The sequence below is a fragment of the Streptomyces sp. CB03238 genome (genome assembly GCF_002099185.1).
Taxonomy (GTDB): Bacteria; Actinomycetota; Actinomycetes; order Streptomycetales; family Streptomycetaceae; genus Streptomyces.
Genome location: NZ_NBCN01000001.1, coordinates 518,910 through 611,143, shown reverse-complemented (window position 1 = coordinate 611,143; position 92,234 = coordinate 518,910). Strand labels below are relative to the sequence as shown.

Below are 92,234 nucleotides of genomic sequence, written 5' to 3'. Positions count from 1 at the left end.
CTCGCCGGTTACGCAGGCGACTTGACTCAGTCATTGAGAATCACCTGCACCCTGACAATGCGCACCACGGTGTAGGTGCCCACCGCTTCGTCGGAGACGCGGAACCGACGGCCCACCAACTGCGGATCGCGAGGACCGCCGGGGCGCACGGAACCGGCAACCCGGATCACGTCGTCGCGCCGCAACACCGGGGTGTCGACCGGCAACACGGCCTGATAGTCGGTGACCGCCGGCTCGACGGCGACAGACCCGCCGACGGGCTGGGTGATGGCCGGGCGGCCGATCGGCATCACCGCACCAAGGCCGTCCCAGACCAGCTCATCGTCCGGCGCGGGCGGCACGAGCCGGCCCGTGGTCTCGTCCAGCACGTCATCCGTACGGCCTGCGCTGCCCCGCCACACCTCCAGCTTGTCGTCCAGGATGCGGCCAACAACCCGGCGCGCACCCTCGACATCAAAGGCCACGAGCCCACTCCCCAAGCTGGGTGAGCATCGCCTTCGTCAGCGAGTACGGCTCGGTGCCGAGGTCCGGCCGTGCCAGCGCGGCGCGTTCCAGGGCCTCCGGGTCGATCGCGTCCAGGAAGATGGCTGCCACTGGCCCCGGGTCGGGCGTGTCGGCAATCGCGACGCGGGCCATCCCCGACCACTGGCTGTCGCCGCGGTCGGCAACGTGCAGCAGAATCTCCGGCCGCTCCCCGGCGAAATGACTGACGGTGTACGCCTTGACGGCCCTCGGGTCTATCCGTGTGCCGTCGATCTCGATGTCGGCCTTACCGCCCTGCGCGCTGATCTCCACGCGCCGGGCGGCAGCCGTGTCGTTCGTCTGATCCATTCAGCCGACGCTAGGAGGGCTGTCGGACAGCTCCAGCGATCCTCACTGGCGCGCTAAGGCTCTCGGACAGCGGCTTCCTGTGGAGCGGTGAGGCGGCCGGAGCGTATGGCCTCCGCGAAGAGAAGAATCCCGAGCGCCCCACCTGCCAACGTGATGGTGCCGTCCGAAGCTGCGGTGACCGCGTCCTCGAGGTCCCACCACTCCACTGTCATACCGGTCTCGGCGCCGCTCAGTTTCCGCTGTCCCGTGGTGAGGTTCCCGAAGGTCGCGAAGAGGTGCAGCTGCACCGTGGAGCGATTCAGAAGGCGTGTCACCGCGAGGGGCACGAGACGATCCGCAGTGACGCCCGCTTCCTCTTCAAGCTCCCTCAGTGCCGCCGCCTCCGGGGCTTCGTCCGGCTCGATCGTTCCGCCGGGCAGGTTGAGGGTGTCGCCGTGAAGGTAGTGCCAGACACGAACGAGTGCGATCTTTCCGTCCTGTCGTCGCGCGACGACCGCGGCGCCGTGGCCGATCTCCTGGTACTCGAAGATGGCCCGGCTTCCATCGGGTCGTGTGACGTCGTCTCGGTGGATGCAGAAGTTCTGTGTTCGGACGGGCTCAAGACTTTGATGGCGGGTCCAGCCGCCTTCTGTCTGCACCATTGTTGCGACTGCCTTCGGTAGATGTCACTGGGAAGGCCCTCTGAACTGGTCTTGTGCCAGCTTGCCTTGGCGCGACCGCATCCGGATTGCAGAGTCTTTTTGTCATCTGCGTACAAGGGCGATGCTCCGACGGGGCCATTGCGGGTGCCTTGGATCTTCGGAAACGAGACCCCGGCGTGGATCTTGGACGTATGTTCGTCCCCATGTGATCAGTTCGCGACGGAGAGCGAGGAGACGTGGTCTCGACTTTATCTGGCGGGTCCAGTTCCACGGGGAGAGTTGAGCGGACCGGCCTATGGTCTGACGCCTGCGGCCTGGGCGACCTCGCGCGCCTGCACCAGGTGCACGAGACCTACAGCGAGGCCCTAAAGCTCGGCGCGGGTTGGAGCGACCGCTGGACTGCCACCTGGCGCATGGGCCGGACGCCGGTCACCTGCTCGGTGCGGAACCTCGCTGAGGTCGAGGTGTTCCGAAGCCAGCCGGTACGCCGTTTCACCTGGCGGACAGGCCAGTGGCACCGGCCGGGCCTGGAGTACCTGGTCAGCACTGACCGGCACCATGGCTTCGAGAGCTTCGAGGAGGAGCTGCTGCTCCTGATGGCCGACTTCGCGGCTGACCTCGTGGAGGCGCTTGCACAACCGTTTCGCCTGGACTTCTTGACCACGGACGGGATGGTCAAGCACACCCCGGACTTCCTGCTGCTGACCGCGTCGGGGCCGTGGCTGGTCGATGTCCGACCGGCGGAACGCATCAAGCCGGAAGACGAGGTGAAGTTCGCCGCGTCGGCCGAGGCGGCACTGGCGGCCGGCTGGAACTACAGCGTGGTGACCGGCTGGCGGAAGCACATCGTGAGCATCGTCGACAGTCTCTCGGCAGGTCGGCGCGACCTGACGGATGAACTGGACGTTCAGGAAGAGATGTTGCAGGCAGCGGCCTTGGGCCCTCTCCCGTTCGGCGAGCTGGTTGAGCAGTGCAGCTATTCGGTGATCGCCCGGGCTCACGCGCTGCATCTGCTGTGGCACCGCCGGCTGGGCGTCGACCTGTCCGCCCCGCTGGCCGACTCGAGCCTGGTCCGCCTGGCGGCCGGCAACCGTCGACGCGGAGGCGAATGGTGACGACGCCGACCGCGACCGCCTGGGAGCTGTCCCCGGGGAACGAGCTGATCGTCGGTGGCGATGAGTGGACGGTGGAGAGGTTCGAGCCGCAGGTGGGCAAGGTGGTCCTCGTGCGGTCCGAGGGTCCTGCCTGGCACACCTCTGTACGGCAGCTGATGCATCATCCCGGTTGTCGGCCGTCCACCCGGACTCGTAGGGATCTGCCGGCCGCGAGCCGAGGGCGGCAGCCGAAGGCGATGTCCGACCTGCCGCCCGAAAAACAGCAGTTGACTCTGCTGCGATTGGCGCACCTGAACGAGGTGGGAACCGGCTACCGCAGCGGCGACCCGCTGCTGGCAGCGCCGGGTGAACCGCGCCCGCAGTACGACCCTGACGCCACGACGTTGACACAGCGCAGGCAGGCCAAGGCGGAGGAACTGCGCCGGGCCGCGGCGGAGAACCCCGAGGAGGCCGCCGCACTCGGCCTGAAACAGGCCGGCTACCGGACGCTGATCCGCTGGGACATGGACCGCCGCCGGTTCGGACCGGTGGGTGTCGCCGACGACCGGTGGCTTCGCGAGGCGACCGGGCGCCGGATCTCACCGAACGTGCGGGAGGCGCTGTTCGCGGTCCGCGCGGAGACGCTGCACCGCTCCAAGCTCAGCGCGAAGGACCGCGAGCGCCTGATCCATCAGTACGTCCGGGAGACGTTCGGGCCGGACGAGCCCGTCCCCAGTTACCAGACGCTGCGGGTGGTGTGGCAGGAGTGGTTCGGCTCCACGGGGGCGCGGCAGCGGTATGTGCGCTCGGCCGCCCGCGCCCAGGAAGTGGCCACCGGCAAGCACGTCGTGGTGCACCGCCCGGGCCAGGTGGTGGCTCTCGACACCACGATTCTGCCCGTCAAGGTCCGCGAGGACGTCTTCGGTGAACCCGTATCTGTTCACCTGACGCTGGCCTTGGACGTGTACACGCATTCGATCGTGGCGTTCCGGCTCACCCTGGTCTCGGACACCTCTGTCGACGTGGCCATGGTCCTGCGCGACGTGATGATGCCGCTGCCGATGCGGCCGGACTGGGGCGAGGAGATGGAGTGGGCCTACCCGGGCGTCCCGGCGACGCTGGTGGCCGAGTTCGCAGGGCACAAGACTGCGGGCCTGCCGTTCTTCGCCCCCGAGACCGTCACCACCGACCACGGATCGGTGTACAAGAACCATCACCTGATCGAGGTCCAGCGGGTGATCGGGGCGAACATACGCCCGGCCCGGGTTCTCCGCCCGACCGACAAGCAGGCCGTGGAGCGGGCCTTCGGCGCCATCCAGTCCCTGCTGTTCCGGATCCTTCCGGGCTATCAGGGGGTGGACGCCGCGGACCGCGGCGTGGACCCGGAGGGCGATGCGGTTGTGACCGTCGCCGAGATGGAGCACGTGATCGCCACCTGGATCGTCCGGGTGTGGCAGAACAGGCGATTCGGGTCGTACGCGCCGAGCTGGGACCCCGGTGGTGACCACAGCCCGAACAGCCTGTTCGCGGCGTCGATGGCCCAGGGCGGCTTCGCCCTGCAGATCCCCCGCCCTGAGCTGTACTACCAGCTGCTGCCGGCCCACCGGGTGATGATCCACGGCAAGCGCGGCGTGAAGATCAAGAACCTCTGGTACAACGGCGACGCGCTGGACGAGTACCGCTTCATGCCCTCGCGCCGCGGCGGCGTGGCCAAGAACAGGTACGTCTTCCCCCGCGACCCCCGCGACCCGCGCTTCGTGTTCTTCCAGGACCCGCGTACCCATGACTGGCACACCCTGCGCTGGACGGGCCTGCCCCGCGAGGGTGAGATCCCCGCGTTCAGCGACGCACGGGTGCGCGAGGCGATGCGCGAAGTCCGCGTCCGCGGTCTGGCCCCGAAGTCCGACGCGGAACTGCTGCCGCTGCTGCTGGAGCTGATCGGCGGCAACGTCCCCGTCGAGCAGTGGCCGACCCGGCTGACCAAGAGCCAGCGCATCGAGCATGCGCGCGAGATGGCCCAGGTGGCGGCTGCGGCGGCCGACCGCCCGCCCGGTGCCACCGAAGCCGTTGCCGACGAGCGGGCGCGAGCCGAGGAAGGAGAAAACGTCGTGCCGCTGCGATGGCGGGAGCGAGCCCAGCAGGGGCAGGCAGCGGTGGACGACGAGCGTCGCCGCCGACGGGAGAAGGCGGTGCCCGAGCGCCCCGCCCCGCCTCCGGCGCTCGGGCAGCGGCTGCGTGAACGCAGCCTGCTGGCTCTGCCGGACGAAGACGAGCGCGAGGACATCGAGGGGGGACTGTGAGCGCAACCGGAAGTACGCCGCCGTGGGCGGGCGCGGCCTCATTCCTGCCGGAGCCGCCGCTGGACCGCACCCGGTACGCCAGCTGGCAGCGGTGGCGGACGACCCGCGGCAGCTTCATCCCCGCCCCCGTGATGTCGGCCGGCAAGTACGCCCGGATGACCCCGCGGCAGCGGCGAATCTACGACCTGCATCGCCTGGCGACCCACAGCAGCCTGCCAGTCCAGGCCACTCCGATGAGCGAGGACGTGGCGTGGCTGGTGCGCACCCGGATCGAGGACGGAGCCTTCAGCCACAAGGCGAGCACCCGTACCGGGGTGATGGTCAACGGCGGCGGCGCCCAGGGCAAGACCGAGACCGTCTGCGAGGCAGTGGCCGCCTTCGAGGACGAGTGGCTGGAGCTGAATCAGCAGATCAACCCGGGCGCGATGCCCGGCACACGCGACCTCCACGCCCCGGTGGCGTACGTACGCTGCCCGGTCAAGGCCACCCCGATCTCCACCTGCCAGCGCATCCTGGACTTCTACGGCGAGGACTACAAGGGGATGCGGCTGGAGGATCTGGTCCGCACGGTGAACGCCGCGATCCTCGACCATGCCACCAAGGCGCTGGTCATCGACGACATCACGCGGCTCAAGCTCCACCGTGAGGCGGACCAGGACGTGCTGGACCTGATACGCGAGATGATGAGCATGCCGGTGACCTTGATCCTGGTCGGGGTCGGCATCCCCACCTCCGGGCTGCTGCGGGACGGCCGGCGCGACCCCGTCACCAAGCAGTGGGTCTTCCCACCGGTCAGGGACCGGGGCCGCAGCCCCAACGCCCATGCCGCCACCCAGCATGAACGACGCTTCGAGCTGATCGACCTCGACCCCTTCGGGTACGACACGCCGGAGCAGATCGCTGCCTGGACGGCCCACCTCAGAGGGCTGGAGGGCTGTCTTCGCCTGTTGAACGATCCCGACGGCATGCTCACCGCGGGCGACATGCCCGAGTACCTGTTCCGCCGTACGAACGGTGTGGTCGGCCTGCTGGAGAAACTCATCCAGACCGGCTGCCGCCACGCCATCGAGACCAAGGCGGAGCAGCTGACGATCGATCTGCTCCAGAGGTGCACGGTCAGTCCCACCGACCTGCCTGACCTGGACGCCGAGTCGGGCGAGCAGCCTTCCATCCCGGAGGTGCCCGCCTCGAAGAAGAGGAAGCGGCCGGGCCGCAACAGCGTCTTCGACGACGACGGCCCGGCGGCCGGAATCGCGGGAGGCGCGTGATGACACCGCCCCCGCTCGCGCGCAGTCTCGCCCCACTGCCGGAAGAGTCGCTGCCCGGCTTCCTCCTGCGGCTTGCTCACCGCCTGGGCAGGTCGCCCGGCCGGATCGCCACCTTGTGCGGGCTGTCCGCGTACGAGCGCCGGCCACCGGCCTACCACCTGATCGGCCTGCCCGACGACGTCGCTACCACGTTCGCCGCCGCCACGCGGCTGTCCCGAGCCGAAGCCAACGACCTCACCCTCCGCCGTTACGGGAGCACCTACCCGCCGCTGGCGAACGCCCAGGTCCACTCCAAGATCAACACGGTTGCTCTGCGGGAGTACTGGGCCTTCAACGCCAGCAGCCGGTACTGCCCCGAGTGCCTGAGCGGTAACCGCAGCCCCGTCCAGTCCGCCTTCGGCGGGCCCTGGAAGCTGAGCTGGCACCTGCCGGTGGTCTTCGCCTGCCCCCTGCATCACCGCCTTTTGGAAGTGGTCTGCCCGAGATGCGGAAACGTGCTGGGCGGAGCGTCGCAGAACCGAGGCAGCCTGGTCCGGGAACCACAGCGCGACGACCTCCACCCCCTGCAGTGCCGCAACCCGACGTCGGAGCAACGCGCTGCCGGGAAACGCAGGGACGTCTGCGGGGCCCGGCTGGACGCGGCTCCTCAGGTCAGCGGAAGCCACCTGTCCGCAGCGGAGCGAGCCCGCCTGATCGGCTTGCAGGAACGCCTGAATCGGCGACTCGTGCCAGACCCTGCCGAACCCGCTGCGGGCGAGCCGGGTGACCCCTTCCCTGATCTCATCCTCGCCGCTCAGCTGATCAAGCTCAGCTGGCCTGCCGGCGCCGAATTCTCGCCCACGCACGCGACAGCCGCTCCCATCGACGCCCACGCCGCACCGATCACCGCGATCCTGGATGGCCCCTTGGCCACCACCAGCAAGTACCTGCGGATGGCGGACTTGCGGCCAGCCCCGAGTGACCCCGCAACCTGTGGAGCCCTCCTCCTTGCTGCTGACACTCTCCTCGGTGATCGCGAGCCGTCGTCGCTGCGTGAACGTGTCCAGCCACTGATGCAGGCGGCCTATGAGCGAGCTCCGAAGCGCGCCTACCAGATTCTGCGGGGCACGGAGGTTTCCGCGTCCCTGGCCCGCTCCCTGGTCCGGCGGCGTCGCATCTTCCACGCCGGCGGCGGCAGCCGCGGAGGCGGTCACCTGCGCGTTCCTTCACGGGACTGTGGCTTCAGCCCCGAGGAGGTGCCGCAGTTGCTGCCGCAAGCCTGGTTCGACGACCATCTCGCTCACCTTATCGACCACATGCCGCAGGTCAACATCGGAACCGTGCGTCACCTGCGGCAAGCCGCATCCTTGAAGCTGATGGAGATGACCGCCGGCGGCACCTGGGCCCGATGCGCCGAGACACTCGGCATGCCGCGCGGCGTAGCCGGCGGGACGCTCGACGTACTCGACAGGGCGGTGCCCAGCAACCTATGGGAGGAGTTCGAAGCCGGCGTCGAACGGATCGCCGCCGAGCTCGACACCAGCCCCAACCGGGTCAACTACGCACGCCGACGTCGCGTCATGGCCACCTGGCGGATGCCGCCGCGCGTTTGGCCCGAGCTGTGCAGCGGGATACCCAAGCTCGGCCGTCTGGCGCGGCAAGAGCCTGACTTTGCCACGGTTCTCGTCTGGGTTGAGGTCACCCAGTCCGAGCATCTCAACTGCCCTCTTCTTGCGCTTCCCAGCCAGGACCGGAGGCTGCTGGTCGACCAGGTTGCCCAGTTCCTCACCCCGGCCAACCAGAAGGCCGGACGCCTTGAGCTCCGCCGCCGGCTCGACCTGTATGCCGCCCATCTCGCCGCGCAATGCGACTCCGCGGCCCCCGATACCTCCGAGCTGAACAGTTCGGCCGCTACATCTGACCGGAGCACCGCCGACGGGATATGAGAAGCGGCGGACGCCCGGCGTAACTCGCCCGCGCCCGCTTGTCAGTGGCTCTCCGTGAACGGCTGGGCATGATCGAGCTACGCCGGCGCATAGCGGGTGGTGTCGTGGCAGCTCAGAGTAGCGGCCCGGACCGTGTGTCAGTGGTCCCTGGCAGACTCGAAACCATGATTCCGAGGTCGAGATTCACACCGCTCCCGAACGAACAGGGGGAGCGCATCGAGCCCCTCCTCCCGCCGGCCGAGAGCCGTACGGGGCGAGCGGCCGGGGGCTTCGACGTGACTGCGGGCGGGCATTGAGATGGCCGATTTCAAAGATGAACTGTCGCCGGAGCTCATCGGGCGTCTCGCGGGTGACCTCGCGGGTGCCTCGGCCTCGTTCGACCGGACGGCGTTCGAGCAGAAGGCGGGCACCGGTATCGGTGAGCTGGAGCTGAAGGCCCGTATCGACCAGATCGCCCGTGCCCTCGCTGCGACGATGCCGACGTCCCCCGAGGAGGCCAGCCGGGTGATCCGTGGTGCCCTCGACAGCGGGGGCCTCACGGGGTGGGCTTCCAAGCGCCCGACGGCACCCCGGAGGGCTGTGCGGCCCTCTTGGTTGTCATCCCTGTGGACGAGGAATCGAGACGTACCTCTCCTTAAGAATGATGTGAGGGTGGTGTTTCGGTTCGTACCATGTCCGGGCCGCTGACATGCCCCGCGGCGATGCTCGCGTTCGGACTCTGGAGCCATCACCCTTGTTCACCCATGCCAAGCGGCATCGCCGCGCTGTCGTCCTGGCCGTGGCGGCGGCCCTCGCCGCCACTTCGTTGAGCGGCTGTACGCAGAACACCTCCGAAACGCCCGCCGATGATCCCGCCGCCCGCGCCGACCTGCGCGCGTTCTACCACCAAAAGCCCCGGTGGAAGGCTTGCGGCGAGGAGGAGTGCGCCACGCTGAAGGTCCCCATGGACTACTCGGCGCCCGGCAACGGCAAGACCTTCACCCTCCCCCTCATACGGGCCGCCGCAACCGACACCGCCCGCCGCAGCGGGTCGCTGGTCGTCAATCCCGGCGGCCCCGGGGAGTCCGGGGTCGCCCTGCTCCAGGACGGCGGAGCCAAGTCGTTCAGCAAGCGAATACGGGCCCGCTTCGACATCGTCGGGTTCGACCCGCGCGGTGTGGCTGGCAGTAAACCCGCCGTCGACTGCGGTCCCGAGGGCGAGGAGGAGGTCGACGACGGAGCGCCGCAGCCGCTGCACCCCACAACGGCCGCGCAGCGCCAAGCCGCCCTGGCCGAAGCCGAGAGCACGGTCGCGGCCTGCAAAAAGCACAGCGGCCCGATCCTGCCGCACGTGGGAACGGCCGACGCCGCCCGCGACATGGACGTGCTGCGCGCCGCGCTCGGCGATACCAAGCTGACCTATTTCGGCTGGTCCTACGGGACGTATCTGGGCACCACCTACGGCGAGCTGTTCCCCTGGCGGGTACGCGCGATGGTGCTCGACGGGGCCATCGACCCCTCGCTCAACTGGGTCGAGCGGGCCCGCAGCCAGGCCGTCGGCTTCCGCGCAGCGGTCGACGACTACGCCGAGTACTGCGCCGACGTGGTGGGCAACGCCTGCCCCGCCGACACCCCTGACGGCATTCGTGAGCTGATCGACGGTCTGTACGCGCAAACCGAACAGGAGCCGCTGCCGGTCGACGACGCCGAATGGGGGCTGGACACGGCGGCCCTGCACAGCGCCATCGTCACCTCCATGTACACCCCCGAGGAGCAGTGGGAGGCCCTGTCCCAAGCCCTGAGCGAGGCGGCCGAGGGTGATGGAACACGGCTCGACCAGATCGCCGCCGGCGAAGAGGACACCGAGGAGGGCAACGCCGAGGAGGACGGGGACACCGGCCAGGACGAGGACACCGGCAGCGGCAACGAGCAGGAGGAGGAGAGCCATCCCGACAACTCCGACGTGGCCATCACCGCCGTCGACTGCCTTGACATACCCCACCCCAAGGACCCCCAGGCGTACTGGAAGGCCCTCGACCAAGCCCACCGCGCCGAGGGCGACTTCGGGTCCGAGAGCGTGATCGCCGAACTCGGCTGCAAGGGCTGGCCGCACCGCGGGCCAGGCCCGCACCGGGTCAGTGTCGACGGTCTCCCCCCGGTCCTGGTGGTGGGCACCACCGGCGACCCCTCCACGCCCTATCACGAGGCACAGAGCCTGGCCCGACAGCTACCTAAGGGCATGCTGCTGACTTACGAGGAACTCGGACACACCGCCTACGGGCGCGGCAGCAGCTGCGTGGACAACGCCGTGGACAGCTACCTCATCGACCTCAAGCCGGTCAAGGCGGGCGCGACCTGCTGACGCCCGGGCCCCCCGCCACACTCCGCGTGCCGGGCACGCACGCCCCACACCCGGGGTTCGCCGCGCGGGCGGCGGCGACGAAGGCGCGCGTGTTCTCGGCCGTCTGGCCGCTGTCGGTGTAGAAACCGAGGTCGATCAGGCCGAGGGAGACCAGCAGTCGGTGCCCGGCCCCTCCGGCGCGGCCACCGGCGCCGTGCGGCTCGCGCCCCAAACCCCGCGCTGACTCACCCGGGTGCGAGACGCCGACCAGTTCGAGAGCAGCGATAATCGCCTGGACCGCGCGTTCGGTGATCCGGCAGACGGCGGCGAGGGCACGCAGCCGCTGATCCCTCGCGCCCAGCAGCCTCCCGCTCCGTCCCCTCGAGCGGCACGTACCCGGTGGGAAACGCCAGATATCCTAGATCTTCGAGCAGCGCGGTCGCGGCATCGGCGAACAGAAGAGGCAAGATCGGACTGGGCAGTTTCCGGCTGACCCCGACCTACGCGTTCCTTCACCGTCCATCTGGCGTGCACGCAGATGCAGCGACGGGGAAGAAAGGACAATCGGTGTCCAGTGACGCCGCAGTCTGCGGATTGACGCTTCACTTTGTGGCGGATCTTGCGGGCTGAAGAGCTACGTTGCGGGGCCGAGGGCTTGGGCGGGTTGCGGCGGGGGGTAGGTAGGTTACCGCCTTGCATGGACGCCGGAGGGGCGTTTACCCTGCTTGAGTTCCGCCTGTGCCCACTCCGGGGCCCGGCGCTGTGTTTCGAGGTGACGACTTATCTCCCAGGCCAAGTAGCCGTCCGCAGTTCCCCACGTTCTGATCGTGTGAACGTGTCCGGGGGCGGACGTCGCGCTGGCCTGAGTTGCGTCACCCACCCCCGCATTTCCTTGTCTTTTTCCGGGTGCAGCTCTGCTGTCTGCCCCGGGTTTCGTGTTTTCCGGCCCCGGTGCGGCTGACGGCAGGGCTCCCCGACTCCGTGAATCAGGAGCCCCCGCAGTGCCTTCCTCCGCGCTCGACGATGAGCCGCAGCACACCACCGAGCCCTCAGACCACCCCACGCCCGGACTGTCGAAGATGGGCCTGGCTGCCTGGATTGCCCTCCTGGTGCTGCTGGGCGCCGAGCTGATGGACATGATCGACCAGTCGGTCGTCCTGACCGCCCTGCCCGCGATCCAGGAGTCGACCGGCGCCGGGCCGGACGCGGTGCAGTGGCTGACCACCGGCTATTCCCTGCCCATCGCTGTCGGGCTGATCACCGGCGGGCGCCTCGGCGACCTCTACGGCCGGCGAAAGATCCTCCTGATTGGCACCGTCGTGTTCACCACGGCCTCGCTGCTGTGCGGCCTCGCTGCCGGGCCGGGCGTGCTGATCGGCGCCCGCGCCCTCCAGGGCGTGGGCGTGGCCATCATGATCCCGCAGATCCTGGCCACCCTCCACGTCACCTTCGAGGGGCAGAACCGCAGCAAGGTGTTCGGTCTGTACGGGGCCGTCATGTCGCTCGCCAATGTCCTGGGCCCGGTGATGGGCGGTCTGCTCACCGAGGCCGACCTGTTCGGGCTGTCCTGGCGGCCGATCTTCCTGGTCAACGTGCCCGTCGGCCTCGCCGTGCTCCTCCTGGGACGCCGGTTCATCCCCGAGTCGAGCGTGAAGAAGGCTGCCCGGCCGGACCTGACCGGCATGCTGCTGTCCGCCTTGGCCGTCGTTCTGATCGTCTTCCCGCTCAGCGAGGGGCACCTCCATCACTGGCCGTTGTGGTGCTTCGCCATGCTCGCCGCCGGTCTCCTTGCGCTGGGGGTCTTCATGCGCCACCAGCAGCGCAAGCAGAACAAGGCACCCCTCGTGCCCCTGTCCCTCTTCCGGGGTCGGCAGTTCTCCGGCGGCACTGCCGCGCAGCTGATGCACGGCCTGCTGTGCGGGCTGTTCTTCATGACCTGGACGCTCTACCTCCAGCACGGGCTGGGCATGAGCCCCTTCCACGCGGCCCTGGCCTTCGTGCTGCTCTCCCTGGGAGAGCTGGCCGGCGCGACGATCGCGGCGAAGAGCGGCGGGCGCTTCGCCCGTCGCCTTCCCCAGGCCGGAGCCCTCATTGCGGCCGCTTCGATGGCCGCCTACGGACTCCAGGCCGCCGCAGCCCAGGCAGACCTGACCCTGCTGGCGATGACCGCTCCGGTGGTACTGATCGGCTTCGGCCTCGGCATGGTCAGCGGCCCGCTGGCCGACCTGTCGCTGGCCCGCGTCCCGCACGAGGACGCCGGAGCCGCCTCTGGGCTGTTCAACACCGCCATCCACCTGGGCATCGCCCTCGGCACCGCGCTGACCGCCCTGGTGTTCTTCACCACCACCGGCGGCTCGCCGGACCCCGGACTCAACCGCGACGCGTTCATCACCGTGCTGTGGTGGGTCGGCAGCCTTCTCACGCTGATGTGGGCCCTGATGTTCTTCCTGCCCAAGCGCACGAAGAACCGAGCCGGCTAAGCCGGTTCCCCAAGGCGGCGGCACTTCCCGGTGCCGCCGCCTCTCCCCGTACACCTCACACAGCCACGAGGGCCCACCCAGCGGCGCAGCCTTCAGATGCATCGGACAGTGGGCTCCAGACTAGTCACTGAACGACGTTGGCGATCTTGGTGACAGTTGTCAGTGTTATGTGTCAACTAGAGACGTCAGTCGCAATTGTTCCCCCTGGTGTGGATATCCCGTACTCACTGCCACTCGATGACGACCCGGTTGAGGGCGTTGTCAAAGGCGAAGCGGCCAGGCTGTCGATCGAGTGGATCGCTGTCGAGGGGCTGAATCTCGAACTGGACCTCACGGTCGCGGTACCCGCTGTCCCAGGTACGCATCTCCGCGACGGCACGCTGAACCAGTTCATCGGCGCCGAGGCCATGCCCGATGACGCCGATTTCGTAGAGCTGGCGGCCGTCTTGGTCCTTCTCTGCCTGCCGATTGACCAGGTAGCCGATGGCACCCTTGCCGACCACGGCCATGTACTGGAACCGCGGTCGGACGAGCCCTCGCTCGACTGCCGGAGCATCGGGCTCAAAGCGGCTCAAAGCGTTGTCCATAGTGCACGCGAGCCACAGCCACATCCACTCCCAGGACTCTCGGCCTCGGAACGTCACCCCCGACCATGACTCATATGCCGGCTGGTCAAGCACGCCGAGCAGAGCTTCCGAGTCGGCTGCCTGCTCCTCGTTGATCTGGACGCGGACGGAGCCGTCGGCGGTCAGGGACACCATGCGCCGTGGATCATCAGCGATGCCCTGACGCAGTGGCACGAACGTGTTCAACTGGCTGCTGACGCTGCGCCAGGCCCCTCCTTGTCGCTCGTACGCGATCGAGCGGCACACGCTGCCGCGTAGCCGCTGAGCTACGACCAGCCGACCTCCAGGCGCGAGCTGGCCCATCCATGCATGGGGAATGCCGTGCGCGCCGACCGTGGCAATGATCCGGTCGTAGGGCGCGCCCTGGGAGTGTCCGAGCGCACCGTCGCCGAGCAGGACGTCGACGTTCTCGATCCCGGCAGCCGAGAGGTGGGCGCGGGCCCCGTCCACGAGATCTTGGTCGACGTCGATGGTGGTGACGTGGCCGGTCTCTCCGACGATGTGGCCCAGCAGTCCGGCGTTGTACCCGGTGCCGGCCCCCAGCTCCAGCACCGTGTGTCCGGGCTGGGCTTGGAGCTGGTCCAGCATGAGGGCGACGATATCGGGCTGTGAGGCGCAGCTGATGGATGCTCCGTCGCTGTCGTACTTGATGTGGACTGTCGCGTTGGCGTAGGCGTCTTCGAGTGATGCTTCGGGCACGAACAGGTGGCGGGGCACGGCCCGCATCGCGGTCTCGACTGAAGGCGTGCGGGCGTACCCGGACTCACGGACGTTGTCGACAAGAGCATCGCGAAGCCGTTCGGCTGCGGCATCGGAGGCAGAAATCGTGTCGGTGCTCACCGCGCTGACGCTATCGGCCTCCGTTGTGGCGTCGGTGGGCGACGCGATGTTGTCACTCGATCCCATGACTACCTCCTTCGATCGTCAAGGTGAGCGTCATTGCCGCGTGGTCGGTCAGCGCGGCTGCTCTCGGCGCATGCTCGTAAGCGCACGCGGTGATCTGCGGCGCGTGCGCCGTGGTGGTGAAGATGTGATCGAACCGGAACCCGTTCCCTGATCGGCCGAACCAGGAGTGATCGACGGTGTCAGGGTGCAGGTGGCGGTAGGCATCGGTGAACCCGGCCGCGGCGAACGACTTGTAGAAGGCGTACTCCCACTGGCCGAAGACCGAGTGCGGCGGCATATGGTTGGGCTCGATGACGTTGAGGTCACCGGCGACGATGACGGGCGTCTCGGGGAAGAGCGCGGACAGGTCAGGAAGGACTGCGGCAACGGCGTTCTGGAAGTCGCGCTTGTCCTCGTTGCGGCGCTCGCGGGGCCCGCGGGAGGGGACGTACAGGCCGAGGAGCACGATGGGCTGGCCCCCGATGGTGACCGACGCGGCGGGAGCGCGGTGGGGCAGGCAGCTGACGCCGCTGTCGACCGGGTGTAGCTCCGCGGAGCGGGAGGCGAGCACGGTGTAGTAGTCGCCGGGTGACTCAGGGGCGATCACGCTGGAGTACCCGTACTCGCCCAGCGCCTCTACGAGCGCGCTGCCGCCAGGTCCGGAGCTGACCTCGGTGAGGACAGCAAAGTCAGCAGACTCTTGAGTGCTGATCCACTCGGCTTGCCGGTACGCACGGCCGGGGGATGCGTGCTGGGTGTTGAACAGCAGGAGCCGGGCGTGTGTGGTCGACGCGGCGTGCTTCGGGGCCTGCGGCTCCAGGAGGGAGAGCTGCGTGGCGTCGGTCACTGGGCTTGGTCCTTCTCGTCCAGGAAGACCTCCCCGGCAGCGTCGAGCTGCTGTTGGAGGCGGCCGGCGGCGGCGCGGACGAAGTCGATGTCCTCGGCGGTCAGCGGCTCACCGACACAGGTGAGGTTCTGGGCGACCTGGTCCGGGCCGGTGAAGCCGACGAGGACGGCGGCGTTCTCCGCGTGTTGGAGACAGTAGTGCAGGAAGACGCGGGTCAGGTCCGCGGTGCTGGAGCCGAACCGCTCGCGCAGCGGGTTCAAGCCGTCGTCGATGATCTGAAGCGCCTTGGGGGTGAACCACGCCTTGCGGAGGCGGTGGTCGCCCTCGTCGAAGGTGGGTGGCCGGGCCGGGTCGTACTTGCCGGTGAGCAGGCCCTGGGCGAGGGGCTTGTTGATTAGGACGCTGGCGCCGCGTTCGGCGGCGAAGGAGAAGATGTCCCCCTGTCCGTCGGGTGGGGGCGGGGTGAGCGCGTTGTAGCGGACGGCCAGGTAGTCGGGGCGGATCACGTCGGCCAGGTAGCGGAAGCGCGCGTGCTTGTCCTTGCGCTGTTCCTTGGGGACGTTGACGCGTTCGGTGGCGAAGCGGTGCGGTCCTCGCATGCCGATCGTCGTGATCAGGCCCTCGCGCTGGAAGGTGCGCATCTGCTCGACTGCCCGGTCAAGGTATCGGTCATCTGCTCCGAACTCGGCGTTGTGCAGGAAGTACACGTCGAGGTGATCGGTGCGCAGGTTTTCCAGCGTGGTCTCCAGCTGATGCCGCATGTGCGTGGGCTCGTAGGCGTGGGTGGCGGTGCCGGTGAAGTAGCCCACCTTGGAGGACAGCACCACGCTGGCGCGCGGGACGGTGGCGACGAACTGTCCGATGAGGCGTTCGGAGTGGCCGTGCCCGTACACGTCCGCGGTGTCGAACAGGTTCGCACCGAGGCTGTAGGCGGTCTCCAGGCCGCGCAGGGAGGCGGCATCATCGGCGGTGGACCAGCCCATGGGCAGGCCGAGGTTGCTGTCCGGGCCGCCGATGGCCCAGCAGCCGATGCCGACGGGGTGGACCCTGAGCCCTCCCGTCAGCGTGCGGTACGACAGGCTGCTCTTCTCACTCATCCCGCTTCCTCTCCTGTGTGCATTTCCTGTCAAACCCCCGCGAACTGCGTGGGGTTGTGGCTACGGTGGCGTGCGTGACGAACCCACACACCGAACTGGATCTGAGCGCCATCACCGCCAAGAAGTGGGCCGACCCGGCCGACTTCCCCGCCGACGAGTTCCAACGCGCCACCGCCTTCTACGAGGCAATGCGTGCCCATGACGATCACCTGCTCAAGGTCCGCGCCGAGGCGTCCGACCTCATCAAGCAGTGGACCGGTCGGGTGCCGCGCGACGTCGGCTCTTTCGGGACCCGCTTGAACCTGGAGACCTCCGATCTGGACCTGGGCATCGGCTTTCCCGTGGACCAGCGGGACGAGCTGATGCATGCGCTCGTGGACGAGGGCCGGGCGACGTTCCTGGGCGAGCGCAAGACGTCCTTCTCCACGACCCGGGTCGTGTTCTCCTTCCACGTCGCCGGCATCGAGATCGACCTGAGCGCGCTGACCGAGGAGGACTTCGCGGTCGCATGCCGGATGCTCGACCAGATAGACGCCGAGATGACCCGCCCGGAGCGCATCGCCCACACCTGGGTCAAGCACCTGCTGCGCGAGAGCGGCCGTCTGGAGGAGTACGCCGCGTGGAAGCTCGTGACGTACGCCCGGTACTGCCCCGAGTTCAACTGGGTGCCCATTCCCGAGAAGGCCGACTCCTGACCGATCTCCTCGAGGGCGGCCCTCGGCGCACCACGCCGAGGACCGCCCTCTGTGCCGTGCTTCAGGTACCACAAGGATCCGCCGCGTTGATCAGGCGCCACTCCTTGCTGCCCGCCCACCGGCCGTGCTCGTGCTCCAGCGTGGCCGCGTGCTGCGCGGGCAGGGTACGGGCGACGTCAGCGACGGTCGCGGCCATGCGCTCGCGCAGCCCCTCGATCTCCTCGTCCAGCAGAGCCCGGATGCGCGCCTCCAGCACCTGCGCTCGACCGGGCAGGCGCGTGGCGGGCTCTTGCTCGGCCGCGGCGATCATGCCGCCCAGAACGGTGTAGGCCGCGTCCTTGAGGACGACCCGCGCACCGCGTACCTGGTGGCGTGGGTCGCCGTCCAGGATCTTCTCCAGCGACTTGAGGGTGTAATCCAGGGCGAAGTTCCGGTCGACCCACAGCTGAGCCCACTGGCTGCACACGCCGATCCGCCAGTCGGCGAACTCGGCGTCCTGCCGTCCCATGGAGGGACGGACCTGCCCGGCCAGGCCGGCGCGCTGTACCTGCTTGGTGTACGCGGCGCCGATCAGGCACTCCATGGAGACGAGCATGTACGAGATGCCGGTGTGGAACGCCCGGCCCGTGCCATGGGCCTCAACCCACTCGGGGTCGCGGACACCGTTGACGATCTCCTCGACCGGCACGTCCGGTTGCGGGCGCACCAGGAGATCGGTGCGGCCCTGGTAGGCGTACGTCGCCTTCAGCTCCTCGAAGCTCATCAGGTGGTCGAAGGTGATGTACGTGAAGCGGGTCGGCACGCCGAGTGCGGACAGGGTGCGGATCGCGAGCGCGTTCTGGTCGCCGCTGGTTTCCTTGTTGAACCGGTCGAGGATCGTGTCGACGCCGGACTCGACGCCGAACAGGCAGCGGCGCAACCCCTTGTTCACCAGGGAGCGCCACATGCTGGCGCGCTCGACGTGCCAGGCGAAGTCGCGGTCGGGGTGGGTGACTTGGTCGATGCGACAGCTCGTCTCCCACATGAACCCGGCGCCGTGCAGCACGTCGGCCATGTGCAGGGCCCGAGCGACGGCGTCCGGGCCACGGCCGATGAACTCCTCGTCGACGAGGTACAGCGTGCGGGAGATGTCCGGATACCGGTCGAACACGGCGCCGATGCTGTCCAGAATCCAGCCGAAGTCGCCGGGGGTACCGCCCGCCCACTGCCCCTTATGCCCGCGGGGGCAGAAGGAGCAGAAGTTCGTACAGCCACGGGACGCTTCGAGTTGCGCGACGCCGTGGTGCTCGAACGTGGCGGGCAGCAGATCCAACTCCGGCAGGAAGTCGGTCTGAGCCCGGCTGACTGGCTTGGCCGTGCGGCGACGGCCGATCGTCAGGGTTCCCTCGCCGCGAGCGGCACCGTTGTAGCCGATGCTGTGGACCTGGTCCCTGGCGAGGTCCCCGTGCCAGTGCGCGAGCAGGTCCTGGATGGTCGGTTCGCCAGCACCGCGGGCGATGAGCAGATCCGGGTAGCGGTCGAGGAGCAGCGCCTCGTTGCGGGCGGTGAGACTGCCTCCGGCGATGACGAGCGGAGGCTCGGCCAGCGCATAGGCCGCGTCGAGAAGTTCGGTCATGAGGTCGTGCTGCCCAAACGTGGAGCTGATGCCGAGGATGTCCGGGGTGTCGTCGGTGACGTGCTTGACCAGGTCGGGCAGATTGACGCCGAGCTGCATGTCGGCGAGCGTCACCTCGCCCATCAAGGAGGCGCGGGCGGCGCGGGCTACGTCGCTGATGCCGAGCGGGAAGCGGGGCAGGGGGAAGTACTCCGGGTGGTACAGAGCGGCAAGCAGAACGCGCGGACGCGACAGACGCTCGACGGCTTCGGGGCCGAGGTCAGCGAGGGACAACCACTCACCAGGCGACTCGAAGCAGATGTGCTCGCGGGCCCACGTGGGCCACGCGCGGGTCGAATGCGGCTGACCGGACAGGTCTGCAACGACCCACCGGCTGTCCGGGCGCTCTACGAGGACCAGGCGCCGGTCCAGCGTTCCTGTGACCCGGATCCGGCCGGCGTAAGGGGCGCAGTGCTGCTCCAGCCAGCTCCGGAGGAGGTTCGGGCTGATCAGCAGCGGCTCCACGGACGCCACGGCGTTGCCGCCGGGCAGGAGCGACGGGCTTACCCAACATAAGGCGTCGGCCAGGCGCTGGGCTTGGTGAGCGGTGGGTCGTTCGTCGGTCATGCGTCTCGCCCTTCGGTGCAGAGAGTGAATCTGGCAGGGAGCGGCGGCCAGGGGGCGCTAGCGTGAGGGGATGGAGCCGTTCATTGACGACGAGCGGGACGATCACGACTGCTGTTGGATCTGCCCTGCGCTGCGGCTCCCGGCCGGCCAGTTCGACGTCTTCGAGCGGCCGACGTCCGAGACCAGGTTCAATCCGGACGACGGCTTCCGTTATCTGCCGTGCGGGACGCCGGCGTGCGTGCACGCCGAGCGGGTGGGGCTCCCTCCGGGCCGGTACGGGTCGCGTGGGGAGCCCCTGCCGGACGGGATCACCCCTTCCGGCTCGGCGGGTTAGGCCGCCATGGACTCGAAGCGGAACGAGTGGGACAGGCCGTTGTCCCGGATGCCGATCCTCTGGTGCTCGACGTCCAGGAGCGCCAGGCGCCGATCCACCTCGCCCCTGTCGATCCAGTACCGGACGGGCGGCTCCGCACCGTACGCGGCGACGTAGCACCGGTGTGTGTAGCCGCCGGTCTCGTAGGTCAGCCGCTCCTGGTCGGTCTGGTGGATCACGTCGATGCACTGCCGGTCGGTGATGCGCTTGAGCATCTGGGGCTGGGCGAGCATCGCGTGGGTGACGTCATCGACGGGGTTGGGCAGCGCGATCTCGGCAGCCTTCTCGTCCTGGACGAGCTCGTACACCGCGGACTTCAGGACCAGAGCACGCAGGCCCTCGATGAACAGCGGCTCGCCGTCGCGCGTGATGTCCCACTCGGAGATGACGGCGAACCCGCTGTAGCAGGGCCAGTCCTTGTTGTACGTGAGGACCGCAGTCTTGAAGGCGTCGAACTCCGGGTCGGCCTCGAAGGCCGTGTGGATCCGGGCGGCGACTTCGCCGACCTGGATGGGGTCAGGCATGGTGACGCTCATGGTGCTCTCCTCTCTTCCGCCGTCTGCGCGGCGGTGGCCTGCTGTAGCGCGCGTGGGGAGAGGCCAGTGGGAGGGAGAGTCCTCTCCCCACGCGGCTCTTCCGGCACCGAGCCGTTCTCAGGTCCGGTGCCAGGCTGTGCACCGCCCGCCGATCGGGACCGTCACGCACCGATGGCGGGCGGGCGTTGGGTGGGCCGGCCGCCGCACCCCGCTAAGGGCGGCCGGGGCGCGCGAGGCGCCGCTTCCTCCTCGGGGGAGGTCTCGGGGCCTGCCGCGCACGGGCGCGGCGGTCCCAGGACCGGAGGAAGCCCCAGGTCAGGGGGTCATCTCCGCAACGGCATCGGACGGTCTCTCCCGTACGCCTCGCGGTCGGCTTCCTCTTCCAGGTCGACGACCGTGACGCCTCGCAGCTCACGCACGAGCTGCGAGGCCAGAAACCACGGGGTCAACCGTCGATTCCTGTACGGCAGCGGTGTGCATGCCGACTCGCCGTCGAACTCGACGGTCTCAGGCCGCCCGTCGGAGCCGGTTCGATAGAGCACCCCGATCACTCCGTACAGGCGGGGGACCCTGACCCGGAGTGCGACGGCTCCGGCGCGCACAAGGTGTCCGCACTGTTCGACGGCGGCTTTCGCGTGCTCCAGGCACAAGGGCGGCTGGGCTGTGAGGTGTCCTTCCCAACTGTCCGTCGGCCGGTCGTCCTGCTGAGTGGCCAGGAACAGGTAGCCCTGAGCGGTCCGGCTGGGCTGCTGCACGCATACCTGGCACCGCAGGTCCTCCATGCACTCCCGCTGCCGCGAAGGATGTACGTCCCGCCACCGTGGTCGCCCCGTGATCTCGTTGCCATAGCGGGACTGGGAGCAGCGCGCCCAGAGCACGCCTCGCTCGTCACGGTCCCCAGGACCCTCGTTCAGGTAGAACAAACCCTTGCCGCCCGGCCGCAGGCTCAGGTTCGACAGCGAGTCGGCTTCCTCGCCGTGGCGGGCGGTGATGTACGGCACGAGGCGGGTGGCTGCACTGTTCACGGGGCGGTGTCTCCCATCAGGTCGAGGATCGCGAGGATGGCGACGGCGAACCGTCGGAGGTGGCCCAGTGCGTCATCGGGGTGGGGATGCTCGGCGCTCAGGTAGATCAGGCGTCGCATCGCCTCGACCGGGTACGGCCGCACGAGATACGGAACGACCTCGACGATCTTGGTGGTCGTCTGCCGGAACCGCTTCGCGATGGACGTGACCTCGTGCGGGGCGGGTCGCGCGTACTCATCGAGTACAGCGTCCAGGTCGTCGTAGAGCTGCTCGTCGATCGCCTCGCTGGCGAGGGAGCGGCGCAGGGAGTAGAGGAGCGTGCCCAGCGTGTCGTGATCGACAGAGGTTCGCCGGGTCAGCAACTGTGCGGCCACGCCGGCCGTCACGGCCACCATCACGATCTCACTTCGGGAATCGCGAGGGAGCACCAGGTCATCGTCCCGTCGTCGCTGGTGCCCCACTCCTTCGCGATGGCATTGACAAGTTGCAGCCCACGGCCACTCTCGTCTGCCTGACCCGCATCACGCCGACGGGCCGGGATTGGCGATCCGTCGGTGACCTCGATGCGAAGTTCGTGGACGGCGCGCCGCATCCTCAGCCCCACCGGATTTCCCTCGGCGTGCTGAATGGCGTTGGTAACCAGCTCGGAGATGGCGAGCACAACGTCGTCGGTCAGCACGGTCAGGTGCCAGTGACGCAGATGGGCTGCCGCTATCCGTCTCATCTGCCCAACGCGGAACTCCGCCGGGAGGAAGTCGACCTCGAAGCCGCTCACGGCGACATGATCTGGGGCTGAGGTGTCCGGGGCCAGGGCCGTGGTGGGGGTCATCGGCGTTCTCCAGAGTCGAGGGCCGGGGCCGTCATCAAGCCCGCGGGCGTGCTCAGACCAGCACTCTCAGCGAGGGGCTGTACGAGCCTCGCAACGGCGGTGTTCCAGATCGACCCCCGTTGCGATCTCGGATCCGTGCCGGAATTGGACGGCGTCCCTCGGCTCTTCCTCGGAATCACCTCGGTTTCACTGACTACCGTCGTCAGCGGGCAAGTTGAGGGGGAAGCGGTTCTACCGTCAGACGTAGTGACGTGCTGGATGTACGGGATGAGGGGGGCGCCATGCGCACGCTGCTCCGGTACCTGCTCGATCAGCGGGAGTGGCGTGATCACGACGCCTTCCTGCCGTATTTCAGGCAGGCCGCCTGTGAGCTGGCGGACTTCGAGGGGAAGCCGTCGTTGGCCACCCTCGCTCCCGCGAAGGCCACCTTCGAGGCTTGGTACTACGGAAAACGCCAGCCGCAGCGTGACGCCCGCAGAGTGCTGGTGCGCATGTTCGGCTACAGCATCGAGCAGCTCTGGAGCGAGGTTCCTGCGGGAACCACCCCGGATCTCGTCCCGCTGTTCGGCACACCACAGACCCAAAGCCGTACCGAAGTCGGTATGGACCTGCACGAGATGAGAAGGACGGGCGCAATGGCCGCACGGCGCGCAATGGACTTCGCTCTGGGAGCGGAGCGCGAGCAACTGGGAGACGAGACCCTCGGCTTTCTCAGCGACGAGGTGAAGCGAATCGCCGAGGAGTACCCCCGGGTGCCCCTCTCGGAGGTCTGGGAGGACCTGGCGAAGGCCCAAGACGAGGCATTCCGGCTGCTGGAGAGCGGCCGGGCCCGCCCCTCGCAGTCGCGCGACCTCCACTTCATGGCGACGGTGCTGTCCTTCCTGATGGCGAAGGGCTCGCACGACATGGGCGACTCCAAGGTGGCCATGGCCCAGGCCCGAGCCGCCGGCTTCTGCGCGAGGCAGGCCGAGCACAAAGGGCTCATCGCCCTTGTCGACGGACTCAAGTCGCTCATCTCGTACTGGGCCAACAAGCCAGAGGACGCGCTTCATTACGCCCGGCACGGAGCAGCCGAGTGTCCCAACCTGCGTGGAACGGCGAGCGTGTGGCTTCCGGGCTTGGAGGCCCGGGCGGCGGCACTCCTGGGTGACGAGGAGACCGTCCGCTCGGCGAACCAGAGGGCGGAGTCCCTGCGGGAGCGGGTCGTTCCGGATGACCTCGATGCCCTTGGCGGCCTGCTGACGTACCCAGAGATCAAGCAGCTCTACTACACCGTCGAGGCCGAAGTGCTCCTGGGCCATGGAGACGCCCAGATCGCTGCACAGGCCGAGGAGGCAGTGCGCGGGTTCAGCAATCCCGACGACCCGGCCTGGGCTTTCGGTGACCAGGCAGGCTCGCACTGCAACCTGGCGCTCGTCCGTCTGTACGCCGGTGACCTGGACGGCGCCGCCGCTGCCATTCGGCCCGTCCTCGACCTCCCGCCCGCCCTTCGCAACAACGGCATCGTCGTCTCCGCCGAGCGCGTTCGCGCCGCCCTGGCCCGCGGCCCGGTGCGCGACGCGATCGTGGCACGCGACCTGCGGACGGAGATCGAGATGTACGAGCCGCCGCGACCGGCTCTTCCCCGCTAAGCCCCGCAGGTAGAGTCCTCCGGCATGTACCCGGTCAACCGTCGCAGCCAGCGCCTGGAACTCCGCGAGCTCGTCCCCGACGACGTGGATGCCGTCCTCGCCATCTACGGAAGCCCAGAGGCGACGGAACATCTGAGCTTTGAACCGCGCTCTCGCACACAGGTGGAGCAGATCGTCACACGATCGATCGCGTCGGCCACAGCCAACCCGCGAACCGAGTACGCGGTCGCGGTCGTCGAGAGGGACGGCAACCAACTGATCGGATTCGGCCGCCTGGCCATGGACCCTCACCAGCAGCGTGCGGCCACCTTCGGCTTCGCGCTGCGGCCCGAAGCCTGGGGCATGGGCTACGGCATCGAGACCGTCGAACTGCTGCTCGGCCTCGGCTTCGAAGACCTGGATCTCCACAGGGTCTGGGGCGCCCGCTCGCCGCACAACGAGGCGTCGGCGCGGACGATGCTGAAGGCCGGCATGGTCGAGGAGGGCCGCATCCGCGAGCACATCGAGAAGGGCGGGAAGTGGCGTGACTCCGTTGTCCACTCGATCCTCGAACACGAGTGGAGAAGCCGAACGCCCAAGATCAACAGGTGACGGTCCGCGATCGCAAGCACGGCTGACCCCAGGGCGCAGCGGCGCGAGGATGGCCATGGTCCCCTGGGGGCAGGCCAGTCGATCCCCGTCGACGCCAGCAAGGGCGAGCCCTGCCTCGTGGGGGTGGGCGGAGTTGGCGGCCTTCTCCTGCGCGGTTCCTGCTCTCGTCATCGTGGGGCCTTCTCGTTGTCTCGGTGCCCCGCCCTCTCCCCACGGGGGAAGGGGGAGAGGGTGAGGCCGTCAACGGCCGTCCGCGCAGCGGTGCGAGCGGCCATCAACCAGACAACCGCCGCCTTGAGCAAGGCACTTAGGACGATCAGCCGGTCTAATCGCGAAGCCGCCTAGGGTGATTTGACCAACCATTTACCTGACGGACGGGGACGGTGAGGCTACGGTGCGTGGATGGACACCACGCGCAATGCGGCTCTTGAGGCGTGGATGAAGGAGCATGGGCACAGCTCAAACAGCCTCGCAGAGGCCGTGAATACCGCTCTCGAAGACCTCACTGGCAAGCGCGGAGGCTTCGACGGTTCGTCCGTGAGGGACTGGAAGGCGGGTCGCGTTAAGTGGCCAAACTCGGCCACCCGCGCCGCCCTGGAACAGGTCACCGGACTGCCCGCGACGGCTCTAGGGTTCGTGCCACGGGGCCGGACTCCGTCCACCCCAGCCCCACAGCAGGAGGACCCCGACATGAAGCGCCGTACCCTTGTCGGCGGCATCGCTGCTGCCGCCGCAGCAGCAGCCGCCCCCGGAACCGCACCCCGCCGCATCGGCATGAGCGACGTCGACCGCCTACAGAAGCGGTTCGCCGAGATCATCGTCAGCGACCACCGACACGGCGGCCAACGCAGCATCGAGCAACGGGCCGCCGCGCTCGCCGACGAGGCACTGAACCTCCAGAACGCCGGGAGCGCCACCCAGCGCGTTCGCAGCAGCCTGTACGCGTGCGCGGCCTCCTTCCGCTCCTCGGCTATGTGGGCGGCGATCGATGGCCGCCGCTACGACGACGCCAAGGCACACATGCGCGAGGCACAGGCCCTGGCCGAGATGTCCACCGACCAGGCGATCAAATTCCGCATCTGGAGTCACGCAGGCACCATGTACCGGCACATGGGCCGTCCCGCCGATGCCCTCGCCGCAAACGATGTCGCCCGCAACCTCCACGTCACGCGCCGCGATCCCATGTTCGCGTCACTCGGCCTGGCCCGACAGGCGGCCATCCACGGCGCTGCACAGGACCGCACCGCTACCCGCCGCACCTTCGACCAGGCACAGGACGCCATGCAGCGCGCGGCCCCCGAGGACTACCGGCCGGTGTGGCTGCTCGCCTTCTACGACCAGGCCGAACTGGACTCCCTCGCGCTCTCTGCCTATCTCGCGCTCGGCGACTACCCGACGGCTGAGTTCCATGCCCACCGTTGCCTGTCCGTTCTGCGCCCCCACATGGCCCGGTCCCGAGCCATCACCACGACCCGGCTCGCACACGCCCAACTCGCCCAGGGCGACGCCGACGCTGCCACAGCCACCGCGATGAAGGTCCCCGCAGACGCCGCTACCCAACATGCCCGGGTCTCCCGCATGCTTCAGGAGTTCGGAGCTGCGCTGCGCGCCACCGCGCCAGGCAGCTCCACCGTGCAGACCTGGACCGAGCACACCGCCGCATGGAGGACCACCGTATGACCACGGCACCCGCCATCGAACTCCGCACATTCACCGACATCGAACCGGTGCGCGGCGACCTGATCGACGTCTACGCGGAGGTGCGCGCCCCGCTGCTCCACCTGCCGAACTACGCCGTGACCGCATTCGGTGAACGCCTGGACCGACACGGCACCGAGCCCGGTTTCGCGGCCGTCATGGCGTACGCGGACGGGCACCCGGTCGGATACGCCTACAGCAACACCATCGAGCACGGTGACCGGTATTGGCAGCGCACCACACCGCCGCCGGCGCAGGAGTACACCGAGCGTCCGGCCGTGGCCCTGAAGGAGATCGGGGTGCGCCCCGCGTGGCGCGGCACAGGGACCGCGCGGCGCATCCATGACGCCCTTCTCGCCACCCGCGACGAGCCCTTCGTCACGCTGATGGTCAACCCGGCGGCCGGTGATGGGAAGGTCCACGCGCTCTATAAGTCGTGGGGGTACGAGGACATCGGGCAGAGCCAGCCGTCGCCAGCCTCGCCGGTCCTCACGGTGATGATCCGCGCCACCCGCTGATCGGCGCCGTTATGGCCCGTCCCCTTCGCCGGGGGCGGGCCAACGAGGCGGTGAGCACGTTTCGGACCTCACGGAAACGATCAAATCCGGCCACATGGCAGAATCCGATCCATGAACGCGCAAGACTGGAAACTGTCCGTAACGGGAGATAACTGCCCGGAGTGGTGCGCCGGAGACCACGCAGACGAGGACCCGGAGTACGACGCGATCGTGCACGAGTCCACCCCGATCACCGTCGACCTGCCCCCACTGGTCAACGGGGAACGGCTCCACCTCGCGTTCACCACCGTCTCCAGCGAGGACTACAACCGCCAGGACCAGGGCCGCAGCCCCGCCCAGATCGAGCTTGGCGCAGAGTCCGACAAGGACGGCGCCGTGCACGACTATGTACCGGTCCCGTCCGCCGAGGCGCTGGACAAGCTGATCACCGACCTCCGGCGCTCTGCCACCACGCTGGAGCAGTGGCGCGGCCGTCTGCCGTCGGCCGCGTAACCCCGCCGCCTACCGGTAGCGGCGCGTGGGCGCCAGCCACGTCACCGCCATCACCGGCTCCGCTTCTTCCTCCTGGTCGCCGGGGTCGTCGGGGGCGGGGGCCTGGCGTACCTGCTCGATCTGCCGCTCGATGCCGCGCAGGTTCTCCTGCAGGTCCATGGTCACCACGCCGTCCACGGTGACCTTCAGCGGGTCGGCGAGGAGTTTGGCGCGCCGCTCGCCCAGCACCTCGAGCGCGACCGCGCGCACCGACCGCAGGCGGAAGAAGCGGCGTTCCAGGTCGGCCGGGTCGGTGTCCGGGCCGAGCTGCGCGAGCAGCCACGACCGCTGGAACTCGTCCACCAGGATCACGTCCCTCAGTACGAGGCACGGCCCGGAGCCGCTCGGGGAATGGGCTCCAGGCCGTGCGTGTGAGCGTATTACGCAGAGGACGAGCGTCCCCGTCGCGACGCAGTCTTCTTCGCCCCGCCCGCGCTGGCCGTCTCCTCCTGGCCGTCGTCCCTGCTCTCCGACGGCTCCACCCCATCCACCGCAACAGCCTCGTTCGGCTCGTCGCGATCCTCCGGCGGTTCCTCCCACGCGTCCGGGTTGGTGATCAGCTCGGCCACCTCCGGGGCCGGGCTCTCGCCCGGCAGCAGGATCAGCTCCTCCCGCGTGGTCGGGTCCTGTACGTAGACCGCGGCCTTCAGCCGCCCGCGGCCCGCCATCACAGGACCTTCGCCACGATGTGCGCGTCCGGGGTGTGCATGACAGGCATGCCGACCGCGGCGCCCTTGGTCCAGATCTGCACGGGGTCATCCTGGACGCCTCGGGTGATGATCAGGCCGGGGGCGTCCTCCCGGATGATCTCCGGGTTCGATCCGCGCGACAGCACCAGGGCCTCCGCGGTCACCCCGTACATGGTCTGCGCCCACTTCTCTCGCTCCGGCGGCACGAGAATCCACAGGTTCTCGGGCAGCACCTTGCGGGGCTTGCCGTCCACCCGCACCTGGGCCTTGTAGAACTGAATTGGCGGCAGGCTGTAGTTGCCGCGCACCACGTTGATCTGCTGCGGAGTGAGCGTCGCCGACGGCGTGGTCGACGGGGACACCGACCCGTAGTAGGCGGCCCTGTAGGCGTTGTTCGCCGCCAAGTAGCTGAACGCCTTCCGGGAGGTGATCACCAGCTCCGGCTCCGGCGCGCCGATGTCGTCCAGGTGCTGGATCCACCGCAGCTCGTCCGCGATCGGGTCGGAGGCCGGGTCCGACCACGGTATCCGGGCGACCGGCATGTTCTCGGCGGGGACGTTCCAGTCCACCTCCAGCGTCAGGCCGTTCTCCTGTTCCAGCGTGAAGCGGCCGTCCGCGAGCACGTCGCCGGCTGCCAGCTCCAGCCGGGAGCGGATGGCCTCGACGTGCCGTTCCACGTCGTCGTACAGCAGCTCGATCAGCCGGTCCTGGTCCGAGCCGTGCGACGCCTCCAGCAGGATCTGTTCCTGCTCGGAGACGACGAGCTTCTGCCCCAGCGCGGGCAGAGCGCCCTCGCGGGAGGTCTGCCACGCCTCGCGGGTCGCGAACGGCACCGAGGCGTTGAACGCACGGTACTTGGCGACGTTGACGTACCGGCCGGAGTCCTTCGTACGCCACTTCACTTCCCGCATCTCCACGGTCGGGAAAATGGTCTGGGTGAGGAGGAAGTCCTTCGGCGACGGGATCGCCCTGGCGAACGCCGTCAGGTCCATGACCGAGACGTCCTTGAGCAGGTCCTGAATCGTCACAGCTCAGCCCCCACTCACACGAAGCGGATCTGCGCGGCACGCGGGTGCCACACGAGCTGGGACACGTCGATGCCGCCCGGCACCTTCGACGCCTTCACCGCGCCGTGCCACAGCAGCGCGGCCGGAACACGGGTCTGGCCCGGCGCGAACGGGGCCTCGGCGATCACGAAGCCGCGCAGGATCTGGCGGCCGCAGTGCGCCTCCGGGTCGTACGGGCCGTACAGGCCGGACTCCGCGACCCTGCCGACCGGCACGCCGGACAGCACCCGGCCGTACGGGTCGCAGCCGTCGCCGCACACGTAGTGCGTGCCCTCGCAGAACAGGGTCAGGTCGAGGGTGATCGTGTCGACGGAGTCGGTGCCGTGCAGGGACGCCAGCCACTCGCGGTTGGCGGTGGTGTACTCGGACGTCGAGACGGGCTGGATGGTCATGTGCGTGTCTCCATGGACGCTGCGGTCAGATTCCGCACACCGCCCACGGAGGCGATGCCGTCCACGAAGTTCAGGGGGCGTGGTCCCCCAAGGTCTGAGGCCCGGACTATCGGGCTGCGGAGTCGCTGAACTCCGGGATCAGGCCACGGCGCTTGGCCATCTCCAACCCGGCCGAACCGGGCTTGGACACCGACGCCGTACGGGTCGGCCCGCGCCCTGCCGGTGCGCCCGCGGGGGCGGCCGGCACCGGGGTGCGGACCTCACCGAACAGCTCAGGCCGTCGTGCCCGCAGCGCCTCGGCCGCCGACTGGATCTGCGCCTCGTCCGCGTCCTCGTCGTCCACGGCAAGCAGACGCTCCGCGTCCACCAGGTCATCGCCCTCCGCGCCGAGCGCCACGAGCGCGGCCCGGCGAAGCGCCGCCCGCTCCCGCTCGGCGGCCAACTCCTCCCGGCGTGCGGCCTGCAACTCCCGCTCCTGGACTGCCTGCTCTCGGCGCTCTACCTCCGACAACGCGGCCTGCTCGGCCTCCCGCTGCGCCGACACGAACTCGCTCAGCGCCTTGGGAGAGTCGAATCCAAGCGTGGACAACAGACGCTTGATGGCTGCTCGTTCACCCTGCGCCTTCTCCCGGGTGAGCATCTTGCCCAACCGGTCCTGGGTGACCGTGACCTGCTGCTCCTGGCCGCCGTCCGGGGCGTCTTCGAGCTGGTCGTTCGTCTCGTCCTCCGACGAGGCACCGAGAATCGGGTAGATCGGCCGCCCGTCACGGCGGTGGCCGACAGGACGGCGAGGCGGCAGGGGCCGGACCATACATCTCCTCCAGAGCGCGCCCCCGCGCTGCCGATCAGTGTAGCCACCTGCACCGACACGTCCACGAACCCTTGTCCGACCGCCCCCACAGGATGGCCTCGAACAAGGAGGCACCACCCATGACACTCGACCCCTACACCGCTGTCGGGCTCATCCCGGAGATCACCGGGATCCAGCAGCGCGACGACATCGCCGTCAACCTCGACCACCTCTACGCCCTCACCCGCACCGCCGTCTCCCTCGGCGGCCTCGACCACCCCGTCCGCCTGGCCGTCCTGCCCGAAGGCGCGCTCCAGGGCTTCACCGACGAGATCCACGACCTGGACCACGCCACCTACGCCCGCACCTGCGCGATCAGCCTTCCCGGCGCGGAAACGCAAGAACTCGGCCGCTGGGCCCGCGAGTTCAACATCCACATCATGGGCCAGGCCAAGGCCCTCCACCCGGCCTTCCCCGACCGGTACTTCAACGTCGGCTTTGTCATCGACCCCGACGGCGAGATCGTCCTGCGGCACTACAAGCTCGCCCCGCTGCCACCCATGGAGCACAGCCTCAGCCCACACGATGTGCTCGACCAGTGGACCCGTCTCTACGGCCGCAGCCCCGAGGCGTACTGGCCCGTTGCCGACACCGCCATCGGCCGTCTCGGCGTCATGATGGCCAACGAGGCGTCCTACCCGGAGAACGCCCGCGGCCTCGCCCTCGGCGGATGCGAGATCGCCTACCGCACCAGCTACCCGCTGCCCGGCGTCGCCTCCGACGCCTACGACATCCAAAACCGCGCCCGCGCCCTCGATAACACCATGTACGTCCTCGCTCCCAACCCCGCCTCCTACACCGGAGCCGACGTGCAGCGCGTCGACTTCTTCGGCGGCCACTCCACCATCACCGACTACACCGGCCGCACCATCGGCCACCTCGACCACGGCGGCGTCGCTACCTTCGTCACCGCCACCATCGACCTGCCCGCCCTCCGCCGTCAGCGCACCACCGCCGCGTGGACCAACTGGGCCAAGGACCTGCGCACCGAGCTGTTCGCCACCCTCTACGAACAGCCCCTCTACCCGGCCAACCTCTACGCCGACCGCCCGCCGTACAACCACGCCGAATACCGCGAGCACGTCACCGAACCCCAGATCGATCTGATGCGCGCCCGCGGCATCTGGCGCTGACCCCCGCTTCACGCACCCCGAGGCCGCGTCACCGGCCCGCCTCCACGGGCTCCCGCTCGCTCACCTTCCCCACCGGCTTCCTCACCCTGGCCGACCCCGACCCGTCGTCCTCCTTCTGGTCCTCGTCGTCCTCTTCACGCCCGCGCCGAGCAGCGGCCTCCGCCATCCGCACCGCGGCCTCCTGCTCCGCCTTCGCCCTGATCCGCTCCACCTCCTGCGAGGCGTCCTGGATCGGGTACCCGGCCTCCAGCAGCATCGCCACCGCCGTCTCCAGCGACAGCACCCCCGCCCCGTACGCCTTGGCGACCTCCTCCAGCACTGCGCCCCGGTCCGTCGGGGTGTGCGGCGCCCACGCCAGCCGCGCCGGCAGCGTCTCCCCAGCGGTCCAGCCCTCCGCACGCCCGGCCTGGTACAGCCGCTGCACCATCTTGAACAGCAGCCGGTACTTGTGCTCCCTCGCCAACCGCATCATTCCGATCAACGCATCCAGCGGCCCCAGCGCCAGCTTCAACGCGTACCCCGACGGCACCTCTGTGGCCTCCAGCGTCCCGAGCCCGGCCGCCGTCACGCGGCTGTTCGCCGCGATCCGCTCCAGTAGGTGATCCACCCGCGCCCGCAGTTCGGCCAGCTGCGGTGAGGTGTCGAGGGCGTCCATCCGCCCGGTTTCGCCGAGCTGCCACACCGCACCGGCCTTCACCTGGAGCTCCTGCGGCTTGCCCGTCGCCCGGTCCACCGGCAGCCGCGCACCCGCGAGCCCGATGATCGGCGTGCCGGTTGTCGCGGAGGCCGCTGAGCTGTCCGAGTCCGTGGCCGCGAGCTCGTCGAGCGCCTGCAGAACCCGGGCCAGAATCGAGCGTCCCCAGTGCTCTCCGCCGTCGGGGATCGTGTTCGCGATGTGGATCACCGGCACGAAGTCGATCATCAGATCCAGCCGGTTCAGCTCCGTGCCGTCCGGCCGCACCCGGAAGCTCGCCTTGTCCATCGGCAGCCGGTCCAGCGTCTCACCGTTCTTCAGATCCTCCAGCAGCCACTCCGCGTCCGTGAGGTAGCACGTCACGTTGGACATCCGACCCGGCTCCCACGGGTACTGCCGCCCACCAGCCGCAGCACCGTCCTCGCCGTTCTCGGAGATCGGACCTAGCTCGTACGTCACACGCCGCACCCGGGCCTTCAAACCGGCGTCGTCGTCCGCCGGCAGCTCCCACGCCAGATGCACCCGCCTGGGAAAGTCCTCGTCCTCATCGCCCCACTGAGGGAAGAAGAACCCCGGATCGTAGACCCGCAACGTCGGCCGCTGCTTCTCCGGATTCCACGCCAGCACCATCACGCTGTCCCCGAGCAGCACCGCCGCCCGCTCCGCCTGCTGGACCCGAAAGGTCAGCAGCTCCTTGTCCGCCCACTTCCGCAACCGGTCCTGGACCGCAGCGGCCTCCGCCGCACCGGGCGTCGGCGTCTCCGCATCGGCGTGCTCCGCGCCCTCGACCGTGACCTTCTGCTCCGAACCGAGGAGGTAGCCGAGCGCAGTGTCCACGAGGTTCGCCGCGTCGCCCAGCTCCCGCCGCTCCAGCGCGCTCGCATCGCCACCGGCCGCCGCGAGCTGCCCGGCCTGGTTGTTGTCGTACGACGCCAGCACCTTGTACGCAGCCAGCCGCCGCAACTCATGCGGCGGCACCCACGTCTTGGCCAGCTCGGGGAACGCGCGACTGCCCGGACGGCCAGCTTCGGCCATCACCGGCTTGTAGTTCAGCCAAGACCACGCGTCGATCACCAATTGGCGCAGGCCCACATCCACTCCAAGGAGGTCGGCCCCGCGCCTTCAGCAACCCTAGCCCCCGCCCACCAGCCCCCCACGTGACGCCCAAGCACCCATGGCCATGCCTCAGCAGCCCCTCCCCGCGGGGTCGGCTACCGGGACAGCAAGGCCCTCACGGTCTTGCCGCCGTCTCCCGTGCCGGTGACCGTGACGCTGCGAGCCAGCCGGTGAACCATCGGCCAGCCGAAACCACCGGTTCCCCCGTTCAAGTCCGGTGTACGCATCCGCGGTCGGGCCGGGCTGGGGTCGGCCACGGCAACCTCGATGGCGTCCCGTCGGGCAGCGAGACGCAGCGAACAGACGCCTCCCGCATGCCGCAGAGCATTGGTGACCAGTTCGGAAACGACCAGCACGACTGTGTCGGTGGCCTCCGGGGCGACGGTCGGCTCCAGAGCCTCCAGGAATGCACGGGCCATGCCACGGGCTTCCGCGACAGCCGCTGGCTGCGCCTCCGTGATGGACAAGGTCATGGCAGCCGGGGCAGTAGCGACGTCGATCCCTGCGCGGTACATCACACTCACCCCGGTCTCGGTCGTCCGCAGCATGGCGCTGCTCCTTGCACCCGTTTGCCCTGAAAGAAGATCCCTAACGGTTCAAACGCGATCACCTCGTCCATCAGCGCCGACCGCTCAGCCGCTGGTCATCCCCTCCACGTGGTGGTGGCATCGTCGGATCAAGGAACAGATCCCACAGCGCCCACACCGCCGAGTCCAGCAGGTCCGGCGAGTCCTCCGTCTCCCCCTGACCGACGAACGTGGTCATCTGCTCCTCCAGCTCCGCGAACCGCCGAGCCGGGCCAACATGAGACACCCGAGCCTGCTCGTACAGCTGGGCGGCCGGGGCCGCCCGCGCCCGCTTCCCTCTGGTGGCATGAACGATGCGCCAGTTCACTGTCGGGTCCACCTGCTCCAGGAGAGCGGGCAGGTAGTCGCCGCCGTTGTTCGCCTCGATGACCACGCAGTCCGCCCGGTGCTCGTGGTACAGCGTGGCGGCCCGCTTCATCGCCTGCGTCGGCGTGTACCGGTCCTGCTCACAGTGCAGCAGATACCCGCGGGGCCGGTCGTCCCCGAACATCGTCTCCACCGGGAACCCGCGCCCCGCCACCGTGAACGCCGTCATGTCCGCGTTCTCGTGGCTCTTGGTCGCCGGGTCCACGGACACCACCACTCGTTGGAGGTCCGGTAGATGCTCGGGCCGGGGCCGGAAGCCCTCGACCTCCAGCATCCAGCCCTTCCAGAGCGCGCCTTCCACGTCCTCGAGTAGCTCGCCGGACAGCTCCTGACGGCCCAGCCGGGTGCCGGCGTACTCCTCCTCCAGCTCCTCGCGGGCCGCCGCCGACAGGTTCGCGTCGTTCTCCCGCATGTGCCCGCGGGTCAGCACCACCCTCGGCGGCGCCCCTCCCTCCTGATGCGCCTTCTCCTGCTCCCGGCCGCGCTCAACGAGCCGCTTCACGTGTGGGAGCGGCTTGGGCGTCGTGGAGATGACGACCTGCGGCGTGTCCGCCTCACGCAGGCAGAACCACAGCATGTCGTAGACCTCCTGCGCGGTGTGCCGCGACCAGGCCGCGTACTCGTCCAGCCACGCCTTGTCGAATGCCCAGCCACGCAGGTTGTCCGGCGTCTCCGCACCGAACCCCCGGATCAGCGTGCCGTTCGTCAGCCGGAGCGTCGTCTCACCGAGCGACGAGTTGTACTTCGCTATCTCCTCCGGCGGGAACACCGACAGCAGCCCCGACTTCGGGGACTCGAAGCAGACATCGCGCACCAGCGTCGCGTTCTTCGCCACCACCGCGATCTGCAACCCTGGCGTCTGCGCCCACTCCCTCACCGCCTCCGCCGCCGTCCGCGACTTCCCCCACCCACGGCCGGTGAGCAGCATCCACACCGTCCACAGCCACAGCGGCTGACGCTGCGCAGCACGGGCATGGTGATGCAGCCACCCCGCGTGCGGCAGCCCATCGCAGTTCGGGACCTCGCACGCCCACCTGCGCGCCGACAGCTCGTCGGCCCGTACTAGTGCCGCGACCTCAGCCTTCAACTGCTCGTCGCTCATCACCGACGGGTCCGCGAACCCCTCGACCATGCGGCGCTTGGCCCGGCCGCGGCTCACTGCGCGCCCTCCGACAACCGGCGCTCCAGCTCACGGCGAAGCTGATCCATCCGGGCCCGGCGCTCCTCGTCCGACAAGGAGGCGACGTCCACGCCCTGGTCCCGGTCCTCGACCGTCCCGGCCGCTGGTGCCTCACCCACGGCCCGCCGTTCGATCTCCGCCGCAACCTGGATGTAGCGCAGCAGCTCCGACGGCGATAGCTCCCGCGGGTCGAGCGTCTGGAGCCGCGCGACCGCCTTGCTCTGCACGGCCTGCGCCAACTTCGCGTGCCTGCGGGCGATGTCCCGCCGCGCCTGCGCCTGCTCCGCGAGGAACAGCCGGTCCTGCTCTCGGTCGTAGGCCGCAGCCCGCATCACCCATGCGAACTGCCGCGACCACCGCCCCAGCAAGGACCGAGACTTATCCAACTCGCGTGCCGCTTTCGTGACACTCCGCGCCGGGCCGAGATCGCGGTACACGGCGAACGCCTCGAACGCCTGGACCGACTCCCCGCTCTGCCGCTCCCAGGACTCCACGGTGCCCTCGGCCACCGCTCACCTCCTGGCCGACGGCCGACTAGTTGCTCTGTGCGGCCAGGACTTCCAGCACCCGCCACGGCTCGTCGGCCGGCACGGTGCCGTCCTGCACCATCCGGTCGATGGCCGCCCGCACGACGGCGGCTGTCTCCACCGGCACGTCCCGAACGCCGAACACCGTCTCCAGCGGCGCCGTCCCCGCCCGGGTCGCCTCCCCGGTAGCCGAGTCGAACCAGCCCTCGGCCAGCTCGCCCAGGTGCCGCTCGAACACAGCGAGGATCACGCCGAGCGCCGTCGCGCTGTTGCCGATCTTGTACGCGGCTCGGGAGGTCTCCAGCGCATCGAGCACCGGCTCGTACTGCTCCAGCCCGGCCACCCACCGCTGGTCCGCCGTCGCCGTCGACCGGGCCGCGTCGAACGCGGCCTCCGCCCGCTCCAGCTCATCGGGCAGGAACATGAACTGCACGCTGGCGAAGTCGAGGTTCGCCTCGCCCAGGGAGGCGACGTCCACCTTCTCCAGCAGATCCAGGGCTTTGTCGTCCAAGCCCGTGTACTGCCGCCATTCCACCGACTCCAGCTCGTCGTACAGCTCCTTGAGGATCGCCGGATCGTCCTGCCCGGCGATGGCGTTGTGCGAGAGCTGGAGCGCGATCTGCCGCTGGCGGGGCAGCGGCTCGTCTATCTGCATCCACCAGATCTGCGACAGGCCGGCTTCGATCGCGGCGAGCGTGCGGTGGTTGCCGGACAGGACGACCAGCCGCCCCGTCTCGCGGTCGTTCCACACCAGCGGCGTCGAGGTTAGGCAGCCGTCACGCTCGATGTTCGCCACGAGCTGCCGGAACTGCTCGTGCGGCAGGAACCGCGCGTTGACGTCAAGCAGCGTCAGCGAGCGCGGGTCGCCCTGCACCATCTGCGGCGGGGCGAGGCGCGTGGTCTCCTCCATGGTCAGACTCCCGTCTTCGTCGTCGGGGCGCCCCACCGCTTCGCCCACATCTCAAGGGCCTCGGCCAGCGTGTGCTGGCCCATAGCCCCCTGGTACTGGAGCTGGAACTTCCAGCCGTCCTCGTTCGACGGGCTGCGCTTGTGCAGCCGCAGCAGCCCGCGGTACTTCATCGACACCGGGTTATTGCTGAACGCCGTCGTCGCCACCCGCCGGATCCGCCGCGAGAACGCCCGCTGGCACAGCAACTGCGCCTCGGCGCTGGTGGCCGCGAGCACGATCAGCTTCGACAGCCGCGGATAGTCGGTCGGAGCGACCGCGAAGTCCGAGAGCACGTACGCCTCGTCCGGCGTGAACGTGCTCGGAGCCATCGCGAACACGCCCAGGAGCCGCCCGCCGCCGTCCTTCACCGCGACGGCCAGGTTCGCCGCACCCGGCGCGATCTTCGGGTTGAGGTACCGGGAGCGCAACGCGTTGAACTGGCCGGGCTTCAGCAACGACAGCCTCAGCGGACCGACGAGTTGGTCACCCTCGCGCAGGCGCGGGACCTTCACCGGCTCGATCGGCTGGCGCGGAGCGACGATCCTCGTCCGGGCCTGACTGGCGTACACGTAGAAGGGAGCAGCGCGTGGCGTCGCCTTGATCACGCCGCGCAAGTAGGGGTGCAGCTCGGGCACGTCGTGGTTGGAGGCCGTCAGCCAGTACGGCCGGTCCGTGATCGCGCCGAGCACGCCGACCACGTCGTCGTCGGACAGCGGCTCGTACTCGGACGCGTCCCAGGTGAAGTGCGCCTCCAGCGGCTCGTACAGCTTCTCGTAGCCGCCGCCGTAGAAGGGAGGGAAGGAGCACACCGGGGCGTCCCGGGGAACCTTCTGGAGCCAGGAGCGCACGTCCTCCACCTCGTAGGAGGCGAGTTCGATGTCCGAGCCGGACAGCCGCTCGACTGTCTCGGCGTGCTTGGCCTTCCACTGCTCCCGGTAGGAGCGCACCACCCGCTCGTGCCACAGCCCTTCGCGGCCGACGCTGGCGAGGAACCGAGTGCCGAGCATGAGCGTGGCGACGGTGCCGACACCGTCGTCCAAGGAGTCCGCGAGCCAGCCGAGTACGTCTCGGCTCTCCTCGCGGAGCTGGATGCCGACCGGCTGCCGGGTGAGCCACCGGCCGACCGCGCTGGTGTAGATGGACACGTCGGAGGAGTGGAGGGCGAAGCCCATGCCGGCCACGCTGCGCTCGATAGTGAAGTTGCCGCAGCACGGGACATACACGGGGCCGCTGGGCCACTGGCTGGCGGTCTCACGCACGATGGAGCGCATGGGGCCCGGGATGGTGCCCTGGAACATCTCTCGCCTCCCGACGAACAACAGCGCCCGGCCTCAGCGGGGTGCCGGGGCCGGGCGCTGCGCTGGAACCTTACACAAGGAGCAGGCAGCTCCTTGGAATCATGTCACCTATCTTTAGAGCGCGGTTCCGACGCTCAGATCAAGGTGCCCTGCTGGTCCATCGGGGACAACTCGCGCACGTCGTCCCCCGTGACGTCCTTCCACCAGGCGGCGAACACGCGGCGGTGGCACCACAGGCCCGGCTTGGCCAGGTCCTCGAAGCAGAGCAGCACCAGGCGGTGATCGCCCTCGGCCTGCGTGATCTGCCGCAGCCGCGCGGCGATCCGCTCGGGCCCGAGCTGGTCGAGGTCGGCCCGGTACGCCGTCGTGAACTCAGGCTCAGGCCGGGAGAGGTAGTCCCGACGCGGCGCAAGCTCCCGCACCGAGTGGGTGAGGGAGTAGGGGAGTTTGAACCGGGGAGCGCCCAGGGTGATGCGTACCGGCACCCCTTGCGGGGGCTGGAACGCCTGGAACCGGTTGGTGAACAGGGTGAGCACGTGGCCATTCCTTTCATGGTGCTCAGATGCCGGGGGCGTCGGCGTCGCCGGCGGCCCCGGTGACCGATGATGCCGCCCGCTCGGGCCTTCGGGGGCCTGAGCGGCACCGGGCGCGTAGGGAGATTCCCCCTGCGCGCCCGGCCCGGGCCGAAACGGGTTGGAACTCGGAGAGGAATTCAAGCGGAAAGAGCGCGGCCGGAATTCCGGCCGCGCCCACTCACCCAAACCCGCAGGAGAGGAGGGGCGCGACCGCCGCCGCGCCCCTCCGTTCTACTTCGCTGCCGCTTCCGGCTTCTTGGCGGGCGTCCGGCGCGCCGGGGCCTTCGCGCCCGTGGCCGTGCGTGCCGCGGGCTTCGGGCCGGGCTTGGCCGCCGCCTTCCTCGCCGTGGACTGCGGCTCGTCCGCCGCCTTCACCTCGGGCTTGGCCGCTGCCTCGGTCTTCTTCGCAGCCGCCGCCTCCTGCTGGACCTCCACGGCGGCCTTGTTGAACTCCTCGGCCATGGCCCGCTGGATTCCCTGCGCCTTGCTCAGCAGGTTCCGCACCATCTGCACCTTGGCGTACAGGCGGCCGACGACCCGCAGGTGACGGGCGAGGTCGTCACCGAGGATGACGGCCAGGTCCTCCGGCTTCTTCTCCGCCAGCTCTTCCAGCAGCGGGATCAGGACCTCCTCCGCCTTGCCGAGCCCGTCCTTCGCCTTGGCCTTGGCCTTCTTCTGCTTCTCCTGCTCCTCGGCGGTCGGCGCCTTCTCGTTGGTGAGGGAGGTCTGCTGCTCCATCATCTTGAGGCCGTTGGCGAAGTGCTGCGCCTCGGCCTCACTGTCGAAGTCGCCGCGCACGTACCGCATGGCCGCCACCATCTGGTTCGCCGGGTTGAGCTGGGCGATGTGCCAGGCGAGGTTGTTCTTGATCTGCCCCTGGTCGACCATCTCGGCCACCTCGGGGCGCAGGGTGAGCAGGCCCAGCCGCCAGGTGATGTGGGTCTCGGTCTTGCCGAACTGCTTGGCGATCTTCGCCGGGGTCCATCCGGCGGCCTTGAGGTCGGCGTACGCCCCGGCCTCCTCCATGATGGTCATGTCCGCCCGGTTGACGTTCTCAGCGATGCTGAGGACGTACGCCTCTTCCTCGGTGGCACCCTCGACGACCTTCGCCGGGATGACCTCCAGGCCGGCCGCCTGGCAGGACCGCCAGCGCCGCTCGCCCGCGATCAGCATGTAAGGGGCCTTGGCGCCCTCGACCGGTCGGACGACGATCGGCTGGAGGAGGCCGTTCTCCTTGATGCTGTTGGTCAGCTCGTCCTGCGCCTCCTCCGAGAAGAACTTCCTCGGCTGCTCCGGGTTGGGAGCGATCTCGCTGACCTTGATGTTGATGAACTCGACCTTGCTGTCAGCCATTTCCCCGCGCCTTTCGTGAATTCCGTTTGGGGTGCTTCCCTTTGCTCTTACACTTATATCTTAATGGCGAATACCACCAAAGCAAGTTCAGAACTCTTTTAATTCAAGGGAATTAAGAAAGGGGAATTCGCTGCATTTCGAATTCCCCTTTCCGGCTGCGGAAACGAGAGAGCCCGCCACGACCAAGCGGTCACGGCGGGCTGGCTCCCGTCACGCACCCCGACGGCCACACCGGACGGCCGACTCCTCGCCGGGTGGGGCGCGGGGGGGGGTCGGCCACCCGGCGAGGAGTAGGGAAGGACGCCGCTCACGCGACGCTGCCGTGCGGGCTCCTGCGGCTGCCGTACCCGCCCGGCACGTCAAAACGTACAACAGCTCGTCAAAAATGTCACCTATTTCGCTGGTTAAGGGCAGGCCGCCCTAACTGACCGTCAGGTCTCACCCCCGCTACGTCCGCCGCCGCGCTTCCGCCTTTCCAGGAGCGCCATCGCCTCAACCACCTTGCGGGCGTCGCCCCCCGCCGTCTTGTTCGACGCCCCTCTCAGCACCCGCGGGGCCCCCTTCGCGACCTCAGTAATCTCACGTTCGTCAACCTCGGACATCGACATGCGGTTCCTCCCGTGCACGGCGTGCGCGCCGCTCCGCCCGCCCTGATGCGACTCCTCGGGGCGCCCGCCGACGGCAGGCGCGCGGGAGGGCAAGCCGGTGCCCGCTCACCGGTCGCCGCTCCGCCGAGAAACTGTGCGACAAACCCTATAACCCCCGCCACCTGCGATGTAGTCTGATCTTCGCGGTTGTTACCGGTCGGTCGCACCGCCGGAGCATACGACACAGCCAGAGATGACGGACATGGCAGACACCCAGGACACCGGGCAGGCCCTGAGCCTTCAGGCGAAGCTGATTGCCCTGCTCAGGCTGCGCCGTGACCCCGATGGCTTCACACCCAGTGCGCGGGACATCTCCAACGCCACCCGTAAGGCGCCGGGAGCCTCCGTCTCCCACGGCCAAGTAACCAGCCTCTTCAACGGGTCGAGCGGCAACCCCACGACCTCGACCATCGGAGCTGTGGCCGACGCCCTCGGCGCGCCGGCCGCCTTCCTCCTGCCAGGAGCCGAGTGGGACGACCTGACCGCACTCTCCGTCTTCGTGTCGCGACCCGAGGCACGTGAAGTCCTGCGTTTAATGCTGGGCCTTGAAGTGCAGGACATTCTTGAAATCAGCTCAACGCTCCGGGAGATCCGTCGCCGGGAGGGACTGCCAGAGGACGTCCCGGCGATCCCCCCACCTCCCCCCGGCGTCGACCAGCCCCGCGAGGGGCGTCCGCGCCGCCGGAGCTTGCACGAAGCCGCTGAGCGGGCAGCGGATTACCTGGAAGGACGCTGACGTGGATGGCCCGATCTTCGGCCTGTGCTCGGTGCTCACCCTGGTGAGCACCGCGATTGCTCTCGTTCGAGCCGTCGCCCAGCGGAGACGAAAGGGCGACTACTTCCGTGTAGCGCGCCGCGCCCATGTCGTCGCGCTGGCAAGCGGCTTCGTCGGTTCCGTGCTGGCGATCCCGGTCGTGGCGGAGGTCGCAGACAGAGCGACGATGGCCGAACTGTCCTCGCTCATCTCGGACATCGCTGCGGTGATCTTCTGCGCGAGCCTCCAGGTCCTGATCATCGACTGGGAGTACCGGGAACTGCCCCACGACGCCAGCATCGCGTGCCGCATCGGCTTCGTCGTCGTGGTTTCCGGCCTACTGATCTGGCAGTTCCGCCGGACCGACCCGGCACGACTCGGCCTGGATCTGTCGACCTCGTACGCGCAGTTCAGTGATGTCCGCACCTACATGCTGACGTACCTCGGCTTCTTCGCGGCAGCCGGCGCCGAGGTGGCGGTGCGCGCCGCGAAGCTCGCGCGCGGCGCGTGGGAGCGGGGCCGTGCGGCGGGCACCGGCCTGGCCGTGGCGGCGGCCGGGGCGGCGTTCGGTGTCCTCTACGCCGTTAGCCGAGGAGGCTACATACTCGCCTACGAGAGCGGCCACGCCTGGCCGCTGGCGCTGGACAACGTCATCAGCCCCGCGCTGGCGGGGCTGTCCATTGGGTGCGTGGCGACCGGGCTGTCGATGGCCGTGCTCAGCAACAGCCGCCGCTCGGAACCGCTGCGCCGCAGCGTGAACGTCTAGGCGGAGCGCGGCTCCGCCTCGGCGGCACCCCACTGCCGCCACGTGAAGGCAACCCGGTCCCCGTCCACGGTGCGCGAGCCCCTAGACGCGGCCGGGTACACGGCGATCTGCTCCAGCAGAAGGACGATGAGGCCCTTCTTTGCCTTCAGCGGCGCGTGCTTCCACCAGCGCACGAGATCCGGGATGTCCCCCACGGGGACGTGCTTGACCTGCTTCAGGAACCGGGCCTGCGTCGACTTCTCCCGGATCAGGTTCGTCAACTCCTTGTCGGCGGCCTTGAAGGCGGCCAGCGACATGCTCGAACCCGCGGCGTAGTCCGCACCCAGCTTCTTCTGTCGTCGGCGAGCCGCTGCGACCTGCTTGTCCAAATCCTTCGCCTGGGCAAGCAGTTCCTCCCGTGCGGCGCCGATCAGCTCCGCAACCTCCGGCTTGGCCAGCTCACCAAGGACTTGTTCACCGACGTACTTCTCGTACAGGTCGGCGTTGATGCGGACCTTGCCACAGCCGCCCGGATGCTGAGGGGAGCTCGGCGGGCAGCGGTGCCCACGGGCTCCGGCGTTCGACGGCGACGCCCCGAGCGTGTGGCCACACAGGCCGCAGACGCTGAGTGGGCCGGAGAGAAGGTACTCGCGCTGGTCAGCGCGCTCCTTGCCTGCGCCTTCGGCCTGCTTCATGGCGCGGATGGCAAGGAAGTCCTCAACGGGGATGATCCGAGGCCCGCCGCTGTCGACCAGCTCACCGTCCTCGGTCTCCATCAAACCGGCTATGGCCGGGTGGTGAAGCACGCCGGCCAGCACATCAGGCTTGAACTTGTTGCCCAACGTGGTGCGGTAGCCCGCTTCGCTCATCCACTCCGTGATCGCGGGCCAGCTCTGTCTCAGCAGCCGCCGCGAGGCGGCGGCCCGGATGCCCTCCGCCTCCGCCTCGCGCACGCGCCGGTACGCCATGTCCTCAAAACCGTAGAGCCTTGGCATGATCTCGACCCCTCTACCCGACCCCCTACATGCACTAATTTACCAGCGAGATAGGTCACACTCTTGATAGAACAACGAACACCTCAAATCGCGCATTACCCCTGATCATGGACTCACCTCCGTACGAGGCTCGACACCCAGCACCCTCCACAGCTCAGCCGTTGGAACCCGGACCGTCCCCCCAAGAGGGAGCGTCCTGACGGGGAACGTGCCCGCCCTGATCAACTCGTACGCCTTGTCGCGGCCAATGCCCAGTGCACGTCCCGCTGTTGTGACATTGACCGTGGCCGGGAGAGCAAGTAGCTCCTCCAGCCGCATGGCTCCGGTCGGTCCGCCCGCTTCATGAGCAGTCATCGTTGGTCGCCTGTCTCCCCCGCGCCAACTTGTCAGCAACTTTACAACGCTGTCCGACACCCCCAGCAAGATCGAAAGAGATCACGCCAGACACGTACGGATACGTACGACACCGAGGGCTGGCTGTGAGCCAAGCAACAGACCAGCAGGGGGTCGGAGTGTTTGAGCCGAGCTACTACCGGCGGTGCCAGTGCAAGGGGCCGCTCAAGGACAAGGAGGGCAACCCGGTCCTCGACGCGGACGGCAAGCCGAAGATCGGGGACATCGGGCTGACGTGCCCGAAGCTCGGCAAGGGACACGGCACCTGGTACTTCTACTTCGAGGCAGAGCGCGGCGAGGGCAACAAGCGCGCCCGCATACGCCGAGGCGGCTTCACCAAGCTGGATGACGCCAAGAAGAAGGCCAAGGAGCTGTACGACGCGGCCACGGCCGGCACCGACGTACTCTCCGACGAGACGTGCGGCGACTTCTTCCTCCGGTGGATCAAGGCGAAGAAGTCCCTCGCCCGCACCACCCGCCACGGCTACGAGGAGCACATCAACAACTACCTCCTCCCTCACCTCGGGCACATCAAGCGCCGAGACCTCAAGGTCCGGCACCTCGACAAGATGTACGACGCGATCGAGAAGGAGAACGCCGAGCGGATCCTGCACCGTCTCCGCGTCGATCAGCTCCAGAAGGACCGGGACGCCGCGCACCAAGCCTGGGTGAAGACGGCGGGCTACGCCAAGAGGGAGGAGCGCCGCGCCGCCCGCCGCGCCTTCCTCGACGCAAATGCGGCGCTCCGCGAGGGCAAGAAGGGGCTGCGGAAAGTCACCTCCGCTGCCACCATGCACCGCATCAACGACACGCTCAGTTCGGCGCTGTCCTGGGGGATCAAGCGGGAGCAGGCGTTCTCCAAGAACTGGGCTCAGCTCGTGGAGCTGCCGCCGGTCACCCGGCCGAAGCCGCTCGTCTGGACGCCCGAGCGCATCGAGCACTGGAAGCGCACCGGCGAGAAGCCTGGCCCGGTCATGGTGTGGACCCCCGAGCTGACCGGCGAATTTCTGGACTTCGTCAAGACCGACTGGCTGTACGAGCTGTGGCACACCTTCGTCTTTAACGGCCCCCGCCGCGGTGAGATGGCCGCGCTGCCCTGGACCGAGGTCAACACCGACGCCCTTTGGATGCGGATCTCCCAGCAGATCGTGGAAGTCGCCTACAAGCTGTACGGCGAAGCGCCGAAGGCCGACAGCGTCCGCACCGTCTCACTGAGCCTGGAGTCCGGCGACAACTTCGTCAGCTTCCGTGCGAAGCAGGAGCAGAAGCGCCAGGAGTGGGGAGACGCCTACGTCGAGACCGGCCGCGTGTGGACGCACGAGAATGGCGAGGCACTCCACCCCGACTGGATCTCCCGCCGCTTCACCCGCCTCGTAGAGCTGTCCGGCCTACCCCCGGTCCGCCTGCACGACCTACGCCACCTCGCGGCCACCCTGTCTCTCCTCGCCGGTAACGACATCAAGGTGGTCCAGGAGAAGCTGGGGCACTCCTCGCGCCAGATCACCTCCGACACCTACACCAGCGTGCTACCCGAGATGATGCGAGCCGAGGCCGAGTCGGTCATGGCCGTCGTCCCCCGCGAAGTCCCCTTCGAGGTGCGCACCCCGCTCACGATCCCCGAAAGGGCCTGGCAGGGCGACATCGCCGTCTTCTTCGCCCACGGCGCACGGCAGTCAGGCGACACCTGGGCCGTTGGAGCGCAGACCCAACCCGACTCCGATCTCCTCGGCATGATCACCCTCGCCGGCCGGGGCCAGGACGACGCCGCCAACGCGGCCGTGAAGTGGATACGCGACCACTGCACCGCTAACGACCTGGAGCTGGTCCGCGTCGAGAAGTTCAACGACCGGTACCCGGAGGAGCAGCGAGCGGACTTCTCGCTCACGCGCTTCACGATCGCCCGCGCCGAGGCACCGGGCCTGGACGACTGGGCGCTTCCGACGGGCCTGCCGCCCGCGGCGTCCCGGACCGCACGCCGGGCTTCGAATGGGCGTCGGAAGGCGGCGTGAGGGCCCCTGTGTCCCCTGATCCGGTCCCGTGTCCCCTGTGTGTCCCCTGGATCTTGGTCTGAACGGATGAACGGGGGTCGCCACCCTGGAGTGGTGACCCCCGTTTTCGCGTTTCCGCAGGTAGAAACGGTTCTCTGGGAGAACCTCGGGGTGGGGCGGGTGGGACTCGAACCCACGGCCGACGGATTATGAGTCCGCTGCTCTAACCGGCTGAGCTACCGCCCCTTACGGCGCGTCGCGCACATTTGTGCGCGCCGTCTGCCGCAGCATAGCCGCTCATACGATCTCCTGCTCCGGATGGTCGGCAACGCACGACCATGAGGACTGCCCCGCGCCCGTGATGGTTCCCTCCGGGCCGAAATCGGGGCAAAAAGAAAGGAGAGGGCCCCTGGGGCCCTCTCCCGTCACCGCTCCCCCGGCTGGACTCGAACCAGCAACCCTCCGGTTAACAGCCGAATGCTCTGCCAATTGAGCTACAGGGGATCGCGCTCCCCCGACTGGACTCGAACCAGTAACCTGCCGGTTAACAGCCGGCTGCTCTGCCAATTGAGCTACAGGGGATTGCTGCGTTGCACCGAACGTACCTACCTGGGGCGTCCCGGGCGGCGCTCGCTCGCTGCGACACATACATTAGCGCAAGCAGGGGGGTGCTCCGCCAATCGGTTCGCCTGGGTGATCTCCGGCCCTGACGGGTAGGCGGCCAGCACCGACGCCTACGGAAGGGTGGCAGCCATGCGGTACAAGCTCACGTTCGTCGTTGGACTGGCCCTCGGTTACGTCCTCGGCACCCGTGCCGGGCGCGAACGCTACGAACAGCTGCGCAAGTCCGCGCGCGAGTTCTCCCACAACCCGGCCGTGCGCAACGCGGCCGAGACGGCCGCGCAGACCGGGCGGGAGGTGGCCGGAAAGGCGCTGCACACCGTGAGCGACAAGGTCGGGGACCGGATGCCCGAGTCGGTCGCCGAGCGGGTGCGCTCGCTGAAGGAGCGCAGTCAGGGCGGCGGCGAGGACGAGTGGGGGACCAGTAACACCTAGGGTGCGGCAGAATCTATCCCCATGGGGATAGTCGCCGGGTTGGACAGTTCGTCGGGTTTCACGCGCATCGTCGTCTGTGACACGGAAACGGGTGCGGTGCTGCGGCAGGGATACGCCACGCATCCCATCGAGCCGAAGGCGACCGAGGTCGACCCGCAGGCGTGGCTCCTCTCCCTCGGTGAGGCCGCCTCCGGCGGGCTGCTCGAGGGCGTCCAGGCGATCGGTGTCTCCGCGCAGCAGCACGGGCTGGTGCCGCTGGACCGGCAGGGCGCCCTGGTGCGGCCCGCGCTGGTCGGCAACGACAAGCGGGCCCAGGTGGCCGCCGCCGACCTGGTCGAGGCGTTCGGGGGGCGTCAGGCGTGGGCGGAGGCCGTGGGCTGCGTACCGCAGGCGGCGCAGCCTGTGGCGAAGCTGCGGTGGCTGGCGCGTGCGGAGCCGGAGGCGGCGGCGCGGGTGGCGATGGTGCTCCAGCCGCACGACTGGCTGGTGTGGCAGCTGCTGGGCCGGCCGGTGCGCAGGACCACGGACCGGGGTGCCGCGTCGGGGACGGGCTACTGGTCGGCGGGCACGGGTTCGTACCGGCCGGATCTGGTGGAGCTGGCGCTGGGGCACCAGGCCGCGCTGCCGGAGGTGCTGGGGCCGGCCGAGGCCGCCGGGATGACGCCGGAGGGGCTGCTGATCTCGGCCGGGACCGGCGAGACCATGGCGGCCGCGCTCGGGCTGGGGCTCGGGACCGGTGACGCCGTCGTGTCGCTCGGGGCGTCCGGGTCGGTCATGGCGGTGCACCACGAGGCGCTGGCCGATCCGCGCGGGATGATCACGGCGTTCGCGGATGCGGCGGGGATGCACCTGCCGGTCGTCCACACGTCGAACGCGGTACGGGCGCTGCGCGGGACCGCCGAGATGCTGGGCCTGGACGGGGGCCTGGAGGAGCTGTCGGCGCTGGCGCTGAAGTCGACTCCGGGCGCCTCCGGGCTCGTACTGCTGCCGTATCTGGAGGGTGAGCGCACCCCGCAGCTGCCGCACACGGCCGGGACGCTGAGCGGGCTGCGGCGTGAGTCGATGAAGCCGGAGCACCTGGCGCGGGCGGCGTTCGAGGGCATGCTGTGCTCGCTGGCGGACGCGATGGACGTCCTGCGCGGGCGGGGCGTGGAGGTGCGGCGGGTGTTCCTGCTGGGGGCGGCGGCCGAGCTGCCCGCGGTGCAGGCGATCGCGCCGGCGATCTTCGGCGCGCAGGTCGTCGTACCCCAGCCGGCCGATTACGCGGCGCTGGGTGCGGCACGGCAGGCGGCGTGGGCGCTGGGGGTGTCGCAGGGCGTGCTGTCGCCGCAGACTCCGCCGGCCTGGCAGGGCGCCGCGGCCCAGGTATTCGAGCCGGGCGAGGAGCTCGCGGTGGGGCAGGCGGTCCGTCAGCAGTACGGCGCGACGCGCGAGCAGTTGCACCCCGGAGCCTTCTCTTCGTAGCGGTCGTGCGGCAAAGGACCGGGAAACCGAGTCGTAAGGGCGGGCTCGTGCGGCGATAGTTGAAGCGTGCTCAGACAACTTCTCCGGATCCATCTGGGGCCGTACAAACGGCCCATAGCCCTGCTGGTGGCGCTTCAGCTGTTGCAGACGTGCGCCACCCTCTATTTGCCCACGCTCAACGCGGACATCATTGACAACGGTGTCGTGCGCGGCGACACCGGTTACATCCTGACGTTCGGCGCGCTGATGGTCGCCGTCTCGGTGGTGCAGGTCGTCTGCAACATCGGCGCCGTCTACTACGGGGCGCGCACCGCGGCGGCGCTCGGGCGGGACGTGCGGGCGGCGGTCTTCGACCGGGTGCAGTCGTTCTCGGCGCGGGAGGTGGGGCACTTCGGGGCGCCGTCGCTGATCACCCGGACGACCAATGACGTCCAGCAGGTGCAGATGCTGGTGCTGATGGCGTTCACGCTGATGGTGTCGGCGCCCATCATGTGCGTGGGCGGCGTCATCATGGCGCTCGGGCAGGACGTGCCGCTGTCGGGCGTGCTGCTCGCGGTGGTTCCGGTGCTGGGCATCGCCGTCTCGTTGATCGTGAAGAGGATGCGGCCGCTGTTCCGGACGATGCAGGAGCGGCTGGACACGGTGAACCGGGTGCTGCGCGAGCAGATCACCGGCAACCGGGTGATCCGCGCCTTCGTGAAGGACGCCTACGAGCGGGAGCGGTTCGAGCGCGCCAACGCCGACCTGACCGACGTGTCGATGTCGACCGGCCGGCTGATGGCGCTGATGTTCCCCACCGTGATGACCGTCGTGAACGTCTCCAGCGTCGCCGTGGTCTGGTTCGGCGCGCACCGCATCGACAGCGGCGGGATGGAGATCGGCGCGCTGACGGCGTTCCTGGCTTATCTGATGCAGATCGTGATGGCCGTGATGATGGCCACCTTCATGTTCATGACGGTGCCGCGCGCCGAGGTGTGCGCCGAGCGCATCGAGGAGGTGCTGCGTACGGAGTCCAGCGTGATCCCGCCGCCGGCTCCGGTGCGGGAGCTGCCGCGGCGCGGGCACCTGGAGGTACGGGGCGCGGACTTCCGCTACCCGGGCGCCGAGGAACCGGTGCTGCGCGGGGTCGACCTGGTGGCCCGGCCGGGCGAGACGACCGCGATCATCGGGTCGACGGGCAGCGGCAAGTCGACGCTGCTGGGCCTGGTGCCGCGGCTGTTCGACGTCACGGGCGGCGAGGTGCTCGTCGACGGCGTGGACGTGCGCGAGCTGGACCCGGCGCTGATCGCGCGGACGGTCGGCCTGGTGCCGCAGAAGCCGTACCTGTTCTCGGGGACGGTCGCGACGAACCTGCGGTACGGGAAGCCCGACGCGAGCGACGAGGAGCTGTGGCACGCGCTGGAGGTGGCCCAGGCCGCCGACTTCGTACGGGAGCTGGAGCACGGCCTGGACGCGCCGATCGCGCAGGGCGGGACGAACGTGTCGGGCGGGCAGCGGCAGCGCCTGGCGATCGCGCGGACGCTGGTGCAGCGGCCGGAGATCTACCTGTTCGACGACTCGTTCTCGGCGCTGGACTACACGACGGACGCGCTGCTGCGGGCCGCGCTGTCGCGCGAGACCGCCGGGGCGACCGTGGTGATCGTCGCCCAGCGGGTGTCGACGATCCGTGACGCCGACCGGATCGTGGTCCTCGACGAGGGCCGGGTCGTGGGGACGGGACGCCATCACGAGCTGATGGCGGGCAATGAGACGTACCGGGAGATCGTGCTCTCCCAGCTGACCGAGGCGGAGGCTGCCTGATGGCGGGGCCGGCGGGACGAATGATGGCGGCGGCCGGAGCGGGCCCCGACCAGCGGTCGATGGACTTCAAGGGCTCGGGCAGGCGGCTGCTCGGGCAGCTGAAGCCGGAGAAGGCCACGCTGTGGGCGATGCTGGCGGCCGGGGTGCTGAGCGTGGCGCTGTCGGTGGTCGGCCCGATGATCCTCGGCCGGGCCACCGACCTGATCTTCGCGGGGGTCGTCGGGCGCGAGATGCGGGAGGGGCTGACCAAGGAGCAGGCCCTGGCGGCGCTGCGGGCCGCGGGTGACGGCGGGCTCGCGGACATGCTGTCCGGGGTGGACTTCCGCCCGGGGCAGGGCATCGACTTCGGTGCCGTCGGCGGCGTACTGCTGATCGTTCTGGTGGTGTACATGGCCGCCGGGCTGCTGATGCTGGTGTCGACGCGTATGTCGATCCGGGTGATCAACCGGACCGTGTACCGGCTGCGGGAGGACGTGCAGGCCAAGCTGGAGCGGCTGCCGCTGTCGTACTTCGACCGGGCCAAGCGCGGTGAGGTGCTGAGCCGGGCGACGAACGACATCGACAACATCTCGCAGACCATGCAGCAGACGATGGGCCAGCTGATCAACTCGGCGCTGACCATCGTCGGCGTGCTGGTGATGATGTTCTGGATCTCCCCGCTGCTGGCGCTGGTCGCGCTGGTGACCGTGCCGCTGTCGGTGGTCGTGGCGACGAGGGTCGGCAAGCGGTCGCAGCCGCAGTTCGTGCAGCAGTGGAAGTCGACGGGCCGGCTGAACGCCCACGTCGAGGAGATGTACAGCGGGCACGCGCTGGTGAAGGTGTTCGGGCGGCAGGGCGAGGCGGCGGCCGACTTCCGGGAGCAGAACGAGGCGTTGTACGAGGCCGGGTTCCGGGCACAGTTCAACAGCGGGATCATGCAACCGCTGATGTTCTTCATCTCGAACCTGAACTATGTGCTGGTGGCGGTGGTGGGCGGGCTTCGGGTCGCGTCCGGCTCGCTGTCCATCGGCGACGTACAGGCGTTCATCCAGTACTCGCGGCAGTTCTCCATGCCGCTGACGCAGGTCGCGTCGATGGCGAACCTGGTGCAGTCCGGGGTCGCGTCCGCCGAGCGGATCTTCGAGCTGCTGGACGCGGAGGAGCAGGAGCCGGACACCGCCCCGGTGCCGGGCCGGGTCCTCGAGCCCGCGGGCCGGGTGACGTTGGAGAAGGTGTCGTTCCGCTACGACCCGGACCGGCCGCTCATCGAGAACCTGTCCCTGTCGGTGGAGCCCGGCCAGACGGTCGCGATCGTCGGCCCGACCGGCGCCGGCAAGACCACCCTCGTCAACCTGCTGATGCGGTTCTACGAGGTGACCGGCGGCCGGATCCTGCTGGACGGGGTCAACGTGACGGAGATGACGCGGGACGAGCTGCGGTCCCGGATCGGCATGGTGCTCCAGGACACCTGGCTGTTCGGCGGCACGATCGCGGAGAACATCGCGTACGGCGCCTCACATGACGTCTCGCAGGCGGAGATCGAGGAGGCGGCGCGGGCCGCGCACGCGGACCGGTTCATCCGTACGCTGCCGGACGGGTACGACACCGTCATCGACGACGAGGGCTCGGGCGTCAGCGCCGGCGAGAAGCAGCTCATCACGATCGCCCGGGCGTTCCTGTCGGACCCGGTGATCCTGGTCCTGGACGAGGCGACGAGCTCCGTCGACACCCGTACCGAGGTGCTCATCCAGAAGGCGATGGCCCGGCTCGCCCACGGGCGGACGAGCTTCGTCATCGCGCACCGGCTGTCGACCATCCGGGACGCGGACGTGATCCTGGTGATGGAGAACGGGGCGATCGTCGAACAGGGCTCCCACGAGGAGCTGCTGGCGGCGGAGGGAGCCTACGCCCGCCTGTACGCGTCGCAGTTCGCACAGGCGGTGGCGGAGGTCGACTGATCAGTCCAGGTAGCCGCGCAGCTGGTCCGCGAAGGCGTGGTCCCGCAGCTTGTTGAGGGTCTTGGACTCGATCTGGCGGATGCGTTCCCGCGTCACGCCGAAGATCCGTCCGATCTCCTCCAGGGTGCGGGGCCGGCCGTCGACCAGGCCGTACCGGAGCTGGACGACCTTGCGTTCGCGCTCCCCCAGCGTGGACAGGACGGCCTCCAGGTGCTCGCGCAGCAGGAGGAACGCCGCGGACTCGACGGGGGACGCGGCGTCGCCGTCCTCTATCAGGTCGCCGAGCGCGACGTCGTCCTCCTCGCCGACCGGCGCGTGCAGCGACACCGGCTCCTGCGCGAGGCGCAGCACCTCACCCACCCGCTCGGGCGCGAGGTCCAGGTGGGCGGCGACCTCGTCGTGGGTGGGTTCGTAGCCCCGCTCCTGAAGCATCCGGCGCTGGACCCGTACGACCCGGTTGATCAGCTCGACGACGTGGACCGGGACGCGGATGGTCCGCGCCTGGTCGGCGAGGGCGCGGGACATGGCCTGGCGGATCCACCAGGTGGCGTACGTCGAGAACTTGTAGCCCCGCGCGTAGTCGAATTTCTCGACCGCCCTGATCAGGCCCAGGTTGCCCTCCTGGACGAGGTCCAGCATGGTCAGGCCGCGGCCGACGTAGCGCTTGGCGACGGAGACGACGAGGCGCAGGTTCGCCTCGATGAGGCGGCGCTTGGCCATCCGGCCCATGACGACCAGCCGGTCGAGGTCCAGGGCCAGTTGGGAGTCAAGGTCGGGGGCGCCGGCGAGCTTCTCCTCGGCGAACAGACCGGCTTCCACCCGGCGGGCCAGTTCGACCTCCTCGGCGGCGGTGAGGAGGGGTATCCGGCCGATTTCCCGCAGGTACTGGCGGAACAGGTCGGAGGAGGGCCCGCTGCCGCCCGCCGCCGCGGCCACGCGGCTGGGCGGCGCCGGCTCGGGATCGTCCAGATCCGGCACGGCTTCGGGCACGGCTTCGGGATGGTGCGGCGCAATGCCCTGTCCGGGGACGGCGGTGGCCGTGTCCGGGTCGATGTCGGTCAGGGTCCGGGTCTGCACGAGGGCGACCTCCAGGGTGATCGCTGCCGGGTCGGGGGCGTGCGGCAGCGGGACGGCGGCGGCCGTGCCGCTGTTTTCCGTCCCGTACTCGATGAGCGGATCCGCGGGGGTGAGAGGCCCACCGTCGGTGGACCGACCGCGCTGCGAGGACTCAGGCACCGCCACCCAGTGTGGGGTACGACACATCACCGCCAGTAGGGGCGTGCGGCCACTTTTTGCGACCGCTCGGTGACGGCACGCGGTGGGTGGGCCTGAGCGGCCCCGCTGCGGATTGGCCGGGGCCGGCCCCGGTGGTGCGGTGGCGGGTGCCGGGGCCTGGGCCCGCCCCGGAAGGGGACGCGCAGTGGGGGGTGTTCTGGGCGCAAAACGACTGAGCTTGCGAAGGAGAGCCCAGGACACCCCCCACGGAGCGGACCCCAACGGTGCGCTCCCGCGCCGGGGGAACCCCCGGGCGGCCGGGCGCACCTCGCCGGGACGGCGACCGGCCCGGGGCGAGGCCCGGGGGGCGAGGTCCGGGAGGCGAGGTCCGGGAGGCGAGGTCCGGGGGGCGAGGCCCGGGGCTGAGCCGGACGCCCATGGGCGACCCCCGGCGCGGGGCCGGACGCGGCGCGGGGCGGCGCCGAAAAGGGCGCCCCGCCGGAGGCTAGAGCGCCGCCGCGCCGTGGTTGCGGAGCGACTGGGCGTACTGCTGGAGGACCCACAGCTCGTTCTGGACGGCGGCGAGGTGGGCCGGGTCGCCGTGGGAGCCGAGACGGGTGAGGGTGCCCTGGACGTCGCGGATGCGGCGGTCGACCGCGCGGAGGCGGACCTGGACGAGCTGGTCGCCCGCGTACGTCTCGTCGACGGTGCGTCCGTGGATGACCTCCACGGCCAGCTCCGTGACGAGGGCGCGGACCGTGTCGTCGGGCGCGGCGTCCCGGACCCGCGCCAGGTACTCGCCCGCGTTGTCGATGCCCTGTTCGGCGCCGCCCGCGTCCGCGATGGTCTGGCGGACCGCGGCGTACGGCGGGGCGGTGAACTCGTCGGCGCCGTACGCGTCGAAGGCGGGCGAGACGAGGGCCGGGTACTGGAGGGCGAGCTTGAGCAGCTCGCGCTCGGTGCGGTGGGCCGGGCTGCGCAGGTTCAGCGCGGGGCCGGAAGGCGCGACGGGGGCCTGCGTCGTGGGCGCGGCGGCGGCCGTACGGGGCGCGGGCGTCGCCGGGCCGCGGCCGCCGCGGTCCCTGGCCCAGCGGGCGAACTGGGCGACGCGCTTGACGACGAACTGGGTGTCGAGGATGCCGACCATGCCGGCGAGCTGCACGGCGACCTCGTGCTGCGAGGCGATGTTCTTGATACGGGCGACGATGGGCGCCGCCTCGTCGAGTGCGGCGGCGCGGCCGGCCGGGGTCTCCAGGTCGTACCGGCCCACGATCTGGCGCAGCGCGAACTCGAACAGCGGGGTGCGGGGCTCGACGAGGTCGGCGACCGCGTCGTCGCCCTTGGCGAGGCGCAGGTCGCACGGGTCCATGCCGTCCGGGGCGATGGCGATGTACGTCTCGGCGGCGAACTTCTGGTCGTCCTCGAAGGCCCGCAGCGCGGCCTTCTGGCCGGCGGCGTCGCCGTCGAAGGTGAAGATGACGCGCGCCGAGCCGTTGTCCATCAGCAGCCGGCGGAGGATCTTGATGTGGTCGCTGCCGAAGGCGGTCCCGCAGGTGGCGATGGCGGTGGTGACGCCGGCCAGGTGGCAGGCCATGACGTCGGTGTAGCCCTCGACGACGACGGCCCGGCTGGACTTGGCGATGTCCTTCTTGGCCAGGTCGATGCCGTACAGCACCTGGGACTTCTTGTAGATGGGGGTCTCGGGCGTGTTGAGGTACTTGGGCCCGTTGTCGTCGTCGCGGAGTTTGCGCGCGCCGAAGCCGACGACGTCGCCGCCGACGTCCCGGATGGGCCACATCAGGCGGCCGCGGAAGCGGTCGATGGGGTTGCGGCGGGACTCCTGGGAGAGCCCGGAGACGAGCAGTTCCTTGTCGGTGAAGCCCTTGCCGCGCAGGTAGCGGGTGAGGTGGTCCCAGCCGGCCGGGCTGTAGCCGACGCCGAAGTGCTGGGCGGCGGCCTGGTCGAAGCCGCGCTCGGCGAGGAACTTCCGCCCGATCTCGGCTTCGGCGCTGTCCAGTTGCTCGGCGTAGAACTGGGCGGCGGCCTTGTGGGCCTCGATGAGCCGGATCCGCTCGCCGCGCTGGTGGCCGGGGTTGTACCCGCCCTCCTCGTACCGCAGCGTGATGCCCGCCTTGGCGGCGAGGCGCTCGACCGTCTCCGAGAAGGAGAGGTGGTCGATCTTCATCACGAAGGCGATGGTGTCCCCGCCCTCCTGGCAGCCGAAGCAGTGGAAGAGACCCTTGCTGGGGCTGACCTGGAAGGAGGGGGACTTCTCGTCGTGGAAGGGGCACAGGCCCTTGAGGTTGCCGCCGCCGGCGCTGCGCAGCTGGAGGTACTCGGACACGACGGCGTCGATCGGGACCGCGTCCCGTACCGCCTTCACGTCGTCGTCGTTGATCCTGCCGCCTGCCACGCGCTAAATCTTACGGCCGGGGAAGGACATCCCCGAGCGGCGTCGAGGGATCGGCGAGGGCCTCGGGGTCCACGGGGGTACGGGAACGGACGAGGTCCTGGATGTCCCCTGTGACTTCCCACACATTCACGTTCATCCCGGCCAGCACGCGGCGGTCCTTCAGCCAGAACGCGATGAACTCCCGCTTGCCCACGTCGCCGCGCAGCACGACCTGGTCGTACGAGCCGGGCGGCGCCCAGCCGCTGTACTCCATGCCCAGGTCGTACTGGTCGGAGTAGAAGTACGGGACGCGGTCGTAGGAGACGTCCTGGCCGAGCATGGCGCGGGCGGCGGCGGGGCCGCCGTTGAGGGCGTTGGCCCAGTGTTCGACGCGCAGCCGGGTGTGCAGGAGGGGGTGCTCGGCGGCGGCCACGTCTCCGGCGGCGTAGATGTCGGGGTCGGAGGTGCGCAGCGACGCGTCGACGGCGATGCCGCCGCCGTGGGCGCGGTCGACCAGGGCGAGGCCCGCGTTCTCGGCGAGGGCGGTGCACGGGGCGGCGCCGACGGCGACGAGGAGGGCGTGGGCGGGGTGCTCCTCGCCGTCCTCGGTGCGGGCGGCGAGCACCATGCCGTCCTGGCCGACGATCTCGGTGAGGCGGGCGCCGAAGCGGAAGCGGACTCCGTGCCCGGCGTGCAGGTCGGCGAAGAGCTGGCCGAGCTCGGGGCCGATGACCTGGTGGAGGGGGGTGGGGTCCGGTTCGACGACGGTGACCTCGGCGCCGTATCCGCGCGCGGCGGCGGCGACCTCCAGGCCGATCCAGCCGGCTCCGGCGATGACCAGGTGGCCGTTGTCGCGGCCGAGCGCGGCGAGGGTCCCCTGGAGCAGGTCGGCATGGGCGAGGCGGCGCAGGTGGTGGACGCCGGCGAGGTCGGTGCCGGGGATGTCGAGGCGGCGCGGCTCGGAGCCGGTGGCCAGCAGCAGTTTGTCGTAGCCGATGGTGGTGCCGTCGCCGAGGCGTACCGTCCTGGCGGCGCGGTCGACGGTGGTGACGGGCTGGCCGAGGTGGAGCTCGATGTCCTTCTCCGCGTACCAGGCGGACTCGTGGACGAACGCCTTCTCGCGCGGCTCCTTGCCCGCGAGGTAGCCCTTGGACAGGGGTGGGCGCTCGTAGGGTGGGTCGACCTCGTCACCGATGAGGATCACGCGGCCGGTGAACCCTTCGGAGCGGAGTGTTTCCGCCGCCTTGGCCCCGGCCAGTCCCCCGCCGACGATGACGAAGGTCTGATCTGCGTCGACCACTTCTTGCCTCCTGAAGGTTCCGGGATTGTCACGCTACGCCGCCATCCCCCAGCAGCGTCCCGTACGGAGCGTGATGTTGGAAGAGGACGTCGGACACGGAGCAGGGGCTCAGCGGCGGCTGGTGAGGCGGGAGTGCAGGGTGCGGGCGGAGGCGTCGGTGAGTGAGGCGATCTGGTCGACGATCACCCGCTTGCGGGCCCGGTCGTCGGGCGCCGTGTCGAACAGGGCGCGGAACTGGGGGTCCAGGCCCTCGGGTGCGCGGGCGGTGAGCGCCTCGGCCAGCTCGGCGAGCACGATGCGCTGGTCGGCCCTGAGCGCCTCCTGCTCGGCGCGCTGCATCACGTACCGGTCGGCGACGGCCTTGAGGACCGCGCACTCGGTGCGGGTCTCGCGCGGTACGACCAGTTCGGCGGCGTACCGGGTGAGGCGGCCGGTGCCGTGTGCCCGGCGGGTGGCGGCCTCGGCGGCGAGGCAGAAGCGGCCGATGAGCTGGCTGGTGGCGTCCTTGAGGCGGGCCTGGGCGATGGCTGTTCCGTCGTAGCCGTGCGGCCACCACTCCTGTTCCATGAGCCGGTCGAGGGCGTCGGCCAGCTCCTGGGGGTCGGTGCCGGCGGGGACGTACCGCCCGATGGCGACGCGCCAGATGTCGGCGCGCTCGGGTTCGGCGAGGAGGAGGTTGGGGTCGATGTGCCCGGCGTGGAGGCCGTCCTCGAAGTCGTGCACGGAGTAGGCGACGTCGTCGGACCAGTCCATGACCTGGGCCTCGAAGCAGCGGCCGTGCTCGGGGGCGCCCTGCCGTACCCAGTCGAAGACGGGCAGGTCGTCCTCGTACACCCCGAATTTGGGCGAGTCGGGGTCGGTGGGGTGGCCGCCGCGCGGCCAGGGGTATTTGGTGGCGGCGTCGAGTGCGGCGCGGGTGAGGTTGAGCCCGACGCTGACGAGCTCGCCGGACGCCTCGTCGTGGACGAACCGCTTGGGTTCGATACGGGTGAGCAGGCGCAGCGACTGGGCGTTGCCCTCGAAGCCGCCGCAGTCCTTGGCGAAGTCGTTCAGGGCCTGTTCGCCGTTGTGCCCGAAGGGCGGGTGGCCCATGTCGTGGGAGAGGCAGGCGGCCTCCACGAGGTCGGGGTCGCAGCCGAGGGCGGCGCCCAGCTCGCGGCCGACCTGGGCGCACTCCAGGGAGTGGGTGAGCCGGGTGCGTGGACTGGGGTCCCAGGCGTGGCTGCGGGAGCCAGGGGTGACGACCTGGGTCTTGCCGGCCAGCCGCCGCAGCGCGCCCGAGTGCAGCACGCGTGCGCGGTCCCGCTGGAACGCGGTGCGGCCCGGTCGCTTGTCGGGCTCGGCGGCCCAGCGCTCGGTGGCCGCCTCGTCGTACGTACCGTCCATGCCGTTGCCGTCCATGCCGTTCATGCACTGAAGGTAACCGCAGGGACTGACAGTGAACCGGTCAGGCGGAGACCAGTTGGGAGGAGCCGGCCGGGACGGGGGTGGTGGTGAGGGCCTGGTCGTAGCGGTGGAGCACGAGTCGGGCGAGGGCGGCGTGGGCGCCGAGGGGCGCGGCGGCGAGCCAGGGGGCGGCGGCCGCGCTGCGGGTGGCGAACAGGCCGGGGGCGGTGAAGTAGGAGGCGACGGCTATGCGGTGGCGGCCTCGGGCGGTGAGCGCGCGGACGGCCTCGGGGACGGTGGGCGAGGCGGCGGAGGCGTACGCGGGGACGACGGGCACGCCGCCGAGGCGCTCGCTGAGCAGCCGGGCGGTACGGCGGGTGTCGGCGGCCGAGTCGGGGTCGCGGGATCCGGCGGCGGCGAGGACGACGCCGGCGCCGCGGGTGGTGTGCCAGCCGGCTTCGGTCAGCCGGTCGTGGAGCGCTTCGACGAGCAGGGGGTGGGGGCCGAGCGGGGCGGCGACGCGCACGCGCAGGTGGGGTGCGGTGGCGGCGGCGCCGGGCAGGTCGTGCTTGACGTGGTAGCCGCGGCTGAGGAGGAGGGGTACGAGGACGGCGTCGCCGCCGTCCAGGCCGGCGAGGGTGCGGTCGAGCAGCGGGGCGTTCAGTTCGATGTGGCCGAGCCGGACGGGCAGGCCCGGCCGCAGTTCGCGGACCCGGTCGAGCAGGGCGTTCACGGTGGTGAGCGCGCGGGGGTCGCGGCTGCCGTGGGCGACGGCGACGAGGGTGGGCAGGTGGGGTGTGCTCATGGGCCTGCGCGTTCCGTTCGCTGCGTCGAGGTGGAGACGGGTCAGCTGGGTGCCCAGCTGGGAGGTGATGCGGGTGAGCAGCTGGGCGGTGCTGTCGAAGGGCTGGGGCTCGCGGGGATCGGCCGGCTGCGTCATGAACTGATGGTGACGGGCGGGTGTTGCCGAGTCGTTGCGCGGGGGTGACGGGTGTTTTCCACGGGCTCACCGGAGGGGGCTCAGGTGCGGGAGACCCAGACGCGGAGGGTGCCGGTGGCCGTGAAGCCGTGGCGGAGGGCGGCCGCGAGGTCGTCGCCGTGCTCGTATCCGACGACCGGGGTGCCGGGCCGGACGCGGGCCAGGGCGGCGAGGCAGCCGGGCCAGGGGTCGGTGCCGAAGACGTTGGACACGCCGGTCACGTCGGCGCTGTGGCTGACGACCGCCCCGGCGACGATGCGGCCGTCCGGTGCGCGGCCCGCGAGCACGGTGGTGGCCGGGTCGGTGAGGAGGGCGGGGCGGAAGAGGTCGAGGGGGTCGTCGCCGTCGCTCCAGGCGGTTTCCCAGGCGGCGAGTTCGGCGGCGGTCCGGACGGGCTCCCAGGGTGCGGCGTCCGGGGATTCCCGTAGAGGCGCGCCGGCGGGGCGGTGGATCCACTGGGCGTCGAAGAGGGGCTCGAAGCCGTGCCCGGTGAGGTCGAGGGTGGCGAAGCCGTCCTTGACCGAGCAGCCCGGTGTACGCCGGTCGACGCCGTCCAGCACGTCCGCCGCGGAAGCGTCCGGGGCGAGGGTGACCGCGTCCGGGTAGTACGGCGGCGTCCGGCGCGGGTGTGTCCAGGCGCGGTCGCCGAACGTACCGGCACCCAGGCCGTGGGCGCGGCACAGGGCGGCGCACCACTCGGCGTTGTTGCGGGTGGCTGCCGTGGCCCAGGGGCCGGATGTGGTCACACAGGGCATCGTGCCAGGGCGCGGGGCAGAGAACGATCTCTTTTACCCGCTACATTCTTTTCGAAACGCGGAAGATGTTTTCCGCTGGAAGGAAGTGGGGGTTTCATGGGTGGTACGCAGAGGGAGCTGCCACGCCGCGCTGTCGCGGAACTCGTCGGCACCGGGGCGCTCGTGGCGGTCATCATCGGTTCGGGCATCCAGGCCACCGGCCTCAGCCACGACGTCGGGGTACAGCTACTGGCCAACTCACTGGCCTCGGCGATCGGGCTCGGGCTGCTCATCGCCCTGTTCGCCCCGGTCTCCGGAGCCCACCTCAACCCGGTCGTCACCCTCTCCGTCTGGTGGACCGGGCGGCGCTCCCTGGACGGCCTGACCGGCCGGGAAGTCGCCCTCTACATCACCGCCCAGCTGGCCGGGGCGGTCTCGGGCGCCCTGCTCGCGGGGGCCATGTTCGGGCAGGCCCCCGGCAGCTGGTCCACGCAAGTGCGGTCCGACGGGCACCTGCTGCTCGGCGAGACCGTCGCCACGGCCGGCCTGGTGCTCCTCATCCAGGGCCTGGACCGCATCGGGCGCGCCCAGCTCGCGCCGGTCGCGGTCGCCGCGTACATCGCCGCCGCGATCTGGTTCACCTCCTCCGGCTCGTTCGCGAACCCGGCGGCGACGGTCGGCCGGTCCCTCACCGACTCGTTCACCGGTATCGCGCCCGCCTCGATGCCGGGCTTCATCGCCGCCCAGCTCCTCGGCGGTCTCCTGGGCGCGGGGCTCGCCGCCCTCCTGTACGGGGGCCGGCCGCCGTCGAGATCACACGTGCCGCACTGAACCGGGCGGGCCGCTGCCGCGTCGGAAGAGGCGGAGGTGGGGGATGTCCAAGAGAGGCATACGACGACTGAAGTGGCCGGCGGACCGGCGGGGGAAGCGGCGGCTGGTGCAGGGCGCCATGCTCGGGTGCGTCCTGGCGCTCACGCCCGCGACCTGGATGCACGCCGTCGCCGACAGCCGGCTGCGTACGACGGCGGACGTGCCCGCGCGGGACGTCGCCGTGGTCTTCGGGGCCGGCCTGTGGAAGGGCCGCCCGACCCCGTACCTGGCGCACCGGCTCGACACCGCCGCCGCGCTGTACCGGGACGGCAAGGTCAAGGTCGTCCTGGTCACCGGGGACAACAGCCGCGCCGAGTACGACGAGCCCGACGCCATGCGCGGCTACCTGAGGGAGCGGGGCGTACCGGACGGGCGGATCGTCAGCGACTACGCGGGCTTCGACACGTGGGACTCGTGCGTCCGCGCGAAGAAGATCTTCGGCGTCGACCAGGCGGTGCTGGTGACCCAGGGCTTCCACATCCGCCGCGCGGTCGCGCTCTGCCAGGCGGCGGGCATCGACGCGTACGGCGTCGGGGTCGACGAGCCGCGCGACTCGGTCTGGTACTACGGCGGGGCGCGGGAGCTGGTGGCGGCCGGCAAGGCGGCACTGGACACGGCGCTGAAACCGGATCCTAAGTTCCTGGGCCGGGAGGAGAAGGGCGTGGCGGAGGCACTGGGGCGGTGACACGCCTCACCGGCGGCGCAGGTGGGTGCGGAGCCCGCCGTACCGGGTATGTAATGCGCCGTGTCGGTGGCCGTAACACGCGCGTCGCATGCTCGGGGGCATGCTCACCGCCACCACCGCCACGCACTGCCCGTACTGCGCCCTGCAGTGCGGGATGAACCTCCGGCCCGCCGGCGACGGCGTCGAGGTGGTGGAGCGCGCGGACTTCCCCGTCAACCGGGGTGCCCTGTGCGGTAAGGGACGTACCGCACCCGCAGTGCTCTCCTCCCGGGTCAGGCTGGACGGGCCCCTGGTCCGAAGCCCCGCCACAGGCAGGCTCGAACCCGCCTCCTGGGAGGAGGCCCTGCGTGCCGTCGCCGACGGGCTGCGCGGCACCAGGGAGCAGCACGGGGCCGACGCCGTCGGGGTGTTCGGCGGCGGCGGGCTCACCAATGAGAAGGCGTACACGCTCGGCAAGTTCGCCCGGCTCGTGCTCGGCACCTCGCAGATCGACTACAACGGGCGGTTCTGCATGTCGTCCGCCGCCGCCGCCCACCAGCGGGCCTTCGGGATCGACCGAGGGCTGCCGTTCCCGCTGGAGGACATCCCCCGCACCGGCTGCGTGATCCTCGTCGGGTCGAACCTGGCCGAGACCATGCCCCCGGCGCTGCGCTACCTCACCGAGCTGAAGGAGAACGGCGGCAGGCTCATCGTCGTCGACCCCCGCCGCACCCGCACCGCCGAGCACGCCGACCTCCACCTCACGCCCCGCCCCGGCACCGACCTGGCGCTCGCGCTCGGGCTGCTGCACCTGGTCGTGGCGGAGGGACGGACGGACGGGGAGTTCATCGCGAGCCGTACGACCGGCTGGGAGGACGCCCGCGCCGCCGCCATGTCCCACTGGCCCGCGCTCGTCGAGCGCATCACGGGCGTACCCGTGCCGCAGTTGCGGGAGGCGGTACGCATGTTCTGCGAGCCCGAGAACGCGATGGTGCTGACCGCTCGCGGGCCCGAGCAACAGTCCAAGGGCACCGACACCGTCGGCGCCTGGATCAACCTGTGCCTGGCCACCGGCCGCGCCGGCCGGCCCCTGTCGGGGTACGGCTGCCTGACCGGGCAGGGCAATGGGCAGGGCGGCCGCGAGCACGGGCAGAAGGCCGACCAGCTGCCCGGCTACCGCAAGCTCGACGACCCCGCCGCCCGCGCCCACGTCGCAGGTGTCTGGGGCGTCGACCCCGACACCCTGCCGGGGCCGGGGCGCAGCGCGTACGAACTCCTCGACGCGCTCGGCACCGACATCAAGGCCCTGCTGCTGATGGGCTCCAACCCCGTCGTGTCGGCGCCGCGCGCCGCGCACATCCAGGAGCGGATCGAGTCCCTGGACTTCCTGGCCGTGGCCGACGTCGTCCTGTCGGAGACCGCCGCGCTCGCCGACGTCGTCCTGCCCGTCACCCAGTGGGCGGAGGAGACCGGCACCCTCACCAACCTCGAAGGCCGCGTCCTGCTGCGCCGCCGGGCCGTCACGCCGCCCGAGGGCGTACGCAGCGACCTGGAGGTGATGCACGCGCTCGCCGGGCTGCTCGGGTGGGAGAAGGGCTTCCCCACCGACCCGGAGGAGGTCTTCGACGAGCTGCGCCGCGCCTCGGCCGGCGGCCCCGCCGACTACGCGGGCATCAGCTACCGGCGCATCGCGGAGGAGGACGGCGTCTTCTGGCCGTGCCCCGAGCCCGACCACCCCGGCACGCCCCGGCTGTTCCTGGACCGGTTCGCCACGCCCGACGGGCGGGCGCGGTTCGTACCGGTCACGCACCGGGCGGCGGGCGAGGAGACGGACGAGGAGTACCCGGTGGTCCTGACGACCGGGCGAGTGGTGTCCCAGTACCAGTCGGGCGCCCAGACCCGGCGTGTCGCCGAGCTGAACGCCGCCGCGCCCGGGCCGTTCGTGGAGCTGCACCCGCGCCTGGCCGACCGGCTGGGCGTCGCCGAGGGCGAGCCGGTCGCCGTGGTCTCGCGCCGGGGGCGGGCCGTGGCGCCCGCGCGGATCACCACGGGCATCCGGCCGGACACGGTGTTCATGCCGTTCCACTGGGCGGGGGAAGGCCGGGCGAACACGCTCACCAACCCGGCGCTCGACCCGACCTCCCGGATGCCCGAGTTCAAGGTGTGCGCGGTACGCCTGGAACGCGCCGAGGGCGGCTGAGCCAGTCCCCGCCCGCTATCGGCTCCCCCAGCCGGACGGCGGGCGTAGCGACGTACACCCACGCCCGGACCATCGCCCCGTCCCGTGCCCGCACCACCTCGCACACCTCCCGCTCGTACCCGTGCTCCAGGCGGTCGAGTACGGCGAGGAGCTCCTCGTACCCGCCCGGCGCGGCGCTGATCAGCTCGCCCACCACCTGGCCCGCGCCCCGCACGAGATACGGGTAGCCGGGCCCCTCGTACAGCAGGGCGCCGGTCAGCCGGGCCGATTCCTCCGCCGCCGTACGGCCGCGCAGGAACAGGTCGTGGTTGTACTCGCCGGGGCGCAGCGTCCCGTACACGAAGAACGGCAGTTCCCTCATCGCGCCGACGTCTCCTGCTGGAGCCACGCCAGGTACGCCGCGCTCCCCCGTACCACCGGTGTCGCGATGATCTCGGGCGTGTCGTAGTCGTGCGTCGCGGTGATGTGCGCCTCCAGCGCGCCGTAGCAGGCCTCCGTCGTCTTGAAGAACACCTGCCACTCCTGGCTGGTCTCGATGGCGTTGTTCCAGTGGTAGACGGAGGTGACGGGGCCGGAGACCTGCGCGCAGGCGGCGAGCCGCGCCTCCACCGCGCCACGGGCCAGCTCCTGGGCCTTGTCGGCGCTGTCGGTCGTGGTCAGTACGGTCAGGGCCAGCGTCACGTCTCTCTCCTCCGCCTGTCGTCGTCACGCCACGGCGGCGAACTGCGCCGCGTACAGCCGAGCGTACGCACCCCCGGCCGCCAGCAGCTCGTCGTGCGTACCCTGCTCGACGATCCGGCCCGCCTCCATCACCAGGATCACGTCCGCGTCCCGGATGGTGGAGAGCCGGTGCGCGATCACGAACGACGTCCGGCCCTGGCGGAGGGACGCCATGGCGCGCTGGATCAGCACTTCGGTGCGGGTGTCGACGGAGCTGGTCGCCTCGTCGAGGACGAGGATCGACGGCTCGATAAGGAAGGCCCGGGCGATGGTGAGGAGTTGCTTCTCGCCCGCGCTGAGGCCCTCCCCGCCGTCCTCGATCACCGTGTCGTAGCCGTCGGGGAGCGTACGGATGAACCGGTCGGCGTGGGTGGCCATGGCCGCCTCGACGACCCGCTCGCGCGGCACCTCGCCGGGCACCCCGTACGCGATGTTGTCGGCGATCGTGCCGCCGAACAGCCAGGTGTCCTGGAGGACCATGCCGATGCCGGAGCGCAGTTCGTCGCGCGACATGGTGGAGATGTCGACGCCGTCGAGGAGGATGCGGCCGCCGGTCGTCTCGTAGAACCGCATCAGCAGGTTGACGAGCGTGGTCTTCCCGGCGCCGGTCGGGCCGACGATCGCGACCGTCCGGCCGGGTTCGACCGTGAGCGACAGGTCCTCGATGAGGGGCGTTCCCGGCTCGTAACGGAAGGCGACGTTCTCGAAGGAGACCCGGCCCTCCCGCCTGCGTGGACGTGTCGAAGGGGCCGGTCCCTGGTCCTCCTCCTCCGCGTCCAGCAGGTCGAAGACCCGCTCGGCGGAGGCGACGCCCGACTGGAGGAGGTTGGCCATGGCGGCGACCTGGGTGATGGGGCCGTTGAACTCGTACGAGTACTGGACGAAGGCCTGCACGTCGCCGATGGACAGCGTCCCGGACGCCACCCGCAGCCCGCCGACCACCGCGATCAGTACGTAGTTGAGGTTGCCGACGAAGGTCATCGCGGGCTGGATGAACCCGGAGATGAACTGGGCGCGGAAGCTCGACGCGTACAGCTGCTCGCCCAGCTCGTCGAAGGCGTCGACCGCCTGCTGCTTGCGCCCGAAGACGAGGACTTCGGCGTGGCCGGTGTACATCTCCTCCACGTGGGCGTTGAGCCTGCCGGTGACGGACCACTGCCGGACGAACTGCGGCTGGGCGCGCTTGCCGATGAGGGTGGCGACGAGGACGGAGACGGGAACGGTCGCGAGGGCGATCAGCGCCAGCAGGGGCGAGATCCAGAACATCATGGCCAGCACGCCCACGATGGTGAGCAGGGCCCGCACCATCTGGCCGAAGGCCTGCTGCATGGTCTGGGTGATGTTGTCGATGTCGTTGGTGGCGCGGCTGAGGATCTCGCCGCGCGCCTGCTTGTCGAAGTACGCGAGCGGCAGCCGGGCCAGTTTCGCCTGGGCCCGCTCGCGCAGCCGGTGGCCGGTGCGCTGGACGACGGTCATCGCGAGCCGCAGCTGGACCCAGGTGAGGGCGGCGGACGCGGCGACCACCCCGAGGGCGGCGGCGAGGGCCTGGCCGACGGCCCGGAAGTCGACGCCGGTGGGGCTCGCCGCGCCGGTGACGACGAGGTCGGTGGCGTGGCCGAGGATCTTCGGGGACGTGACGGCCAGGGCGACGGCGGCGGTGCCGGCGGCGAGGACGCCGAGGACGCGGTGGCGTTCGGGGGCGAGGGTCCTGAGGAGCCTGAGCCCGGAGCGGCGGAAGTCCAGGGACCGTTCGAGGGATGGGGGGCTGAGGCCGGGGCCTCGTTGCTCGGTGGCCGGGCCTCGGCGTGCAGGGGCGCTCATGCGGCTTCCTCCTCGGTGAGCTGGGAGAGGACGATCTCCCGGTAGGTGTGGTTGTCCCGCATGAGCTCGTCGTGGGTGCCGGTGCCGACGACCCGGCCCTGGTCGAGGACGACGATCCGGTCGGCGTCGCGGATGGTGGCCACGCGCTGGGCGACGATGACGACGGTCGCGTCGGCGGTCTCGTCCTTCAGGGCGGCGCGCAGCCGGGCGTCGGTGGCGTAGTCGAGGGCGGAGAAGGAGTCGTCGAAGAGGTAGATGCCGGGCCGGGCGGCCAGGACGCGGGCGATGGCGAGGCGCTGGCGCTGCCCGCCGGAGAGGTTGGTGCCGCCCTGGGAGACGGGGGCGTCCAGGCCGTGCTCCAGTTTCCGTACGAAGTCGGCGGCCTGGGCGACCTCCAGGGCGTGCCACAGGTCGCCTTCGGTGGCGTCGGGGTTTCCGTACCGCAGGTTCGTGGCGATCGTGCCCGAGAAGAGGTACGGCTTCTGCGGTACGAGTCCGACGGTGCGGGCCAGCAGGCGCGGGTCGAGGTCGCGGACGTCGACGCCGCCGACGTGGACCTCCCCGCCGGTGGTGTCGAACAGCCGGGGCACCAGGTTGAGCAGGGTCGTCTTGCCGCTGCCGGTGGAGCCGATGACGGCGGTGACGCGACCGGGGCCGGCGGTGAGGTCCACGGCGCGGAGGACGGGTTCCTCGGCGCCGGGGTAGCTGAAGTCGGCGGCGCGGATGTCGAGCCGGCCGGGGCCGCGCAGTTCCCGGACCGGTGCGGGCGGCGGGGCGACGGACGGTTCGGTGTCGAGGACCTCCTGGATGCGTTCGGCGCTGACCTCGGCGCGCGGGGTCTGCATCAGCAGGAACATCGTCATCATCACGGACATCAGGATCTGCATCAGGTAGCCGAGGAAGGCGATCAGCGAACCGGCCTGGAGGGAGCCGGAGTCCAGCCGCAGCCCGCCGAACCAGATGACGGCGACGGTGGCCGCCTCCCACACCAGCAGGACGGTCGGGAACATCAGGGCCATCAGGCGGCCGGAGCGCAAAGCAACAGTCAGCAGCTCGGCGTTGGCGCCGGCGAACCGGTACTGCTCGTGGCGGTCGCGGACGAAGGCGCGGACCACGCGGATGCCGGTGATCTGCTCGCGCATGACGCGGTTGACCTGGTCGATGCGCTCCTGCATGCCCCGGAACATCGGTGGCAGGCGGCGCATGATGAGGCCGACGGCCCCGGCGAGGAGCGGCACGAACAGCACGATCAGCAGCGCGAGCGGCACGTCCTGCCCGACGGCCATGACGATGCCGCCGAGGCACATCAGCGGCGCGGCGACCAGCATGGTCAGGGCGAGGACGGCGAGGGTCTGCACCTGCGTCACGTCGTTGGTGGTGCGGGTGATCAGGGACGCGGCGCCGAAGCGTCCCATCTCGCGTACGGAGAAGTCCTGTACGCGGCGGAAGACGGCGGCGCGCAGGTCGCGGCCGACGCCCATGGCGACGCGGGCGCCGAAGTAGACGGCCGTGGCGGCGGCGAGGATCTGGAGGAGGGTGACGGCGAGCATCAGGCCGCCGGTGGTCAGGACGCGGTCGGTGTCGCCGCGCAGCACGCCGTTGTTGATGATGTCGGCGTTGAGGGTGGGCAGGTAGAGGGTGGCGAGGGACTGGATCAGCTGGAGGAGGACGACCAGCGCGATCGTCCGCCCGTAGGGGCGCAGGTGGGCCCGGAGCAGTCGCAGCAACATGGTTCAGCTGCCGTACGGACGGACGGACTTGGCGTCCCGCAGGGCGTGGCCCCACCAGGCGAGCTGGTCCAGCATCGTCTTGGCGGCGGCGTCGGGGACGGTGGGGTCCTTGTGGCGGCCGTCGTCGTCGAAGTGGCCGTGGGCGTTGTGGAAGGAGACGGTGTCGCGGACGGTCACGGCGTGCATCTCGGCGTAGACCTGGCGCAGTTGCTCGACGGCGCGCAGGCCGCCGGACATGCCGCCGTAGGAGACGAAGCCGACGGGCTTGGCCTGCCATTCGGTGAAGTGCCAGTCGATGAGGTTCTTGAGGGAGGCGGGGAAGGAGTGGTTGTACTCGGGGGTGAGGACGACGAAGGCGTCGGCGGCGGCGAGCCGGGGGCTGACCTTGGCGAGCCGGTCGCGGACGGCGGGGGCGGGGTTGTAGGACAGGGCGGTGGGCAGGTCGGTGCCGGGGTCGCCGAGGTCGATGACGTCGACGGTGAAGTCGGTGTGCCGGGTGGCGTGGGCGAGGAACCAGTCGGCGATGACGGGCCCGAAGCGGCCTTCGCGGTTGCTGGCGACGATGACGGCGAGGTTGAGCGGCGAGCTCTTGGTGATCTCCATGCCGAGCAGCCTCGTACCTCAACCAAACTTGAGGTCAAGCCCCTCTTTCCCGCTCGTACGGGGGAGGGCGCCCCGACGGCCGAGCCGGGCGGTGGGCACGGCGCTACCGTGGGCGGGGAATGCTCTGCAATCGACGGAGGACTACGGTGACGCTCGCGAGCGAGCCCGGAACGTTCGAGGAGATGCTCCAGGTCGCGGCAGAGCTGGACACACCTGACGGCTACAAGGCCGAGCTCATCCGGGGGAAGATCGTCGTGTCGCCGTGGCCGAGGGCTCGAGAACTGCTGTCCATGCGGTCCCTTCGCAGGCTGCTGGAACCTCACACGCCCGAGGGATACGCCACGGAGACCGCCCCCTTCCTGTTTCGGCTCACAGCGTCCGAACGGGCCTTCGGCCCCGAGCTGTTCGCGGCCGAAGAGACAGCGTTCGCCGGTCCCGGCAGGCACGCGGACGGTGAAGCCCTCGCGCTCGTCGCCGAGCCGGCCACCGCCTCCGAGCGAGACGTCGACTGGCGGGACAAGCTGGCCACGTACGGCCGCCAGGTGCCCGTATACCTGATCCTCGACATGCAGGGTCAGGAGATCACCGCGTTCTGGGACCCCTCTCCCCGCGGCTACCGCTCCCGCACGACCGTGCCGTTCGGCCACACCCTGCACGTGCCCGCGCCGTTCGATTTCGACCTCGACACGTCCGGTTTCCGCGTCCCGTCCGGTAAGTGAGTCACCCGTTCGGGGCGGGCCGGGCGCGGGCGGCTCCGAAGCGGCGCTGACCTGCGAGTACGCCGGGTCCCGGGCGCGGCGCACCGGTGAACTGATGGGGCATCAGCAGGCGGGTGCGCGTCTCGTGGCCTTACCCATGGGACAAGGACACCGCCCCTCGCGCCCGGAGGACCCCATGCGCACCACTGCCCGCCTGCTGACCGGTACCGCGCTGGCGGTCGTCTCGCTCGGCGCCCTCGCCTCGCCGGGCGCGTACGCCGCGTACGCCGGTGACTTCGGGAAGCTGGAGGTGTACCCGTCGACCGCCGGGCCGGGCGAGACCGTCACGGTCAACACCACCGCCTGCGGCAAGAAAGGCCATGGCATCGGTGACGCCGAGTCCCTCGGCGCGGGCGAGTTCGAACTGTCGCCGGGCACCCACAAGGAGGTCGTGGTCGGCCAGTTCCGGGTGCCCGCCCACACCAAGCCGGGCACCTATGCGATCAGTGTGGCCTGCGACAACGGCAAGACGGCCAGCGGTGACCTGGTCGTCAAGCATGGCGGCGGGCACAGCTCGGGCGGCACGGGCGGCCACGACTCGGGTGGGCACAGCTCCGGCGGTCACGACCAGGGTGGTCACGACCAGGGCGGCCATGTGCCCAGCGGCCATGTGAAGACCGGGGTGGGCGGCAGCGTCGGCCCCGACACCACCCAGATCGCGGCGGGAGTGGCAGTGCTGGCCGCCTCCGCCGTCGGCGGGGTCTGGCTCCTGCGCCGCCGGGCGAGCGGCGCGCAGGACAGCTGACGGGGTCCGTCCCCGTCCCCCCGCCCCGCTCCCCGCCCCCGCCGCGTGTGTCCCCGAGGCCGCGGCGCGGGCGGGGAGCCCCATACCCCCGCGAGGGCAGCCATGACCGACGACACCAGGAGCGAGACGGGAAACGGCACCGGGAGGAAGGGCAAGGGCTGGGGCATAGTCATCGCCGCGTGCGTCGGCCTCTGGCTCGTCCAGAACGGCTCCGCGGACCTGACCCCGCCCGTCCCGACCGCCGCCGAGGCCTTCGCCGCCGGGCCGCACCAGCACACCGACGCGGCCGCCGCCCCCCTGCCCGCCTCCGCCCCGGTCCGTATCCGGATCCCCGAGATCGGGGTCGACGCCCCCGTGATGCGCCTGGGCCTGGCTCCGGACGGCAGCCTGGAGGTCCCGCCCTCGGGCAATTCCAACATCGCCGGCTGGTACAAGTACGGCACCCCGCCCGGCGCCAAGGGCACCGCCATTGTCGCCGGCCATGTCGACAACGCCGAGGGCCCCGCCGTCTTCTACGCCCTCGGCGCTCTCAAGAAGGGCCACCGCATCGAGGTCACCCGCCGCGACGGCCGGACCGCCGTCTTCACCATCGACGCGATCGAGGTGTACGCGAACGAGGACTTCCCCGACCGGAAGGTCTACGGGCCCGCCGACCGCGCCGAGCTACGGGTGATCACCTGCGGCGGCGCGTTCGACAGGAAGACCGGCTACCAGGGCAACGTCGTCGCATACGCCCATCTGATCGGGGTCCGGTGAGGGACGGTCAGCCGGGGACGCCCTGGACGACGTTGCGGGCCACCGTCCATGCGACGGAGGCTCCCAGGATCGCTGCCTGCGCCGTGCGGCTGAGCCGGGGCCGCCAGGACCTCCCCCGCAGCCCCTCCCACATCCAGCGGCCCAGCAGCGCGAGGGCGAACGGTGAGGCGAGCAGGAGGGCCCTGTTGTCCAGCCAGGCCGCGGCGACATCCCCGTGCATCAGGTCGTACGCCATGCGCGTGCCGCCGCATGCCGGGCAGAGCAGGCCGGTGACCACACGGAACGGGCACCGGGGCAGGACATGCCCGGGCTGGTGCGGATCAGTGGCGTAGAGGTAGGCGGAACCGGCCACCCCCGCGGCGAGCACCGCGAGAGGAGCCGCCGCGGGATGCCGCAGCCGCCGGCGGCCGGCAGCGACGGGTACGGCCCGGTTCGCCGGGTCAGCCACGCAGGGCTCGCCCCTGATCGTCGGTGTGGTTGTTGCCGGTCAGCAGGACAATGCCGTCGATCAGGGCCCAGAAGCCGAGGCCGCCGCAGGTGAAGAGCTGCGCGAGGCCGATACCGACATCGCCCTTGTAGAACCGTCCGACACCGAACGTGCCGAGAGTGAGCTGGAGCACTCCCGCGACGATCTTCGACTTGTCCGAGTACGGGCGCCCGTAGGGGTCGTAGCCGTAGGGGGCGTTGGGGTCACCCATGTAGGTGCCCGGTGCGACGGGGGCGGGGTAGCCACCCTGCGGGTACCCCGGCTGCGGGTAGCCGTAGGGGCCGGCCTGACTGTCGGCGGGAGGCTGCGGATACCCGTACCCGGGCTGAGGCGACTGGGGCGGCTGCTGAGGCTGCTGAGGCTGCTGAGGCTGCTGGGACACGATGGGTTCTCCCCCGCGAGATGATCCGATGAGCGACTGGTGCGATGAGCGCAGATCATCTTGCCGGAACAAGCCGTTCACCGCGAAGCCGGGGCCTGAATCCGGGCCCCGATCCGGGCCGTCGTCCTTGCCCTGATGCGGGTTCGGACGCGGCCCACGCCTAGCTCCACTGGTCGAACGCCAGCTTCGCGACCAGCGAGAAGACCACCAACAGCAGCACGCCCCGCACGAACTCGGCGCCCTTGCGCAGCGCCATCCGCGCCCCGAACATCCCGCCCGCCAGGTTGAACACCGCCATCAGCGCCGCCAGTTGCCACAGCACCGTCCCCTGGTACGCGAACATCGCCAGCGCCCCCGCGTTGGTGCACACGTTCACGATCTTGGCCGTGGCAGAGGCGGTCACCAGGTCCAGGTGGAGCACGGCGGTCAGCGCCAGCACCAGGAACGTGCCGGTGCCGGGGCCGAAGAGACCGTCGTAGAAGCCGATCCCCCCGCCGACGAGGATGATCGCCGTGACGACCCGCGCCCGGGTCGCCGGCCCCTTGCCCTCCGCCGTACCGAAGGACGGCCGCAGCATCACGAAGGCCGCCACGCCCAGCAGCACCACCATGATCACCGGTCGCAGTACGTCACTGCTGATGCCGGCGGCGAAGAACGCGCCGCCCATGGACCCGGCCAGCGCCGCCAGCCCGATCCGTACCGCCGTCTTCACCTGGACCGGCGCTTTGCGTACGTAGGTGACGGCGGCGCCCGTCGTCCCCACGATGGCCACCGCCTTGTTGGTGCCGAGGATGTGGGCGGCCGGGACGTGCGGGAGGCCGAGCAGCAGGGCGGGCAGGAGCAGCAGCCCGCCACCGCCCACCACGGCGTCGATCCAGCCCGCCACGAGAGCGGCCGCACAGAGGAAGACCAGGGTGGTCAGCGATATGTCGGGCATGATCACGAGCCTAGGGACGGGATCGGTGTGCCGTCCACGGAACGGAGGAGCCTTGAGGTACCTCTGAGGTTGCGCAACGGACGCCCGACGGTCAGCGGCCCGTGAGCACCCGCACCGCCAGTCGCCCCTGGAGCACGGTGAGCCCGCGGCTTGCCCAGGGCATCAGCAGCAGGAACCCCACCCCGCCTATCAGCGCGTGGAACGCCCACGCCCCCGCGAACGTCGGCCCGCCCCACGCCTCCGCCGGGTCGCCCGCCCTCAGCGGCCAGCCCAGGTTCATCGGCACCAGCGACCAGCCGTAGACGGTCACGACCAGGGCGACCGCGTTGAGCGGCGTGGCGAGCAGCGCGTGGAGCACCAGCCGCCCCGCGGCCGGGCGGGCGATGTCCCGGTCGAGCAGCCGCCGGGCCAGGAGGTGCGGTATGCCGACCAGCCCCGCCGGGAGGGCGAGCAGCAGATAGGCGACCCGTTTCCAGGTGGCGGCGCGGAACGGTTCGGTGAGCAAGAGGCTGACGGCGTTCATGACTCAAGCCTCCCGAACCGCCACGCGGCAGGCCATGGTGCCTGCCCGGAGATCCAAGGTCGGGTTTCCCCCACCCCCCACCCCCCACCGACCACCGACCACCGACCACCGACCACCGACCACCGACCACGGCAGTCCCTCACCGGCGACGGGACTCCCCGCTGAGGTCAGCTTTCCGTGCGCGAAACAAACGGGATGCGGCCGGGTAACACCGCCGACGCACGCTGACGGGCATGAGTTCACGGATCGTGGTGGTCGGCGGAGGCACGGCGGGCGCTCGCCTCGCCGAGCGGCTGCCCGTCACCCTGCTCGGCGAGGAGCCGCACGCGCCCTACAACCGGGTGCTGCTCGCGGACGTCCTGGCCGGCCGGTACGGGCCCGAGGTCATCGCCCTGCCGTCCCCGCGCAACGACGGGGCGCGGCACGAGGTGCGGGTGACCGGTATCGACCGTTCCGCGCGGGTGGTGCACTGCGCGGGCGGCGAGGCGTTCGCATACGACCGGCTGGTTCTGGCCACCGGCTCGAACCCGGTGCTGCCGCCCCTGCGTGGCCTGGGCGGGCTCGGCGGCGGTGACCGGCTGCCGACCGGGGTGCACGCGTTCCGGACGCTCGACGACTGCCTGGCGCTGGACGCGCTGGTGGGCGCTGCCCGGCCGGTCAGCCCGGCGGGATCGGCCGGGCAGGGCCCGAGGCCCGGCACGCGGGCGGTGGTGATCGGCGGCGGCCTGCTGGGCGTGTCGGCGGCCCGCGCGCTGGCCGCCCGGGGCGCGGAGGTGGTGCTGGCCCAGCAGGGCGAGCACCTGATGGAGCGCCAGCTGGACGCCGAAGCCTCACGACTGCTCCGCCGCCACCTGGAGGCGGACCTGGGCGTGGAGGTCCACACCGAGTGCCGCGTCCGCGGCCTGCGCTGCGTGGACGACAAGGTCCAGGCGGTGGAGCTCGCCGACGGCTTCGTCCTCGACGCCGACGTCGTCGTCATCGCGTGCGGCGTACGGCCACGCGTCGGCCTCGCCCTGGAGGCCGGGCTCGACGTGCGGCGCGGCATCGTCGTCGACGACCAGTTGCGCACCTCCGACCCGTACATCCACGCCATCGGTGACTGCGCCGAGCACGACGGCCGCCTCTACGGGCTGGCCGGCGCCGCCCTGGAGCAGGCCGACGTCCTCACCGAGGTGCTGACCCATGGCACCGGCGCCTACCGGGGCACCCGCGCGCTGACCCGGCTCAGCATGGACGCCCTCGAACTGGCGGCGTTCGGCGAGGCGACGCCGCTGCCCGGTGACGACACCGTGCAGCTGGCCGACGCGACGAGCGGCGCGTACCGCAAGGTCGTCGTCCGCGGCGACCGTCTCGTCGGCGGCGTACTGCTCGGCGATCTCGGCGCGGTCGGGGCGCTCGCCCGGGCCTGGGAGGGCGACGAGGCCCTCCCGGAAGCGCCCCTGCTCCACTTGCTCACCCATGACGGAGGCTCCTGAAATGGCCCACGTGCCGAACACGCCCACCATCGTCCTCGTCGGCCACGGGATGGTCGGCCAGCGCTTCCTGGAGGCCCTCGCCGAGCGCGGTGTCACGGAGCGGGCGCGGATCGTCGTCCTGTGCGAGGAGCCCCGCCCCGCGTACGACCGCGTCCGGCTGACCTCGTACTTCGACGGCAGGACGCCCGACGACCTGTCCATGGTCGAGGACGGTTTCATGGCGCGGCACGGGATCGAGCTGCACCTGGACGACCCGGCCGAGACCATCGACCGCGAGGCGCGCACGGTCACCTCGCGGGCCGGCCGCGTGATCGCGTACGACGCCCTCGTCCTGGCGACCGGCTCGTACCCCTTCGTGCCGCCCGTGCCGGGCAAGGAGGCGACCGGCTGCTTCGTCTACCGGACGATCGAGGACCTCCTCGCCATCGAGGAGTACGCGAAGACGGCGAGGACGGGCGCGGTGGTCGGCGGCGGGCTGCTCGGCCTGGAGGCGGCGGGCGCGCTCAAGGGGCTCGGCCTGGACACGCACATCGTCGAGTTCGCGCCGCGCCTGATGCCGGTGCAGGTCGACGAGGGCGGCGGCGCGGCCCTGTTGCGCACCATCGAGAACATGGGCCTCATCGTCCACACCGGCACCGGTACGCAGGAGGTGCTCACCGAGGACGGCTCGGTGACGGGCATGGCGCTGTCGGACGGTACGACGGTCGCGACCGACATGGTGGTCTTCTCCGCCGGCGTACGCCCCCGGGACCAGCTGGCGCGCGACTGCGGCCTGACGGTGGGCGAGCGCGGCGGTATCGCGGTCGACGAGCAGTGCCGTACGTCCGACCCGGCGGTGTACGCGATCGGCGAGTGCGCCCTGGCGGCGGACGGCCGGGTGTACGGGCTGGTGGCGCCCGGGTACGAGATGGCGCTGACGGCGGCCGCGACCATCGCGGACGAGCAGGGCCAGGCGTTCACCGGCGCCGACATGTCCACCAAGCTGAAGCTGCTCGGCGTGGACGTGGCGTCCTTCGGCGACGCGCACGGCACCACCGAGAACTGCCTGGACGTCGTCTACTCCGACTCCCGCTCCGGCATCTACAAGAAGCTGGTCGTCGACCCCGACGGGGTCCTGCTGGGCGGCGTCCTGGTCGGCGACGCCGAGTCGTACGGCATGCTGCGGCCCATGACCGGCACCAAGCCGCCGGTGGCGCCCGAGCAGCTGGTGCTGCCGGCCGGTGCCGGGGCGCCGGTCACCCTCGGCCCCTCCGCCCTCCCCGACGACGCGATCATCTGCTCCTGCCACAACGTCACCAAGGGCGCCATCTGCGCCTGCTCGTCGCTGCCCGAGGTGAAGAAGTGCACCAAGGCCGGCACGGGCTGCGGCAGCTGCGTGAAGGTGATCCAGCAGCTGCTGCCGAAGCCCGCCGACAGCGGCATGTGCGGCTGCTTCACGTACACCCGCAGTGAGCTGTACGAGATCGTCCGCACGATGCGCTTCACCTCGTACGCGGAGCTGCTGGACTCGCACGGGCGTGAGGAGGCGCGCGGCGGTGAGGGCTGCGAGATCTGCAAGCCGGCCGTGGCGTCGATCCTGGCGAGCCTGACCAACGAGTACATCCTCGACGGCGAGCGGGCCGCGCTCCAGGACACCAACGACCACTTCCTGGCGAACATGCAGCGCAACGGCTCGTACTCGATCGTGCCGCGCATCCCCGGCGGCGAGATCACCCCGGAGAAGCTGATCGTGATCGGTGAGGTGGCCCGGGACTTCGGGCTCTACACCAAGATCACGGGCGGTCAGCGGATCGACCTCTTCGGCGCGCGGGTCGACCAGCTGCCGCAGATCTGGACGCGGCTGGTGGACGCGGGCTTCGAGTCGGGGCACGCGTACGGCAAGTCGCTGCGGACCGTGAAGTCGTGCGTGGGCCAGACCTGGTGCCGCTACGGCGTACAGGACTCGGTGAAGATGGCGATCGACCTGGAGCTGCGCTACCGGGGCCTGCGCGCCCCGCACAAGCTCAAGTCGGCCGTCTCGGGCTGCGCGCGCGAGTGCGCGGAGGCCCAGTCGAAGGACTTCGGCGTGATCGCCACGGCCAACGGCTGGAACCTGTACGTCGGCGGCAACGGCGGCGCCACGCCGCGCCACGCGGACCTGCTCGCCCAGGACCTGTCGGACGCGGAGCTGATCCGGCTGATCGACCGGTTCCTGATGTTCTACATCCGTACCGCCGACCGGCTGGAGCGCACCGCGACCTGGCTGGAGCGGCTGGAGGGCGGCCTGGACCACCTCCGCGATGTGATCGTGCACGACAAGCTCGGGCTGTGCGACGAGCTGGAGGCGCTGATGGCGGCGCATGTGGCGAGCTACCACGACGAGTGGGCCGAGACGCTGAACGACCCGGAGCGGCTGCGCCGGTTCGTCTCCTTCGTGAACGCGCCGGACGCGCCGGACCCGTCGGTGAAGTTCGTGCCGGAGCGCGGCCAGATCAAGCCGGACCTGACGATCCTGACGCTGGAACCCCTGGAAGGAGCTTCCGCCCGATGACGCTCGAACTTTCCCATGACGGTGAGTGGTTGCCGATCTGCGACGACTCGGTGCTGACGCCGGGGCGGGGCATGGCGGCGCTGCTGCCGGACGGGCGCCAGGTGGCGCTGTTCCGGAACCGGGCGGGGCGGCTGTACGCGATCGACAACCGGGATCCGTTCACCGGCGCCCAGGTGCTGTCGCGCGGCCTGATCGGGTCGGCGGGCGGGCGGCCGTTCGTGGCGTCGCCGCTGCTGAAGCAGCGCTTCGACCTGGAGACGGGGCGGTGCCTGGACGACGAGGAGGTGTCGGTGGCGGTCTTCCCGGTCCGCACCGCCGCCCTGGTCGCCGCGGGGGCGGTCCCGGCCTGATACGACGCCGGCGTCCACGACCGGACCACCCCGGGAGACCGGCTCCGGTCGTGGACGTCGGCGTCGCGGCCTGGTCGGGCCCGATCAGGCCTGCCCCTCCACCACCTTCGGGTCCATCCACATGACCTCCCACAGGTGGTGGTCCGGGTCTTGGAAGGAACGGCCGTACATCGTGCCGTAGTCCTGCGGGTCATTGGCGGCGGAGCCACCGGACGCCAGCGCGGCGTCGCACAGCTGGTCGACCCGCTCCCGGCTTTCGGCGCTCAGCGCGAAGATCGCCTCGGTGGTACGGGACGCGTCCGCGATGTCCTTCTTGGTGAAGTCCTTGAAGCGCGGCTCGGTGAGCAGCATTACGAAGATGGTGTCGCTGATGACCAGGCAGGCGGTCTTGTCGTCGCTGAACTGCTCGTTGAAGGAGTAGCCCAGCTTGCTCCAGAAGGTCTTCGACGTCTGGAGGTCCTTCACCGGCAGGTTCACGAAGATCATCTGGGGCATGTCGTCATCTCTTCTCTCATCGGTGTGTCGCTTTCGAGGGGGTAGACCGGGGGGTACGGCAGAACTCATCGCTCCCTCGAAAAAAATTTCGCCCGACTTCGCCCCGCCCGCCACCGCACCCGGCCACCCCCGGCACGCCGCGTTGCGGGGCGCCCGGCGCCGACCTAGCCTCGGCGCCATGAGCCCCCCAGGCCGGAGGATCACCGAGAAACTGTCGGGTGACGCCCTGTCCGCCGCCACCGGCAAGGACTGGGCGGCCTGGTTCGCCCTGCTCGACACGTGGGGCGCCACCACCCGCACCCACACCGAGATCGCCCGCCACCTCGTCGAGGCGCACGGCGTGCCCGGCTGGCACGCCCAGTCGATCACGGTCGGGTACGAGCAGGAGCGCGGCCTGCGCGAGGTGGGCCAGTCGAGCGGCGGCGACTGGCAGGCCTCCGCGAGCAGGACGGTGAACGCCCCGCCGGAGCAGGTCACCGAGGCGTTCACCGACCCGGACGTACGCCGCCGGTGGCTGGATGAGGGCGAGTTCACCGTCCGTACGCACCGGCCGGGCAGGTCGGTCACGGCGGACTGGGACGGGGGCGCGAGCCGGATCTCCGTCCACCTGACGCCCAAGGACAACGGCAGGACCCAGGTGGGGCTGGGCCACACCAGGCTCCCGGACGCGGACGCGGTGGCGGCGTACAAGGAGTTCTGGAAGGAACGGCTGGCGGCGCTGAAGACACTCCTGGAGGGCGGGGCGCCGCCCAAGTAGCGGGGCGTCGCCGCTTCCCCTTCACCGGTTGTTGATGCACCGTCAATGGGGGACTCCTAGGTTCCGGAAGCGCGCGACCCCGTCGCCCGACCGGTGCGGCGGGAGGGTCACACACCCCTGGAGTGACAAGTGGAACGTCGCAGTTTCCTGCGTGGAGCGGTCATGGGCGGCACCGTGGCGGCCTTCGGCGGCACCCTGATGCAGGGCGCGGCCTACGCGGCCCCGGCGCAGCCCGGCGTGGGCCCGTACGGTGCTCTCGGCGCGGCGGACGCCAACGGCATCCAGTTGCCCAGCGGCTTCACCAGCCGGGTGATCGCCCGGTCCGGTCAGCGGGTCGGCTCGACCTCGTACACCTGGCACAACGCCCCCGACGGCGGCGCCTGCTTCACCGACGGCACCGGCTGGATCTACGTCTCGAACTCGGAGATCAACCCGGGCGGCGGCGCGAGCGCCGTGAAGTTCTCCTCGACGGGCGCGATCACCGGCGCGTACCGGATCCTGTCCAACACCCGCACCAACTGCGCGGGTGGCAAGACCCCGTGGAACACCTGGCTGTCGTGCGAGGAGGTCAGCCTCGGGTACGTGTACGAGACCGACCCGTACGGTGTGAACGCCGCCGTGCGCCGGGACGCGATGGGCCGCTTCAAGCACGAGGCGGCCGCCGCCGACCCCGTACGCAAGGTGATCTACCTGACCGAGGACGAGTCCAACGGCTGCCTGTACCGCTTCATCCCCGCCACCTGGGGCAACCTGTCCTCCGGCACCCTCCAGGTACTGAAGGCCGGCACCGCCACCTCCGGCTCCTTCACCTGGGCCAATGTCCCCGACCCGGACGGCTCCCCCACCGTCACCCGTGACCAGGTCTCGGGCGCCAAGCGGTTCAACGGCGGCGAGGGCTGCCACTACGCCAACGACACCGTCTGGTTCACCACCAAGGGCGACAACCGCCTGTGGCAGCTGAACCTCGCGAACAACACCTACGAGCTCGCCTACGACGACTCCCTGGTCACCAGCGGCACCGCCCCGCTGACCGGTGTGGACAACGTCACCGGCTCGTCCTCCGGCGACCTGTTCGTCGCGGAGGACGGCGGCAACATGGAGATCTGCGTGATCACGCCGGACGACGTGGTGGCGCCCTTCCTGCGGATCACCGGCCAGTCCGGATCCGAGATCTGCGGCCCGGCCTTCTCGCCGGACGGGAAGCGGCTGTACTTCTCCAGCCAGCGCGGTACGACGGGCAGCTCGTCGGGCGGCATCACCTACGAGGTGACGGGGCCGTTCCGCGCGTAACTCCGTCGCTGCTGTTGCCGCTGTTGCTGCCTGGGCTGTGCGCCGCCACCGTGGAGGAGGGCGGCGCCCAGTGGCGTCAGCGTGTGCAGGACGGAGCTGCCCTGGCGGAGGGTGACCACGAGGCCCGCGTCCCGCAGCACGCCCGCGTGCTGGCTGGCGGAGGCGAGGGAGACGCCCGCGCGGCGGGCCAGCTCGCTGGTCGTACCGCCCTGCCCTATGGCCCTGAGCACCGCGCACCGGGTGTGCCCGACCAGCCGGCCGAGCGGGGACGCCCCGGGTTCGCAGGGGCCCGACACGGGCGCGTCGGTGTGCGTGACGGGGTAGACGAGGACGGGCGGCAGGTCGGGGTCGCGGAGGACGACCGGGGTGCCCCGGCAGAAGTACGAGGGCTGGAGCAGCAGGCCCCGCCCGTCCAGGTGCACTTCGCGGTCGACGGGATAGTCGGCCTCCAGCACGGGCGCCCGCCAGCGCAGCACCGGCGGCAGGCTGGCGAGCAGCTCGTCGGCCCCGCCGTCGAGGAGCGCGCGGCCGCGTACGGCACGGTCGGCCTCCACGCGGGCCTCGATGTGCGACCAGTACGGCTCGACGGCGGCCCGGTGGTAGCCCCGCAGCGCCCCGATGAGCCGCCCGAACGGCTCCTGACGGCCCTCGGCGAGGTCCCGCGCCCATCCGGGCAGCGGACCCCCGCCGGGCCGGGAGGAGGCCAGCAGGGCCAGCTCGGTGTGGATCCGGGCGGGCGGTGTGGCCCGGAGGGCCTGGAGCCCGGGGTCGAGGCCGTCAATGCCCTGGGGCGGGGTCAGGAAATCCGGGAAATAGCCGCGCGTGGGGACCAGGGCGCCGAGCAGACGCGTTTCGCCGTTCAGCCGTGTCCGGGATTCCGAACGCCATGCACCGTAGACCAGCGCTCCGCGCCGGTCCCGCAACCGGTGAAAGCTGAGAATCGTTTCCCACAACGCATCCGGCCGGGCAGCCATCCGGACCCCGGCGAGGTCGTCCCCGGTGAAATGAATACGTAGCACTGAACCCACCCCTGTTGCATCCGCAATCACCCCCCGCCAATGAGTATGCATGCCATCACAGGCCGTCACCACGGCATTTCAGCCACACTTGAAACGCATCGCGGAGACCGGGGGTGAACCGAAAAGCTGTACGCCGTCGGGCAGGAAACCTTCAGGACCGAGGTGACGTGGTGAAGACCGTGGGGGGCTTCGCACGTCCGGCGGCGGACCTGAAAGGTTGCGGCTCTCCCGCCCGGCAGGGGTAATGGGGCGCGGTCGGCGGGTGGGGATCCGGTGGCCGCGCTCCGCCCGTTCTTTGCGGCATGAATCGACGCGCTTTGGCCGGACGTATACGGAAGATAAAGGTCCGGGGTTCAACAGCCAAGAATTCAACCGGCCGCAAGGCAACAGGAACCTACATTTCTCCCCGCGGCGGCCCGCTGACGCACGGAGCCATGACGCACGGAGACCTGACGCACGGAAGCATGACGACGGGGCGGACACCTCCGCACAGGTGTCCGCCCCGTCTCTCTTGCGTACCGGAGCCGCCGCCGATCGGTGAGGGTCGGGGACCAACGACGGCTCCGGGGCCTACCTCCGGCTCAGCGGCTGTCGCTGCCGCTCGACTGCGCCGCCGCGCGGCCCGCCTCCAGGCGCGCCACCGGGATCCGGAACGGCGAGCAGGAGACGTAGTCCAGGCCCACCTCGTGGAAGAAGTGCACCGACTCCGGGTCACCGCCGTGCTCGCCGCACACGCCGAGCTTGATGTCCGGGCGGGTGGCCCGGCCGGCCTCGACGGCGCTGCGCACCAGCGCGCCCACGCCGTCCTTGTCGATCGTCTCGAACGGGCTGACGCCGAAGATGCCCTTCTCCAGGTACGCGGTGAAGAAGCTGGCCTCCACGTCGTCCCGCGAGAAGCCCCACACCGTCTGGGTGAGGTCGTTCGTACCGAAGGAGAAGAACTCGGCGCACTCGGCGATCTGACCGGCGGTCACGGCGGCGCGCGGCAGTTCGATCATCGTGCCGAGCGCCAGCTTCAGCTCGACGCCGGTCTGCGCCTGCACCTCGGCGATGACCTGCTCGGCCTCGTCGCGGACCAGCTCCAGCTCCTGGACGGTGCCCACCAGCGGGATCATGATCTCGGCGCGCGGGTCGCCCTTGGCCTCGATGCGCTGGGCGGCGGCCTCGGCGATGGCCCGCACCTGCATGGTGAACAGGCCGGGGATGACCAGGCCGAGGCGTACGCCGCGCAGACCCAGCATCGGGTTCTGCTCGTGCAGCCGGTGCACGGCCTGGAGGAGGCGCAGCTCGTTCTCGTGGGGCTCCTTGCGGGCCTCGGCGAGGGCGACGCGTACCGACAGCTCGGTGATGTCGGGCAGGAACTCGTGCAGCGGCGGGTCCAGCAGACGCACCGTCACCGGCAGGCCGTCCATCGCCTCGAACAGCTCGACGAAGTCGTCCTTCTGGAGCGGCAGCAGAGCCTTCAGGGCCTCGTCGCGCTCCGCGTCCGTGTCGGCGAGGATGAGCCGCTCGACGTACTGGCGGCGGTCGCCGAGGAACATGTGCTCGGTGCGGCACAGGCCGATGCCCTGGGCGCCGAAGCGCCGCGCCCGCGAGGCGTCCTCGGCGTTGTCGGCGTTGGCCCGTACACGCAGCCGGCGTACTCGGTCCGCGTACGCCATGATCCGGTGCACGGCGGCGACGAGCTCGTCGGCGTCGTCGGCGCCCGCGTGCATCCGGCCCTCGAAGTACTCGACGACCGGCGACGGCACGACGGGGACCTCACCGAGGTACACCTTGCCGGTGGAGCCGTCGATGGAGACGACGTCGCCCTCCTCGACGACGTGGCCGCCCGGCACGGTCATCCGGCGGCGCTTGGTGTCGACCTCCAGCTCCTCCGCACCGCAGACACAGGTCTTGCCCATGCCGCGCGCCACGACGGCCGCGTGGGAGGTCTTGCCGCCGCGCGAGGTCAGGATGCCCTCGGCGGCGATCATGCCGTCCAGGTCGTCCGGGTTGGTCTCGCGGCGGATCAGGATGACCTTCTCGCCGGACCGGGACCACTTGACGGCGGTGTACGAGTCGAAGACGGCCTTGCCGACCGCCGCGCCCGGAGAGGCGGCGATACCGCGCCCGACCTGCTCGACCGACGCCTTCTCGTCGAAGCGCGGGAACATCAGCTGGGCGAGCTGGGCGCCGTTGACGCGCTGGAGCGCCTCGGCCTCGTCGATCAGGCCCTGGTCGACGAGCTGCGTCGCGATCCGGAAGGCGGCACCGGCGGTGCGCTTGCCGACGCGGGTCTGGAGCATCCACAGCTGGCCGCGCTCGATGGTGAACTCGATGTCGCAGAGATCCTTGTAGTGGTTCTCCAGCGTCTCCATGATCTGCATCAGCTGGTCGTACGACTTCTTGTCGATCGACTCGAGGTCGGCCAGCGGCACGGTGTTGCGGATACCGGCGACGACGTCCTCGCCCTGCGCGTTCTGCAGGTAGTCGCCGTACACGCCCTGGTGGCCGGAGGCAGGGTCGCGGGTGAAGGCGACACCGGTGCCGGAGTCGGGGCCGAGGTTGCCGAAGACCATGGAGCAGACGTTGACGGCCGTGCCCAGGTCGTGCGGGATGCGCTCCTGGCGGCGGTACAGCTTGGCGCGCTCGCCGTTCCAGGAGTCGAAGACGGCCTTGATGGCCAGGTCCATCTGCTCGCGCGGGTCCTGCGGGAAGTCGCGGCCGGCCTCGGCCTTGACGATCTTCTTGAACTGCTTGACCAGCTTCTTCAGGTCGGCCGCGTCGAGGTCGGTGTCGACGGTGACCTTCTTGGCGGCCTTGGCCTCCTCGAGGGCCTCCTCGAAGAGCTCGCCGTCCACGCCGAGGACGGTCTTGCCGAACATCTGGATCAGGCGCCGGTACGAGTCCCAGGCGAACCGCTCGTCCCCGGCCTGGTCGGCCAGGCCCTCGACGGACTTGTCGGAGAGTCCGATGTTGAGGACGGTGTCCATCATTCCGGGCATGGAGAACTTGGCGCCGGAACGGACGGAGACCAGGAGCGGGTTGTCGGCCTGGCCGAGCTTCTTGCCCATCTTCTGCTCGAGCGCGTCGAGGTGCGCGCTCACCTCGTCCCGCAGCTCGACGGGCTCGTCGCCGCTGTCGAGGTAGACCTTGCAGGCCTCGGTGGTGATGGTGAAGCCGGGAGGCACGGGGAGACCAAGGTTGGTCATCTCGGCGAGGTTCGCACCTTTACCGCCGAGCAGGTCCTTGAGGTCCTTGTTGCCCTCGGTGAAGTCGTACACGAACTTCTGATCTTTGTTTTCCGACACGGGTCTCGACTCCTCGAGGACTCGGTGGCTGCCCTGACGGCGAGGAACATACCCAGATCGAAGGCTTCTGGGTACGTACGCCTACCCGTCATACGGCCTTAACCACCCGTCCGCCAGCAGATCGAAAGTGACTCAGCGGTAGGTTTCGCGCTCCGGAGCCTTCAGCCTCCGAACGAGGTTTGACTCAAAGCTGAGGGTAGCCGCTCGTATGAGCGGACAGTAAGCCATGTGAGTTCAACTCTTGAACACAAGAAGCGTGGCACTCAGTGCCATCCTTTGAGAAGTGCAGCCACCCTATTGTCGCTCATCTGAGCGACACCCCTATCAGGGGTGGCGAGAATCACGCCCCTGAGAAGCGCCGCATTCCACTATCCGGAACGCCTTGACGCGCCGGTGACGACCGACAGCCGCCAGCCGGCGACGGCGAGACCACCCCGCGGGGAATCCCGCACCCGACGTCCCCACCCGCACGGGTGGTGCGGGTGAGAACCCCAGCCCGGCCGAAGGCCGGGCGCACCCACCACCGGCCCGCGCGGGCGGGGCTCCGCGCGCACGGGCCCCAGCCGCACAGGGGCCGACGCGGGGCACCGCCCCCGAGGGTGAGCCACGGCCCCCGCCCGCGCGGGGCCGGGGCTCACCCCCCGGACGTGTCGAGCTCCGCCTCCGCACCGACGATCGCCGCGCAGTCGTACGGGTCCTTCAGCCACCCGTCCGGCAGCACCACCCGGTTGTTTCCGGACGTTCGCCCACGCGGCCCGTCCGCGCCCACCGGCCACGCCTGGTCCAGGTCCAGCGCGCTCAGCTGAGCGCGCAGCTCCTCCAGCGACGACGTGACCGCCAGCCGCTTGCGCATCTCGGACCCGACCGCGAACCCCTTCAGGTACCAAGCCACGTGCTTACGGAAGTCGATGACGCCCCGCGTCTCGTCGCCGATCCACTCCCCCAGCAGCCGCGCGTGCCGCACCATCACGTCCGCGACCTCGCGCAGCGTGGGCGTCGCGGCCACCCCCGTACCCTCGAAGGCGCCCACCAGGTCGCCGAAGAGCCACGGCCGCCCCAGGCACCCACGTCCGACCACTACCCCGTCGCAGCCGGTCTCGCGCATCATCCGCAGGGCGTCGTCGGCGCACCAGATGTCGCCGTTGCCGAGCACCGGGATCTCCGGGACGTGCTCCTTGAGCCGGGCGATCGCGTCCCAGTCGGCCGTACCGCCGTAGTGCTGGGCCGCCGTGCGCCCGTGCAGGGCGATCGCCGTCACGCCCTCCTGGACGGCGATGCGCCCCGCGTCCAGGAAGGTGATGTGGTCGTCGTCGATGCCCTTGCGCATCTTCATCGTGACCGGCAGGTCCCCGGCGTTCGAGACCGCCTCGTTCAGGATCGCCCGCAGCAGGGGCCGCTTGTAGGGCAGGGCGGATCCCCCGCCCTTACGCGTCACCTTGGGCACCGGGCAGCCGAAGTTCAGGTCGATGTGGTCCGCCAGGTCCTCGTCGACGATCATCCGGACCGCCTTGCCGACGGTGACCGGGTCGACCCCGTACAGCTGGATCGAGCGAGGCGTCTCCGTCTCGTCGAAGTGGATCAGCTGCATGGTCTTCTCATTGCGCTCGACCAGCGCCCGCGTCGTGATCATCTCGCTCACGAACAGGCCCTTGCCGCCGCTGAACTCACGGCAGAGGGTGCGGAAGGGGGCGTTGGTGATGCCGGCCATCGGCGCGAGCACCACCGGCGGCTGCACGGTGTGCGGCCCGATGGCGAGAGGAGTGAACGCGGTCATGCCCCCCATTGTCACCCACCCGCCGACCGGATCGTTAGTTAGGCGTACTTTGGATATATGCCTGAGCTCACCCGCCGCCGACGGCTGCTGGTCCTGGCGATCTGCTGCATGAGCCTGCTGATCGTCAGCCTCGACAACACCGTCCTGAACGTCGCCCTCCCCTCCATGCGCCGCGAGCTGCACGCGGACGTCGCCGGTATGCAGTGGACCATCGACGCCTACACCCTCGTCCTCGCGTCCCTGCTGATGCTCGCCGGCTCCACCGCCGACCGGATCGGCCGCCGCAAGGTCTTCATGGCCGGCCTCGTCCTCTTCACGGCCGGCTCCTTGCTGTGCTCCCTCGCACCGAACCTGGAGATGCTGATCGCCTTCCGCATGGTCCAGGCCGTGGGCGGCTCCATGCTCAACCCGGTCGCCATGTCGATCATCACCAACACCTTCACCGAGCCACGCGCGCGTGCCCGTGCCATCGGCGTATGGGGTGGCGTCGTGGGCATCTCCATGGCGGCGGGCCCGCTGGTCGGCGGGGTGCTCACCGACTCCGTCGGCTGGCGCTCCATCTTCTGGATCAACCTGCCGGTCGGCCTCGCCGCCCTGCTCCTCACCTTCCGGTACGTCCCCGAGTCCCGCGCCCCCAGGCCGCGCCGCGTGGACCCGGTCGGCCAGCTCCTGGTCGTCGTGCTCCTCGGCTCACTGACGTACGCGATCATCGAGACCGACCTGGTCTGCGCCATCGCCGCCGCCCTCGCCCTCCTCGCCCTACTGCTGTACGAGCCGAGGCGCGCCGAGCCGCTGATCGACCTGCGCTTCTTCCGCAGCGCCCCGTTCAGCGGGGCCACGGTCATCGCGGTGTCCGCGTTCGCGGCCCTGGGCGGGTTCCTCTTCGTCAACACCCTGTACCTGCAGGACGTGCGCGGGCTGTCCGCCCTGCACGCCGGGCTGTACATGCTGCCGATGGCGGCGCTCACCTTCGTCTGCGCGCCCTTGTCGGGGCGGCTGGTCGGCAGCCGGGGCCCGCGCCTGCCGCTGCTGATCGCGGGCGTGACGATGACCGCGAGCGGCGTGCTGTTCGCGGCCTTCGAGGCGGAGACGTCCACGCCGCTGCTGTTCACCGGGTACGTGCTCTTCGGCCTCGGCTTCGGCATGGTGAACGCCCCCATCACCGACACGGCCGTCTCCGGCATGCCCCGCGCCCAGGCGGGCGTCGCCGCCGCCGTCGTCTCCACCAGCCGGCAGATCGGCCAGACGCTGGGCGTCGCGGTCATCGGCGCCGTCCTGGCCGCCGGCGTCTCGCCCGCCTCGCACACGGACGGCTTCGTCGCCGCGAGCCGACCCGCCTGGTGGGTCATCGCCGGATGCGGCCTGAGCGTCCTGCTGGTGGGCGCGGCGACCAGCGGCGGCTGGGCCCGGGGGACGGCCGAGCGGACCGCGCGGCGCCTTGAGGAGCCTCAGCCGGTGAGCGCCAGCTCCTGAAGCTTCTCCAGCCCGGCGCGCGACGCGTCGTCCAGCGGTACGTACGTCACCAGGCGGGGGCCCGCCGCCGGGCCCAGCCACAGGTTGGTGTGCTCCAGGTGCAGCGGCCCGACGAGTGCGTTGCGGATGACCTTCGTACGGCCGCCCTGGGTCAGCACCTCGTGGCGCGCCCAGATCTCCCGGAACTCCGGCGAGGCCGCCTCCAGCCGCGCCAGCAGCGCCTTCCACGCGGGCTCGGCCAGGTGCTCGGCCATGGCCGCCCGGAACTTGGCTGCCATCGCCCGGTTCACCTCCGGCAGGTCGGCCACGGCCGCGCGCCAGTCGTCGTTGGTGAAGGTGAGCCACAGGGAGTTGCGGTCGGCGGGCGGGACGGCGTCGAGGTCGCACAGGAGCCGCCCGTAGGTGCGGTTGTGGGCGAGGATGTCGTACCGGCTGTTCTGGATGCAGGCCGGTACGGGTTCGAGCTGGTCGAGCAGCTGGCGCAGGCCGGGGGTGACGGTCGGGCAGGGCGTGCCGGGCGCCGGATCGGCCGCGCCGGCCAGCGCGAAGAGGTGGGCGCGCTCCCCGGCGTCGAGGAGCAGCGCGCGGGCGAGCGCGTCGAGGACCTGCGGCGAGACCTGGATGTCCCGGGCCTGTTCGAGCCAGGTGTACCAGGTGACGCCGACGGCGGAGAGCTGGGCGACCTCTTCGCGGCGCAGCCCGGGGGTGCGCCGGCGGCGGCCTCGCGGGAGGCCGACCTGTTCGGGGGTGATGCGTTCACGGCGGCTGCGCAGGAATCCGGCGAGTTCGTGCCTGCGTACGTCGGTTTCCTCGGCCATCGTGGTCATGCCTTCATCGTGGCGTACGCCCCAGGGTGTTGCCAGGTAGTGCTTGTACCAGGATAAAGACACTCTGGTACCAGGCTGAGAAACGCCGGAGGGTCGAGGGCGTGAGTACATCGACCACACCTCCCCGCGCCCTTCCGGCGACCGGCCACACGCGCCACCCCGCTCCGCTCGGTTCGCTCGGCCTGTTCACCGTGCTGCTCGGCTCCGCGCTGCCGCTCATCGACTTCTTCATCGTCAACGTCGCGCTGCCGACCATCGACCACGACCTCGCCGCCGGCCCGGCCATGCTGGAGCTGGTGGTGGCCGGATACGGCCTCGCGTACGCCGTGCTGCTGGTCCTGGGCGGCCGGCTCGGCGACCTGTTCGGCCGGAGGCGGCTGTTCCTGGTGGGCATGGCCGCCTTCGGGCTCACCTCCCTGGCGTGCGGCCTGGCGCCGGACGCCTGGACCCTCGTCGGGGCGCGGGTGGCGCAGGGTGCCGCATCGGCGCTGATGCTCCCGCAGGTGCTGGCGACCATCCAGGCCACGACGTCGGGCCCGCGCCGCGCCAAGGCGCTCAGCCTGTACGGGGCGACGGCCGGGCTGTCGATGGTGGCCGGCCAGATCCTGGGCGGCGTCCTGGTCGCGGCGGACATCGCCGGTACCGGCTGGCGGGCCATCTTCCTGGTGAACGTCCCGGTGGCGCTGCTCGGTCTCGCCCTGGCCTCCCGCACGGTGCCGGACACCCGCGCGGAGCGGCCCGCTCCGGTCGACGTACCGGGCACCCTGCTGCTGGCGATCGCGCTGCTCACCCTGCTCGCTCCGCTGACGGAGGGCCGTGCGGCGGGCTGGCCGCTGTGGACGTGGCTCTCCCTGGCCGTCTTCCCGTTCGTGGCCCGGGCGTTCTGGTGGGTGGAGCGGCGCGCTGACCGGCAGGGGCGTACGCCGCTGGTCCCGCCGAGCCTGCTGGGGCTGGTGTCACTGCGGCGCGGGCTGGCCCTGGTGCTGCCGCTCTCCATCGGCTTCGGCGGCTTCATGTTCGTGATCGCGGTGGCGCTGCAGCAGGGGCTCGGCATGGGCGCGGTGGTGTCCGGCATGGCCCTGGTGCCCATGGCGGTGGCCTTCTTCGGCGCGTCACTGGCCGGGCCGCGCCTGGTGCGGCGGTACGGGAGCCGGATCGTGACGGCCGGCGGCCTGATCCAGGGCGCCGGCCTGCTCGTCCTCGTCGCCACCGTGCGGGCCGGCTGGCCGGAGCTCGGCGCCCTGGAGCTGCTCCCGGGGATGGCGCTGGCCGGCCTGGGCCAGGGCCTTCAGCTCCCGGTGCTGTTCCGGATCGTCCTGTCCGACGTGCCGGCGGAACGCGCCGGGGTGGGCAGCGGCGTGATGGTCACGACCCAGCAGTCCGCCCTCGCGCTGGGCGTGGCCACCCTGGGCTCGCTGTTCCTGTCCCTCGCCGCCTCGTCCGGCATGCGCGCCGCGCTCTCGGTCACGCTGCTGGTCCAGCTGGGCGCCGTCGCCCTGACGGTGCTGCTGAGCCTGCGCCTGCCGAGGACGGTCGGCTGAGCACCCGCGCGGGCCCGCGAAAAGGCCGGCCCGGCGCCGTCGCCACCGCGACAGCACCGGGCCGGCCTCTCGGTGCGGGGGTCAGCTCGCCCGGCCGGCCTCCTCCGAGGCCGCCTGGCCGGACGGGGCCGCCTGGTCGTCCGTCTGGTCCGCCTGGGCGCGCTCGCGCATCTTGCGGAGCAGCTCCTGCTTCTGGTCCTCGGCCGCCCTGCGGTCGGCGGCGCGGGCCGGGGCGGAGCCCTGCTGGTCGGCGCGGGACATCTTCTTGCGCTGTCCGCCTACGCCGAGAAGGTTGTTACGGCTCTTGGCCACGGGTTCTCCATCGTGGTGAGAAGTGATTCGGCATGCGTCGCGTGGGGGGCGGGTGGTCGGGCCCGCCGCACTCTCACTCGTAGATCGGAAGGAACGGCATGCGGTGACGGTACCCCGCGCCGAAGGCCCCGGCAGCCGCTTTTCGACCGCCCCCGGTACGCGAGAAGGTACACGCGAAGCCCCCGGTCCCGTACATCCGTACGGGACCGGGGGCTTCGTGATGCCGAGATCAGCAGCCCAGCAGGCGGCTGCCCAGGTAGCCCTGGATCTGGTCCAGGGAGACGCGCTCCTGCTTCATGGTGTCGCGCTCGCGCACGGTCACCGCGTTGTCGTCGAGGGTGTCGAAGTCGACCGTGACGCAGAACGGCGTACCGATCTCGTCCTGGCGGCGGTAGCGGCGGCCGATGGCGCCCGCGTCGTCGAACTCGATGTTCCAGTTCTTGCGCAGGTCGGCCGCGAGGCCCTTGGCCTTCGGCGACAGCTGCGGGTTGCGGGACAGCGGCAGCACCGCGACCTTGACCGGCGCGAGGCGCGGGTCGAGGCGCATCACGGTGCGCTTCTCCATGACGCCCTTGGCGTTCGGCGCCTCGTCCTCGTTGTACGAGTCGAGCAGGAACGCCAGCATCGCGCGGCCGACACCGGCGGCGGGCTCGATGACGTACGGCGTCCAGCGCTCGCCGGCCTCCTGGTCGTAGTACGACAGGTCCGTGCCCGACGCCTTGGAGTGGGCCGACAGGTCGTAGTCGGTGCGGTTGGCGACGCCCTCGAGCTCGCCCCACTCGCTGCCGCCGAACTGGAAGCGGTACTCGATGTCGGCGGTGCGCTTGGAGTAGTGGGAGAGCTTCTCCTTGGGGTGCTCGTACCAGCGCATGTTCTCCTCACGGAGACCGAGGTCGCGGTACCAGTTCCAGCGCTGCTCCATCCAGTATTCCTGCCACTGCTCGTCCTCGCCCGGCTTGACGAAGAACTCCATCTCCATCTGCTCGAACTCGCGGGTGCGGAAGATGAAGTTGCCCGGAGTGATCTCGTTCCGGAAGGACTTGCCCATCTGCGCGATGCCGAACGGCGGCTTCTTGCGCGCGGACGTGTGCACCAGCGCGAAGTTGGTGAAGATGCCCTGGGCGGTCTCGGGGCGCAGGTAGGCGACGGAACCGGAGTCCTGGGTCGGGCCGAGGTGCGTGGAGAGCAGGCCCGAGAACTGCTTGGGCTCGGTGAAGGTGCCCTTGTTGCCGCAGTTGGGGCAGCCCAGGTCCTTCAGGCCGTTCTCGGGGGCCCGGCCGTGCTTCTCCTCGTACGCCTCCTCCAGGTGGTCCGCGCGGTAGCGCTTGTGGCAGGAGGTGCACTCGGTGAGCGGGTCGGTGAAGGTGGCGACATGGCCGGAGGCCTCCCAGACCTCGGGGGCCAGGATCACCGAAGAGTCGATACCGACGACGTCCTCGCGCGAGGTGACCATGTAGCGCCACCACTGGCGCTTGAGGTTCTCCTTGAGCTCGACACCCAGCGGTCCGTAGTCCCAGGCGGCCCGCTGACCGCCGTAGATCTCGCTGCACGGGTAGACGAAGCCACGGCGCTTGCTCAGGTTGACGATCGTGTCGATCTTGTCGGCGGCCACTGTGCTCTCTTCATAACGACGATGGCGAACGGCGAATGCTTCAGGTTACCGGCGCGCGCACCCCTGGGATCAAATCGGTGGGTGGCCGGGGCCACTTACCCGTTTTGTTGACAATCGTTTCCACTATTGTTGAAAATGAATCCCATGAACGTACGACGCCTCATACCCACCACCGCCCTCGCCGGAGCCGTGACCCTCGGCCTGGTCACGCTCTCCGCCTGCGGCGACTCCTCCGGCTCCGCCTCCGCGAACGAGGACGGCAAGCTGGACGTCGTGGCGTCGTTCTACCCCATGCAGTTCCTGGCCCAGGAGATCGGCGGCGAGCACGTCTCCGTCACCACCCTCACCAAGCCGGGCGTCGAGCCGCACGACCTGGAGCTCAAGCCGAAGCAGATCGGCGAGCTCGGCGAAGCGGACTACATCCTCTACCTCAAGGGCATCCAGCCCGCCGTCGACGACGCCATCAAGCAGGCGGGCGTCAAGAACACCGTCGACGCCGCCACCCTCACCACACTCGAAGAGCACGGCACCGCGACCGAGGGCCACGACCACGGCCACGAGGGCGAAGGGGAGCACGAGGGCGAGGAAGCGGAAGCCGGAGCCGACCCGCACATCTGGCTCGACCCGGTGAAGTACGCCGAGGTCGCCAAGGGCGTCGGCGCCTCCCTGGAGAAGGCCGACCCGGACAACGCCGCGGCGTACAAGAAGAACACCGACGCGCTGGTGAAGAAGCTCGGCGCCCTGGACACCGCGTTCAAGCAGGGCCT

Annotated in this window: 83 protein-coding genes and 3 tRNA genes (1 of these 86 only partly in view); 35 read left to right on the top strand and 51 right to left on the bottom strand. The window is 70.2% G+C overall.

Features of this window, described 5'->3' with window-relative positions:
* Positions 1-26: 26 nt before the first annotated feature.
* Genes BKD26_RS02770 through BKD26_RS02760 form a run of 3 tightly spaced genes read right to left on the bottom strand, consistent with a single transcriptional unit; the run spans position 27 to position 1,472 of the window.
* Positions 27-464, bottom strand: a complete 438-nt coding sequence (locus BKD26_RS02770; protein ID WP_084895266.1) for a DUF6093 family protein — start codon at positions 462-464, stop codon at positions 27-29.
* Complete coding sequence (locus BKD26_RS02765) at positions 454-831, bottom strand: hypothetical protein (protein WP_084895264.1); 378 nt, start codon at positions 829-831, stop codon at positions 454-456. The genes BKD26_RS02770 and BKD26_RS02765 overlap by 11 nt, the downstream gene beginning before the upstream one ends.
* A gap of 53 nt (positions 832-884) precedes the next feature.
* Complete coding sequence (locus BKD26_RS02760) at positions 885-1,472, bottom strand: NUDIX hydrolase (RefSeq protein ID WP_084895262.1); 588 nt, start codon at positions 1,470-1,472, stop codon at positions 885-887.
* A 341-nt stretch (positions 1,473-1,813) separates the two neighbouring features.
* Here BKD26_RS02760 and BKD26_RS02755 point away from each other — a divergent pair, with 341 nt between their 5' ends.
* From BKD26_RS02755 to BKD26_RS02720, 6 genes are all read left to right on the top strand, one after another.
* A complete protein-coding gene (locus tag BKD26_RS02755; RefSeq protein WP_241518514.1) occupies positions 1,814-2,587 on the top strand; it encodes a TnsA-like heteromeric transposase endonuclease subunit in 774 nt (257 codons plus the stop codon).
* Positions 2,581-4,866, top strand: a complete 2,286-nt coding sequence (locus tag BKD26_RS02750) for a transposase (protein ID WP_084895257.1) — start codon at positions 2,581-2,583, stop codon at positions 4,864-4,866. Before BKD26_RS02755 ends, BKD26_RS02750 begins: the two co-directional genes overlap by 7 nt.
* Complete coding sequence (locus BKD26_RS02745) at positions 4,863-6,134, top strand: AAA family ATPase (RefSeq protein WP_241518513.1); 1,272 nt, start codon at positions 4,863-4,865, stop codon at positions 6,132-6,134. Before BKD26_RS02750 ends, BKD26_RS02745 begins: the two co-directional genes overlap by 4 nt.
* Positions 6,134-8,059: a TniQ family protein gene (locus BKD26_RS02740; RefSeq protein WP_084895255.1), complete on the top strand. Its 1,926-nt coding sequence runs from the start codon at positions 6,134-6,136 to the stop codon at positions 8,057-8,059. The genes BKD26_RS02745 and BKD26_RS02740 overlap by 1 nt, the downstream gene beginning before the upstream one ends.
* Positions 8,060-8,792: 733 nt before the next feature.
* Positions 8,793-10,400, top strand: a complete 1,608-nt coding sequence (locus tag BKD26_RS02730) for an alpha/beta hydrolase (RefSeq protein ID WP_241518512.1) — start codon at positions 8,793-8,795, stop codon at positions 10,398-10,400.
* A gap of 980 nt (positions 10,401-11,380) precedes the next feature.
* On the top strand, positions 11,381-12,859 hold the full coding sequence (locus BKD26_RS02720) for an MFS transporter (RefSeq protein ID WP_084895249.1): 1,479 nt from the start codon (positions 11,381-11,383) through the stop codon (positions 12,857-12,859).
* 224 nt (positions 12,860-13,083) lie between these two features.
* On the opposite strand, the gene fxlM is transcribed toward BKD26_RS02720, so the two are convergent.
* Genes fxlM through BKD26_RS02705 form a run of 3 tightly spaced genes read right to left on the bottom strand, consistent with a single transcriptional unit; the run spans position 13,084 to position 16,314 of the window.
* A complete protein-coding gene (fxlM, locus tag BKD26_RS02715; RefSeq protein ID WP_107417728.1) occupies positions 13,084-14,391 on the bottom strand; it encodes a methyltransferase, FxLD system in 1,308 nt (435 codons plus the stop codon).
* Entirely contained in the window at positions 14,378-15,217 is an 840-nt protein-coding gene (locus BKD26_RS02710; protein ID WP_241518511.1) for an endonuclease/exonuclease/phosphatase family protein, read from the bottom strand. Before BKD26_RS02710 ends, fxlM begins: the two co-directional genes overlap by 14 nt.
* Entirely contained in the window at positions 15,214-16,314 is a 1,101-nt protein-coding gene (locus BKD26_RS02705; protein ID WP_084895247.1) for an aldo/keto reductase, read from the bottom strand. Before BKD26_RS02705 ends, BKD26_RS02710 begins: the two co-directional genes overlap by 4 nt.
* Before the next feature lie 74 nt (positions 16,315-16,388).
* Between BKD26_RS02705 and BKD26_RS02700 the strand changes: the two genes are divergently transcribed.
* Positions 16,389-17,009, top strand: a complete 621-nt coding sequence (locus BKD26_RS02700) for a hypothetical protein (protein ID WP_084895245.1) — start codon at positions 16,389-16,391, stop codon at positions 17,007-17,009.
* Positions 17,010-17,070: 61 nt separating this feature from the next.
* Here BKD26_RS02700 and BKD26_RS02695 read toward each other — a convergent pair whose 3' ends face one another.
* The gene (locus tag BKD26_RS02695; RefSeq protein ID WP_241518510.1) at positions 17,071-19,230 is read right to left on the bottom strand and encodes a radical SAM protein; all 2,160 of its coding nucleotides are present in this window, start codon (positions 19,228-19,230) and stop codon (positions 17,071-17,073) included.
* 70 nt (positions 19,231-19,300) lie between these two features.
* Between BKD26_RS02695 and BKD26_RS02690 the strand changes: the two genes are divergently transcribed.
* Positions 19,301-19,564: a hypothetical protein gene (locus BKD26_RS02690; protein ID WP_084895243.1), complete on the top strand. Its 264-nt coding sequence runs from the start codon at positions 19,301-19,303 to the stop codon at positions 19,562-19,564.
* Here the strand turns inward: BKD26_RS02690 and BKD26_RS02685 are convergent.
* The 4 genes from BKD26_RS02685 to BKD26_RS02670 form a co-directional block, all read right to left on the bottom strand.
* Positions 19,561-20,139 (bottom strand): hypothetical protein, encoded by a 579-nt coding sequence (locus BKD26_RS02685; protein WP_084895241.1) that lies wholly within the window; start codon positions 20,137-20,139, stop codon positions 19,561-19,563. The two genes, BKD26_RS02690 and BKD26_RS02685, sit on opposite strands and share 4 nt — an antisense overlap.
* Positions 20,140-20,462: 323 nt before the next feature.
* Complete coding sequence (locus tag BKD26_RS02680) at positions 20,463-21,164, bottom strand: hypothetical protein (protein ID WP_084895239.1); 702 nt, start codon at positions 21,162-21,164, stop codon at positions 20,463-20,465.
* Positions 21,161-21,559, bottom strand: coding sequence for a DUF6415 family natural product biosynthesis protein (locus BKD26_RS02675; protein WP_241518509.1), 399 nt, complete (start codon positions 21,557-21,559; stop codon positions 21,161-21,163). Before BKD26_RS02675 ends, BKD26_RS02680 begins: the two co-directional genes overlap by 4 nt.
* A complete protein-coding gene (locus BKD26_RS02670; RefSeq protein WP_241518508.1) occupies positions 21,559-21,939 on the bottom strand; it encodes an ATP-binding protein in 381 nt (126 codons plus the stop codon). The genes BKD26_RS02675 and BKD26_RS02670 overlap by 1 nt, the downstream gene beginning before the upstream one ends.
* Positions 21,940-22,274: 335 nt before the next feature.
* Here BKD26_RS02670 and BKD26_RS02665 point away from each other — a divergent pair, with 335 nt between their 5' ends.
* From BKD26_RS02665 to BKD26_RS02645, 5 genes are all read left to right on the top strand, one after another.
* On the top strand, positions 22,275-23,624 hold the full coding sequence (locus tag BKD26_RS02665; RefSeq protein ID WP_241518506.1) for a hypothetical protein: 1,350 nt from the start codon (positions 22,275-22,277) through the stop codon (positions 23,622-23,624).
* A 24-nt stretch (positions 23,625-23,648) separates the two neighbouring features.
* The gene (locus BKD26_RS02660) at positions 23,649-24,215 is read left to right on the top strand and encodes a GNAT family protein (protein WP_084895235.1); all 567 of its coding nucleotides are present in this window, start codon (positions 23,649-23,651) and stop codon (positions 24,213-24,215) included.
* A gap of 402 nt (positions 24,216-24,617) precedes the next feature.
* Positions 24,618-25,895, top strand: a complete 1,278-nt coding sequence (locus BKD26_RS02655; protein ID WP_241518504.1) for an XRE family transcriptional regulator — start codon at positions 24,618-24,620, stop codon at positions 25,893-25,895.
* On the top strand, positions 25,892-26,431 hold the full coding sequence (locus BKD26_RS02650; RefSeq protein WP_179166378.1) for a GNAT family N-acetyltransferase: 540 nt from the start codon (positions 25,892-25,894) through the stop codon (positions 26,429-26,431). Before BKD26_RS02655 ends, BKD26_RS02650 begins: the two co-directional genes overlap by 4 nt.
* 111 nt (positions 26,432-26,542) lie before the next feature.
* Positions 26,543-26,923 (top strand): hypothetical protein, encoded by a 381-nt coding sequence (locus tag BKD26_RS02645; protein WP_084895229.1) that lies wholly within the window; start codon positions 26,543-26,545, stop codon positions 26,921-26,923.
* A 9-nt stretch (positions 26,924-26,932) separates the two neighbouring features.
* Here the strand turns inward: BKD26_RS02645 and BKD26_RS02640 are convergent, their stop codons facing one another.
* The 5 genes from BKD26_RS02640 to BKD26_RS02620 all read right to left on the bottom strand — a co-directional run bounded on the left by BKD26_RS02640 (position 26,933) and on the right by BKD26_RS02620 (position 29,921).
* Positions 26,933-27,274, bottom strand: coding sequence for a hypothetical protein (locus BKD26_RS02640; protein WP_107417726.1), 342 nt, complete (start codon positions 27,272-27,274; stop codon positions 26,933-26,935).
* 68 nt (positions 27,275-27,342) lie between these two features.
* Complete coding sequence (locus BKD26_RS02635) at positions 27,343-27,630, bottom strand: hypothetical protein (protein WP_084895227.1); 288 nt, start codon at positions 27,628-27,630, stop codon at positions 27,343-27,345.
* Positions 27,630-28,679: a major capsid protein gene (locus tag BKD26_RS02630; RefSeq protein ID WP_084895225.1), complete on the bottom strand. Its 1,050-nt coding sequence runs from the start codon at positions 28,677-28,679 to the stop codon at positions 27,630-27,632. Before BKD26_RS02630 ends, BKD26_RS02635 begins: the two co-directional genes overlap by 1 nt.
* Positions 28,680-28,693: 14 nt before the next feature.
* Entirely contained in the window at positions 28,694-29,110 is a 417-nt protein-coding gene (locus BKD26_RS02625) for a K structural protein (RefSeq protein ID WP_084895223.1), read from the bottom strand.
* A gap of 106 nt (positions 29,111-29,216) precedes the next feature.
* Positions 29,217-29,921 carry a hypothetical protein gene (locus BKD26_RS02620; protein WP_084895221.1) on the bottom strand — a complete coding sequence of 235 codons (705 nt, stop codon included), beginning with the start codon at positions 29,919-29,921 and terminating at the stop codon, positions 29,217-29,219.
* 119 nt (positions 29,922-30,040) lie between these two features.
* Between BKD26_RS02620 and BKD26_RS02615 the strand changes: the two genes are divergently transcribed.
* Positions 30,041-31,093, top strand: a complete 1,053-nt coding sequence (locus BKD26_RS02615; protein ID WP_084895220.1) for a nitrilase-related carbon-nitrogen hydrolase — start codon at positions 30,041-30,043, stop codon at positions 31,091-31,093.
* A 28-nt stretch (positions 31,094-31,121) separates the two neighbouring features.
* On the opposite strand, the gene BKD26_RS41925 is transcribed toward BKD26_RS02615, so the two are convergent.
* The 9 genes from BKD26_RS41925 to BKD26_RS40060 form a co-directional block, all read right to left on the bottom strand.
* Positions 31,122-32,822 carry a hypothetical protein gene (locus BKD26_RS41925; RefSeq protein WP_143662598.1) on the bottom strand — a complete coding sequence of 567 codons (1,701 nt, stop codon included), beginning with the start codon at positions 32,820-32,822 and terminating at the stop codon, positions 31,122-31,124.
* A gap of 176 nt (positions 32,823-32,998) precedes the next feature.
* Positions 32,999-33,376, bottom strand: coding sequence for an ATP-binding protein (locus BKD26_RS02605; RefSeq protein ID WP_107417737.1), 378 nt, complete (start codon positions 33,374-33,376; stop codon positions 32,999-33,001).
* 145 nt (positions 33,377-33,521) lie between these two features.
* A complete protein-coding gene (locus BKD26_RS02600) occupies positions 33,522-35,015 on the bottom strand; it encodes a terminase family protein (protein ID WP_084895216.1) in 1,494 nt (497 codons plus the stop codon).
* Complete coding sequence (locus BKD26_RS02595) at positions 35,012-35,545, bottom strand: hypothetical protein (protein WP_084895214.1); 534 nt, start codon at positions 35,543-35,545, stop codon at positions 35,012-35,014. The genes BKD26_RS02600 and BKD26_RS02595 overlap by 4 nt, the downstream gene beginning before the upstream one ends.
* Positions 35,546-35,570: 25 nt before the next feature.
* Entirely contained in the window at positions 35,571-36,473 is a 903-nt protein-coding gene (locus BKD26_RS02590; RefSeq protein ID WP_084895212.1) for a ParB N-terminal domain-containing protein, read from the bottom strand.
* A gap of 2 nt (positions 36,474-36,475) precedes the next feature.
* Positions 36,476-37,783 carry a hypothetical protein gene (locus tag BKD26_RS02585; RefSeq protein ID WP_143662597.1) on the bottom strand — a complete coding sequence of 436 codons (1,308 nt, stop codon included), beginning with the start codon at positions 37,781-37,783 and terminating at the stop codon, positions 36,476-36,478.
* Positions 37,784-37,944: 161 nt separating this feature from the next.
* A complete protein-coding gene (locus tag BKD26_RS02580) occupies positions 37,945-38,346 on the bottom strand; it encodes a DUF488 family protein (RefSeq protein WP_084895208.1) in 402 nt (133 codons plus the stop codon).
* A gap of 270 nt (positions 38,347-38,616) precedes the next feature.
* Positions 38,617-39,738, bottom strand: a complete 1,122-nt coding sequence (locus tag BKD26_RS02575; protein ID WP_084895206.1) for a ParB/RepB/Spo0J family partition protein — start codon at positions 39,736-39,738, stop codon at positions 38,617-38,619.
* Between the two features lie 431 nt (positions 39,739-40,169).
* Complete coding sequence (locus tag BKD26_RS40060; protein WP_179166377.1) at positions 40,170-40,346, bottom strand: hypothetical protein; 177 nt, start codon at positions 40,344-40,346, stop codon at positions 40,170-40,172.
* Positions 40,347-40,587: 241 nt separating this feature from the next.
* Between BKD26_RS40060 and BKD26_RS02570 the strand changes: the two genes are divergently transcribed.
* Complete coding sequence (locus BKD26_RS02570; protein WP_143662596.1) at positions 40,588-41,121, top strand: hypothetical protein; 534 nt, start codon at positions 40,588-40,590, stop codon at positions 41,119-41,121.
* Between the two features lies 1 nt (position 41,122).
* Positions 41,123-41,905: a hypothetical protein gene (locus tag BKD26_RS02565; RefSeq protein ID WP_084895203.1), complete on the top strand. Its 783-nt coding sequence runs from the start codon at positions 41,123-41,125 to the stop codon at positions 41,903-41,905.
* On the opposite strand, the gene BKD26_RS02560 is transcribed toward BKD26_RS02565, so the two are convergent.
* Positions 41,902-42,879, bottom strand: a complete 978-nt coding sequence (locus BKD26_RS02560; protein WP_143662595.1) for a recombinase family protein — start codon at positions 42,877-42,879, stop codon at positions 41,902-41,904. The genes BKD26_RS02565 and BKD26_RS02560 overlap by 4 nt on opposite strands.
* A 512-nt stretch (positions 42,880-43,391) precedes the next feature.
* Here BKD26_RS02560 and BKD26_RS02550 point away from each other — a divergent pair.
* The gene (locus tag BKD26_RS02550) at positions 43,392-45,281 is read left to right on the top strand and encodes a site-specific integrase (RefSeq protein ID WP_179166376.1); all 1,890 of its coding nucleotides are present in this window, start codon (positions 43,392-43,394) and stop codon (positions 45,279-45,281) included.
* Positions 45,282-45,432: 151 nt separating this feature from the next.
* Here BKD26_RS02550 and BKD26_RS02545 read toward each other — a convergent pair.
* The 3 genes from BKD26_RS02545 to BKD26_RS02535 all read right to left on the bottom strand — a co-directional run bounded on the left by BKD26_RS02545 (position 45,433) and on the right by BKD26_RS02535 (position 45,842).
* A tRNA-Ile gene (locus BKD26_RS02545) sits at positions 45,433-45,506 on the bottom strand.
* Positions 45,507-45,691: 185 nt separating this feature from the next.
* Positions 45,692-45,764 (bottom strand) — tRNA-Asn (locus BKD26_RS02540).
* 5 nt (positions 45,765-45,769) lie between these two features.
* Positions 45,770-45,842 (bottom strand) — tRNA-Asn (locus tag BKD26_RS02535).
* 171 nt (positions 45,843-46,013) lie between these two features.
* Here BKD26_RS02535 and BKD26_RS02530 point away from each other — a divergent pair.
* The 4 genes from BKD26_RS02530 (at position 46,014) to BKD26_RS02515 (ending at position 51,517) form a co-directional block, all read left to right on the top strand.
* The gene (locus BKD26_RS02530) at positions 46,014-46,316 is read left to right on the top strand and encodes a hypothetical protein (protein ID WP_084895195.1); all 303 of its coding nucleotides are present in this window, start codon (positions 46,014-46,016) and stop codon (positions 46,314-46,316) included.
* A gap of 21 nt (positions 46,317-46,337) precedes the next feature.
* Complete coding sequence (locus BKD26_RS02525) at positions 46,338-47,780, top strand: FGGY family carbohydrate kinase (protein WP_084895193.1); 1,443 nt, start codon at positions 46,338-46,340, stop codon at positions 47,778-47,780.
* Between the two features lie 66 nt (positions 47,781-47,846).
* A complete protein-coding gene (locus BKD26_RS02520; RefSeq protein ID WP_084895191.1) occupies positions 47,847-49,580 on the top strand; it encodes an ABC transporter ATP-binding protein in 1,734 nt (577 codons plus the stop codon).
* A complete protein-coding gene (locus BKD26_RS02515; RefSeq protein ID WP_084895189.1) occupies positions 49,580-51,517 on the top strand; it encodes an ABC transporter ATP-binding protein in 1,938 nt (645 codons plus the stop codon). The genes BKD26_RS02520 and BKD26_RS02515 overlap by 1 nt, the downstream gene beginning before the upstream one ends.
* Here the strand turns inward: BKD26_RS02515 and BKD26_RS02510 are convergent, their stop codons facing one another.
* The 6 genes from BKD26_RS02510 to BKD26_RS02485 form a co-directional block, all read right to left on the bottom strand.
* Positions 51,518-52,753, bottom strand: coding sequence for an RNA polymerase sigma factor (locus BKD26_RS02510; protein WP_084895357.1), 1,236 nt, complete (start codon positions 52,751-52,753; stop codon positions 51,518-51,520).
* A 484-nt stretch (positions 52,754-53,237) separates the two neighbouring features.
* Positions 53,238-55,145 carry a DNA primase gene (gene dnaG / locus BKD26_RS02505; protein ID WP_084895187.1) on the bottom strand — a complete coding sequence of 636 codons (1,908 nt, stop codon included), beginning with the start codon at positions 55,143-55,145 and terminating at the stop codon, positions 53,238-53,240.
* A 10-nt stretch (positions 55,146-55,155) separates the two neighbouring features.
* Complete coding sequence (locus BKD26_RS02500) at positions 55,156-56,424, bottom strand: FAD-dependent oxidoreductase (RefSeq protein ID WP_084895185.1); 1,269 nt, start codon at positions 56,422-56,424, stop codon at positions 55,156-55,158.
* 108 nt (positions 56,425-56,532) lie between these two features.
* Positions 56,533-57,834: a deoxyguanosinetriphosphate triphosphohydrolase gene (locus BKD26_RS02495; RefSeq protein WP_084895182.1), complete on the bottom strand. Its 1,302-nt coding sequence runs from the start codon at positions 57,832-57,834 to the stop codon at positions 56,533-56,535.
* Positions 57,835-57,871: 37 nt separating this feature from the next.
* Positions 57,872-58,750 (bottom strand): sirohydrochlorin chelatase, encoded by an 879-nt coding sequence (locus BKD26_RS02490; RefSeq protein WP_084895180.1) that lies wholly within the window; start codon positions 58,748-58,750, stop codon positions 57,872-57,874.
* 80 nt (positions 58,751-58,830) lie between these two features.
* Complete coding sequence (locus BKD26_RS02485; protein ID WP_241518502.1) at positions 58,831-59,535, bottom strand: hypothetical protein; 705 nt, start codon at positions 59,533-59,535, stop codon at positions 58,831-58,833.
* Between the two features lie 105 nt (positions 59,536-59,640).
* On the opposite strand from BKD26_RS02485, the gene BKD26_RS02480 reads away from it, so the two are divergent.
* The 3 genes from BKD26_RS02480 to BKD26_RS02470 all read left to right on the top strand — a co-directional run bounded on the left by BKD26_RS02480 (position 59,641) and on the right by BKD26_RS02470 (position 63,257).
* On the top strand, positions 59,641-60,354 hold the full coding sequence (locus BKD26_RS02480; protein WP_084895176.1) for an aquaporin: 714 nt from the start codon (positions 59,641-59,643) through the stop codon (positions 60,352-60,354).
* A gap of 43 nt (positions 60,355-60,397) precedes the next feature.
* Positions 60,398-61,078, top strand: coding sequence for an ElyC/SanA/YdcF family protein (locus BKD26_RS02475; protein ID WP_084895174.1), 681 nt, complete (start codon positions 60,398-60,400; stop codon positions 61,076-61,078).
* 100 nt (positions 61,079-61,178) lie between these two features.
* On the top strand, positions 61,179-63,257 hold the full coding sequence (locus BKD26_RS02470) for a molybdopterin oxidoreductase family protein (RefSeq protein WP_084895355.1): 2,079 nt from the start codon (positions 61,179-61,181) through the stop codon (positions 63,255-63,257).
* Here the strand turns inward: BKD26_RS02470 and BKD26_RS02465 are convergent.
* Genes BKD26_RS02465 through BKD26_RS02445 form a run of 5 tightly spaced genes read right to left on the bottom strand, consistent with a single transcriptional unit; the run spans position 63,214 to position 68,131 of the window.
* Entirely contained in the window at positions 63,214-63,618 is a 405-nt protein-coding gene (locus tag BKD26_RS02465; protein WP_084895172.1) for a gamma-glutamylcyclotransferase family protein, read from the bottom strand. The two genes, BKD26_RS02470 and BKD26_RS02465, sit on opposite strands and share 44 nt — an antisense overlap.
* The gene (gene cutA / locus BKD26_RS02460; protein ID WP_084895170.1) at positions 63,615-63,938 is read right to left on the bottom strand and encodes a divalent-cation tolerance protein CutA; all 324 of its coding nucleotides are present in this window, start codon (positions 63,936-63,938) and stop codon (positions 63,615-63,617) included. The genes BKD26_RS02465 and cutA overlap by 4 nt, the downstream gene beginning before the upstream one ends.
* A gap of 24 nt (positions 63,939-63,962) precedes the next feature.
* On the bottom strand, positions 63,963-65,798 hold the full coding sequence (locus BKD26_RS02455) for an ABC transporter ATP-binding protein (RefSeq protein ID WP_084895168.1): 1,836 nt from the start codon (positions 65,796-65,798) through the stop codon (positions 63,963-63,965).
* Positions 65,795-67,528 (bottom strand): ABC transporter ATP-binding protein, encoded by a 1,734-nt coding sequence (locus BKD26_RS02450; RefSeq protein WP_084895166.1) that lies wholly within the window; start codon positions 67,526-67,528, stop codon positions 65,795-65,797. The genes BKD26_RS02455 and BKD26_RS02450 overlap by 4 nt, the downstream gene beginning before the upstream one ends.
* A gap of 3 nt (positions 67,529-67,531) precedes the next feature.
* Positions 67,532-68,131 (bottom strand): NAD(P)H-dependent oxidoreductase, encoded by a 600-nt coding sequence (locus tag BKD26_RS02445; protein ID WP_084895164.1) that lies wholly within the window; start codon positions 68,129-68,131, stop codon positions 67,532-67,534.
* 146 nt (positions 68,132-68,277) lie between these two features.
* On the opposite strand from BKD26_RS02445, the gene BKD26_RS02440 reads away from it, so the two are divergent.
* From BKD26_RS02440 to BKD26_RS02430, 3 genes are all read left to right on the top strand, one after another.
* Positions 68,278-68,850, top strand: a complete 573-nt coding sequence (locus BKD26_RS02440) for a Uma2 family endonuclease (protein WP_241518500.1) — start codon at positions 68,278-68,280, stop codon at positions 68,848-68,850.
* A 175-nt stretch (positions 68,851-69,025) separates the two neighbouring features.
* Positions 69,026-69,634, top strand: a complete 609-nt coding sequence (locus tag BKD26_RS02435) for a hypothetical protein (protein WP_084895160.1) — start codon at positions 69,026-69,028, stop codon at positions 69,632-69,634.
* Positions 69,635-69,736: 102 nt separating this feature from the next.
* Entirely contained in the window at positions 69,737-70,390 is a 654-nt protein-coding gene (locus tag BKD26_RS02430; RefSeq protein ID WP_084895158.1) for a class F sortase, read from the top strand.
* A gap of 7 nt (positions 70,391-70,397) precedes the next feature.
* Here BKD26_RS02430 and BKD26_RS02425 read toward each other — a convergent pair whose 3' ends face one another.
* The 4 genes from BKD26_RS02425 to BKD26_RS02410 form a co-directional block, all read right to left on the bottom strand.
* Positions 70,398-70,838: a DUF2752 domain-containing protein gene (locus BKD26_RS02425; RefSeq protein ID WP_179166375.1), complete on the bottom strand. Its 441-nt coding sequence runs from the start codon at positions 70,836-70,838 to the stop codon at positions 70,398-70,400.
* Positions 70,831-71,259 (bottom strand): TM2 domain-containing protein, encoded by a 429-nt coding sequence (locus tag BKD26_RS02420; RefSeq protein WP_084895157.1) that lies wholly within the window; start codon positions 71,257-71,259, stop codon positions 70,831-70,833. Before BKD26_RS02420 ends, BKD26_RS02425 begins: the two co-directional genes overlap by 8 nt.
* Before the next feature lie 160 nt (positions 71,260-71,419).
* A complete protein-coding gene (locus BKD26_RS02415) occupies positions 71,420-72,196 on the bottom strand; it encodes a TSUP family transporter (protein ID WP_084895351.1) in 777 nt (258 codons plus the stop codon).
* A 91-nt stretch (positions 72,197-72,287) separates the two neighbouring features.
* The gene (locus BKD26_RS02410) at positions 72,288-72,719 is read right to left on the bottom strand and encodes a hypothetical protein (RefSeq protein ID WP_084895155.1); all 432 of its coding nucleotides are present in this window, start codon (positions 72,717-72,719) and stop codon (positions 72,288-72,290) included.
* Between the two features lie 233 nt (positions 72,720-72,952).
* On the opposite strand from BKD26_RS02410, the gene BKD26_RS02405 reads away from it, so the two are divergent.
* The 3 genes from BKD26_RS02405 to nirD are packed head-to-tail and all read left to right on the top strand — an operon-like array spanning position 72,953 to position 77,074.
* Positions 72,953-74,194, top strand: a complete 1,242-nt coding sequence (locus BKD26_RS02405) for an FAD-dependent oxidoreductase (protein WP_084895153.1) — start codon at positions 72,953-72,955, stop codon at positions 74,192-74,194.
* A 1-nt stretch (position 74,195) separates the two neighbouring features.
* Positions 74,196-76,724, top strand: coding sequence for a nitrite reductase large subunit NirB (gene nirB, locus BKD26_RS02400; RefSeq protein WP_084895151.1), 2,529 nt, complete (start codon positions 74,196-74,198; stop codon positions 76,722-76,724).
* The gene (gene nirD, locus BKD26_RS02395) at positions 76,721-77,074 is read left to right on the top strand and encodes a nitrite reductase small subunit NirD (protein WP_084895149.1); all 354 of its coding nucleotides are present in this window, start codon (positions 76,721-76,723) and stop codon (positions 77,072-77,074) included. Before nirB ends, nirD begins: the two co-directional genes overlap by 4 nt.
* Positions 77,075-77,158: 84 nt before the next feature.
* Here nirD and BKD26_RS02390 read toward each other — a convergent pair whose 3' ends face one another.
* A complete protein-coding gene (locus BKD26_RS02390) occupies positions 77,159-77,569 on the bottom strand; it encodes a VOC family protein (protein ID WP_084895147.1) in 411 nt (136 codons plus the stop codon).
* A gap of 178 nt (positions 77,570-77,747) precedes the next feature.
* Between BKD26_RS02390 and BKD26_RS02385 the strand changes: the two genes are divergently transcribed.
* Positions 77,748-78,326, top strand: coding sequence for a hypothetical protein (locus tag BKD26_RS02385; RefSeq protein WP_084895145.1), 579 nt, complete (start codon positions 77,748-77,750; stop codon positions 78,324-78,326).
* A gap of 129 nt (positions 78,327-78,455) precedes the next feature.
* Positions 78,456-79,616 (top strand): alkaline phosphatase PhoX, encoded by a 1,161-nt coding sequence (locus BKD26_RS02380; RefSeq protein WP_084895143.1) that lies wholly within the window; start codon positions 78,456-78,458, stop codon positions 79,614-79,616.
* Here the strand turns inward: BKD26_RS02380 and BKD26_RS02375 are convergent.
* The 3 genes from BKD26_RS02375 to dusB form a co-directional block, all read right to left on the bottom strand.
* Positions 79,586-80,635, bottom strand: coding sequence for a helix-turn-helix domain-containing protein (locus BKD26_RS02375; RefSeq protein ID WP_179166374.1), 1,050 nt, complete (start codon positions 80,633-80,635; stop codon positions 79,586-79,588). The genes BKD26_RS02380 and BKD26_RS02375 overlap by 31 nt on opposite strands.
* Positions 80,636-81,216: 581 nt before the next feature.
* Positions 81,217-83,928, bottom strand: coding sequence for a pyruvate, phosphate dikinase (ppdK, locus tag BKD26_RS02370; protein WP_084895142.1), 2,712 nt, complete (start codon positions 83,926-83,928; stop codon positions 81,217-81,219).
* Between the two features lie 634 nt (positions 83,929-84,562).
* Positions 84,563-85,702, bottom strand: a complete 1,140-nt coding sequence (dusB, locus tag BKD26_RS02365) for a tRNA dihydrouridine synthase DusB (RefSeq protein ID WP_084895140.1) — start codon at positions 85,700-85,702, stop codon at positions 84,563-84,565.
* A 57-nt stretch (positions 85,703-85,759) separates the two neighbouring features.
* On the opposite strand from dusB, the gene BKD26_RS02360 reads away from it, so the two are divergent.
* Positions 85,760-87,175, top strand: a complete 1,416-nt coding sequence (locus tag BKD26_RS02360) for an MFS transporter (protein ID WP_084895138.1) — start codon at positions 85,760-85,762, stop codon at positions 87,173-87,175.
* On the opposite strand, the gene BKD26_RS02355 is transcribed toward BKD26_RS02360, so the two are convergent.
* Positions 87,151-88,002 (bottom strand): helix-turn-helix domain-containing protein, encoded by an 852-nt coding sequence (locus BKD26_RS02355; RefSeq protein WP_084895136.1) that lies wholly within the window; start codon positions 88,000-88,002, stop codon positions 87,151-87,153. The two genes, BKD26_RS02360 and BKD26_RS02355, sit on opposite strands and share 25 nt — an antisense overlap.
* Before the next feature lie 101 nt (positions 88,003-88,103).
* Between BKD26_RS02355 and BKD26_RS02350 the strand changes: the two genes are divergently transcribed.
* On the top strand, positions 88,104-89,543 hold the full coding sequence (locus BKD26_RS02350; RefSeq protein ID WP_084895134.1) for an MFS transporter: 1,440 nt from the start codon (positions 88,104-88,106) through the stop codon (positions 89,541-89,543).
* 81 nt (positions 89,544-89,624) lie between these two features.
* Here BKD26_RS02350 and BKD26_RS02345 read toward each other — a convergent pair whose 3' ends face one another.
* Together BKD26_RS02345 and BKD26_RS02340 are read right to left on the bottom strand one after the other, a co-directional pair.
* Positions 89,625-89,855: a DUF6243 family protein gene (locus BKD26_RS02345; RefSeq protein ID WP_084895132.1), complete on the bottom strand. Its 231-nt coding sequence runs from the start codon at positions 89,853-89,855 to the stop codon at positions 89,625-89,627.
* A 229-nt stretch (positions 89,856-90,084) separates the two neighbouring features.
* Positions 90,085-91,467, bottom strand: coding sequence for a glycine--tRNA ligase (locus BKD26_RS02340; RefSeq protein WP_084895130.1), 1,383 nt, complete (start codon positions 91,465-91,467; stop codon positions 90,085-90,087).
* Between the two features lie 144 nt (positions 91,468-91,611).
* Here BKD26_RS02340 and BKD26_RS02335 point away from each other — a divergent pair, with 144 nt between their 5' ends.
* Positions 91,612-92,234: the 5' portion of a metal ABC transporter substrate-binding protein gene (locus BKD26_RS02335; protein WP_084895128.1), read on the top strand. The gene runs 352 nt beyond the window's last position; 623 of the gene's 975 nt are visible here — the first part of the coding sequence; its start codon is at positions 91,612-91,614; its stop codon lies off the right edge, out of view.

What these genes read in the sequence shown, in the direction of transcription:
- BKD26_RS02765 (WP_084895264.1), bottom strand. Translation starts at nt 831, where the DNA reads ATGGATCAGACGAACGACACGGCTGCCGCCCGGCGCGTGGAGATCAGC.
- BKD26_RS02760 (WP_084895262.1), bottom strand. Translation starts at nt 1,472, where the DNA reads ATGGTGCAGACAGAAGGCGGCTGGACCCGCCATCAAAGTCTTGAGCCC.
- BKD26_RS02750 (WP_084895257.1), top strand. Translation starts at nt 2,581, where the DNA reads ATGGTGACGACGCCGACCGCGACCGCCTGGGAGCTGTCCCCGGGGAAC.
- BKD26_RS02740 (WP_084895255.1), top strand. Translation starts at nt 6,134, where the DNA reads ATGACACCGCCCCCGCTCGCGCGCAGTCTCGCCCCACTGCCGGAAGAG.
- fxlM (WP_107417728.1), bottom strand. Translation starts at nt 14,391, where the DNA reads ATGGGATCGAGTGACAACATCGCGTCGCCCACCGACGCCACAACGGAG.
- BKD26_RS02705 (WP_084895247.1), bottom strand. Translation starts at nt 16,314, where the DNA reads ATGAGTGAGAAGAGCAGCCTGTCGTACCGCACGCTGACGGGAGGGCTC.
- BKD26_RS02695 (WP_241518510.1), bottom strand. Translation starts at nt 19,230, where the DNA reads ATGACCGACGAACGACCCACCGCTCACCAAGCCCAGCGCCTGGCCGAC.
- BKD26_RS02690 (WP_084895243.1), top strand. Translation starts at nt 19,301, where the DNA reads ATGGAGCCGTTCATTGACGACGAGCGGGACGATCACGACTGCTGTTGG.
- BKD26_RS02685 (WP_084895241.1), bottom strand. Translation starts at nt 20,139, where the DNA reads ATGAGCGTCACCATGCCTGACCCCATCCAGGTCGGCGAAGTCGCCGCC.
- BKD26_RS02675 (WP_241518509.1), bottom strand. Translation starts at nt 21,559, where the DNA reads ATGGTGGCCGTGACGGCCGGCGTGGCCGCACAGTTGCTGACCCGGCGA.
- BKD26_RS02665 (WP_241518506.1), top strand. Translation starts at nt 22,275, where the DNA reads ATGCGCACGCTGCTCCGGTACCTGCTCGATCAGCGGGAGTGGCGTGAT.
- BKD26_RS02660 (WP_084895235.1), top strand. Translation starts at nt 23,649, where the DNA reads ATGTACCCGGTCAACCGTCGCAGCCAGCGCCTGGAACTCCGCGAGCTC.
- BKD26_RS02655 (WP_241518504.1), top strand. Translation starts at nt 24,618, where the DNA reads ATGGACACCACGCGCAATGCGGCTCTTGAGGCGTGGATGAAGGAGCAT.
- BKD26_RS02650 (WP_179166378.1), top strand. Translation starts at nt 25,892, where the DNA reads ATGACCACGGCACCCGCCATCGAACTCCGCACATTCACCGACATCGAA.
- BKD26_RS02645 (WP_084895229.1), top strand. Translation starts at nt 26,543, where the DNA reads ATGAACGCGCAAGACTGGAAACTGTCCGTAACGGGAGATAACTGCCCG.
- BKD26_RS02635 (WP_084895227.1), bottom strand. Translation starts at nt 27,630, where the DNA reads ATGGCGGGCCGCGGGCGGCTGAAGGCCGCGGTCTACGTACAGGACCCG.
- BKD26_RS02625 (WP_084895223.1), bottom strand. Translation starts at nt 29,110, where the DNA reads ATGACCATCCAGCCCGTCTCGACGTCCGAGTACACCACCGCCAACCGC.
- BKD26_RS02620 (WP_084895221.1), bottom strand. Translation starts at nt 29,921, where the DNA reads ATGGTCCGGCCCCTGCCGCCTCGCCGTCCTGTCGGCCACCGCCGTGAC.
- BKD26_RS02615 (WP_084895220.1), top strand. Translation starts at nt 30,041, where the DNA reads ATGACACTCGACCCCTACACCGCTGTCGGGCTCATCCCGGAGATCACC.
- BKD26_RS41925 (WP_143662598.1), bottom strand. Translation starts at nt 32,822, where the DNA reads ATGGCCGAAGCTGGCCGTCCGGGCAGTCGCGCGTTCCCCGAGCTGGCC.
- BKD26_RS02605 (WP_107417737.1), bottom strand. Translation starts at nt 33,376, where the DNA reads ATGACCTTGTCCATCACGGAGGCGCAGCCAGCGGCTGTCGCGGAAGCC.
- BKD26_RS02590 (WP_084895212.1), bottom strand. Translation starts at nt 36,473, where the DNA reads ATGGAGGAGACCACGCGCCTCGCCCCGCCGCAGATGGTGCAGGGCGAC.
- BKD26_RS02585 (WP_143662597.1), bottom strand. Translation starts at nt 37,783, where the DNA reads ATGCGCTCCATCGTGCGTGAGACCGCCAGCCAGTGGCCCAGCGGCCCC.
- BKD26_RS02575 (WP_084895206.1), bottom strand. Translation starts at nt 39,738, where the DNA reads ATGGCTGACAGCAAGGTCGAGTTCATCAACATCAAGGTCAGCGAGATC.
- BKD26_RS40060 (WP_179166377.1), bottom strand. Translation starts at nt 40,346, where the DNA reads ATGTCGATGTCCGAGGTTGACGAACGTGAGATTACTGAGGTCGCGAAG.
- BKD26_RS02570 (WP_143662596.1), top strand. Translation starts at nt 40,588, where the DNA reads ATGGCAGACACCCAGGACACCGGGCAGGCCCTGAGCCTTCAGGCGAAG.
- BKD26_RS02560 (WP_143662595.1), bottom strand. Translation starts at nt 42,879, where the DNA reads ATGCCAAGGCTCTACGGTTTTGAGGACATGGCGTACCGGCGCGTGCGC.
- BKD26_RS02530 (WP_084895195.1), top strand. Translation starts at nt 46,014, where the DNA reads ATGCGGTACAAGCTCACGTTCGTCGTTGGACTGGCCCTCGGTTACGTC.
- BKD26_RS02525 (WP_084895193.1), top strand. Translation starts at nt 46,338, where the DNA reads ATGGGGATAGTCGCCGGGTTGGACAGTTCGTCGGGTTTCACGCGCATC.
- BKD26_RS02515 (WP_084895189.1), top strand. Translation starts at nt 49,580, where the DNA reads ATGGCGGGGCCGGCGGGACGAATGATGGCGGCGGCCGGAGCGGGCCCC.
- BKD26_RS02495 (WP_084895182.1), bottom strand. Translation starts at nt 57,834, where the DNA reads ATGAACGGCATGGACGGCAACGGCATGGACGGTACGTACGACGAGGCG.
- BKD26_RS02490 (WP_084895180.1), bottom strand. Translation starts at nt 58,750, where the DNA reads ATGACGCAGCCGGCCGATCCCCGCGAGCCCCAGCCCTTCGACAGCACC.
- BKD26_RS02480 (WP_084895176.1), top strand. Translation starts at nt 59,641, where the DNA reads ATGGGTGGTACGCAGAGGGAGCTGCCACGCCGCGCTGTCGCGGAACTC.
- BKD26_RS02475 (WP_084895174.1), top strand. Translation starts at nt 60,398, where the DNA reads ATGTCCAAGAGAGGCATACGACGACTGAAGTGGCCGGCGGACCGGCGG.
- BKD26_RS02470 (WP_084895355.1), top strand. Translation starts at nt 61,179, where the DNA reads ATGCTCACCGCCACCACCGCCACGCACTGCCCGTACTGCGCCCTGCAG.
- BKD26_RS02465 (WP_084895172.1), bottom strand. Translation starts at nt 63,618, where the DNA reads ATGAGGGAACTGCCGTTCTTCGTGTACGGGACGCTGCGCCCCGGCGAG.
- BKD26_RS02455 (WP_084895168.1), bottom strand. Translation starts at nt 65,798, where the DNA reads ATGAGCGCCCCTGCACGCCGAGGCCCGGCCACCGAGCAACGAGGCCCC.
- BKD26_RS02450 (WP_084895166.1), bottom strand. Translation starts at nt 67,528, where the DNA reads ATGTTGCTGCGACTGCTCCGGGCCCACCTGCGCCCCTACGGGCGGACG.
- BKD26_RS02445 (WP_084895164.1), bottom strand. Translation starts at nt 68,131, where the DNA reads ATGGAGATCACCAAGAGCTCGCCGCTCAACCTCGCCGTCATCGTCGCC.
- BKD26_RS02435 (WP_084895160.1), top strand. Translation starts at nt 69,026, where the DNA reads ATGCGCACCACTGCCCGCCTGCTGACCGGTACCGCGCTGGCGGTCGTC.
- BKD26_RS02430 (WP_084895158.1), top strand. Translation starts at nt 69,737, where the DNA reads ATGACCGACGACACCAGGAGCGAGACGGGAAACGGCACCGGGAGGAAG.
- BKD26_RS02415 (WP_084895351.1), bottom strand. Translation starts at nt 72,196, where the DNA reads ATGCCCGACATATCGCTGACCACCCTGGTCTTCCTCTGTGCGGCCGCT.
- BKD26_RS02410 (WP_084895155.1), bottom strand. Translation starts at nt 72,719, where the DNA reads ATGAACGCCGTCAGCCTCTTGCTCACCGAACCGTTCCGCGCCGCCACC.
- BKD26_RS02405 (WP_084895153.1), top strand. Translation starts at nt 72,953, where the DNA reads ATGAGTTCACGGATCGTGGTGGTCGGCGGAGGCACGGCGGGCGCTCGC.
- nirB (WP_084895151.1), top strand. Translation starts at nt 74,196, where the DNA reads ATGGCCCACGTGCCGAACACGCCCACCATCGTCCTCGTCGGCCACGGG.
- nirD (WP_084895149.1), top strand. Translation starts at nt 76,721, where the DNA reads ATGACGCTCGAACTTTCCCATGACGGTGAGTGGTTGCCGATCTGCGAC.
- BKD26_RS02390 (WP_084895147.1), bottom strand. Translation starts at nt 77,569, where the DNA reads ATGCCCCAGATGATCTTCGTGAACCTGCCGGTGAAGGACCTCCAGACG.
- BKD26_RS02385 (WP_084895145.1), top strand. Translation starts at nt 77,748, where the DNA reads ATGAGCCCCCCAGGCCGGAGGATCACCGAGAAACTGTCGGGTGACGCC.
- dusB (WP_084895140.1), bottom strand. Translation starts at nt 85,702, where the DNA reads ATGACCGCGTTCACTCCTCTCGCCATCGGGCCGCACACCGTGCAGCCG.
- BKD26_RS02360 (WP_084895138.1), top strand. Translation starts at nt 85,760, where the DNA reads ATGCCTGAGCTCACCCGCCGCCGACGGCTGCTGGTCCTGGCGATCTGC.
- BKD26_RS02355 (WP_084895136.1), bottom strand. Translation starts at nt 88,002, where the DNA reads ATGACCACGATGGCCGAGGAAACCGACGTACGCAGGCACGAACTCGCC.